Source organism: Nocardia sp. bgisy134 (assembly GCF_057708325.1).
This window is the reverse complement of the sequence record NZ_JBYIRW010000024.1, coordinates 1-111,453: the sequence shown is the minus strand read 5'-3', so window position 1 is coordinate 111,453 and position 111,453 is coordinate 1. Positions and strand designations below refer to the sequence as shown.

The window sequence follows — 111,453 nt, the reverse complement described above, 5'->3', positions numbered from 1 at the left end:
GCGGGTCGAAGGTCGCGACGGTGGTCGGAACGGTTTCTGGACGAAGCGCCTCACCGACGCGTCGTGGACGTTCGTCGCCACCGATCGACCCCTCGTGGGGGCCGTGCTGGAGAACTCGCCGACGGACCGTTCGACGGACACGCTGGCGGCTCCGTCGCCGTACGACTACCAGGGTGTCTCGCCGCAGGGATGGAGTGCGCGGGTGCGCGCCTTCGATGTGGCCGTGACCCCGACTCCGCTTCGGATCGAGTTCGGCGATGGCGGTGGGCTCGGCCTGATCCTGCACACCGTCGACGGACTGCGCCAGACGCCGCAGCAGCCGGGGATCACCGATCAGCCGAGGCATTTCGACGGGACCATCGAACTGTCACCGGATGCGCTCGCGGGTTTGGACGCGCAGTCCGCCGCCGCGCGCGATTTCGCGCGAAACATCCTGGGCGGGAAGCGTTTCACGGATACTTCTGTCGCCGTCACCGATGCCGGGTTCCATATCGCCGCGTTGGATCTGACGTTGAACCGATCCTGATCGGGCCGAACAACTTTCGTAGTGCCCTTGGCCTGGCGCTGAGTTCGGCCTTCGGGATACGGGGCGTGCCGGTCATCTCTCCTCCTACTGTCGACGACTTCGACATGGAGACACCGGCCGCACCGGGGTTGTGGCCCCCGCACCGGACCCGGTCGAGGGATCGAAGCCCCGCCACGGCGCATGCCGCGCCGACCTCGGATCTCGGATAGGGCGTCTTCCTGCTCTCGCCGTGCGGCGCGAAGTAGAAGTCGCCGACGACGAGGGCTATCGGTGTAGCTGCGATCCGTAGCCCCGGCCGTGCGGTGTCCTGCGGCCGGGCGCTACCGCCGCAGGTACGGTCGCGATTGCTGCCAGAAGTACCTCGCGCGCGGTGGTGCGGGCGTAACATGGCGCAAAACTGGACAGTCGTCTACCTAAGGTCCGGTGAACCTAGACCACCTTGCGAGCGCTGTTATGGCTGACCGTGTGCACGCGTTTACCGATGACGTCCTGGCCGACCACGATGCCGTCGCGCTGGCGGCGGCGATTCGGTCCGGCGAGGTGAGCCCGGAGGAACTGGCCCGGGCGGCGATCGTGCGCGCCGAGCGGGTGGAGCCGACGTTGCACGCCATCCAGCACGAGTGCTTCGATCCGCCGCGCTACGCGCGGAAGCGTTCGGGCGTGTGGTACGGGGTACCGACGCTGATCAAGGACAACGCGGATGTGGCCGGGATGCCGACCCGCCACGGCAGCGTCGCGTTCCGCCCCCGGCTCGCCGCGCGCGACGACGCGTACACGCGGCAGTTCCTGAGTACCGGGGTGACGCTGCTCGGCAAGACGCGGATGCCGGAGTTCGGGCTCAACCCGACGACCGAGTTCCAGACCGCGGTGCCGACCGTCAACCCGTGGAATCCGGACTACTCGGTGGGCGGATCCTCCGGCGGCGCCGCCGCGCTGGTCGCCGCGGGAGTGGTGCCGGTGGCGCACGGAAACGACGGCGGTGGATCGTTGCGCATTCCCGCTGCGTGCGCGGGACTGGTGGCGCTGAAGCCGAGCCGGTTCCGGCATCTGGACAATGCCCAGGCTCGTCAGCTGCCGATCAGGCTCGTCTCGGAGGGCGTGCTCACCCGTACGGTACGTGATACCGCGGCGTATACCGCTGCGGCCGAACGCTATTGGCACAACCCGAGACTTGCTCCCATCGGACTGGTCGAGGGTCCGGCCGATCGGCAACTGCGCACCGGTGTACTGCTCGGATCGGGGACCGGCGACGAGCCGGACGCCGAGAGCCGCATGGCCGTCGAGCGGGCCGCGCTGTCGCTGGAGAAAGCGGGGCATCGTATCGAGGAGATGGGCGTGCCGTTCGCCCGGCAGCAGGCCGACGATTTCCTGCTGTACTGGGCGCTGCTGGCGCATATGGCGGCGCTGACCGGCAAGCTTCAGCACGGCCGCTCGTTCGATCGCTCCGCCCTCGACGATCTGACCAAGGGGCTGGCGCGCTACCACCGCGAACGTTTCGTTGGCAGCCCTGCCGCGCTGTACCGGTTGCGCCGGGCGAGGCGGGTCTACGACCGCGTCTTCACCCACTACGACATCGTGCTCTCACCGGTCACCACCCACACCGTCCCACCGCTCGGCTACCTCAGTCCGACGGTGCCCGCCGACGAACTCATCGACCGCTTGCGTCGATACGCCGGCTACACACCGATGAACAATGTCACCGGATCACCCGCCATTTCGGTGCCCATGGGTCTCGGCGACAACGGCCTGCCCGTAGGCGTGATGTGCAGCGCCGCATACGGAGACGAGCGCACCCTCCTGGAGATCGGCTACCTTCTCGAAGCGGACAACCCCTTCCCGCGGATCACCGCGTCGAAGTAGGGCCGTAACCCGCTGCTGGAAACACGGACCTGCTGCGGGTGTAGCGCCGGTCGGTTGTGCACTGGTGCCGAGAAGCCGCGGCCTGCGGTGGTGGCGGCCGGCGGGCGAGGGGCCGACGGATCGGTCCGCCAGGCGCCCGCCGGACGCAGGTTCACAGGAAGGTGCAGGCGGGTCCGCCGCCGGAGCTGTCGACGTAGCCTGCGCGCAGCATGCGCAGCAGCAGGCAGAGGGATTGGGTGGCCGATCCGGCGGACGCCGACCCGCTGTCGGCTACGGGAGCGGGCGTTTGGTGCGGCGCCGCGGACGCCATGCCCGCAGGGACGAGGAGCACGGCGGAGATGGCCAGGCCCGCGATGGTTTTTCTCATCATGGACACGGAGTACTCGGCGAGACTCCCCGCCGCACACGACGTGAATGCCGTCGCCCCCGATGCTGGGGTACGGCAGTGCCGCTGCCGACCAGGTGCGGAGGGTGAGGAGCGAAGGCGGTCGTCTGCTGCGAAATTTTCCCGCATCACACCCATCCATATTTCGATCGGCAGCGAAGCACCTCTTATGCGGGAAAAGGTGAAGAATGTCCGATGAGTCGGGGAAGCGCGGCCTGATCCGGCTGCGCCAGTCCCCGGCGGACAATGGGACGCGCGCCCCGCAATGCTCCACCCGAGAGGCGGGCGCGGCGGCCGAACGCAGTCGATGGCTCGCGGATTTGCTGGCCGACATCGGATCGGGCGACCGGGATGCCTTCACCGAGTTCTACCGCGCGACCAGCCATCGCGTCTTCGGCCTCGCGGTGCGCATCGCGCGCAGCCAGGCCGCGGCCGAGGAGATCACCCAGGAGGTCTACCTCCAGGCGTGGTCGACGGCGGACCGGTACGACCGCACCAGGGCCAGTCCGATCGGCTGGCTGATGATGCTCACGCACCGGCGCGCGGTCGACCGCGTCCGCACCGAGCAGTCCACCGCCGATCGGGACATCGTCTACGGCCACAGCCATCTCGGCCGCGACCACGACATCGTCGCCGAGGCGGTCGACCAGCGCCTGGACGAAGAATCGGTGCTCGAGTGCCTCGGCACACTGACCAGCACCCAGCGGGAAGCATTGGCGTTGGCCTATTACAGCGGGCGCACCTACCGCGAGGTCGCCGACCAGCTCGACATCCCGCTGCCCACAGTCAAGAGCCGCATTCGCGACGGACTGCGGCGATTGGCGACCTGCCTGAGCGGAGGTGAATCCGGTTGATCGACGCCGAGTCTCCCGACCCGGACCTGCTCGATCTTGCCTTCCCGTATGCGATGGACGCCGTCGACGCCGACGAGCGTGCGGCCATCGAGCGGCGGGTGCGCGCGGCGGACCCGGCCACCGCCGCCGCCTTCGAGAACACCGTGCGCGGCGTCCGCGAGACCGTCGCGGCGATGACGGTGGTCGACAGCGTCACGCCCGCCGCCGGTCTGGAGATCGCCGTCCTGTCCGCCATCGACGGGACCACGGATCTGCGGTCGCGTCGTCCGAGGTGGCGGTGGCTGGCGGCGGCGGCCGCGCTCATCGTCGCACTGGGCGCGGGGACGGGAGCCGTGATCTTCGCGGGCCGCGACACCGGACCGATCACCCTCGACGTGACGGCCCAGCTGGTGCACGAACAGCCCGACACCAGGACCCGCTCGGCGGCGGTCGAAGGCGGCGGGGCGCTGCTGGTGACCACCTCCGCGCAGCTCGGCGCGGCGACGGTCAACTTCGACGGGGTCGCCGGACCGGTGCGGGGACAGTCCTATCAGCTGTGGCTGGTGCCGGCGGACGGTACGCCGCGCTCGGCCGGTGTGCTGCCGCAACTGCCCGCGCCGGACGCGCCGTTCGTCACCAGGTTCCTGCCGACCGACACCTTGGCGATCACGATCGAACCGCCCGACGGCTCGCCGCAGCCGACGTCCACGCCGATCACCACCCTCGCCCTCGGCTGATCCGCGGCGCGGACGCGATCGCCGAATTCGCCTCCGCGGCCTGGTGCGCGCACGTATTCTGGCCCGAATCCGGGCCCTGCCGCACCTGCCGAGGAGGTAACGATGCGAGCGCGCATGTCCGCCCTGTGGCGGCACCTGGTACGCGGGCTGTTGCTGTACGGCGCGAGCGTCGGCGGTTCGACCCGCTGCCACGACGAATGGCTCGGCGCGGACGCCCCTGCGCAGCACCGGGATTGGGCGATACCGCACCACTGGTACGACGCCGCCCACCGGTGAGGGTCAGCGCGTTCCCCTGGTGGGTCCCGCGCTGATGTCGGATTCCGGGGCGGGCTCGACCGGAGGCTCGGGCCGCCACGCCTCCTGGACGCCGGGCACCCCGTCCTGCACGACGAAGCTCGCGCGGGTGTGGATGGGCGCACCTCGGCGCCGGATGTAGGGCACCACCCGAAAGTCGTTGCGCCACATACCATGATCCAGCTCGACGCGGACGTAGCCGCGCTGCGCATTGAAGAACTTCAGGTCGGGGTTGGCGGCGAGCAGGCGTCGGCCGATGTCGTTCATGTCCGCGCCGTCGCTCCCGCTGGTGATCGAGGTGCCCGTGAATTCCGAAGCCACCACCGGTGATTCGGGATCGGTGTAGTCCCGACGCAGCTGGGTGGCGTGGTTCTGGTGCCGGTCGCCGGTGATCACCACCAGGTTGCGTACGCCGCGGTCCGTGGCCGCGCCGAGCACGGTGTTGCGGTCGGCCACGTACCCGTCCCACGAGTCGGTGGACACGCTCAGATCCGGCCCGGGATCGGTGTCGGTCTGGCTCATGCCCACCTGGTTGCCGACGATCTGCCAGCGGGCGGGTGACGCGGCGAAACCGTCCAGCAGCCAATCCCGTTGCCTGGCACCGAGAATCGTGCGGTCGGGATCGAGGCGTTCGTCGCAGTCGGCGGTGACGTTGCCGCCGCACGCCTGCGGCGTCCGGTACTGCCTGGTGTCGAGCATGGTGATCTCCGCGAGGTCGCCGAACCGGTAGCGGCGGTGCAGATGCATGCCGGAACCGCGCGGCAATTGGGCGATCCGCAACGGCTGATGTTCGTACATCGCCTGGAAAGCGGCGGCGCGGCGGCGACGGAACAGCGTGGGGACGAGGTGGATGTCGATGCCGAGGCCGGGCGAGTTCGCCGCCCAGTTGTTGTCGACCTCGTGATCGTCCATGGTGACCAGCCACGGAAACGCGGCGTGCGCGTCGCGCAGCGGTTGCTCGGCCTTGTACAGGGCGTAGCGCAGCCGATAGGTGGGCAGGTCGACGGCCTCGTCCTGAAACTCCGGTCCCGTCGAAAGCCCTTGGCGGCCTTGGGTCCACGCGCGCTCGTAGATGTAGTCGCCGAGGTGCACCACCAGATCCAGGTCTTCGTGGGCCAGGTGTTCGTAGGCGGTGTAGTAGCCGGAACTCCACGACTGACAGGAGGCGAAGCCGAATCGCATGCGCGCGGTCGGGCGCCCCGGCGGCGGCGCGGTGCGCGTGCGCCCGACCGGCGAGATCACCGAGCCCGCGCGGAAGCGGTAGTAGTACCAGCGATCCGGTGCGAGTCCGTCGATCTCCGGGTGCACGCTGTGCGCGAGTTCGCGGGTCGCGACGGCGGAGCCGCGGACCACCACCTGGCGGAAGAGTTCGTCGTCGGCGACCTCGTAATCGACGGTCACCGGGTGATTCATCATGCCGCCGTGGCCGTCGGGTGCGAACGGGTCGGGCGCCAACCGGGTCCACAGGACGACGCCGTCCGGCGTCGGATCGCCCGAGGCGACTCCGAGCGTGAACGGATCCTCCGACCAGCGCGGTGTGCGGAAGCGCCCGCTGCTCGCGGCCGAGGCGCCGACGAGCACCGCGGCCGATCCCGCGGCGCCGAATCTCAACAGCTGCCGACGAGACAGGTCCATATGTCACGGTACATCGGGCCGCGCACGGCGCTGGTCCGCCGACCGCGCGGCGAGCGCTCGGCGGGGAAGGCCGCGCCCTCAGGCGCCCTGGAGCCGGATCTCGCTGGAGAGTTCCGCCGCCACTTCGCTCAACCGGGTCCTGTCCGGTGCGGCTCCGGTGCGGCCGGCCACCTCGTCGCGGCTGGCGATGGTCAGCCCGTCCGGGGCGCCCTCGGTGATTTCGACGCGCCCCTCGAGCAGGACCAGGCACGCATCAGGACCGGCGGCGAGCAGCCGGCGCAGATCGTCCTCGGTGACCGTGGAGTGGGGGCGCTTCTCGTTGTCGTCGTCCATGCCGACCGTGTGCCCTGCGGACTCGGCGGGAAACCCGGATGCCGAACGGCCGCGCATCGCACCGGAGTGAAACGCGCGGCTTCCGATACGACGGTCCGAAGCTGGGTAGCCCATCTGTGACATGGACCGACGACGAGAAAGGCGTGCGCGATGACTCAGTCCAGCGTGACTCGGAACCTGTTCGTCGATATCGCCGAGCGCCTCGACCAGCCGCACCGCATCCGGCGGGCGCAGCCCGCGGCGGCGTGAGCGGGATAGGCCACCGCCCGCGCGCCGCCGAGCGGCACGGTGTGGGCGGAGAGCGAATGTCCGGGTTCCGTCGCGGCGCACTGCGGTGGCGCCCATCCGAACTGGCCGGTTGCACCGTGCTCCGGCCTACTGGGGTCTTGGACTGGGACGGTTGTCGCCGTTTCGGCGACGACCTGGTGCGTTACGCCATCGACCACCCGCGCGCGGTGATCGTGGCGGTGGACGACCTCGACCTGGTCGAGGATGCGGTGGCGACGGCCTGCGCGTCCGCCCGGGTGCGGGTCGACGATTGGCCGCACGTGCCGATCGTGCTGGTCGCCGACGGGATCGCGAACCCGACGGCAACCGTCGCGGCCAGGCACCGGGTGCCGGCTTTCGAGTCGGTCGAGGCGGCGCTGCGGTCGCTGCCCGACGCGCCCCCGCGGCGGGAGGCGTCGATCGAGCTGGCGCCGAGCACGATCTCCTCGATGAATGCCCGGCGATTCGTGACCCGCATGTGCGATCGCTGGGGTGTAGGTCAGGTGCGCACCGACGCGCTGCTGGTGGCCACCGAGCTGGTGGAGAACGCGCTGCTGCACGCCTTCGGCGAACTACGGCTGTGCCTGGAATTCCAGCACGGGTTGCTCACGATCGCGGTCGCCGACGCCGATCCGCACGAGGCGATGTTGCGCGAACCAGCCGCCGGGCACCCGGCCCGGTTCGGCCTGCACGTGGTCGCCTCGCTGGCACGGGCATGGGGGTGCGCACCGCGCTGGCCGGTCGGCAAGGTGGTGTGGGCGACGCTCGTGGATCAGGGGCGTCCGCTGCTGTCGTGAGGTGGGCAGGGTTCGCGCCTAGCCGAACAGGCCGCCGAGCACGCCACCGCTCTGCCCGGCCTGCTGGCCGCCGCCGGTGCCGCCGAGCATCCCGCCGGGCGGCAGCTCCGAGGGCTGCACGATGACGAAACCGCGGCCCGAGAAGGCCAGCGTGATGCCCTCGCCCGTGCTGCGGCCGATGAGCCTGCCGAGCCCGAACGAGTCGTTGCGCTTGATGCCGGTCTGCAAGCTGGACGACCACGCCACCGCGGCCTGCGGATCGGCGTAGGTCGGCTGGTCGACGTTCAGCACCACCGGTGTGCCGTGGGTGGTGATGGCGATCCGGCCGCGCCCGGTGAATACGCAGTTGAAGAGTCCGGCGTTGCTGGCGAAGCCTGCCGCGCCCTGGACCATCTTGATGTCGTAGCGCAGCGTGGAGTCGAAGGCGAGCACGTTGCTGCCGTTGATGGTCAGCCCATCGCTGCCGTCGAGATCGATGATGTGCACGTCGGCGGCGGAGTTGGCCAGGAACAGATCGCCGCGGCCGGACACCTTCATCAGCGGCACCCCCTCGCCGGTCAGCCGCTGCTGGATGGCGCGGCCGATGCCGCCCGAGCCCAGCGCCTGGAACTGCAATTCGCCCTGGTAGGCGACCATGGATCCGGCGCGTGCCATGACCTCGCCCACGAGGCCGACCTTGATCATCTTGCCGCCCTGTTTCTGGATCCCGACGCCGCTGACCTCGGCGTGGCTCGGGTTGAACAGATCGCTCTGCATCGGCAGCGCTCCTTGCTGGGGTGTCGACATCTGCGGGGGAGGGAACGAGCCGGACGGTGGCTGCCCGGCGGGGGGATAACCCGGTGCGGGCGGTGTTCCGTATCCGGCCGCCGGGGTGCTCGGGTAGGCGGGGGCCGGAGAGGACGGGGCGCCGTAGCCGCCTGGCGCGGGGCTGCCGCCGGGGTGGTGCGCCGGTGGCGGTGCGGCGGGGTAGGACGGTGGTGGTCCGGCCGGGTACGACGGTGGCGGGGCGGCCTGTGGTGTGGTCGGTGGCGGCGCGGGTTGCGCCGGGGCGGGCTCGTCGTCGACGTTCACGCCGAACGCCCTGGCGATCCCGGCGAGCCCGTCGTCGTATCCCTGGCCGACGGCGCGGATCTTCCACCCACCGCCGCGGCGGTAGATCTCCACGCACACCACGGCGGCCTCGGTGCTGAGCCCGGTCACCGGGAAAGTGATCGTGCCGGAATCGGATCCTATGGTCGCGGTGAGCGAGCCGGCGCCCGCGAAGGTGCGCGGGCCGCTGCCGTCCAGGCTGGCGGTGACCACGACCTTGTCCACGTCGGCGGGCAACGCGGAGGTCTGCACGTCGACCATGTCGCCCGCGCCGCGCCCGTGCCGATAGGTGACGCCGGGGCCGACCGGCTGATTGAAGAACACGAAATCGCCGTCGGAGCGCACCCGGCCCGCGGCGTTCAGCAGCAGGGCGGACACGTCGACGGCCGCGGTGCAGGTGACGGTGACCGTCATCCGGTCACCGGGTGCGGGCCGGTTCTCGCCGCGAGCCAGCGCGGTCACGCCGGGCCCGCCGTCGCGCCGCGTCGCCATGACATCGAACTCATGGTCACGAGTGTGTCGCGCCGTCGCGCGGCGCGCCACCTCGTCCGGTGAGTCGAGCCGGATCGTCGTCGTGGCCGCGACCCCGAGAGCGTCGTCGGCTCGGGCCGCGCCGTGCCGGAATCGAAGGTCCACTGTGAGATCGGCTCCGCCGCAAGCTGATACGTGGCGCATTCGAGAAATCAACCGAATTTGATCATCGAATTCGCACGAATATGAAGATCAAATGGTGTTACCTCGGCACAATGCCCTGTTAGCCCAGAATTAACGGTGATAATTGGCACAATATTGAAAGTGGATTTGTGGTTTTCTTTTTCCTAATGTTGCTGATGCGCGCCTGTGATGGCGTCGTTATCCATCTGTGAAAGGAAGCTCCACGCATGTTCTCTCGTAAGGCCCTCGCCACCGCCGGTGCCGTCTCCGCTGCCGCCGCCATGTTCTTCGGCCCTGTCGCGGTGGCCTCCGCCGATCAGTCCGTCCCGCTGGAGCTGACCCCCGTCGCCTCCGACTCGTCCACGGGCTCCTCCGGCACCGGTTCGGCCTCGGGCTCCGCCGACTCGGGTTCGTTCAGCGGCTCGTCCGCCGGTTCCAGCATGCTCGACTCCGGCAGCTCGGCCTTCGACGGCGGCACCTCCGCCATCGTCAACATCATCGACGCGATCACCGGCGTCAACGAGCTGACCCAGGCCAAGCCCGCCGCCTGATTCTCTCGGTAGCTCGCCGCTGCGCCAGCCTTGCCCCTTGGGGCTGGATTCTACGTGCCGCTGAGCATCAGCGATTGCACGCTATTGCAGTGAATTTGCCGGAATTTGATCATTCGTCCGCTGCGTCGGGGTAGGCGCGGCGGGGGAATCCGCTCGATTCTGTTTGCCCGCCAAGGAGATAGCGTTCCGCACTGTGGGTGCGGAGCTTCCTGAACACGAGTTTCGTGCCGTCCGGCGAACCTGCCGGACGGCACGAAGTTCTCTGGGGAGTTCGAAACGTAACCCTCGTCGCGGGGTGCCGGGGACGTGCGGCAGCGCCTGCCGCACCGACCACCCACAGGGTTGACCGCACCGAGGCCGCCGGGCAGGGTGGGGCGATGGGCAGCGAAGAGGTGCGCGCGGGCGTCACGCTGACGAATCTGGACAAGCCGCTCTTCGACGGGGCGGAGGCGACCAAACGGGATCTCGTCGACTACCTGGAGTTCATCGGCGACCGCTTGGTGAACCAGCTGCGCGGCCGCCCGCTGTCGGTGGTGCGCATCCGGCCGGGGCAAGAGCCGTTCATGCAGAAGAATCTGCCCAAATACACCCCCGAGTGGGTGCCCCGGACCACGCTGTGGGCCGAGAGCTCCCGCCGCGAGGTGACCTATGCCCTGTGCGACGACGTGCGCACCCTGCTGTGGTTCGGTAATCAGCGCGCCGTCGAGTACCACCCGACGCTGCTGACTGCCGACTATTCCGCCGGGCCGACGCATCTGGTCCTCGATCTCGACCCCTCGCCCGGTCAGACCTTTCGCCACGCCGTGCTCGCCGCCGAGCTGATCCGCGCGGCGCTGGCCGCCGACGGGCTCTCGGGTGCGGTGAAGACCAGTGGCGCCAAAGGGGTGCACGTGTTCGTCCCGGTCGTCGCGGGCACCGCGGTCGAGGACGCCGCTGCCGCCACCCGGGCGATCGCCGCCCGCGCCGAGCGTCTCGACCCCGGCCTGGCCACCACCGCGTTCATCCGCGAGGACCGCGAGGGCAAGGTCTTCCTCGACTCCACCCGCGCGGGCGGCGCGACCGTGGTCGCGACCTACAGCCCGCGCATCCGCCCCGGCGTCCCGGTGTCGTTCCCGGTCGGCTGGGCCGACCTCGCGGACGCGAAGCCGTCCGATTTCACCCTCCGCACCGCCCCGGACCACCTCGGCGACCGCGACCCTTGGGCCGACGAAATGCCTGCCCCGCAACAACTTCCGGCCGACCTGATCGCCGAAGGCCACACCATCCCCGTCGCCAGGGTCCAAGCCATGCACGAAGGCAAACGCCGCGCCAAGGCTCGTCGCACCTCCTGAACCCGTCCCACAAGGCCAGTGCACGCCGCACAAAAACCGGTGGCGTTGTGAGGCGCGGGAATGGTGTGTGGGAGTCAGGGGATGCGGGCGACGCCGGCGAGCATGGAGACCGCCTCGGGGCGGGGGTGGGCGCGCCAGACTTCGGGGCGCCAGGTCATCACCGAAGTGATGCCGGGCGCGACGAGGTCGAAGCCGGTGAAGAACTGGCGGAATTCGGCGGTGGAGCGCAGCTGGAAGGGGACGCCGCTGCGCTTGTTGGCCTGCTTCGTCTCGGCGAGGTCCTCGTCGGTGAGGTGATCGCTGGTGGCGTGGGTCATCACCAGGTAGCTGCCGGAGGGCAGCGCCTCGCAGAGCTGGCGCACCAGGCCGTAGGGCGCCTCGTCGTCGGTGATGAAGTGCATGATGGCCACCAGCATCAGCGCGACGGGCTCGGTCAGATCGAGCGTGCAGGTGAGGTCCTGGTGGGTCAGGATCCGATCCGGGTCGCGCAGATCGGCGTCGAGGTAGGCGGTCGCGCCCTCGGGTGAGCTGTCCAGCAGCGTGCGGGCGTGCACCAGCACGATCGGGTCGTTGTCCACGTACACGATCCGCGATTCCGGTGCGATGCCCTGCGCGATCTCGTGCACATTGCCCGCGGTGGGCAGTCCGGTGCCGATGTCGAGGAATTGCCGGATGCCCGCCTCGGCGGCCAGATACGTCACCGCGCGACGCAAAAAGTTGCGGTTCTCCACCGCGGCGAGCCGGACGGTCGGAAAGGCTTCGGCCACCGCGTCGGCCGAGTCCCGGTCCGCCGGAAAATTGTCCTTTCCGCCGAGCCAGTAGTCGTACCGGCGCGCCGGGTGCGGTTTGCTGACATCCACCCTGGCAGCTGCCGATTCCGAGTCCACCGTGCCCTCAATTCATCTCGACTACGCTCATCATGTCAGCTCGAGTTGCGAACCGGTAGCGAGGGTGAGAACTCGCACGGCCCCCGGAAGGCTCCGTCATGCAGTTGCAGTACAGCCCATACGATTTCGACGTCCACCGCGATCCCTATCCGTACTACGCAAGGCTACGCGCGGAGGCGCCCGTCTTCCACAACCCGGCCGACGACTTCTACGCCTTCTCCCGGTATGCCGATATCGTTGCCGCACTGCGTGATTCGGATCGGTTCTCCAGTGCCAACGGATTACGGATGGAGCCCGCGTTCTGGGGACCGCAGGCCGAGCGGTTCTTTTCCTTCGTCGCCATGGACCCGCCCAAGCACACCCGGTTGCGTGGTCTCGTCGCCCGCGCGTTCACCAACCGGCGGGTGCAGGAATTGCAGCCGCGACTACGCGAGATCGCGCGCGGGCTGTGGCGGCCGCTGCTGGAACGCGAAAGTTTCGATCTGATGGCCGATTTCGCGGGTCCGTTCCCGACCGACGTGATCTCCGAACTGGTCGGCGTCCCGGAGGCCGACCGCGACATGCTCCGCAAACTGGGCATGGAGATCATGTACACCGACGAGGAATCCACCGATCTGCGCCCCGAGGCGATGCAGGCCATCGGCACGCTGGTCGGCTACTACACCGAGCTGACCATCGAACGCAGCAAGACCCGCCGCGACGACCTGCTCTCGGGTCTGCTGGACGCCGCGGACGGCGACGACCGGCTCACCCCCGAGGAGATCGTCGGGGTGTTGATCCTGCTGGTCGGCGCGGGCATCGAGACCGCCATGCTGACGCTGGGCAACCTCTGGCATGCCGCGTGGCAGCACCCCGACCAGCGCCGCGAGGCCTTCGACGGACGCATCGACGAGTGGATCGCCGAGGGTATGCGCTACGAACCCGCCACCCAGTCCCAGCTGCGCAGCACCACCGAGCCGATCACCCTGCACGGCGTCGACATCCCGGCGGGCGCGCGCATCCTGCTGCTGACCGGCTCGGCCAACCGCGACCCCGAGGTCTTCGCCGACCCCGACGCCTTCGACCTGGACCGCGACACCGGCGCCGCGCTGTCCTTCGGCAGCGGCCGCCATCACTGCCTCGGTGCGAACCTGGCGCAGCTGGAACTGCGCGTCGCGCTGGAGGAGATCGTCGGCACGATCGCCGACTACGACATCGACGCCGCGAACCTGCGCCGCGTCCACTCCTCGAATAACCGCGGCTTCGCGAGCCTGCCCACCACGGTCACCGCTCGCTGAGCGGAACGTCGACGGGGTGGCCCGCCACCCCGTCGACGCCCAGCCGCAGGGCCTCGTCGACCTTGGCGCGGAAATGCGAACACGAGCGGAAATCCGGTGCGCCGCAATCCAATGCGTGCTCGATGGTGTCCAGCGCCGCGGTGGCGCGCGCGATCCGCACGGCCAGCTGATCGCGGTGCGCGCGCAGGAGTTCACGGCGCGCGTCGCGATCGGCGGCGCTCTCGAACAACCGGGCGATCTCGGCCAGCGACAGCCCGACCCGCTTGCCGAGCAGGATGACGGCCACGGTCTCCGCGTCGTCGGCGCGGTAGACGCGGCGGCGGCCGGAATCGCGGCGCGGCGCGAGCAGGCCGAGGTCCTCCCAGTGGCGCAGCACATGGGTCGCCAGGCCGAATCGCGCGGCCAGTTCGCCGATCGTCAAGGCGGATTCGGACATATCAGGACCCGGCATATCAGCACCCTATGTGTCACTCGGCGCCGGCCGCGCCGCTCAGGCCGCGCGCGCCGTCCACTGGGCGTACAGCCCGATCGGATACCCGCGTGGACGCACGACCTTCCTGCGCACCGTCGGCGTCGCGAAGCGCGCGCCCAACGCCGACCGTATCGACGCGTCGCGGACGAACCGGAAGTCGTAGAGGGCCAGCGTCCCGCGCGGGCGGAGCACCCGCTCCAACTCCGCCGCCGCCGCGACCGGATCCGGCCACTCGTGCATGCTCAGGCTCGAGACGATCAGGTCGAAACTGTTGTCCGGGTAGGGAAGTGCGCCCACATCGCCCACCGACAATTCGGCGGCGTGCCCGGTCAGATTGGCCCGGGCCAGCGCGATCATGTGCGGCGAGAGGTCCACCCCGTGCAGCAGCAGATCCGGTCGCCTGCGGGCGAGGTGGGCCAGCAGCAATCCCGGTCCGGTCCCGACGTCGAGCACCGCCTCGCCCGTGCCGGTCGAGGCGGCCGCCTCGTCGGCGATGTGCCGGTACAGCCCGCCGAGCAGCTTGGTGGCGCGCCGGTCGTAGCCGCGGCTTTCCTGTTCTCCGAACTCGGTCATCTCATCCCCTTCTTCAGGTCGACCCTCAGCGTGCGAGTTCAGGTCGACCTGAAGTCAAGGGCTGTTCAGACCGCCACTCGGCGCAGGGCGTCTCTGGTCAGGTCGGCGAGACCTCGATAACCGTCGACGGCCAGGATCAGGTCCGCCTCGGCGAGCAGCGCGCGCAGCACGTGCACGATGCCGTCGACGCCGCCGAGCGCGAGACCGTAGGCGTAGGGCCTGCCGATGCCGACCGCCGTCGCGCCGAGGGCCAGCGCCTTGACGATGTGGTCGCCGCCGCGGACGCCGGAGTCGAAAAGCACGGGAAGACCGTCGGCCGCGTCGACCACCTCGGCCAGCATGTCGAGGGCGGGCAGGCCGCCGTTGGCCTGGCGGCCGCCGTGGTTGGAGCAGTAGATGCCGTCCACGCCACCGTCTTTCGCGCGCCGCGCGTCGTCGGGATGGCAGATGCCCTTCACGATCAGCGGCAGCGTGGTGAGTTCGCGAAGCCACGGCAGGTCGGCCCAGGTGAGCGGGTTGCCGAAGAGCTGAACCCAGCGCAGCACCGCGGCCTGGAGGTGCTCTTCCGGCGGGCCGGGCAGCCCGGCGCGGAACACCGGATCGGTGAAGTAGTTCGCCAGGCAGTGGCCGCGTAGCTGCGGGAAATTCGAGACGCCGAGATCGCGCGGGCGCCACCCGGTGATCCAGGTGTCGAGCGTGACCACGATGCCCTGGTAGCCCGCCTGCTCGGCGCGCTGTACCAGGCTCGCGGCCAGATCGCGGTCGGTGGGCGTGTACAACTGGAAAAAGCCTGGCGTATCGCCCATTTCGGCCGCCACCTGCTCCAGCGGATCCACCGACAGCGTGGAGGCCACCATCGGGACGCCGGTGCGCGCCGCGGCGCGGGCGGTCGCCAGATCGCCGTGCCCGTCCTGGGCGCACAGCCCGATGACTCCGATCGGGGCGAGGAACACCGGCGCGGGCAACGTCAGCCCGAACAAATCCACCGACAGGTCGCGCTCGGCCGCGCCGACGAACATCCGCGGCACCAGTCCCCACCGGTCGAATGCGGTCACGTTGGCGCGCTGCGTGCGCTCGTCACCGGCTCCGCCCGCCACGTACGACCACACCGACGGCGGCAGCGCCGCGCGAGCCTTGTCCTCCAGCTCGGCGAACGACATGGGCAGCGTGGGCTGGACGCCGCCGAGCCCGCGCAGGTAGATCTCGTTCTGGTAGTCGGCGAAGGCCATGGGTTCGGTTGCCCTTTCGTCTGTCGGCGCGGCACCGCGCCGCCCGGAGAAAGCATGGGCCGCCGTTCACTCGACGCCACTAGAATGCAGGAATCAGGCACGATGGGAAGCACGAATGCAGGATGACGCCGCACTGCTGAGCGAAGACGAGCTCGCCCTGATCAACGCGTTGCAGCTGCGGCCGCGCGGTTCATGGTCGGAGCTCGGGCACGCGCTCGGGGTCGATCCGGTGACGGTGGCCCGCCGCTGGCAACGGCTCACGCGGCGGGGCGCGGCGTGGGTGAGTCCCTCGCCGGGCCCGCGGCTGCTCGATCAGATCACCGTCGCCTACGTCGAGATCGGCTGCACCGCCGACGCCGCGGCCGCGGTCAGCCGCAGCCTGTGCGAGCACCCGCACATGGTCACCGTGGAGCGCTGCGCGGGCACCTACAACCTGCTGGCCACCGTCGGCGCGCGCGATCTGGCCACCATGTCGCACTACACACTGGACGTGCTGCCCGCCATCCCGCACGTCGCGGCGGTGCGGGCCAGGATCGTCACGCACATGTTCACCGAGGGCGGCCGCTGGCGCATCGACGCGCTCGCGCCGGACCAACGCGCCGAACTCGACATTCCGCCGCGGCAGCCGACGGAGCCTGCGCGGGCGGTGAGCATCGACGACGGAGACCGGGCGCTGCTCGCCCAGCTCGCGCTCGACGGCCGGGCCTCGCACCAGTCCTTGGCCACCGCTGTCGGTTCCTCCGCCTCGACCGTCAAGCGCAGGCTGGACCGGCTCACCCGGCTCGGACTGCTCCAGTTCCGTTGCGATTTCGCGCGTCCGCTCGGCGGCTGGCCGGTCGCGGTGACGCTGTGGCTGGACGCGCCGCCGGATCGGCTGGCCGAGATCGGCGACGCGATCATCCGGCTCCCGCAGACGCGCAACTGCGCCGCCATCAGCGGCGGTCACAACTTGCTGATCCAGGCCAACCTGCACAGCCTCGCCGACATACCGCGCTTCGAGGCCGGGCTCGCGGGCGTGCACCCCGGCCTGCGCATCGCGGAACGCACCATCACCCTGCGCCACGACAAGCTGTTCGGGCACCTCCTCGACCCGCGCGGCCGCAGCAGGCGCGTGGTACGCGCGGACATCTGGAGCGAGCCCGCCGCGACCGCGTGAGCCGGATCGAGGTTTACCGGCGGCGAATCGCGGCATGCGACCAGGGGGAGGGGGTGGTCGAATCGAGAGAGGAGTCGCCCATGCCTGAACTGGACGACGCCAGGGTGCTGGTGCTGACCTCGAATACCGGCGTCGAGCACGACGAACTGCTGGTACCGCGCGACGAACTTCGCAAGCGCGGCGCCCAGGTCACCCACGCGGCGCCGAAATCGGAACCGGTGCAGACCTTCCGGCACGATGTGGACAAGGACGAGGCGATCTCGCCGGACGCCGCGCTGGACGCGGTGGACGCGGACGACTTCGACGTCCTCGTGGTGCCCGGCGGCACCGTGAACGCGGACAAACTGCGCGCCGACGACCGCGCCGTCGCGCTGGCCAAGGATTTCGCGAGCGCGGGCAAGCCGATCGCCGCGATCTGCCACGGACCGTGGTTGCTCGTCGAGGCCGAATTGGTGCGGGGCAAGACGCTGACCTCCTACCACTCGCTGCGCACCGACGTCGGCAACGCGGGCGGCGCGTGGGTCGACGAGCCGGTGGTCCGCTCGTCCGACGGCGGCTGGACGCTGATCACCTCGCGCGCCCCAAGAGATTTGGCCGATTTCGTCGGCGCGATCTCCACCGAGTTGCGCGGGTAGCGGCGGTGGGCCTGCTCGTTTCGGCCGGGCGGCGCCGGGTACGCGCACGACATCGGCCCTGACGAGGGCAGCTACATGGGAGGAGGCTGTATGGCAGGCAATCACTACAACCAGCTGGTGGGCGCGCGAGCGCTCGCGACGTTGGCGGATCTGGGTTTCGCATCGATCGCCTCGGGGGTGATCGCTCGCAGACGCGCCGTCATGGGTGTGCTGGAACGGGCGAAGGCCGACCGGCGCGCGGTGACGCGCATGCGTCGGTTGCGTGACGAATTCGGCGCGGGCCCAGTCGAATTGGTGCTACCGGGACGTCGCGTCGTGGTCGTGCTCGACCCGGGTGACGTCGGCATGGTGCTGGACGGCGCGCCGCGGCCGTTCGATCCGGCCAATCGGGAGAAGCGGGCCGCGCTGCGCCAATTCCAGCCGCACGGCGTGCTGCTGTCGGAAGGGCCGGTGCGCGCGCAGCGGCGCGCGGTGAACGAGGCGGCGCTGGACACCTCGGCGCCGCTGCACCGCCTCGCCGGACCGTTCGCCGAGATCATCGCCGACGAGGCGCGCGACCTGACGGCGGCCGCGCTGCGCCGCGGACACCTCGACGCGGACCAGTTCACCGCCGACTGGTGGCGGCTCGTCCGTCATCTGGTGCTCGGCAGGCGCGGGCGCGACGACGACGCGATCACCGACGAGCTGTGGAAGCTGCGCTCGGCCGCCAACTGGTCGTTCCTGGCGCTACCGCGCCGCAAGCGCAGGGACCGATTCACCGAACGGCTCTACCGCTATGTCGAGGCCGCCGATCCGGACAGTCTCGTCGGCGCGCTGGCCGCGACCGAAGCCGGTGGAGCGGTCGATCCGGTCGGCCAGATTCCGCACTGGCTCTTCGCTTTCGACGCGGCGGGCATCGCCGCGAGCCGGGCCCTCGCGCTGCTGGCCACCCACCCCGATCAGCACGCTCGCGCGACCGCCGACGCCGCCGATCCGCACACCCCGCAGTCCCGCGACTACCTGCGCGCCTGCGTGCTCGAATCGCTGCGGCTGTGGCCGACGACGCCGGTCATCTTGCGTGACATCACCGAGGACACCGAGTGGCGGGCGGGCGCCGATCGATTCACCATCGAGGGCGGCGCGGCCCTGATGATCGTCGTGCCCGCGTTCCATCGCGATGCGGATTCCCTGCCGTTCGCCGACCGGTTCGTCCCGGATCTCTGGTTGGAAGGACTCGAGCAGCAGTACCCGCAGTTGGTGCCGTTCAGCGCGGGCCCGGCCGGATGTCCGGGCCGCAACCTGGTGTTGTTCACCACCAGCGCCCTGCTTGCGCACCTCATCGAGGCCGCCGACTTCCACTCCCGGCCTACCCCCGCGCTGTCGCCGGACCGCCCCCTTCCGTTGACTCTCGACCACTTCGGACTCGACTTCGCGATCACGCCCGCGGTCACGCGCGCCCGATGACCGCCCCGGTGGTCGCGGTGAGGTCAAGCGACCGCGGTGCGCAGCTCGAACCAGCCGGTGGTCGGGTCCGCGAAGCCGTGGTAGACGAGCGGTGCGCGCTGGTCGAGAGCGAAGTGCCGGTAGACCGCGAGCATGGCCCGGCGGATGGATTCGGGTTGGAAATCCTCGCTGCGGCGGAAGCCGATGCGACGTTCGGGCAGCAGCGCCAGCCGGGTGATCTCGGCGCGATCGCCGAGATCGAGTCCGAAGGGATCGATGATCAGGTGATCGTGCAGGATCGCGTGCAGGCGTTCGGGGTCGGGCAGGTGCACGGTGCACGGGCGCAGCTCGGCGTGGATCGGCGGTTCGGAGCGGCCGGGCACCGAGGGCGTCTCCAGCGACTCGATGAGCGGGACGTCGGGCCGCGGCGGCGCGCCGGAATCGTCGACGGTCGCCTGTTCCAGCAGGTGCAGGATGTTCCCGCCCGGCATCAGCGGCTCAGGGACGAGGAACAGGGTGACCGACGGGCAGCGGCAACCCTCGCCGGTGAGACAGACCTTCTCGTGCAGCGGGTAGGACATGCGTCCTCCTCCGGGAGCGGGACGAACGATCGGCGAGGGGCGACGCTGCCCGGTCCGGACGCCGATCGGCGGAGGGGCGATCGAAGTGTCAGCGCGTGCTCTTCGAGCCCTCACTGCATGGTAATCCGCGATGACGGCCGGTGGCAGGGCCGCGGACGACCCCGTTCGGCGGATGCGCGACGGCTGCGTCGTGGTGTGATCGTCGGATGGTGAGTGTCAGTCCCTGGGCGGAGCGCGGATGAACGCGGCGATCCGGCCCGATCTCGGTCTGGCGGCGTTGTGCGTCGGGCTGGCGATCGCGGCGGCAGCGGTGTATCGGGTGGCGTCGCTGGGCTCACCGTTCGTGGCGCCGCGCGCGGCCGTCCGCGGTGCGTTGCAGTTGGCGGCCGTCGCGCTCGTGCTGGCGGCGTCGCTGGCGCACCTGTGGTCGGCGATCCTGGTGCTCGCCGTCATGTTCGTCGCCGCGGTGGTGACCTCGGCGCGGCGCGCGGGCGCGGGGAACTCCGGCCCGTGGCTGGCGCTGGCGCTGGGCGCGGGAGTCGGCGCGGTGCTGCCTGCCATGCTGCTCAGCGGTGTGGTCCCGGTAGAAGGTGTGGCTGTGGTGCCGATCGGCGGGATCGTGCTCGGCGGCGCCATGACGGCGACTTCGCTGGCGGCACGCCGCGCTCTCGACGCCGTCGAACAGCGGCGCGGCGAGGTCGAAGCCGCGCTGAGCTTGGGCTTCACCGAGCGCGACGCGCGGCTGGAGGTGATCCGCCCGACCGCCGCCGACGCATTGTTGCCCGGCGTGGATCAGACCCGCACGGTCGGATTGGTCACGCTGCCGGGCACGTTCGTCGGCGTGCTGATCGCCAGCGGCTCGGCCGTCCAGGCGGGCGCGGTCCAGATCCTGGTGCTCTCGGGTCTGTTGCTCGCCCAGTCGTGCGCGGTTGCGGTCACCATCGAACTCGTCGCCCGCCGCCGCGTCACGCGATGGCACGCGGGCGATTCAGGTCGCGGCGGTCGCGGCGTCGCGGAGCGGCCGGTGAGATCGGCCACCAAATTGTAACTTCGAGTAACAGTTATTTACACTCGGTGCTGCTGGTACCGAGCCGGCGCTCGACTCGAATCCGTCCGTGCACTGAGGAAAACAGTGATCTTCACCGATCTGGCGCATGCGCTCGACAACGGCTGGGCGCTCACCTTCGGCGGTGGCGTCGAACCCGCCGTCCCGACCCCGTCGACGGTGCTCTACGACGAGCCGCACCGGCAGCTGCGCCGCTACGAGGGCGCGTCCGGCTCCGGAAACCCGGCCCTGCTGGTGCCGCCGCTCGCCGTGCACAGCTCCTGCTTCGACCTGCGCCCCGGGCAGAGCCTGGCCCGGTTCCTGCTCGACACCGGACGTGCGCCCTACATCGTCGACTACGGCAGGATCACCTACGCGGACCGGAACATGGGCTTCGAGGAGTGGATCGACGACATCGTCCCCACCGCGATCGCCCGGGTCAGCGCCGAGCACGGCGGAGCAGGGGTCGACGTCGTCGCCTGGTCGCTGGGCGGCACCCTGGCGCTGCTCACCGCCGCCGAGCACGCGGACCTGCCGATCGCCTCGGTCACCGCGCTCGGCACCCCGATCGACTATCGCCACCACCCGATGCTTGCGCCGTCCCGGCTGCTGGCGCGGGTCACCGGAGGACGTGAAGTCGCCTGGGCCACCGAGCTTTTCGGCGGTATCCCGGCGTTCGCCGTGCAGCTCGGGTTCCGCGGCATGGCGCTGCCGCGCGAGATCATGCGCCCGTGGTTCATCGCGCGCAATCTCGCCCGCAGCGAGGCGCTGGCCCGGATGGAGGCGATCGACCGGTTCATCGGACGGATGCCCGGCTATCCCGGACGGCTCTACCGCCAGAACTACCGGCTGATGATCGTCGGCAACCATATGGCCGAGGGCAGCATCCCGCTCGACGCGGACCGCGTGATCGAAATGGCCAAGGTGAGCTGCCGCGTGCTGCTCGTCGGCAGTCTGTCGGACAACATCGCGCCCGCCGCCACGGTCGCGCCCGGCGTGCGGGTGCTGACGGGCGCGGCCGAAGCGCGCTACGTCGAAGTGCCGCGCACCAGCCACCTCGGGCTCGTCGCCGGGCCCGAGGCGGCCAGCTGGTCGGTGCTCGACGAATTCCTCGCGAGCGCGGTGCCTGTGCACCGCTGAGTCGCGCTGCCGGAATGCAGGCCCTGCGCACGGCCGGAGGTACGCCCTGGCTCGGAGGTACGCCCTAGCTCGAGAGTCCCACCAGTCGCGCGCTGACCTCGTCCAGCTGCTGGGCGAGCGCGTCGTCCTGCGCGCGGCGCGACGGCGTCTTCAGCTCGTTGTTCTGGAAGTAGCGTCCGCTGTGCCCGGCGGGCTCCGGCGCGGAGGCGAGATAGGTGAGCCTGCGCCCGCCCTCGGCGGCGGGAATCATGAACACGCGCTTGGCCACCGCCGCGAACGGCCTGCCCCACCACGGCATCGCGTCCCAGATCCCGGTGGCCACCGCGCCGGGATGGAAGGCGTTGACGGTCACCCCGGCGCCTTCCAGCCGCCGCGCCAGCGTGCGGACGTACAGGATGTTGGCCAGCTTGGACTGGCTGTAGGCCTTCTCGCCGGAGTAGCCGCGCGCCAGGCTCAGATCGTCGAAATCCAGGGTGGCGCCGTAGTGCATGACCGACGAGGTGAACAGGATGCGCGCCGGGGCGCTGCGCCGCAGCAGGTCGAGCAGCAGCTCGGTGAGCAGGTAGCCGCCGAGATGGTTGACCGCGAAGGTGGCTTCGACCTCGTCGTCGGTCATCGAGCGTTGCGGGTAGTAGCCGCCCGCGTTGTTTGCGAGCACGTCGAGGCGGTCGTAGCTCGCGAGCACCGTCGCGGCGAGCTCGCGCACCGCGGACTGACTCGCGAAATCGCACACCAGCGTGTCCACCTGCCCCGCGCCCGCCTCGCGGACCAGTTGCGCGGCGTGGACGAGCTTCTCGGGATTGCGTCCGACGAGTATCAGGTGATCGCCTGCTTCGCCCAGTTGCCGCGCGGCTTCCAGACCGATACCCGACGTCGCCCCCGTGATCAGGATCGTCTTCATGAAACCCACACTGCCACAACCGCATGCGGGGCGGGCGTTACCGCGCGGGTTCGGCCGTGTCGTCCTCGGGCTCCGGCGGCGGCGCGGTGGCTTCGTCGATCTGCTCGCCCACGTAGCGCAGCACCACCGCGACCATGGCGGCGACCGGCACGGCGAGGAACGCGCCGACGATGCCGTACAGCGAGCCGCCCGCGGTCACGGCGAGCAGCACCACCACCGCGTGCAACTGCATGCTGCGGCTCTGCAACACCGGTTGCAGCACATTGCCTTCCAGCTGCTGTACCGCCAGGATGACGCCGAGCACGATCAGCGCGGTGGTCAGGCCGTTGCCGACCAGCGCGACGAGCACCGCGAGCGCGCCCGCGACGACGGCGCCGACGATCGGGATGAAGCCGCCGATGAACGTCAGCACGGCGAGCACCGCGGCCAGCGGGACACCGAGGATCACCAGGCTCGCGCCGATCAACACCGCGTCGATCAGGCTGACCAGCGCCTGGGTGCGAATGAAGCCACCGAGGGTGAACCAGACCCGGCGCAGTACCTCCTCGAAGTGCCTGCCGCCGCGGGTCCCGGTCACGCTGTGCAGCCAGGGCAGGAAGCGCGGCCCGTCCTTGACGAAGAAGAATGCCAGCACCAGCACGAGGAACAGCGTGACCAGCGCCGAGGTGGCGGTGGTGACGCCGCTGAAAACGCCGGTGGCGATCTGCTCGGCGCTGGACTGCAATCGCGACACGATGGCGTCCACCGCGGAATCGAGCTGTTCGTCGCGGATGTTCAGCGGCGGGCCCTGCAACCAACGGCGCACCTGGTTGACGCCCTCGGTCGCCTTGTCGGCCAGCTCCGGGGCCTGATCCACCACCGAGGGCACGATCAGCGCGATCACACCGGCGAGCAGACCGAGGAAGCCGAGCAGCGCGAGCGCGGCGGCCAGAGCCGGCCGCAGGCCGTGTTTGGTGAGCCACCGGGTGGGCGGCCACAACACGGTCGCGACGACGACGGCCAGCGCCATCGGCAGGACCACCACCCACAGCCGCGCGACGATCCAGCCGAGCACCCAGGCTCCCGCGGCGATCGCGACGAGGCACAGCGACCACTTCGCCAGCCAGAGCAGTCCGACGCCGATCACACCGCCGCGCTCACGCAGCACGAGCGCCTCGTTCTTGCCGGTGTCGGTTCCGGCGGTGGCCTTGTCCGGCTCGCTCACGACATGCCTTCCACTCGCTCACGCACTCTCACCGGCCCAGTCTCGCACGAGGCAGCGGACCAAGACGGTCACCGACGAGCGGCGGTGGCGGCAGGCGGGATTGCTGCACCGATCTCCGGGTGGTGGCGGTAGGCGGGCTTTTCCGGTTTCCGACGCGTTTCCCGGGTATTCGATCGACAGAGGAGGTGTGTGTCATGCCGAAGGAATGGACCGGCAAACAGGAACGGCAGTACGAGCACATCAAGGATTCCGCGCAGGACCGCGGCGCGAGTACCAAGCGCGCCAAGGAGATCGCGGCCCGAACCGTCAACAAGAACCGCGCCCAGGCAGGCCAGACCAAGACCGCGAGCCGGTCGTCGCTCGAGGACATGTCGCCGCAGCAGCGCGGCGGGCAGCGCTCCGGCCGCAGCGGTCCGAAGGGGCCGACCAGGGATCAGCTGTACAACGAGGCCAAGAAGCGCAACATCAAGGGCCGCTCCACGATGACGAAGAGGCAGCTGCAGAGCGCTCTCGGTCGCTAATCGGTCGCGCCGAGCAGCGCCACCGCGGCGCGCTCGGCGAGATCGGCGGCGTGCGGCGGGATCTGTTGCCCGGCCCGTAGATACCGCCTGACCAGGGCGTAGGGCAGGTCGACGATCGCAAGCAGCACCTGGTCGGTAGCTTGGGCGCCCGTGTCGCCGGTGCGTGCGATCAGCTCGGTCAGCGCGTCTTGGATCGCGGTGTTGGCCCGCGCGGTGTCTTCGCGCGCCTGCCTGCTCCAGTCTCGCTCACCCAATTCCCTCGCCCCCGTGAGCAGCACGGCCGCATCGCGGGGGTTTCGTCGTGCCCAGTCGAGGGTCGCCCGCGCGCTGCGGCGGATCGCCTCCTCGGGCCGCTCGATGGTCAACACCGCGAGCAGTTCCTCGTGGAAGCGGCGCAGCGTGCGTGACCACAGCGCGGCGAGCAGCGCCGGCCGGTCCGGAAAACGGTGATAGACCGACCCGCTCGGCGCGCCGACCGCCTTGGCCACCGCCGACATGGTGACCGCGGCGGGCCCGCCCGTGGCGAGCAGTTCCGCGGCCGCGTCGAGCAGCCGATCGGCGTCGTGCTTCGGTGGTCTTCCCATGTATTGGAGGATATGCTCTAATTCTGTTTTAGAGACAACTCTCTAAAATGCTCGGGCGTCGCCACCGCGACCCCGCACGCCGCCTGATTTCCGCGCACGGCTGAAGAAGGAGCGAAAAACCATGGCCGTCATCAATATTCACGTTCGCCACCTGGCCGCGTCGGCGGCGGAGGCCGGCTCGCTGCTCGACTCGCTCGCGAGCGAGGACGACAGGCTCTGGCCCGCGCCTGCTTGGCCACCCATGCGCTTCGATCGCCCGCTGAGCGTGGGCGCGGCCGGTGGGCACGGTCCGGTCCGCTACACGGTGGAACGCTACGAACCCGGTCGGTGGGTGCGCTTCCGGTTCACCGGCCCGCGCGGCTTCGACGGCTTCCACGAATTCACCGTCCAGCCGACTCCCGGCGGCGTCGACCTGATCCACCTGCTCGCCATGCACGCCCGCGGCCCGGCCCGCCTGACCTGGCCACTGGCCTACCGCTGGATGCACGACGCGTGCCTGGAGGACTCCTTCGACCGCGCCGAACGCGCCCTCACCGGGTCGGTCCGGCGGCCCGCGCGCTGGAGTCCCGTGGTGCGCGTGCTCCACTGGCTCGCCGACCGTGCGATCGGGCCCGACGCTCCGGTATCCGAGTCCGGCTCGGCGACAACGGCTTCTGTCGCGGGTTAGCCGAACGAAAGCGGTCCCCGTCGGCGAGCGAGCCGTGCCGATCTCCGAGTCCGGCTCGGCGACAACGGCTTCCGCCATCGGTTGGCCAACCCGAAGGCGGGCTCCCGGGCGGCGATCCAGGCGTGCCGAGCTCCGAGACTGCCTCGGCGGCAACGGTTTCCACCTGTCGCGTAGCCGAGGCGGACGCTACCTCGACTCGACCGCCGCGGCTGCGGGCTCGTTCGTGTAGAGACGAGCCAGTGCTTCGAGAATTTCCGAGCACCCCGCGTCGATGGTCAGGGTGGCGAGATCGTCGCCGCGGGTGCGGCCGCGGTTGAGGATCACCACGGGACGGCCGTTGGCCGCTGCGCGGCGAACGAAGCGCAGGCCGGACATGACGGTGAGCGAGGACCCTGCGACGAGGAGGGCGTCGGCGGCGTCGACGAGGTCGAAGGCGGCGGCGACGCGGTCCTTCGGGACGTTCTCGCCGAAGTAGACGATGTCCGGCTTGAGCATGCCGCCGCAGCGGGCGCAGTCGACCATCCGGAAGCTGTCGGTGTCGGCGACCACGGCGTCGGCGTCGGGCGCGACCTCGACGCCGGTGGCGGTGGCCGACTCGGCGAAGCCGGGATTGGCCGTCTCCAGCCGGTCGGCCAGCGTCATCCGGGAGATCAGGGCGGAACAGCCGAGGCAGCGCACCCGGGCGTAGACGCCGTGCAGGTCGATCACCCCGCGGTGGCCCGCCTTCGTATGCAGCAGGTCCACGTTCTGGGTGATCAATCCGGTGACGACGCCGAGGCGTTCCAGCCGGGCGAGCGCGCGGTGTCCCCGATTGGGGCGGGCGGCGTCCATCCGGCGCCAGCCGATGTGGTTGCGCGCCCAATACCGTTGGCGGAAGGCGGCATCCCCGACGAACTGCTGGTAGGTCATGGGAGTGCGGGGCGGGGAATCGGGGCCGCGGTAGTCGGGGATGCCGCTGTCGGTGGAGATCCCCGCGCCGGTCAGCACCGCGACCCGGCGGCCGGCCAGCACCCCGGCCAACCGCTCCAGCTCCGCATCGTGCGACATGACACGCATCGTAGGCGCAGCGGAACGGAGTCCATCCGAGGACCGCGCACGGCCCGAGCCGAGACGGAGGTACGTCCTCAGTCCTCGACCGTGATGCTCAACCGGGGCCGCTCGGCGTCGCCGGGCCCGGCGACCCGCTCCCACACCGCCTCGATCAGCGGCGCGAGCAGCAGCTCGCCGAGCTGGCGGATGAGGACCGAGACGACCTGCGTCGACTCGCGCCGATCGGTGGAGGCCACGCCCGCCTCGCGCAGCCCGACCACTTCCCGTCGGGTCAGCTCGACCAGCGACTCGAGCAGCTCGATCCGCGTCCCGGAGGGCTCGAGCACCGCGCGCCGGACGTAGTTCACCACCGCGGGGTTGTCGGCCAGCATCCGCCGTACCGCCTCGTCCCGAGCGGTGGCGATCTGCACGGTGGCGCCCACCACCGGCACGGACGCGACGGCGTGTCCGAAGTAGTCGACGACCAACTGGTCGACCGCCGCCTCCAGGCCCGCCTTCGTCTTGAAATGGTGCTGGACGAGTCCGAGCGTGACCCGCGCCTCGGCCGCGACCGCGCGCAACGACACCCGTTCGGCGCCGTACTGGGCGTAGAGGTCCATGGCGGCGTTCCTGATCCGCGCCTTCGCGGTCAGATCCTCGTTGGTCGCCCGCGGATCAACCATGTGCCCTCGCCTCGTCGTTCCTGGATTCGGTGGCGGCGATTCTACGACGAGTAGTACATCGGCTGCGGTGATCAGTTGCGCACCAGCAGCACCACACCCGCGGTGACCAGGGCGAGGGCAATCGCCGCGAAGCCGTACACCAGGCGGTAGGGACGCAGGAAACCCACCACGCTGTCGACGGCGAAGCGGCCGGGACCGGCCAGCGCGATGGTGACGATGGAGGCGATGATCAGCACCTCGTACTCGACGCCTTTGGGGGCGAAGAACCCGCCGCCCCACCGGACGGAGATCGCGTTGAGCATGGTGCCGAGAACGGCGGCCGCGGCCAGCGGCGTGAGCAGGCCGATGGCCAGCGCGAGGCCGCCGAAGCCTTCGCAGATGCCCGCGAGGATCGCGGCCGCCTTGCTCGCCGGATAGCCTTGCGACTCGAAGAACTTGGCGGTGCGGTCGATTCCGGCGCCGTCGAACCAGCCGAAGAGCTTCTGCGAGCCGTGCACGGCCATGGTCAGACCGAGGGCAAGGCGCAGTACGAGCAGGCCGAGATCGGTGGGAAGCGTGCTGGCGGCCGTTGTCGTGGTCGGTGCTGCTGTTGTGGTCGTCATGTCGAGGTCCTCTCTGTGCAGCCGGTCTGCTGTCGTGGATTCGGTTGTCGAACCGGGTTTTCGGTGCTCAGCCGAGTTGAATGGAACGGCGTGCCATGCCGAACCAGTAGCCGTCGATGACGGTTCGCAGGTCGTCGAGGTCTTCTTCGCCTGCGCCGAGGCTGACGAACAGCGGTGCGAAATGATCGGAGCGCGGGTGCGCCCGCCGCGCCGCGGGCGCCTTGTGTTCGAAGTCGAGCAGGGCGTCGATGTCCCGATCGGCCAGCGCTCGCGCGCCCCAGTCGTCGAACTCCGCGGTGAACGAGTAGACCTGCTCGTCGTCGGGGGTCATCGCGCGCAGGTTGTGGGTGAAGAAACCGCTGCCCACGATCAGCACGCCCGCCGCGCGCAACGGCGCGAGCCTGCGGCCGATCGCCATGAGCCTGCGCGGGTCGAGCGTCGGCAGCGAGAGTTGCAGGACGGGCACGTCGGCGGCCGGATACATCTCTTTGAGAGGCACGTATGCGCCGTGGTCCAGGCCCCGCCCCGGTGCCTCGTGCACCTCGGCGCCGAGCAGTTTGCGCACCTGGTCCGCCAGCTCGGGTGCTCCCGGCGCCGGGTAGACGACCTCGTAATAGTGCCGGGGAAAGCCGCTGAAGTCGTAGATCAGCGGCGCCGTCGTGGTGGCGCCGAGCGCGATGGGCGCGGATTCCCAGTGGGCCGAAATCATCAGGATCGCCGTGGGTTTCGGCAGTTCGGCCGACCATGCGCCGAGTTCGGCCGGCCAGTGCGGGTGGTCGGCGAGCGGGGGCGCGCCGTGCGAGAGATACAGCACGGGCATCCGCTCGGCATCGCCGTCGGCCATGGCTCCTCCACTGCGTCGCTCGGATGCTTGTTCAAATTTGAACGACATGACCGTACCTCTTAGTTCAAATTTGAACAACAACGCTAGGGTGGCGGTGTGGACGAACCCAACTGGCTCGACGACGGCGAGATGCGCGCGTGGCACGGATTCCTCGCGGCGGGGGCCCTCGTCAACCGCGAGATCGAACAGCATCTGAAGCGAGAGGGTCTGTCGCACACGCAGTACGAGACGCTGGTCCGGCTGTCCGCCGCGCCGGACGGTGAACTGCGCATGACCGATCTCGCCGACGCGCTCTACACGTCCAAGAGCGGGCTGACCTATCAGGTCGCGCAGCTGGAAAAGGCCGGATTCGTCCGCCGCGCGGCCGCCCGATGCGACGAACGCGGCGTGGTCGCCGTCCTCACCGAGGCAGGACGGCGCCGGTTGGAGCAGGTTGCTCCAGGGCACGTCGCAACCGTACGCCGAGCGCTGCTCGATGTCCTCACTCCGGCCCAACAGCGGGCGATCGCCGATGGCCTCGGCGCGGTCGCCGAGCGGCTGACCGCGCGCTGAGCACAGCGCAAACAAAAGTGGGCGGGCCCATTGGACCCGCCCACTCGTCGTATGTCAGCGATCAGTTACCGCGCTGGTGCGCCTTCTGGCGCGCCTCGTCGACGCTGGCTTCGGCCCGCGCCTTCTCCGCGGCGGCCTCCTTTTGGGCGGCCTCACGCTGCGATTCGGCCTTGCTCTGCTGAGCGCGGCCTTCCTTCTCCAGATTTTCGTTGCCGGTGACGATGCCCGCGGCCTCCTTGACCTTGCCCTTGGCGTCTTCGACGACGCCCTTGACACCTTCGCGGGGACCGCTTTCGTGCTTCGACACGATGTCTACCTCCGAAATCTCGGTTATCGGCTGACACTGGCCGCATACCCGGTCCCTCGGATCTCAATCGCCGTGGCTCGAGCCCGCTACATCAGGTCGCCCACGCGGGAGAGGACGATGTCGGGAATCACCGCGTTGCGCGAGAGCCGGGTCGCAGCGTCATCAGAGGCGTTCGATGACGGTCGCGTTCGCCAGGCCGCCCGCCTCGCACATGGTCATCAGGCCGTAGCGTCCCTCGGTCTGCTCGAGGTGGTTGACCAGCGTGGCCAGGATTCGGGTACCGGACGCGCCGAGCGGGTGGCCGAGGGCGATCGCGCCGCCGCGCGGGTTCAGCTTGTCGGCGTCGGCGCCGAGTTCGTGCTGCCAGACCAGCGGCACCGGCGCGAACGCCTCGTTCACCTCGTAGGCGTCGATGTCGTCGATGCCGAGCCCGGCCCGGTCCAGGACCTTGCGGGTGGCGGGAACGACGGCGGTGAGCATCAGCAGCGGATCGTCGCCGAGCACGGCGAACGAGTGGAAGCGGGCGCGCGGGCGCAGGCCCAGCTTGGTCGCGGCCTCCTCGCTCATGATCAGCGCGGCCGAGGCGCCGTCGGTGAGCGGCGAGGAGTTGCCCGGGGTGATCGACCACTCGATCTCGGGGAAGCGCGCCTTGTACTGCTCGTCGACGAAGGCCGGGCGCAGCCCCGCCAGGCCCTCGGCGGTGGTGGTGGCGCGGATGGTCTCGTCGGCGGTCAGCGTGCCCGCCGCGACCAGTTCGCGGTCGAACCCGCCCGCGGCGGCGGTCTCGGCCGCCAACCGGTGCGAGCGCGCCGCGAACTGGTCGAGCGCGGTCCGGTCGAACTTCCACCGCGCCGCGATCACTTCCGCCGAAATGCCTTGCTGGACCAAGCCTTCCGGGTAGCGGTGGGCGATGGGCCCACGATTGGCGTCCTTGTCCTGCGCATTGGAGAACATCGGCGCCCTGCTCATCGACTCCACGCCGCAGGCGATGGCGATGTCGTAGGCGCCCGCGATGACGCCCTGCGCGGCGAAGTGGGCGGCCTGCTGCGAGGAGCCGCACTGGCGGTCCACGGTGGTGGCGGGCACCGACTCGGGGAAGCCCGCGGCGAGGACGGCGGTGCGCGAGATGTTGAACGCCTGCTCGCCGGACTGGGTGACGCAACCGCCCACCACGTCGTCGACCAGCGCCGGATCCAGATCGTTGCGCGAGACGAGCTCGGCGAGCACGCCCGCGAGCAGCGTCGCCGGATGCACCTCCGACAGGCCGCCACCGGCCTTGCCCTTACCCGAGGGGGTGCGGACGACATCCACGATGACGGCGGACCTCATAGCTGTCTCCGATCAACTAAGTTAACTGCCATTCTCGACTAAGTTAACACGGATTCACGCAGCTGCGGAACGGGGAACGGCCGAGGGCTCGTTGCGCGGCGTCCCGGGAGTTCGGCGCGGCGCCGAGACCGGCCGTAGCATCGTGCTACACACGTTCGGTGGCCGGCGGGGTGGTGGGCCGCATCGACATGACGAGGAGTTCATGGACAGCTGGCCGGTCACCGTCGCGATGCCGATGGTGCTGACGCTCATCATGTTCGGGCTCGGGCTCGGGCTGACGGCGAACGATTTCACCAGGGTGGTGCGGTATCCGCGCGCGGTGGTGGTCGCGCTGAGCTGTCAGCTCGTGGTGCTGCCCGCGCTGGCGTTCGGGCTGGTGCTCGCGGTGGGTCTGAGCGCGGAGCTCGCGGTGGGGGTGATGCTGCTGATGGCCTCGCCGGGCGGGGCGACGGCGAACCTGCTCAGCCATCTGTTCCGCGGCGACGTCGCGCTGAATGTGACTCTCACGGCGGTGAATTCGGTGCTCTCCGTGATCACCATGCCGCTGGTCGGCAACTTCGCCCTCGGCTTCTTCGAGCCGCCCGGCGCCGATGGTATCGGGCTGCAGTTCGGCAAGGTGGCCCAGGTCTTCGCGCTGGTGCTGATTCCGGTCGTCGCGGGCATCGTCGTCAGGCGGCTGCGGCCCGGTTTCGCCGACCGCATGGACCGACCGGTGCGGGTGGTGTCGGTGGGGTTCCTCGCGGTGGTCACGCTGGCGGCGCTGGTGGCCGAGCGAGGCAACGTGCCCGGCTATCTCGCGGCGGTCGGGCTGGTGGTCGCGCTGCTGTGCGTGACCAGTTTGGGCGTCGGCTATTTCGTGCCGAAGGCGTTCGGCGTCACGCGCACCCAGGCCATCGCGTGCTCGATGGAGGTCGGCATCCACAACAGCGCGTTGGCGATGACCATCGCCATCAGCGTGCTCGGCGACATCCGGATGGCGGTGCCCGCGGGGGTCTACGGCATCGTCATGCTGCCCATCGCCTACCTGGCGGGCACGGCGATCAGCCGCAGGATTCGTCGGGACGAGACGCCCTTGGTGACCTCGGGCGCCTGAGCATCGATCAGTCGCGAGAGCCGGAAATCTCCAGCTCCCGGACATTCGGCGGCGCGGCCGGATCCGCGCCGGTCACCTCCAGCCGGACGAATCGCGCGGCGACCGATTCTGGGAGCGCCCCGGTCGAGGGGTCGGCGGCGACGGCGGACCACGCGTGCCCGTCCTCGGACACCGCGACAGACGCTGCCGCGGGCGCGAATTCGCCGAAGCGGGGCAACACCCGCTCGACCCGGGCCGAGTCGCCCAGATCCACCGTGAGGCTGGCGTGCGCGCCGTCGGGCGCCCACCCGGTGGCGGTGTCGCCGTCGACCGCGGCGTTCGGATAGCGGCCCCGCTCGGTGGACGAGCCGGTGATCGGACGGCAACGGGCGAGGTTGTCGGTGGGGGCGCGGTCAGGGCGGCGGGTCTCGACCGTCAGGGGATCGCCGGGCGTGGCGGTGCGCGTCCCACTCGGCGTCCGCAGCGGCATCGGATCGCCGCCGGTCACCGTCACCGTCGTGCGCTCCGCGCCGATCACCGCATCGAAAGTGCGTCCCTGCCAGTGCATGCCGCGCAGCGTCACGCCGCGTTCGAACTGCGGTGGCAGCGTCGGGTTCACCTCGACGGCGTCGCCGCGCAGCCGCAGTCCGAGCAGTCCGTTGGTGAGCGATTGCAGGAAGCCGCCCGCCGCGGTGGTGAAAGTGAACGCTGGTGCGCCCGCCAGCGGATCGCGGGCGCCCGCCTTCGCGCCGCGCGCCTCGGCGAACTGCGCGAACGGCGGCCGCACGAAGGGACGGGCGGCGCGGTCCAGGAACGTGTGACTCGCGCAGCCCGGCGCGCCGATCTCCGCCGCGTCGATGGCGTGCACGGAATCGGTCATCGCCGGACCGTCGGGATCGGTTCGCGCGGAATAGTATTCGAGCACCCGTGCCGCGACGTCGGTCGGCATCGGCCATTCCAGCGGGTAGATGAGCAGCACGGTGTCGGCCTGCTTGATGGGAGTGCCCGCGTAGCCGTCGAATTGGGCGAACACACCGTGCGCCGCGTCGAAGGGCATGCGGAGACCGTCGGCGACGGCGGTCCACTCCGCGGGGTGCGGCGCGCCGAGAATCTCCGCCGCGTGCACCGCGTTGCGCAGGGCGCGCGCCGCGACCGCGTTGGTGTAGACGCTGTCGTCGACGCCGTTGCTGTACTCGTCGGGGCCCGAGACATCGCGCAGCGAGAAGCTGCCGTCCGGATTCGGTGTCACCCGTGCGGCCCAGAATGCGGCGACGGCGCTCATGATCGGCCAGCTCCGTTCGCGCAGATATGCCGTGTCGCCGGTGGCGAGGTAGTACTGCCAGGCCGCCAGCGACACGTCGCCCTGGAGGTGGATCTGATCGAGGCAGTGCGGCGGATCCCAGCTGTGGCATTCGTCGAGATCGCCGTCCGTCGCGCTGGTCCAGGGGTAGAACGCGCCGGGGAAACCGAGTCGCCGGGCGTTGTCCTTCGCCGCGGGCAGCGTCTTGTACCGGTACTCCACAACGGATCTCGCCAGCTCCGGCGCGAAATACAGGAGAGCGGGGAACATCCAGATGTCGGCGTCCCAGAACACCGCGCCCGCGTAGTTGTCGCTGCTGAGCCCGACCGGCGAAAGACTGTTGTCCTGTGCCGGATTGCTCGCCGAGTACAGCGAATACAGCGCGCCGCGCGCCCAGGATTGCACATCGGGTTCGCCGGGGATCTCGACGTCGCCGCGCCACAGTCCCGCCCACGTCGCGGTGGTCTCCGCCAGCAGCGCGGCCCAGCCCCCGTCCGCTGCCCGCCGCGCGGCGGCCAGGGCGGAAGCGGCGGGATCGGCTCCGGTGCGCGCGGTGTCGACGCCGACGAATTTGGCGGCCGTGTAGGACTGGCCGTCCCGCACCGTGATTCGCGCCTGCTGGCTCGCGCTCAGGTCGTCGCGCGGCGGTGACGGCGCGATCGCCGCATCGGGCCCGGCGTCCATAACGGACACCATCGAACCGGCGAATTCGGTTCCCGCCGTGCGGAATCCGACGCCGACAGCGGCGTCGCCGCGCGGCCCCGCGCCCGTCGGTACGACCCGTCGGGCACCTGCTCCGTCGAGCAGATCGGTGAGCACCAGCTCGCCGGACCAGCGCGGCGTCAGGCGCAGCCGCACCGCGCCGACATGCTGATCGGGCCGGGCGGCGACCACGTCGTACACCAGGTCGGTGGCCCGGCCGTCGGCCGTCGTCCAGGTCGCCTCGGTGCGCACCAGCCCGCAGCGCAGGTGCAGGGTCTGCGCGAAGTTCGTGATCCGCGCGGCGGGCGTCGCGGGAGAGTAGGTCTCGTCGCCGACCCCGACCAGCAGACCCGACCAGTTCGGGATGGCCGCCGCCACCTCGCGGTCGTCGGCCACGCCGGGGGTGTGCCCGTACAGACCGGCGACGAACGCGCCGTCGTAGGCCGGGGTGTACAGCGGCCAGCCGGTGGGCTCGTCGGTCCCGGCGTAACCCGTCCCGCGCGGCGGCACCCGCAGCCCGAGATAGCCGTTGCCGACGAAGGGATGACCGTCGATCGGGGCGTCCACGTCGGTGTTCGTCGGTGTCCATCCGGCGGTCTCGACGCCGATGCCTGGGCACGCCTCATCGCGTCCCGCTGCGGCCTCGTCGTGCCCGGCCACCAGCGCCACCGCCGCCACCAGCGCCAGCACCGTGCCCACGGCGATCGCGAGCAGGATCGGCCGGAAAGGCCGGGCCGAGAAAGACATCGCACCTCCCGTCGTACGCGGCGGCGCCCGCGCGCACGGTCGATTCACTCGGACAACTCGTGGACGGCCGAACCGATCTCGGCCCAGGTTTCGCGATGAAGCTCGTACCAGGAGGGTTTCCCCGTTACCGCCGATCGACACGCCCGTGCCGCGAATCGCGGCCTACCAGGCCTGGTTCGGTGCGGGCATATCCTGTCGGCTGTTGTTCGTCTCCATCGACCACGGCCGGATCGGGCCGGGAGAGGCAGGCCGGATGCGTGCCATCGCGTTCTACGAGTTCGGCGAACCCGACGTACTGCGGCTGGTGGACATCGCCCTGCCGGAGCCGACCGGCGCACAGGTGCGAATCGCGGTGCGCGTCGCGGGGGTCAATCCCGCCGACTGGAAGATCCGTTCGGGCGCATTGGTTTTCGGTGAGCCGAGCTTTCCGCAGTTCCCCGGCGCCGAGGTGGCGGGCGTGGTGGACGCGCTCGGACCGGACGCGACCGGCGTCGCGGTCGGCGACGAGGTGATCGGCTGGACGAGCGGCGGCTATGCCGAGTACGCGCTGAGCGCCGAGGTCGCGCCCAAGCCTGCGGACCTGGCCTGGGCGGATGCCGCCGCGCTCCCGGTCGCGGTGAGCACGGCGGCGAAGGTGCTCGACTTGCTGCGGCCGCGGGCGGGCGAGACCCTGCTGGTCAACGGTGCGTCGGGTGCGGTCGGCTCGATGGCGGTGCAGCTGGCCCGCGCCGAGGGCGCCACCGTCATCGGCACGGCCGCGCCCGCCAACCAGGATCTGGTGCGCGCGCTCGGCGCGATCCCGACCCCGTACGGCGACGGACTGGTCGAACGGGTGCGCGCACTGGCTCCCGACGGTGTCGACGCCGTGTTCGATGCCGCGGGGTACGGCGTGCTGCCCGCCGCGATCGAACTGCGCGGCGGCACCGATCGCATCGTCACCATCGCCGATGGTGCGGCGGCCGAACTCGGCATCGTGTTCTCGGCCGGTCCGGGACCGCGTTCGGCCACCCTGCTCGGTGCGATCGCCGAGCGTGTCGCGCGCGGCGAAGTCCGTCTCCCCGGCCCGGCGCGCGTCTTTTCGCTGGCCGAGGCGGCCGCGGCGCAGCGGGAGATGGAGCACGGCCGCGGACCGGGCAAGGTCGTCTTGACCGTCGAGTGACGGGGCCGTCACTAGGCTGGAGCGATGCGACCGCCTCGGATCCGCAAGCCGCCGCCCGGACTGGCCAGCGATCTCGACGTCTGGCTGATCGGCCGGAGCGCGCGGGTGCGGCCGACGCGCGCCGACCGGCTGCTGCGCAGCCTGAGCACGAGCGCCAATCACAGTCGGCTCTGGATCGGCATCGGCGCGGGCCTGATCCTGCTCGGTAACCGGCCGCTGCGGCGGGCGGGCGCGCGCGGTCTGCTCGCGGTGAGTTTGGCCAGCGGGATCGCCAACGGCATCGCCAAGCCGGTGTTCCCGCGCCGCAGGCCGCCCGACGAGTCGGTGCCGTTCGTTCGCCGTCTGGTCCGGCCGCCGGTCTCGTCGTCGTTTCCGTCCGGCCACGCCGCCTCGGCGGCCGCCTTCGCGACCGGTGTCGCGCTGGAGAGTCCGGCAGCGGCCGCCGCGATCGTGCCCGTCGCCCTCGCGGTCGGCTATTCGCGGGTCCACATCGGTGTGCACTGGCCATCGGACGTGGTAGCGGGCGCGCTGCTCGGCTCGGCGGTCGCGCTGGTCACGCATCGGTGGTGGGCGGCGCGCGCCGACGAACCCGCGTTGCTCGGCCGCGCCGAGCAGGTAGAGCCGGCGCCACACGGGCGCGGACTGCTGCTGGTGACCAATCCACTGGCGGGCAGCGGCAACGGCGAACTGGCGTCGGCGCAGCTGCGCGACGGGCTGCCCGCGGCGCAGATCGTGCAGATCGATCCGGAACGCGATCTGGCGGCGCAACTGGACGTGCGGCTCGACCGCGCCGACGTCAGCGCGCTCGGCGTCTCCGGCGGCGACGGAACGGTCTCCTCGGTGGCCGAGGTGGCGGTCCGGCGCGGTGTGCCGCTGGCGGTCTTCGCCGACGGCACCCTCAACCACTTCGCCAGGGACGCGGGCGTCGACGCGGCCGAGCCGACCCTCGCCGCGCTCGAGCACGGCACGGTCGTCCGGGTCGACGCGGCGGAGGTGCGGTTCGACGACGGCGGTTCGCGGATCTTCGTCAACACCGCGAGCCTCGGCGGCTACCCCGACTTCGTGCGGCTGCGCGAGCGGTGGGAGCCGCGGGTGGGCAAATGGCCCGCGGCGGCCGTCGCGATGATCCGGGTCCTGCTCGGCGCGCAGCCGCTGCACACCGTCATCGACCGGGTTCCGACGGCCATCTGGATGTTGTTCGTCGGCAACGGCCGCTACGACCCCGCCGATCAGGTCCCGATGTCGCGGCCCGAACTGCACCGAGGCACCCTCGACGTCCGCTACCTGCGCGCCGACGTTCGCTTCTCCCGTACCCGCCTGATCTGGGCCGCGCTGACCGGCACTCTCGGCAGCTCCGCCACCTACGTGCGCAGAGAGGTCCCCGCGCTCGCGGTGCACGTCGCCGAGAACTCGGTATCGCTGGCCACCGACGGCGAAGTCGATCTTCGCGGAACCGATTTCGTCTTCGCCAGCCGCCCGTCCGCCCTGGCCCTGTTCCGTCCGCCGGAAGCGTAGGCGCCGCCGCGTCGCCGGTTTGCGTGTCCCCGCACGCGCGGTCGGTTTTTGTTCTAGCGTGATCACGGGTCGACGCCGAGAGGGGCCGTGGGATGCGAACGGGGATGCTGGGGCTGGCGGAGTTGCGGGAGCGGGTCGAGACGGGGGAACTCGACACGGTGCTGGTCGCGATGACCGACATGCAGGGACGATTGCAGGGAAAGCGCTGCGCGGCACGATATTTCGTCGACGAGGTGCTCGACCACGCGACCGAGGCGTGCAACTACCTGCTCGCGGTCGACGTCGAGATGACGACCGTCGACGGGTACGCCATGTCGTCCTGGGACACCGGTTACGGCGACTTCGTGCTGCGCCCCGACCTCAGCACGCTGCGGCTGACGCCGTGGTTGCCCGGCACCGCGCTCGTGCTCTGCGACGTCGAGCAGGTGCATCCGGCGGGTGCGCCGGTGGCGGCCTCGCCGCGCCAGGTCTTGCGCAAGCAGCTGGACCGGCTGGCCGAGCACGGGTTGCGCGCCTACGTCGGCACCGAGCTCGAGTTCCTGGTCTTCGACGACAGCTACGAATCCGCGTGGGACCGGGGATATCGCGACCTGCGGCCTGCCAACCAGTACAACGTCGACTACTCGATGCTCGGCACGTCGAGGGTCGAACCGCTCCTGCGGCGGATCCGCAACGAGATGGCCGGGGCGGGAATGTACGTCGAGTCGGCCAAGGGCGAATGCAATCCCGGCCAGCACGAGATCGCCTTCCGCTACGACGAGGCCATGGTCACCTGCGACAACCACAGCATCTACAAGACCGGCGCCAAGGAGATCGCCGCCCAGGAGGATCGCAGTATCACCTTCATGGCGAAATACAACGAGCGCGAAGGCAACTCGTGCCACATCCACCTGAGCCTGCGTGACGAGGAAGGCGAGCCGGTCTTCGCGGGCGACGGCAAGGACGGCACCTCCGCGCTGATGCGGCACTTCGTGGCGGGGCAACTGGACTGCCTGCGCGAGTTCACCTACCTGCTGGCGCCGAACATCAACTCCTACAAGCGTTTCGTCTCGGGCAGCTTCGCGCCGACCGCGCTGGCCTGGGGCCGGGACAACCGCACCTGCGCGCTGCGGTTGGTCGGCGAGGGCCCTTCGCTGCGGGTGGAGAACCGAGTCCCGGGCGGCGACGTGAATCCCTACCTCGCCGTGGCGGCTTCGCTCGCCGCCGGGCTGCACGGCATCGAGCGGCGGTTGCCGCTGGAGCCGGAGTTCCACGGCAACGCCTACCGCTCGCAGCGCCCTCGGGTGCCCAAGACACTGCGGGAAGCCGCTCAGCTGTTCGGCGAGAGCGCCGTGGCCCGCACCGCCTTCGGCGCGGAGGTGGTGGAACACTATCGGAACGCGGCGCAGGTGGAGCTGGACGCCTTCGACGCCGTCGTCACCGATTGGGAGCGAACCCGTGGATTCGAACGACTCTGACCCCGGCGCCCCGCGCCCCGTCATCGGCCTGCCGACCTACGTGGAGCAAGCCCGATTCGGAACCTGGGACACGCGAAGCGCGGTGCTGCAACACGACTACGTCGACATGGTCGACCGCGCGGGCGGCATCCCGGTGCTGCTGCCGCCCACGGGCGCCGCGCGGCCGGAACTGATGGAGCGGCTGGACGGGCTTGTCCTCACCGGCGGCGCGGACGTGGACCCGGCCCGCTACGGCGCGCGGCTCGGTGACGCCGCACTCGGCTACACGCGGCTCGACCGGGACGAGTCGGAGTTCGGCCTTTTCGGCCTGGCCCGCGCGGCCGGTGTGCCGATTCTCGCGGTGTGCCGCGGACTGCAACTGGTGAATGTGGCGCTGGGTGGCACGCTGATCCAGCACCTGCCCGATGTGGTCGGTCACGAGGAGCACTCGGGCGGCAGCGGCTCGTTCGGCGTCACCAAGGTGCTGACCGAGCCGGGCACGCTGGTGGCGGACCTGGCCGGGCCGGAGCTGCGGGCGCACTGCCATCACCACCAGGCGATCGACGCGCTCGCGCCCGGACTCGTGATCAGCGCGCGCTCGCGCGATGGGTCGATCGAGGCGGCGGAATTCCCCGGCGGGCCATTCCTGATCGGCGTGCAGTGGCATCCCGAGGCCGATCCGGCCGATGATCGTCTGATGCGGGCACTGGTGGTCGCGGCCGCGGCCTACCGGCGGACACGAGTCGGGTGAGAGGAGCGGACGACATGGCGGTAACCCAGGTGGTGAATCCCGCGACCGAGCGGGTCGTGGCGACGGTCGAACCGACGGACGCGGCGGGAACCGACGCCGCCATCGAGCGCGCGCAGCGCGCGGCGGCGCACTGGCGGGAGGTCGCGCCCGGCGACCGTGCCCGGCTGCTGCGCCGCTTCGCCGAGGCGGTCGACGCGGATCTGGAGCGGCTGGCGCGGCTGGAGGTCGACAACGCCGGGCACACCATCGGCAACGCTCGCTGGGAGGCCGGAAACGTCCGCGACGTCCTGCATTTCGCCGCGGGTATGCCGGAGCGCCTGTCCGGCAAGCAGATTCCGGTGGCGGGCGGCCTCGACGTCACGTTTCACGAACCGCTCGGCGTGGTCGGCGTCATCGTGCCGTGGAACTTCCCGATGCCCATCGCGGCCTGGGGTTTCGCGCCTGCGCTCGCCGCGGGGAACACGGTGGTGCTCAAACCCGCCGAGCTGACGCCGCTGACCGCGCTGCGGCTCGGCGAGCTCGCCAGGGAGGCGGGATTGCCCGAGGGCGTGTTCCAGGTGCTGCCGGGCAAGGGTTCGGTGGTGGGGCAGCGGTTCGTCACCCATCCCGCGGTGCGCAAGGTGGTGTTCACCGGGTCGACGGAGGTCGGCAAGCAGATCATGGCGGGCTGCGCCGAGCAGGTGAAGCGGGTGACCCTGGAACTGGGCGGCAAGAGCGCGAACATCGTGTTCGCCGACGCCGATCTGGAGCGGGCGGCGGCCACCGCGCCGTACGGCGTGTTCGACAACGCCGGCCAGGACTGCTGCGCACGCTCGCGAATCCTGGTGCAGCGCAGCGTGTTCGATCGATTTCTCGAACTGTTCGAGCCGGCGGTGCGCGGGGTGCGGGTGGGCGACCCCGGGGCGGAGGACACCGAGATGGGCCCGCTCATCTCGGCAGCGCACCGCGAGCGGGTCGCCGGATTCGTGGAGCCGTCGACGAAGGTGGCCTTCACCGGCCACCGCCCGGAAGGCCCCGGGTTCTGGTACCCGCCGACGGTCGTGCTGCCCACCGGGCCTGCCGATCGGGTGCTCACCGAGGAGGTGTTCGGTCCGGTGGTCGCGGTGCTCCCGTTCGACGACGAGGCCGACGCGGTGCGCCTCGCCAACGACACCGAATACGGCCTGTCCGGTTCCCTCTGGACCAACGACCTCGGCAGGGCGCTGCGCGTCTCCCGGGGCGTCGAGGCCGGCAACCTGTCGGTGAACTCGCATTCCTCGGTGCGGTACTGGACTCCGTTCGGCGGATTCAAACAGTCCGGCCTCGGCCGCGAGCTCGGCCCGGACGCCGCGCTCGCCTTCACCGAGACCAAGAACGTCTTCATCGCCACCCAGTGATCCATCGAACCCAGTGATCCACCGAGAAGGAGATGCGTTGCAGCGCTTACAGGATCGAGTAGCCGTCGTCACCGGCGGCGGCAGCGGGATCGGGCTGGCCACGGTGCGCCGCTTCGCGGCGGAGGGTGCCAAGGTGGTCGTGGCCGACATCGACGCCGCCGCGGGCGAGGCGGCCGCGGCGGAGGTGGACGGCCTGTTCGTGAAGGTGGACGTCACCGACGAGGCTCAGGTCAGGGACCTGTTCGAGGCCGCGGTCGCGGCCTACGGCGGGCTGGACATCGCCTTCAACAACGCGGGAATCTCCCCGCCGGAAGACGATTCCATCCTGACCACCGGCATCGACGCCTGGCGCCGCGTGCAGGAGGTGAACCTGACCTCGGTGTACCTGTGCAGCAAGTACGCCATCGAGCACATGCTGGTGCGCGGCAAGGGCTCGATCATCAACACCGCCTCTTTCGTGGCGGTGCTCGGCGCGGCCACCTCGCAGATCTCCTACACCGCGTCCAAGGGCGGCGTGCTGTCCATGAGCCGGGAGCTCGGCGTTCAGTTCGCCAGGCAGGGCATCCGCGTGAACGCGCTGTGTCCTGGCCCGGTGAACACGCCACTGCTGCAGGAGCTTTTCGCCAAGGACCCGGAGCGGGCCGCGCGCCGCCTGGTGCACATTCCGCTCGGCCGCTTCGCGCAGCCGGAGGAGATCGCGGCCGCGGTCGCCTTCCTCGCGAGCGATGACGCCTCCTTCATCACCGCCTCGCAGTTCCTGGTCGACGGCGGCATTTCGGGGGCCTACGTCACGCCGATCTAGGGCTTCACGGCCGCCCGGACGGGGTCATCGAGCCGGTCCGGGGCGCTCGGCCGTGTCCGCTTCGATCGAGCCTCCTCGTCGCCTGTGTGACGACAATCACATTCACCGGTTGTGGTGCAGGTGGCCGGGTATTCGCCGAACGGTGGCGCGGGTGCGCCGCCGTTTGGTCCGCGTGAAACCTGGGTATCGGTTTGTTCCGTGCCCGGCCCCCGTTTTTCGAGGTGGGCCGGACGGACGAATCGAGGCCCGAGGGGACGGGTCGGTGAGGAGACGGTCATGACCGATCGCGGACAGGATCCGACGCGACTGAGGCGCTCGGTGGCCGCGTCGGCCATGGGCAACGCCACCGAGTGGTTCGACTACGGCGTGTACGCGGCGACGGCCACCTATCTCACCGACGCGTTCTTTCCCGGCGAACTCGGGACGCTCGGCACCATGCTCGGCTTCGCCATCGCGTTCGTGCTACGCCCGCTCGGCGGCATGGTGTGGGGTCCGCTCGGCGACCGGATCGGCCGAAAAGCGGTGCTGGCCACCACGATTCTGCTCATGTCGGTGGCGACCGGCGCGATCGGCCTGTTGCCGACGCACACCTCGGCCGGCGTGCTCGCCCCGGTGCTGCTGATCGCGTTGCGGGTGTTGCAGGGCTTCTCTACCGGCGGCGAATACGGCGGCGCGGCAACGTATTTGGCGGAGTGTTCGACCGATCGGCGGCGCGGGTTCTTCGGCAGCTTCCTGGAATTCGGCACGATGGCCGGGTTCGTCGGCGGTTCGGCCGTGGTGCTCGCCTGCCAGCTCGCGCTCGGATCCGACGCCATGCACGACTGGGGTTGGCGCGTCCCGTTCCTGCTCGCCGTCCCGCTCGGCCTGACCGGCTGGTACTTGCGCGCCAAGCTCGACGAATCGCCGGTCTTCCAGGAGGTCGCCGAGAACCCGCACCCGCCGACCGGGCTGCGCGGGCTGCTGACCGGCTACCGGCGCGAGATCCTCACCCTCGGCGGGCTGGTGATCGCCCTCAACGTGGTCAACTACACGCTGCTCACCTACCAGCCGACCTACCTGCAGAAAACCATCGGGATGTCGGAGTCGGCCACCACCGCGATGATGCTGACCGGTCAGCTGGTGATGATGCTGGTGCTGCCGTTCTTCGGCAGGCTCTCCGATCGAGTCGGCAGGCGGCCGATGTGGTTGTTCTCGCTGATCGGCCTCGCGGTGTTCGCGCTGCCCATGTACTGGCTGATGGGGCAGGGCACGGCGTGGGCGATCGTCGGGTTCATCGTGCTCGGCCTGCTGTACGTGCCGCAGCTGTCCACCATCAGCTCGACCTTCCCCGCGATCTTCCCGACGCACGTGCGCTACGCCGGTTTCGCCTTCGCCTACAACGTTTCGACCGCGGCCTTCGGCGGCACCGCGCCGCTGGTGAACGAGGCCGCGATCGAATCGACCGGCTGGGTGCTCTTCCCCGCGGCGTACATGGTCGCCGCGTCGCTGATCGGCCTGGTCGCCTGGGTCTTCCTGCGCGAGACCGCGGGCACGTCGCTGCGCGGAACCGCGGTCCCGGACGCCGACCGCGAACCGCTGCCCGCGGTGGTGCAGCCCGCGACCTGATCCTGTCCGCAGAATCACAGCTCCGAGGAAAGGCCCCGCCACGCGGTGGCGCGTATTCAGCGCTGTCGCAGCCCGGCACCTGTAGCTGCGGCAGGCTGGGACGACCCGCCGGTTCACTCGCCGCAGAATCGAGGTAGCCAGCATGCCCACCGGCTCGGCCTGCTGCGCACCGCCGGTGTGGTCTATCAGTTCCGGCATTCCGACTTCCAGGACCATCTAGCGCATCATCCAGGTGTTCCGGAACAGGTCGGTCGAAGTGGTCGGGCACCGTCGGTTCTCGGCGGTGGCGGGGACGCGCGGGCGCCGAAACTGTAGCGGGCGAGCCTATTCCGCGGCAGGCTCGGTGTCCTCGTCCGGGTCTGGCCAGTCGTCGGCGATGATCAGCTTGCCGGTGCTCAGCATCTGGTCGTAGTGCTCGGCGACCAGCGCGGGGGGATAGGTCGGCCAGTACGAGACCGCGCCGGTGGCCTTGTCGATCACGCTGACCGAGCCGCCGATCACCGGTGGCGGCAGCGGGGAGTCTCCCTCGGGCACGGGACCGTGGATCGCGACGACGACGAAGCCGCCCTCGAATTCGGTGACCACGTTGGTGATTCCGGTCGCGCGCTCTTCCGGAGAGGACAGGTATTCGGCGGCGATGTGTTCGGCAGCGGGGAGATCCACCGGCGTGGTCGTTCGGGTGGGGTAGGCGTGGACTTCCATGGTGCGGTGGCGGGATCGAGCGGCGATCGACCGCCTGCTCCTTTCGTCGTTGCTGTGCAAGAAGATACGCCGCCCGCGAGTGTCTCAGTCGAACTGGACCGTGGCGAGCATGGCGCGGGCCAGTTCCTCCGGGTTCGTCGAGTCGGCCAGCGTGGAGTCCGTGAGCGCGCCCTCCCGCCACAGTGCGGCGAAACCGTGCACCAGCGACCAAGCCGCCAGCTGAGTGGCGCGTTCGCGCCCGTCGGTGCGCTCGGGTCGGAGGTCGGCGACGCCGGAACGCAGCGCCGCGCCGGAGCGGGTGCGCGCGGCGCGGAGCTCGGGATCGTCGGCGCGCAGCAGGTCGCGGCGGAACATCACGTCGAAGTGTCCGGGATGGTTCAGCGCGAAACGGACGTACGCGACCGCGACGTCGCGGAAATCCGGCCCGGCACTGTCGAGTTCGGCGCCGAGCAGGTCGTAGCCCTCGGTCGCCAACGCGGTGAGCAACCCGGCGCGATCGCCGAAGTGGTGCGCGGGCGCGGCGTGTGAGACGCCCGCACGTCGCGCGAGTCCGCGCAGCGAGATCGCGTCGACGCCGTCCGCGGCGATCTGCTCGGCCGCCGCGGTCAGGATCGCGGTGCGTAGGTCGCCGTGGTGATAACCGCTCTTCGCCATACCCCGATAGTGGCCGACAATCTTGTCGTTGACAAGTTCGGCGGTCGTCCTTAATCTTGCCACTGTCAAGATTGGTTCGTCGTAATCCCCAGGGAGATACTCATGGCCCCCCTCGTCGTCCTCGCCGTCGTCACCGCGCTGGCCCGCCTCATCGGCCTGCTCGGCGAGATCGCATGGCTCGCTTCGTGGTCCGACGCCGTTCGTCTCGGTCTCGCCGCCATGTTCGCGCTGACCGCGGGCGCGCACTTCCAGCAACCGCGCCGCTCGGCGCTGATCGAGATGGTGCCGCCCCGGCTGCCTGCCGCCCCGGCGCTGGTCACGCTCACCGGCGTACTGGAGATCGCGGGCGCTGTCGGCCTGTTGATCCCGGCTACGGCGGACCTGGCGGCGGCGGGTCTCGCCGCGTTGCTGCTGGTGATGTTCCCCGCCAATGTGCGGGCAGCGCGACGGGGTGTCGGCGTCAAGACGATGCCGCTGCCGCTGCGGACCCTCGTGCAGGTGGTGTTCCTCGGCGCAACCGTCCTGGTGATCGCCGGCTAGTACGAATTCCACTGCCGCGCTGCGACTCTGACCGAGATTGCCGATGTCCGGCGGGATTCGAGCGGCACCGCCCGGCTGCGCCGGACCGGGCGGCGCGAGGAAGGATGGAGCCATGTCCTTCACGATTACCGATGGGGTCGCCTGGGCGATCATCGGATCGCTGATCCTGGTGCTCGCCGGTAGATTCCTCCTTGTCCGCGACACCGTAATCGATTACCTCGTGAATCGGTTGCTGCTGTGCAGCTTGCTCACGCTGCTGCTGTACCGCTGGTCGAAGACGGGGCCGTTCGCTGGGGTGGTGGAGCAGCTCGCGATCGGATGTGTGGTGCTGTCGACCACCTATCTCCTCGGCATCGCGCGTCTCGAGGGGCCGAACGAGGACATGAGCCGGGTCCGGCGGCGCGAGCGGCGCTACTGCGCGATCGCACTGGCGTGTACCGCGGCGATTCTCTTCGCCGGGTGGTCGGCCGACGCGGAGGGTCTGGCCCTGGATTTCGGAATCGGTTGGCAGGGCTTCCTTTTCTTCCTCTCCTTCAGCGTGCCGATCACCGCCAACACGGTCCTGTTCGCTATCCGCGGGATTCGGGAGCTGCAAACCGGGAGCCGTGAAGCAGTCGAGAAGCTGGTCGCGCTCGCGCTGGTCGCCGTCGACGTCTTCTCCTGGACGAGTCAGCTGCTGTGCGTGTCACAGCTCGTGTTCGGGCGACCCGATCTGGGGCCACACTTGCCCCGTGTCGAATGGACCTTCACCGTGTGCATCGCCGCCAACGGTGTGCTGCTAGCACTGCCCCTGGCTACCGCATTGGGTGAGGCGGCCGGGCTGGACGCAGCGGGCCGCTCCCGCCGCAGGCTGCGCGTGCTGTGGCGCGACCTGACCGAGGCGGTTCCCGAAATCGTGATGCCGCCGGGTGTCGGCACCGGCAGCCACGGCCGGTTGTTCCGGATGACCGTGGAGATCCGCGATGCCATCCTCCACCTCGGGCCATACCTACCTCCAGTCCACGATGAAGGGGACGACCTGCGTGGTGGCCACGGTGAACTCGATCGATTCGCGCATCGGCTGGCGCTGGCGACCGCCGCGCGCAAGTCGGGTGCGCAGCCCGGAAACCCAAGGGGCGCAGAGCTACTCGAGCTACCCGCCCGGGACTTCGACGCCGATCTGCGCCAGCTGCGTGAGCTGTCTCGCGCTTGGGTGAGAATGCGGTCCTCGAGAATGCCCGCCGACGAAAGCGCCCGGCCGACCCTGTCCCCCCCTCCTAGGACAGGCCCGGCCGGGCTGAAATAAACAATGCCTTGGGGGTCTTGACAGCGGCTTAAAGGGGACTTAAAAGGGGTTAGGTGCGGGAGCGGGGGAGTTGGGTGAGGAACTCGGCGTTGGTCTGCGTCTGGCGCAGGCCCTCCAGCAGCAACTCGGTGGCGTGATTGCCGTCGACCGCGGCGAGGGTGCGGCGCAGCTGGTGGGTCGCGGCGAGTTCGGTGGGGGTGAGCAGGAGTTCTTCCTTGCGGGTGCTGGACTGGGCGATATCGACGGCGGGGAAGACGCGGCGGGCCGCGGTGGCGCGGTCGAGTTTGAGTTCGGCGTTGCCGGTGCCCTTGTACTCCTCGAAGATCACCGTGTCGGCAAGCGAACCGGTTTCCACCAGGGTGGTGGCGACGATGGTGAGCGAACCGCCGTTCTCGAAATTGCGTGCGGCCCCGAGGAATCGCTTGGGGAGGGCGAGGGCGGCGGCGTCGACGCCGCCGGAGAGGACGCGGCCCGAGGTGGGGGCGGCATTGTTGTAGGCGCGGGCGAGGCGGGTCAGCGAGTCGAGCAGGACCACCACGTCGCGACCGGTTTCGGCGAGGCGTTTGGCGCGTTCGACGGCGAGTTCGGCCAGCGCGATCTGATCACGGGGCGGGCGGTCGAAGGTGGCGGCGGCGACGTCGGCGGGAACGGTGCGGGCCAGGTCGGTGACCTCTTCCGGCCGCTCGCCGACGAGCACGAGAAGGAGCTCGCATTCGGGGTGGTTCTTGGCGATGCCGTGCGCGATGGCTTGCAGCACCGAGGTTTTGCCCGCCTTGGGCGGCGCGACGACGAGGGCGCGCTGACCCTTGCCGATGGGCATGACAAGGTCGGTGACGCGGGTGGTCAGCTCGTGCGGCTCGGTTTCCAGGCGCAGGCGCTGATTGGGGTAGAGGGGGATCAGATCCTCGAAGACGGGTCGCTTGCGCGCGCTGCCGGGGCTCTGGCCGTTGACGGTCTCGACGCGGACGAGCGGGTCGCGCTTCGCGCCGCGCTGCCCGGACTGTGCCGCACCGGTGACGAAATCGCCTCGGCGTAAGCCGTTTTCGCGGACGAGCCGGGGCGGCACGTGCAGGTCGTCGTCCCCGGGGAGGTATCCGTCGACGCGCAAGGTGGCTGTTGCGCCGACGATGTCGAGAATGCCGGCGACCGGTCGTTCGGCGTATTCGGCGCTGGTCTGGTGAGAGTTGTTGTCTTTCATGATGTTTCCTTACTGGGATAAGTGATGCGGTGGCGAAAGCCATGAGTGCGGAAGAGATCCGGTAAACCGCGATACCGTTCGGCGCGGCGGGCCGGTTCGGGTGATGGGTCCCGTTCGTCGCGAATCCGAGATCGCGGAAAAGGGGAGTTCGGAGTCGTCCGTGGGAGGAGTATCTACAACCACGAGGGCGACAGCGCCGAGGGTACCCGCCGCGCATCGATCAGCGCAAGGATGAACCTGCCCGGCATGCGCTCCGTACCCGTTTGTGACCGGCCTTGTGCTCAGCCACAGACGGGAGGTCCATCATGCCCGCACTCGAGCCGTTCTACCGGGACGTCCAATCGCACTACGACGTATCCGACGATTTCTACCGGTTGTTCCTCGACCCCTCGATGACTTACAGCTGCGCCTACTTCGAGCGCCCCGGTATGAGCTTGGAGCAGGCACAGCTGGCCAAGATCGACCTCGCGCTCGGCAAGCTCGGCCTGCGGCCGGGACTGCGCCTGCTCGACATCGGATGCGGTTGGGGCGCAACGATGTTCCGCGCGGCGCAGCAGTACGGGGTGGCGGTCGTCGGGCTGACGCTGAGCCGCAATCAGTACGACCACGTGGTGGCCGAGATCGAGCGGCTCGGGCTGCCCGAGGTCCAGGTCCGCCTACAGGGTTGGGAGGAGTTCGACGAACCGGTGGACCGGATCGTCAGCATCGGCGCCTTCGAACATTTCCGGCGGGAGCGGTACGCGGCGTTCTTCGAGCGCTGCTACCGGATGCTGCCCGACGAGGGAAGGATGCTGCTGCATACGATCGTCGGCTTCACGCTCAACGACCTGCGCCGGATGAATATTCCCTTCACGCGGGACGACGCGCGGTTCAGCCTGTTCATCAGGAAGGAGATCTTCCCCGGCGGGCAGCTGCCGCGACCAGCGGAGGTCACCCGGTTCGCGGGGCAGGCCGGACTCGGCACCGAACGAATCCAGCCGCTGCAGGAGCACTACGCGCGGACCCTCGATCTCTGGGCGGCGGCGCTGGTGGCCAACCGCGAACGCGCGGTGCAGCTCACCTCCGAGGAGGTGTACGCCCGCTACCTGAAGTACCTGACCGGCTGCGGGGCGCATTTCCGCTGCGGGCACGTCGACGTCATGCAGTTCACGATGGTGAAACTGGGCTTATAGGACGGCCTGGGTCTGGGTCACCTTGGCGACGAGTTTGTCCGCGTCGTCGCGGATTTCCGTCTCGACGACGATGAACGAGCGGCCCGCGTGCAGGGGGCGTGCGGTGGCGACGGCGTGGCCGGAGCGCACGGCGCGCACGAAGTTGGACTTCGACTCCACCGTGGTGGTGCCCTGCTTGCCCTCGGGCAGATTGAGGAACGCGCACACCGCGCCGGTCGCGTCGGCCAGCGACATCAGCACGCCGCCGTGCAGCATGCCGCCGAGCGTGCACAGCGACTCGTCCCAGGCGATCCGGCTGCGCACCAGCTCGGGGCCGTGCTCGAGCACCTCGATGCCGAGGCGCTCGGTGAACGGCATGGACTGGTGGAAGAGCTTGGTGCCGGTCTCGTCGATCATGGCGACCATGCTGCCGGGCGGTGGCGCGCCGGTCGATTACCTCAGGGGTAATCGGCGTCGATCCGTGTGTGCTTGGCGGGAATCCGCGCTCCGGTCTCGCGCGGCGGTCAACCCATGCGGGCGACCACCGCGTTCGGCAGATGGGGCAGTACGACATCCACCAGCCGCCACGGCCAGCCGGGCACGCAGGCCCGCGTCTGTTCCCGCTCGATCGCCCGCACCATCGCGGCAACGCCCTTGTCCAACGGCGCGAGCATGCGGGCGTCGCCCGCCTTGTCGGCCATGTCCGTCGCGATGAATCCGGGCAACAGCGTGGTGACCGCGATGGGGGATTTCGCCAATTCCGCCGCCAGGCCCTCGCCCAGCGCGGCCAGCCCGGCTTTGCTGGCGGAGTACGCGGCCTTCTTCCTCGGCAGTCCGCGCACCGCGCTCATCGACGACACGAGCACCAGATGTCCGGAATTCTGCGTGCGGAAGATCTCCATCGCGGCCTCCACCTGGGCGAGCGCGCTCACGAAGTTGGTGGTGGCGGTGGCGAGGTTGGCGTCGGCGCGACCGCTGCCGATCACCGCGCCTTTGCCGAGTCCCGCGTTCACGATCACCCGGTCGAGTCCGCCCAGTTCGTCGCGCAGTTCGCCGAATACGCGCGGCACGGCGGCGTGATCGTCCACGTCGAGCGCGCGAAGGGCGACGGTGATGCCCGGGTGCGCGGCCGTCAGTTCGGTGCGCAGGTCTTCCAGCAGCTCCAGCCGTCGTGCGCAGAGCGCCAGATCGCGCCCCTTGGCCGCGAAGTCCCTTGCCATGCCCGCGCCGAGGCCGGCGCTCGCGCCGGTGATCAGAATCTTGGTCCTCGTCATGCGGCCGACCTTAACGCGGGCGACCGCGAGGAGTCCGCCGCCTGCGGGACCTCGGTCCTTGGATCAGAAGCCGGACGAACCGGTCGGGGGCAGCTGCGACACCCTCCGCCACGCGCCGCAGTTCACGGTTTTGAAGGCGACATCGGTCGGCTTGATCTCCGCGCGGACCGGGCTCAGCCGGGTGAAGTTGTTGCCGATGATGTATTGCATGTTCGTGTTGTCGCCCTCGACCTTCCACAGCCTGCGCCAATCGCAGCCATAGGCGAGGTCGGGAGTTCCCGGCGCTTCCCAGACTCCGGGGAGGATGTCGACGCCGACCATGTAGAGGCCGTCGCCCGGCATCACGGTGGCGGGCTCGGCGGCCGCGGTTCCTGCTCCGAACAGGGTCGCGGCGGACGCCATCGCCCCCGCGATCACTAGCATGCGCATGCGCTTCTTCTCCTCGGTATCGACGCCCTGGCTGGACGGCTGACCTGCGAAGATCCCCGCATCTTCGTGGCCAGATCTACCAGAGTCGTCCGCCGGAGAGGGGGTATTCGATCGATTTCCGTCAGATGCGCGCGCTGTTCGCATGAATCCGCCGTAATCGCCGATCGCTGATGTCATCGGACCGGGCGGCCGCGATATCGATGGTGTGAGAGGTATTCGGCCGTTGCGCGCGCTCACGGAGCGGCGGCGAACGTGTGGCGCCCATTGCGCGGGCCTGTGCACCGAAGACGGTTTGGCTGAGGTGCTTGCCGCCGATCGCGGCCTGCTGCACTGGCGTGCGCTCCGTGGTCTCGGGGACGCGGGCGTGGCCGAGCATGCGGTGCAGGAGACGTTGCTGCGGGCCTGGCGTTCCTGTGCCCAGTTCGACGCGCGCCGCGGCAGTGTGCGCACCTGGCTGCTGGCGATCGAGCGCAACGTCATCATCGATATCGCCCGTGCCCGCGCGGCGCGGCCGTTCGACACGGCGTGGGACGAACTCAGCGAGATCGCCGCGACGCCCGTCGCAGACCCCGATTTCGTGGACGGACTCGTCGACGGACTGCTGGTCGCCGAACTGCTGTCCCGGCTGCCCTCGGCCCAGCGCGAGGCGGTCGTCGAGGTGATCCTGCGCGACCGCGCGTACCGGGAGGTGGCCGCCGACTTCGGTGTTCCGGTCGGCACCGTGAAGACGCGCGTGCACTACGCGCTGCGATCGCTGCGGCAGCTCCCGCAGGGCGCCTGACCCGGGCGGCGATCGGGTGACCGGTCCCTCTACCGTGTTCGGCAGTGCCCGAACCAGGTGGGAGATCGACCGATGAAACCCGAAGACCGTGGTGAGCTGCGCATCGATCGGCGGACCGCGCTGGCGGGCGCCGGTGCGGCCGCCGCTGCCGTCACCGTCGCCGCGTGCGCGCCCGCCAAGCCGTCCGCGAGCGAAGTCGCGCCAGGCACCGAGGTCGCGAAGGTGGCCGACGTGCCGGTCGGCGGCGCGGTCATCTCGAGCGGCACCGTGGTGACCCAACCGCAAGCCGGTGTGTACCAAGGATTCTCGGCCGCCTGCACGCACCTCGGATGCTCGGTGTCGAAAATCGAGCGCGACACCATCGTTTGTCGCTGCCACGGCAGCGCCTTCCGCTTCGACGGCACCGTGGCCACCGGCCCCGCCGAACGACCCCTCGCGCCGCGCCCCGTTCGCGTCGACGGCGACCGCATCGTCACCGCCTGACGAACGCTGCTGCGCGGAAGCTGTATCCGTCTGCGCGGCGGTCGACAAGGTATTGCTGATACTTCTGACCAGGTGAGATTGCTTTGTCGGCCTTGGTAACAGTTCGATAACTGTCCTTGCTTCGCTGAGTGGCGCGTTGCAAGAGTGGACCACTGGGTTTGGTGTTACTAATGGGAAGGGAGGGGTGCTCCGTCCCGGGGCGCCGACCGAACATGAAGCCAAGCATCATCAAGGCCGGTATCTCCACCACCGTCACGGCCGCGGTGACCGCGACGCTCGCCGGGTTCGTCCCCGGAACCGCGACGGCCGTTCCCGTACCGGATGTGACGGGCAAGCTCGCAGGCAGAACGGTTTTCCTCGACCCCGGCCACCAAGGGGCGGACCACGCCGAGAACCTCGGCAGGCAGGTGGTCAACGGCCGTGGCGGCACCAAGGACTGCCAGACCACCGGCATGACCTCCGTCAACGGCGTACCGGAACACACCATCAACTGGAACGTCGCCCAGCTGGTCAAGACCTCGCTGGAGAGCTTCGGCGCGCGGGTGGTGCTCAGCCGCCAGGACGACAGCGGCTGGGGCGGCTGCATCGACGAACGGGCCCGCGCGGCCAACGACTCCGGCGCCGCGGTGGCGGTGAGCATTCACGCCGACAGCGCGCCGTCCGCGTTCCGCGGCTTCCACCTGATCGTCCCGCAGCTGCCGGTGCCCGACGCCAAGGTCGACCAGGTCCAGTCCGGACCCGGCTTGGCCGCGACGAGGTCGGTCCGCGACGCGTACCTGGGTGCAGGATTCCCCGCGGCGACCTACGCCGGGGTGCAGGACGGACTCCAGACGCGATCCGATATCGCGGGACCGGCGCTGACCACCGTGCCGAACGTGTTCGTCGAAATGGGCAACGGCGCGAACGCGGAGGACGCCGCGCTGCTGGAGAGTCCCGACGGACAGCTGAAGCACGCCGTCGCGATCACCACCGGCCTGGTGAGCTACCTGCTCGCCGCTCCGCCCGCGGCGAGCGGATCGGCCGCCGACCAGCCCGCGTCCGTGCCCGGTCAGGGTGTTCCGGCGCAGTCCGCGCCGAATGCCGACGGCTCGACCGCGAACGGCGGCTCGACACCGAACGGCGCGGCACAGAGCGCGCCCGGCGGAACGACACCGGGCACCCCCAACGGCTCGGCGCAAAGCGTTCCCGACCCCACCGCGCCGCAGGGGGAAACCCTCCAAGGGATGTCTCCCGGCGTCAGGTCCGCTCCGGGCAGTCAGCCGATGCCGGGCAGCCAGGCGAGCCCCGGCACCCAGACGAGCCCGGGCAACCAGCTGACGCCGAACAACCCGGCGACACCGGGAACCTCTGCGCTGCCCGGTACCCAGTCGACGCCGAACGCCGAGTCCAACTCGGAATCCAGCACTCTCGGCGTCCTGGCGACCACCGTGCTGGAAATGCTCATGCCGCTGGCCCGGGCGCTCGGCATGGACAACACCGCGATCACCACGGAGCTGATCAACCTGGCCTACACCCTGGCGAGCAAACTGTTCGGCCCCGCGCGCTAGTCGTCACGCCACCGGACGCCGCCCGATTCACCGGGCGGCGTTCGGCCGTTTTCGCGCCGTCGCGCGCCACACTAGGGTGGTCCGGGTGGCTGACCGGATTCCTGTGCTGATCGTCGCCGGCTTTCTCGGTTCGGGGAAGACCACCCTGCTCAACCACCTGCTACGCAACAATCGCGGCACCCGGATCGGGGTGGTCGTCAACGACTTCGGTGCCATCAACATCGATTCCATGCTCGTCGCCGGGCAGGTCGACGCGATGGTCTCGCTCGGCAACGGCTGCGTCTGCTGCGCGGTCGACGTCACCGAGCTCGACGAGCTGTTCACCCGGCTGGCGCAGCCGCGGGCGAACATCGACGTCATCGTGGTCGAGGCCAGCGGGCTCGCCGAGCCGCGCAACCTCATCCGGATGGTGGTCGGCAGCGACAATCCGCGCATCCGTTACGGCGGTCTGGTCGAGGTGGTCGACGCCGAACAGTTCCCCGTCACCAGCGAACGGCACCCGGAACTGCTGACTCATCTGCGCCTGGCCGACTTGGTGGTGGTCAACAAGGCCGACCGGGTCGCCGCGACCGAGCTGGACACGTTGCGCGGCGAGCTGGCCGACCTGGTCGGCGCGGTGCCGGTGTACGCGACGACCCGCGGACGCATCGATCCCGGCCTGTTGTTCGACGAGCCGTTGCGCGCGACCCCGCGCGTCGCCGAGCAGTTGAGCTTCGACGAACTGCTCGCCGACCACGACCACGACCACGACGACGAGCACCGCCACCTGCACGACGACTACACCAGCGTCTCCTTCACCAGCGAACGGGAATTGGATCCCCGCAGGCTGATCGGCTTCCTCGAGGACCCGCCGCCCGGCCTGTTCCGCGCCAAGGGCTTCGCGGCCTTCGGCGTCGCGGCCGAGCGCAGGAAGTTCGTGTTGCACATGGTCGGCAGGCACATCGTCTTCGAACCGGGCGCGTGGCGTCGCGGCGAACCGCGCACCAGCCGGCTGGTGCTGATCGGGGCGGGCATGCCCGCCGACACCGCCCTGTCGCGCCTGCGCGAGACCGTGCACACCGATGACGATTTCCTCGACGAGCAGGCGATGCTCGGGGTGTGGCGCTACACCCCGCACTGAGGCGCCGCACATTGGCGCGTTTTGCCCGAAGGTGGCGCGTTCGGCGCTTTCGCGGCGGCCGCGTTGTCGGAAGACTGGCTGCACGCCCGCCGTGTCGGGGACGGCGCCATGCGCCGCGCACGGCGTCGGTCCAGAACCGTGATCGACCGTATCTTTGTGCGACCGAGGGGAGAGTTCGGTGTCCGAGACGTGGGAGAGCGCCACCGCTTACGTAATCGCCGCGCTGGAGGGCAAGGGGACAGCCACCCGCGACGATTTCGACGTACCGGCGATCGTCGCTGCCACCAGAGACATCGCCGAGAGCTGGGATTTCCGGATCATCGAGGACGCCACCTTCTGGCGTATCGCGGCCAGCTTCCTGCGCGTGTGAGGTATCAGTCGAACAGCTCACACCGGTGCGCGTGCTCGGCGACGCCCCAGCGGCGCGCCGCGCGGCGCATCGATCCCGCGTCGGAGTAGCCGAGCAGTTGCGCCTGCCGCGCCTTGCTCAGCGAACCCGCCGCGCTCGCCTGCCGCAATCGGGCGTCGCGCGCCCGGTCGAGTTCCTTGCGCCACGTCGTCCCGGCCTCCATGAGCCTGCGCTGCAAGGTGCGCGGGCTGGTGGCCAGCCGCCGCGCGACGCGGTTCAGCGAGGCATCGCCCGCGTCGAGCGCGTCGGCCAGCGCCTCGGCCACCCGCCGCGGCCAGGCCGAGGGCAGCGGCGGTGGCGGTGGGAGGGCGTCGGCCAAGGGGCGCAGGATCTTCGCCAGCACCGGGTCGGCGGTGGTCAGCGGGAGGTCCATGTCGGAGGAGCGGAAGGTCATCGAGTCGACCGGAGCGTCGAATTCGATGGCGGCCGTACCGAATACCTCGACGTAGGGGCGATGATCGGGGGGCGCCTGCTGGCGCAGCGCGACCCGGACCGGCGCGAGCGGTTCGCGCACCACCCGGCGGGCCCTGCTCAGCACCGCGCCCAGACCCCACAGCTGGGTCAGGTCACGTCCCACGCCCTCGCCGTCGATGATGTCGAGGTAGAGCGTGGTCTCGTGCTCGTTCTCGACGCGCAGGTCGAACCGGTGGTTGGTGGTGACCGCGGAGACGTACGGTCCGCAGGTCGCCAGCCCTGCGCCCAGGGTGGGCGCCGTCGAGAACAGGTAGTCGTACAGTCCGAGACTCGTGAGTTCGTAGCGCCTGGCCACCTGCAACGCCACCGCGGGATCGCCGAGCGCGTGCGCGCCGAGTTCCCACAGCCGGGAGAAGGTGTGGCTCGGCAGGTGCATGTCGTCGCCCGCCATCGTCCATTCCGGTAGTCCGGTCTCCCGGATCAGCTTCTCCCGATCGGCTCCCGCAGCGGTGAGCTGCGAGATGACGAAACGATGCAGCAAAACCTGGTCGGTCCCCACGCGTCCTCCAACCGCACATCCGGATGAACAACTCTGCGCGAGAACGCTAACGGCGACCTGTTCGATCCGTCGTCGTATTCACATCACGAGATGATTACCCGCAGGCGTTGACCCACTCCGACATGCCGTCGGCGAACAACTGCCGCTTCCAGATCGGCACCTCGTGCTTGATCCGGTCCACCAATTCCGCGCAGGCAGTGAAGGCTTCGGCCCGGTGCGGGGCGGCCACCGCGACCACGATGGCGAGATCGCCGACGGTCAGCGCGCCGACCCGGTGCACCGCGGCCACCGGAAGACCGGTTGACGCGGCCGCCGCGGCGCAGCAATTGCGCAGGAAACGCTCGGCTTCCGGATGCGCCGAGTATTCCAGCGCCGAAACGGCCTGACCGCCATCGTGATTGCGCACCTTGCCGGTGAACACCACGACCGCGCCGTGTTCCGGGCCGGTGACCGCGGCCTCCACCTCGGCGGGGTCGAGCGGCTGGTCGCTGATGCGGGCCACCCGCACCGTGGTCTCAGACGTGGTCATGATCGCCGCCTCCGGCTACTTGTGCGAGCAGATGATCGAGGAGCGGTTCGAGCACGGCGATACCGTCCTTCACACCGCCCGGCGAACCGGGCAGATTCACGACGACCGACCGGCCCGCCAGGCCCGCGACGCCGCGGCTGAGCGCGGCCAGCGGGAACTTCGCGGTGCCGCGCTGGCGGATCGCCTCGGCCACGCCGGGCAATTCGCGGTCGAGCACGGCCAGCGTCGCCTCGGGGGTGGCGTCGGTGGGAGACGCGCCGGTGCCGCCGGTGCTGATCACCAGCGACGGCGCGAAACGCAGCGCGTCGGCCAGGCCGACGCCGATCTCGGCATCGGCGTAGACGAGCGGTCCGCGCACCGAGAAGCCGAGGCCGGTCAACCAGTCCGCGAGCACGGGACCGGTGGTGTCCTCCCAGATGCCCGCCGCCGTGCGGGTCGACGCGACGAGCACGACCGCGGACCGATCGTCGCCTCCGGGTTGTTCGACGGGGCGAATGCCGGTCTCCGGCTTCGGCTCCGGCGTGCGCGGCCGCTCCCAGTGACCGCGCTTGCCGCCCTCCTTGGTCAGCAGCCGGACGCCGTCGAGCGTCGCCGCCGGGTCGACCGCCTTCACCATGTCGTGCAGGGTGAGCCCGGCGACGGCGACCGCGGTCAGCGCCTCCATCTCCACACCGGTCGGCCCCTTGGTCTTCGCGGTCGCCTCGATGGTGATGGCGGTGTCGGTGAACCCGAACTCCACCTTCACCGACGACAGCGCCAGCTGATGGCACAGCGGAATGAGTTCGGAGGTCTTCTTGGCGCCCGCGATCCCGGCGATCCGCGCGGTGGACAGCACATCGGCCTTGGGCAGGTCGTCGGCCCTGACCAGCGCGACGACCTCCGCGGTGGTCTGCAACACGCCTGCCGCCACGGCGATGCGCGCGGTGTCGGACTTCGCGCTCACATCGACCATGCGGGCGCGACCTTCCCGGTCGACATGGGACAACTCGCTCATGCCTGCGCCTCGCCGGCGCTCGGCTCCGGCATGCGCGAGGCACGCTGCCACATGATTCGCTCGCTCATGAGATCCAGCCTGGCACAGTGCCGAGGCGCCGCGCGCACCTGCTCACAATTCGCGCACCCGCACCGGCGATCCCGCCGCCAGCTCGGTCGTCTCGGCGGGGATGTCGATCAGCACATCGGCCCATGCCATGCCCGCGATCAGGTGGGAGCCGGCGCCGGAGGCGGGTTCGACGCCGCCCTCGGTGAGCCGTCCGCGCAGGAACTGCCGCCGACCGGCGGGGGAGCGCACCGCAGCGCGCAGCGGCAGCTCGCTCGTGCGCACCGGCGGCAAACCGGACAGGTGCCGCAGCATCGGCCTGGCGAACACCTCGAACGACACCATGGTGCTCACCGGATTGCCGGGGAAGCTGAGCACCGGGACGCCGTCCAGCACCGTCAGCCCCTGCGGCCCGCCCGGCTGCACGGCGACCGAACCGAACAGCCCGCCCTGCGCGGCGAGCACGTCCTTGACCACCTCGAAATCGCCCTTGGACACCCCGCCCGAGGTGAACACCAGATCGGCGGAACGCGTTGCGGCGGAGAGCAAGCGGCGGAACACCGCGGGATCGTCGGTGCTGTGCTCGACCGAGACGACCGCCACTCCGTTGGCCGCGAGCGCCGCGGCGAGCGCGATGCCGTTGGAGTTGTAGATCTGCCCGGGCCGCAGCGGCTTGCCCGCGGGGACCAGTTCGTCGCCGGTGGTGACGACCGCGGCGCGCACCGGCCGGAAGACCGGCACCGTCGGCACCCCGACCGCCGCGAGCGCGGCGATGTGCCGCGGCGTCAGCGCGACGCCCGCGGGCACGAGAAGCGCGCCCGCGCGCACGTCGGTGCCCGGCTCGCGGACGAATTCGCCTGCGCCACGGCCGCGTTCGATGGTGACGATGCTGCCGTCGGTCCGCGTGTCCTCCACCGGGACGACGCAGTCCGCGCCTGGCGGGATCGGCGCGCCGGTCATCACCTTCAGCGCCGCTCCGGTGGGCAGCGGGGCCTGTCCCGGCTGACCCGCGGCGACGACACCGGCCAGCGGCAGCGTCACCGGAGCGACCGCCACATCGTCGGCGCGCACCGCGTAGCCGTCCATCGCCGAATTACGGAACACCGGCAGGTCGATCGGGGAGCGGATGTCGGTAGCCAGCTTGCGGCCCAGCGCGGCGGGCACCGGGACGGAGTCGACCGGACGCGCCGCGAGTGGGCGCAGCAGCTGTTCGATGCTGTCGCGATACTCGTCGACGGACCGTGCCGAGGCGCTGGCTGGCCGAGAATTCATAGCGGAGAGCTTAGTGGGGGTTTTTCATCTCACGCCCTGACATGCTCGTTTGTGAGATCGGCCGAACCGGGCGCTGCCCGTGGTTCCGTGCGCCCGACGGGTCATACTGGAAGCGTGACATTGGTCGAGATGGGCATGCCCGCCGTGCGATCAGGGCGCCCCTCGCTCGACGGACGCCCCGACACGCCTTGGCTGGTCGACCGCTTCGGGCGGGTGGCCCGCGATCTGCGGGTCTCGATCACCGAGAAGTGCTCGCTGCGCTGCACTTACTGCATGCCGGAGGAGGGGCTGCCGCCGATTCCGAAGGACGAACTGCTGACCGTCGACGAGATCGCGCGGTTGGTGGTGCTCGCCGTCGAACAGCTCGGCGTGCGCGAGGTGCGGTTCACCGGCGGCGAACCGCTGCTGCGCCGGGATCTGGAACAGATCATCGCGGGCTGCCACGAGCGGCTGCCCGGCATCCCGCTGGCCATGACCACCAACGGCGTCGGTCTCGAACATCGCGCCAGCGGGCTCGCCGCGGCCGGATTGAGCCGGGTGAACGTCTCGCTGGACACCGTGGACCGCGACGGCTTCGCCAAGCTGACCCGCCGCGACCGCTTGGACTCGGTGCTGGCAGGCATCCGCGCCGCCCGCGCCGCCGGGCTGGCTCCGCTCAAGGTGAACGCCGTGCTCATGCGCGAAACCCTCTCCGGCGCGGCGGATCTGCTCCAGTGGTGCCTGGGCGAGGAGTGCGAGCTGCGGTTCATCGAGGAGATGCCGCTGGACGCCGACCACGAGTGGGCGCGCGCCAACATGGTGACCGCTGCCGAACTGCTCGACGTGCTCGGCGCCCGGTTCACGCTCACCGAGGCCGGTCGCGCCGATCCCTCCGCGCCCGCCGAGAAGTGGTTGGTCGACGGCGGCCCGGCCACGGTCGGCATCATCGCCACCGTGACGCGCAAGTTCTGCGACACCTGCGACCGCACCCGGTTGACCGCCGACGGCATGCTGCGCTCCTGCCTGTTCAGCGACCAGGAGTTCGATCTGCGCGAGGCCATGCGGTCCGGCGCGGACGACGCCGAACTGGCCACCATCTGGCGCGGCGCGATGTGGAACAAATGGGCGGGACACGGCATCGACGCCGAGGATTTCGTCCCGCCGGAACGCACGATGGGAGCCATCGGTGGTTGAGGTCCGTTATTTCGCCGCCATCGCCGATGCCGTCGGCAAGGATTCCGAGCGGATCGACCTGCCCGCCGGCGCCACGGTCGCCGATCTGCGCACCAGCCTGGCCGCCGCGTACGGCCCCGATCTGGACAAGATGCTCGGGGTCTGCGCCTACCTGATCGGCGACGAACTCACCCGCGACCCGTCCTCGGCGCTCAGCACCCGAGTCGACGTGCTCCCGCCGTTCGCGGGCGGATAACGGGCGGCGTCGTTACAGTCGAGCCGTGGTGCAGAGCAAGGCGAGCGATGTGGACGGCTACCTGGCCGAGCTGCCCGAGGCCCGCCGTCCGGCGGTGCACCGGCTGCGGGAGCTGTGCCAGGCGGAACTGAGCGGGTTCACCGAGGTCATGGCCTACAGCATGCCCTGCTACGAACGCGAGGGCGTCGGCGAGATCGCCTTCGCGAACCAGAAGCAGTACATCTCTTTCTATCTGTTGCGCACCGACGTGCGCGCGGCGTTCGCCGATCGGCTGGCCGGCCACGACATGGGCAAGGGCTGCCTGCGCTTTCGCAAGCCCGAGCTGATCGACTTCGACCTGGTCCGGGACCTGCTGCGGGCGACGGCGGCCACGGAGGGCGGGCCGGTGTGCTGAGTGCGCCGGAGATTTTCTCCGCCGCGATGTAGAGAACCCGGCGCGCGGTTCGTCGTCCGAGTAGAAGGGGTATCGGACCCCTCGAGACGAGGAAGGATCACGCGATGCACTACCTGGCGACATTGGTGGGACGCGAAGGCGGCGTGCAGCCCGGTACGGCGGAGTTCGACGCCGAGGTGGCGAAGTACGCGGCGTTCGACGAGCGCGCGGGCGATGCGGTGGCGGGCGGCGCGGCGCTGTACCCGTCCGCGTCCGCGATGCAGATCCGCCGCGAGGACGGACGGACGCTGATCACCGACGGACCGTTCGCCGAGCAGGCGGAGGTCGTCGGCGGGTTCTATGTGTTCGAGGCCGCCGACCTGGATGCGGTGATCGAGCTGGCGCGGCAGCTGCCCGCCGCGCAGGACGGGCAGATCGAGGTGCGGCCGATGGTCATGTGGTCGGCGCACGAGACGCCGCGCGCGGACTGGTGGCTGGCGCTGCTGTGGGAAGCGCCGGACGCGGTGATCGCGCCCGGCTCGCCCGAGTGGGACGCGGGGATGGCCGAGCACGAGCGATTCGGCGCGAAGTACGCGGCGGCGATCCGCGGCGGTGGTGCGTTGCAGCCGCCGTCCTCGGCGACCACGCTGCGGGTCCGCGACGGTGAACTGCTGCTGACCGACGGGCCGTTCGCGGAATTCGCGGAGGTGATCGACGGCGTGTATCTGTTCGCGGCGGCGGGCCGGGCGGAGGCGGCCGAGATCGCGGCCGCGATTCCCCTGGGCGAGCGCGGGCGCACCGAGGTGCGTCAGATCGTCGAACTGGACTGACGGTGACCGCGGGCCCGGCCACCGGGATCGACGCCGTCTATCGCGCCGAGTTCGGCCGGGCCCTCGCCACCGTGGCCAGGATGGTCGGTGACATCGCGCTCGCCGAGGACGCGGTGCAGGAGGCGTTCGCCGACGCGCTGCGCACTTGGCCCGAGCACGGCGCACCCGCGAATCCGGGCGCCTGGATCACCACCGCCGCCCGGCATCGAGCGCTGGACCGGTTGCGGCGCGAATCGGCGCGCGCGGGCAAGGAGCAGGACGCCGTCGCGGCGCGCGCGCCGATCGAGGAGGCCGACGTGTCGCCGGTGCTGGACGACCAGCTACGCATGATCTTCACCTGCTGCCATCCCGCGCTGTCGCAGCAGTCGCAGGTCGCGTTGACGCTGCGGCTGGTGTGCGGTTTGCGCACCGCGGAGATCGCCAGGGCCTTCTTGCAACCGGAACACACTGTGGCGCAACGCCTCTCCCGTGCGAAGGCGAAGATCAGGCAGGCCGGTATCCCGCTGCGCGTGCCGCAGGCGCACCTCCTGTCGGAGCGGATGCCCCCGGTGCTCGCGTGCGTGTATCTGGTGTTCACCGAGGGTTATTTCGCGACATCGGGTCCGTCGGCCGTGCGAGACGAGTTGTGCGACGAAGCGATTCGGCTCGGCCGGTTGCTGTGCGGGCTGCTGCCGGGCGAGCCGGAGGCGCGGGCACTGCTGGCGCTGATGCTGTTGCAGGACAGTCGGCGCGGGCAAAGGCGCACTGCGGAAGGCGATTTGGTTCCGTTGGAGGACCAGGACCGGTCCGCGTGGAATCACACGGCGATCGGGGCCGGGTTGGCCTGCCTCGTCTCGGCGGCGGCCGACGGCGGCGGACCGTATCTCGCGCAGGCGCGCATCGCTGCGGCGCACGCCACGGCTCCGAGCTGGGCGGACACCGACTGGAGCGCCATCGCCGACAGCTACGACGAGCTGCTGCGGTATTCCGCCTCGCCCGCAGTCCGGGTGAATCGAGCTGTGGCCGTTGGCTTTTCCCGCGGGTTCGACGCGGGACTCGCCGCACTCGACGAGGTGGCGGATGATCCCCGCTTGGCCGGGACCCATCTGATCCCGGCCACGCGGGCCGATCTGTTGCGCAGAGCGGGACGGCGGCGCGACGCCGCGGACAGCTACCGGGCCGCCCTGGACATCGCCGAGAACGAGCAGGTGCGGCGCTTCCTGGCGCGCCGTCTCACCGAAGTCGAGGCGGCCGAGTAGATCCCGGCGCACGCCCCGGTCTTCGGGACCGGGCGCCGCCGCCTTCGTGCCGGAGACGTTCCGTGCCGGGATTCGCCGTGCCGGAATGCGCTCAGCGCCACCAGGTGTCGAGCGGAGTCACCGGCACCGTGCGCTTGTGCCTGGTGTTGCGGAAGATCCTCTCCACCCGCTCGGCCACCTCGGGCGTGACGTCGTTGCCCTCGAGGTAGTCGTCGATCTCGCTGTAGCGCAGGCCGAGCGCCTCCTCGTCGGGGAGCGCGGGCCGGTCGTCCTCGAGATCCGCGGTCGGGACCTTGGACCAGATGCTGGCCGGCGCGCCGAGTTCCTGGAGCAGCGCCGCGCCCTGTCGCTTGGTGAGACCGGTCAGCGGGGTCAGGTCGACGCCGCCGTCGCCGTACTTGGTGAAGAAACCGGTGACGGCCTCGGCGGCGTGGTCGGTGCCGACCACGAGCAGGTTCTCCTCACCAGCGATGGCGTACTGGATCACCATGCGCTCGCGGGCCTTGATGTTGCCGCGCACGAAATCGCGCAGTTTGCTCACCTTCAGCGCGGACGCGGTCTCCGCCGCCACCGCATTGGCGCCGGGACGGACGTTGACCACCACGGCGCGGTCCGGCGCGATGAAGGTCATCGCGATCCTGGCGTCGACCTCGTCGGATTGCACGCCGTAGGGCAGTCGCACCGCGACGAAGGTGGCGTCGAAGCCGTCGGCCCGCAGTTCCTCGGCGGCCAGCTGGCACAACCGCCCGGTCAGCGCGCTGTCCTGGCCGCCGCTGATGCCGAGCACGAAACCTTTTGCGGGCGTTGCGCGCAGATAGTCCTTGAGGAAATCGATCCGGCGACGCACCTCGACCTTCGGTTCGATCGTCGGCTGGACGCCCAATTCGGTGATGATCTGTTCGCGCAGACTAGCCATGAGACGTCACTCTACTGGCGCGCCCGCCGGGACAACCCGGCGAACGAAGGCTTCCCAGTTGTCCCCGACGTGCCGCGCGCTGTATCCGAGGACATTGAACTGGTACATCAGCAGCGGCGCGCCGAGTACGGCGAGCAGACCGTCGGCGAGCAGCGGTACCTCTCCTGTCGCGCCCGCCTGCCGCAGCAGCATCGAGACATGCGCCTTGAGCAGGTTGTACGGCGCTCCGGTGTAGCGGTCCCCTGCCTCGCTCACCTCGGCGGCGCGATGCAGTTCGCCCTCGACCTCGATGTCCGATATCCGGGCGCGCCCGAACGCGATGAGCCGGTCCACCGGGGGCGCGCCCGGCCCGAGTGGCGGCGGCCCGAACATGAAGGCCGCTTGATACTTCTGCTCGGAGTGGTCGAGCAGCGCGCGCATCAGTCCGGAGCGACTGCCGAAGCGGCGGAACACGGTGCCTTTGCCGACGCCGGCCCGCTTGGCCAGCGCGTCCATCGTGAGGCCGTCGACGCCGTGGTCGCGGACCAAGTCCTGCGCGGCGTCCAGCAGCAACCGCCGATTGCGGGCCGCGTCTGCGCGTTCGGTGGGCTCGGCGGTCCCCGGCAAGGGCGCGCCGATACGCAGCAGCGGTCGCTCGCGCGTCGGTTCGCCGGGGGACGGTGTGGGGTAGTTCACAGCCCTCTCACGGTCTCGTGGGAAGTAATCGGACCGTAGTCCGGTTAGTGTCTGGTGAAAGTTCGGACACCACATTCAGTACACCAGGAGTCGCCATGGTTCAGACCCGCATCCTCGCTCTCGTCGGAAGCCTGCGCGCCGCGTCGATCAACCGGCAGCTCGCCGAGGCCGCCGTGCAGACCGCGCCGGACGGCGTCGAGGTGACGATCTACGAGGGTCTCGCCGACATTCCGTTCTACAACGAGGACATCGACGTTCCCGGCGCCGTTCCCGCCGCCGCGCAGCGCTTGCGCGACGCGGTCGCCGCCGCCGACGGCGTGCTCCTGGTGACCCCGGAATACAACGGCACGCTGTCGGCCGTGCTGAAGAACGCCATCGACTGGGCCTCGCGGCCGTACGGCGTCGGCGCCCTCCAGGGCAAGGCCGTCGCGGTCGTCAGCGCGTCCATCAGCGCGAACGCGGCGCAGTGGGCGCACGGGGACGCGGTCAAGGCGATCGGCGTCGCGGGCGGCAAGATCGTCGAGGCCGCGCACGCCCACTTCGGCGTGATCGGCGAGCGTTTCGGCGCCGTGCATCCGCGCGAGGACGCGGAGGCGCTCACTCAGCTCGGCGCCACGGTGCACCAACTGGCCGAGGCCGCGCGCGGGCAGCTGGTGTCCGCCTGACCGTTGTCCGGCGCCGCGCGCCGTCCTCCGTGGCCGCCCCCGCTCTCTTCCGAGGTGGGGGCGGTTTCGTGTTTCCAGTGTGTCGCGATGTCGCACAAGGGGTGGACGAGACAGCCGTGGCGGATGTGACAGAAGAGTTTGCTGGAAGGGCGCTACGGTACGGAATTGTGATCTGCACCACGGACGTGTCGGGTTGCGAATCGAGCGTCCTGGTACTTCTCCCGGTGGAATTACACCTGTGCGACTCGCAACATGTCGTGTTGTTTCAATCTGTCGGCCACTAGGTGTAGTGTCTTCGGTGCTGGAAGGCGGTACGAGACCCACCGCGAAAAGCTACCGCCCTCGGCGGCGCTAGCAGGGGTTTCGAGACCGGATCCAGGAGTTTGCGCAGCATACGTCGGATCACGCACTGCATACGGATCACCGGCCGTGGATCAGGCTCGCGGTGTGAGCTCAGGCCCGCAGGCGGAAGCCCGCGTAACCAGGCCGCGAACACCGCGCATCAGGCACAGGAGAGAGGGACTCTATGACCATCACCGTGTACACCAAGCCCGCTTGCGTCCAGTGCAATGCCACCTACAAGGCCCTCGACAAGGTCGGGGTGGACTACGAGGTCATCGACATCTCCGAGAGCGACGAGGCGCGTGACTACGTCATGGCCCTCGGTTACCTGCAGGCTCCGGTCGTCGTCGCGGGCGAGGACCACTGGTCCGGCTTCCGTCCCGACCGCATCAAGGCCCTCGCGGTCGCGGCGGCCTGATAGGCGCAAGATCTTCCTGTTCATCCGATGGGAGAGGAGAAGCGATGTCCGCAGGGACCGCGCTGGTCTACTTCTCCAGCGCCTCGGAGAACACGCATCGTTTCGTCGAGAAGCTGGGACTCCCGGCGACTCGCATACCACTGCACACCGCCGATTCGCTGCGCGTCGACGAACCCTACGTGCTGATCGTCCCGACCTACGGTGGCGGTCGGCACGTTCTGGGGGGTAACCGGTCCGACAAGGACTTCGTGCCGCGGCAGGTCGCCAAGTTCCTCAACGACCCGCACAACCGCGCGCTGCTGCGCGGCGTCATCGCGGCGGGAAACACGAACTTCGGCGATACCTACTGCTTTGCGGGAGAGGTGATCTCGCGCAAGTGCGGGGTGCCGTACCTGTATCGCTTCGAACTCATGGGAACCGCTGAGGACGTCGACCGCGTCCGAGAGGGATTGGGATTGTTTTGGCAACAGCAACGACAGCGCCTGCCGGAAAGACAGCTCGCTTAGAGCAGCCCCCGGTGCGCGGCGCCGACGCCACGGGTGAAGTACTCGACTACCACGCCCTCAACGCGATGCTGAACCTATACGGACCGGACGGCACGATCCAGTTCGACAAGGACCGCGAGGCCGCCCACCAGTACTTCCTGCAGCACGTCAACCAGAACACCGTCTTCTTCCACAACCTGGACGAGAAGCTGGACTACCTGGTCGACGAGAACTACTACGAGGCCGAGGTTCTCGAGCAGTACAGCAGGGCGTTCATCAAGAGCCTGTTCAAGCAGGCCTACGCGCACAAGTTCCGGTTCCCGACCTTCCTGGGCGCGTTCAAGTACTACACCTCGTACACGCTCAAGACCTTCGACGGCAAGCGCTACCTGGAGCGCTTCGAGGACCGCGTGTGCATGGTCGCGCTGACCCTGGCCGCCGGTGACGAGGTCCTGGCCCGCCAGCTGGTCGACGAGATCATCGACGGGCGTTTCCAGCCCGCCACCCCGACCTTCCTCAACTCGGGCAAGAAGCAGCGCGGTGAGCCGGTGTCCTGCTTCCTGCTGCGCATCGAGGACAACATGGAGTCCATCGGGCGCTCCATCAACTCGGCACTGCAGCTGTCCAAGCGCGGCGGCGGTGTCGCCCTGCTGCTCAGCAACATTCGCGAGCACGGCGCGCCGATCAAGAAGATCGAGAACCAGAGCTCGGGCGTCATCCCGATCATGAAGCTGCTGGAGGACTCGTTCTCCTACGCCAACCAGCTCGGCGCGCGACAGGGCGCCGGTGCGGTGTACCTGCACGCGCACCACCCGGACATCTACCGCTTCCTGGACACCAAGCGGGAGAACGCGGACGAGAAGATCCGCATCAAGACGCTCTCGCTCGGCGTGGTGATCCCCGACATCACCTTCGAACTGGCGAAGAAGAACGAGGACATGTACCTCTTCTCGCCGTACGACGTGGAGCGGATCTACGGCAAGCCGTTCGCCGACATCGACGTCACCGAGAAGTACTACGAGATGGTCGACGACAAGCGCATCCGCAAGTCGAAGATCAAGGCGCGCGAGTTCTTCCAGACCATCGCCGAGCTGCAGTTCGAATCGGGCTACCCGTACATCATGTTCGAGGACACGGTGAACAGGGCCAACCCGATCGCGGGCAAGATCACCCACTCCAACCTGTGCTCGGAGATCCTGCAGGTCTCCACCCCGTCGGAGTTCAACGACGACCTGTCCTACTCGAAGGTCGGCAAGGACATCTCCTGCAACCTGGGTTCGCTGAACATCGCCAAGTCGATGGACTCGCCGAACTTCGCGCAGACCATCGAGGTGGCGATCCGCGCGCTGACCGCCGTGTCGGACCAGACCCACATCTACTCGGTGCCGTCGATCGAACAGGGCAACAACCAGTCCCACGCGATCGGCCTCGGGCAGATGAACCTGCACGGATACCTGGCCCGTGAGCGGATCCACTACGGATCCGAAGAAGGCATCGACTTCACCAACATCTACTTCTACACCGTGGTCTACCACGCGATCCGGGCGTCGAACCTGATCGCCAAAGAGCGCGGCAGCTACTTCGGCGGGTTCCCCGAATCGAAGTACGCCAGCGGCGAGTACTTCGACAGGTACACCGACCGGGCGTGGGAGCCGAAGACCGACCGGGTGCGGCGGCTGTTCGACGACGCGGGCGTGCACATCCCGACCCAGCAGGACTGGCGGGAGCTGAAGGCGTCGGTCATGGAACACGGCATCTACAACCAGAACCTGCAGGCCGTGCCGCCCACCGGCTCGATCTCCTACATCAACCACTCCACCAGCTCCATCCACCCGGTGGCGTCGAAGATCGAGATCCGCAAGGAAGGCAAGATCGGCCGCGTCTACTACCCGGCGCCCTACATGGACAACGACAACCTCGAGTACTACGAGGACGCCTACGAGATCGGCTACGAGAAGATCATCGACACCTACGCTGCGGCCACCCAGCACGTGGACCAGGGCCTGTCGCTGACTCTCTTCTTCAAGGACACGGCCACCACCCGTGACCTGAACAAGGCGCAGATCTACGCCTGGCGCAAGGGCATCAAGACGCTGTATTACATCCGGCTGCGCCAGATGGCGTTGGAAGGCACCGAAGTCGAAGGCTGCGTGAGCTGCATGCTGTAGTTTTTGGCGGCGCCTGCGGCGCCGCGTGTTCGCGGCCCTTTATGTCTCGCGGCCGAGCGATCGAGACTCGCGCCTTCGGCGCATGCGCTTCGATCGCTCGGCCGCGAGACGGCCGCGAATGTCGCTCGTCGGGCTCGCTCCGGTGTGGTTGGGTGAGTGCGGGGGTTGCGGGTTCGGTGTGAGCGTTTCGGTAGTGGTTGCGAATGTTGCGCGGCGGGTTCGCTCGCGGGTCTTTTGCGTGTGTGCGGGGGTTGCCGGTTGGGTGTGAGCGTTTTCGAGCATGCTGGGCCGCGAATGTCGCTCGTCGGGCTCGCTCCGCGGTTGCATGAGTGTGGGGGTTGGCGGTTCGGTGTGAGCGTTTCGAACGCACTGGGCCGCGAATGTCGCTTGTAGGGCTCGCTCCGCGGTGGTGGAGTCGCCGTTGGTTCGGGTGTTTCGGATGCTGGGCCGGGTTCGCCGCCGCTCCGGCCGATCGGCAGGCTCGCTGCCGATCGGCTCGGTAGCGGCTGATCAGGACAGGGCGGGGATGACCTCGCGTTCGAAGAGTTCGATGCCGGAGGTGTCGTAGGCGGCCTCGGGGAAGTTGAGGATCGTGTAGCCGAGGCCGAGATCGCGGACCTTGGACAGGTTTTCGACGATCTGCTCGGGGGTGCCGACGGCGGCGGTGCCGCGGAACAGGTCGTCGACCTGCTTGGCGGCCTGCTCGGCGCCGACGAAGGGGGTCAGCCGGTCACGCAGGGCGGCCAGGCGGTCCTCGACCTCGGCCTCGGTGGCGCCGATCGCGACGTTGAAGTTCGAGGAGCGGACGATGGCGTCGAAATCGGTGCCCACCTCGGCGCAGTGCCCGCGCAGGATTTCCGACTTGCGCGCGAACTCGTCGAAGTTGCCGGTGAAGTTGGTGTAGTTGGCGTACTTCGCCGCGATGCGCAGGGTCTTCTGTTCACCGCCGCCCGCGATCCACAGCGGAATCCCGCCCTCCTGCAACGGCAGCGGGCGGACGATCGCGCCGTCGACCTGGTAGTGCTTGCCGTCCAGCGTGGCTTTGCCCTCGGTCCACGCCTGCCGGAAGATCTGCACGCCCTCGTCGAGACGGCCCAGGCGCGCGCCGGCGGAGGGGAAGCCGTAGCCGTAGGCGCGCCACTCGTGCTCGTACCAGCCGCCGCCGATGCCCATCTCGGTCCGGCCGCCCGAGATCACGTCTACGGTCGCGGCGACCTTCGCCAGGTAGGCCGGATTGCGGTAGCTGATCGCGGTACACATCTGGCCGAGCCGCACCCGCGAGGTGGTCGCGGCGAACGCCGACATCAGGGTCCACGCCTCGTGCGTGGCCTCTTCGGTGGGCACCGGGACGGTGTGGAAGTGGTCGTACACCCAGATCGACTCCCACGCGTCGTTCGCGTCGGCGCGTCGAGCCAGGTCCCGCATCACCTCCCACTGCGCGGAGGGCTCGATGCCCACCAGATCCAGCCGCCAGCCCTGCGGGACGAACAATCCGAAGCGCACAGACTTCTCCTTCGCGTATCCGAGCACGACCTGTCCCCGGCAATCCTGCCGCGAACCCGCCCCACCCTGCCCGGACGGCACACCGAGATCAACCATTCCACGCGCCACGCGCCGAATACTCGCCGCCATTCGACCGGCGCGTCAGCCCAGGAACTGTAAGGGAAACATGCAGGCGATGGCGCCTTGGAACCACTGCCGGACGAGTTCCCACAAGGTCGGGTAGGAGCGGTCGGTCTTGCGTAGACGAAGCCCGAACAGAGCCTTTCCGAGCGTCGTCCGGGTGAGTCGCTGCACCACGGTGCGATGGAGGAACGAGCACCCGATCCCGGCCAGGACACCGAAGAACACCGCCTGTTCCGCGTGCCCGTACCGATTCGCCGCATACCAGACGCCTACCCCGATCGCGGCGTGCAATGCCAGATCGATCACGAAGGCCACGGCCGCCTGCACGCCATTCTTCTCGTCCTCGTGCCGACCGCTCCCCACCATCGGAAATTCGTCCTCCTTCGGCTCCTCCGGCCGCACGTACCGCAACGTGCCATCCGGATGCCGTTCGAACCGGGCTACAGCGCCATCCCCGCGCCGCCCCTCCACCCTCTCGTCCATACTCGGCAACGTATCTCCGAGCCCACCCCAAAACCTTGCCGAATCCTTAGCGCACCACGAATCCAATTGCGCCCCGGCTCTTCTCCAGCGTCACAGCCGAAGGTGCGGTCGACCGCGCGCTGCTATCGGGTCAGTCGGTCTGTTTGGGATGACCCGAGCGGGCCAGCACCACCCAGACGACTCGACGTTCCGGGTCGGGGCAGAACCAGATCCGGCTGCCCGCGGTCACTTCGTACTGCCACTGTTCCAGCTACCGGCCGGCGATCACGCGCGTGCGGAAGGTGTCGCGAAGCCGGTGTTGGCGGGCCGGGTTCTCCGGTGCCAGCGGCCGTTCCGTGAGGACGATCCACGCCTCCCACGTGTCGGATTGCGCTGTGCGGCAGAGGTCTTCTTATCCCTTGGCCGCCTCCGACGTAGCGAACCGCGCCTCCCACATCCCGGGTCGTGCGGGCGGCGCGACTCGGTCACCCTTTTCGGCGCCATTCATTCCCCCATTGGTTCGGACACTGGGCCGAAATCGTCGTCCAGTGGTCCGGACAGCTCGCGGGCGAGCGAGGGGTCGGCGTAAACCGCTGCGGTGCTGCGCCATTCGTGCACAGTTCGCTCCAGCACGGACCACTCGCCGAGTTCGGCCGAGGCCTGGAAGGCGCGCGCGAAATCGGCGACGAAACGGGCTTGCGCCTCTTCGGGCAGCACGTCCACCCACGGAAACTCGTCGACAAGAGCTCGGGCGGCGACATCGTGGGGGAGGTGGACCAGCACGTTGCGCAGGGCGCGAGCTGCTGTGATCGAGCCCTCCGACTCCGACTGTGCGCGGTCCTCGCGGATCAGCAAGAGCGGCGCGCCGTCGCGGCGGCGGACACGCACGGCGCCTCGATCGGCGAGTTGCGCCACTTGCTTCGGGTCGCGTTGTAGCTCGCTCCACTGCACCTCGGTCACCATGGAACTATTCTGAATATTTTCAGAAGTTGACACAAGCGCCGGCTGACCGCGTCGTATGGGTTCTTCGCCGATCTGGCGAATTACCTGGGGAGGAGGCCGAGGGTGGCGAGTTCGCCGGTGAGGTCGGTGGGGGAGGAGGTGACGGTGAGGGCGCCTGCGGCGAGGGCGCGGTCGCTGTTGTCGGTGTGAGTGGCGTGGGTGCTGGTGAAGATCATGATGGGGGTGGTGAGGCCGCGGGCGCGGGCGGTTTCGGTGAGGCGCAGGCCCGCGTCGGGGACGGAGGCTCCGTCTTCGGTGCGGCTCATGTCGGTGAGGATCGCGGCGTAGCGGCGGGTGGCGAGCAGGTCGGTGGCGGCCGCGGTGGTGAGAGCGGTGTCAACGCGAATTCCGTTGCGTTCCAAGCGGTCGATGAGAAACGCGTTGTTCGAGGGGTGGTCGTCGACCCACAGGATCGCGCTTGCGGCAGGCGATTCCGGAAGGGAACCGGGCGACGGGGCCGAGCCGAATGCGGGGCCGCGGTCCTGGGAGCTGCCCGCGTACGCCGTGGCTTCGGATCGGTGATCGTCCTCGGCGGCGGGCAGGCTGCGGACCTGGCCTGTGTCAGGGACGAGCGCGCGTTCGGCAGTGAGCTGATCGACCTGTTCGCGGAGCCTGCGGACCTGGATCTGCAGATCCTCGATCATGGTCTCCTGCTGCTCGCTGACCTGCTTCATATCCAGCTCCTGCCCGCCGATGCGCAAGGTGAACGGCCTGCGCTCCGCCGAACGGATCACCCGCGCCAGCGGCCCGCGAAACATCACCAGCGCGGCCACCGCCAGCAACGGCCACAGCAGCGCCGCGACAGCATCGATCGTCTCGCTCACAACTCCCCCTAGCGGCGTGTCTCGCACGGACACAGCATGTTTCGTCAGAAACTGGCCTGACTATAGGGCGCCCCCGAGCGCGCGGACAACCGCAGTCGGGATTTGCGCACGCGCACACCACTGTCCGCGGTGCGGGAATTCGGCCTACGATTCGAAGAGGGGGCGATTGTGGGAGGTGCGCATGTCGCAGACATCGATCGATGTGGATGATGCCGCCCTGGCGGTGGTGGGTGTGCTGCTGGGAACGACGAGCACCGAGGATACGGTGAACGCGGCACTGCACGAGGTGATCGCGCAACGCAAGCGGCTGGCGATGCTGGAACGGATGATGATCCGGTCCCGCGAGAAGGTCGACCAGGCGCCCGATCCGTGGCGCAAGACCGCCACGTGGCGTTGAGGAAAAGCGCGGAGCCGGAACGAAATTCGCTGGCCGAGCGGCCCCGGCGCGGCCATGCTGAGTGCGATGAACGATGAAAGACAGTATCGACTCGGTGTGGACTTCGGCCGGGTCATCCAGGGCGCCACGCTGCCCTCCGGCGACGAAGACACTGTCTTCCTCGCCGGCGGCATCGAGGACGCCATGCGAACACCGCCGAGCCCCAACGCTTTCGAGGTGTTGGCGCGCTTGGTCGCGCGGTTCGAGGGTCGCGCCTGGGTCATCTCCAAATGCGGCCCGCGCGTGGAGCAGCGCACCAGGCAGTGGCTCGATCGCCACGACTTCTACGAGCGGACCGGTGTGCCGCGCGACAACCTCCGGTTCTGCCGGGCGCGGGCCGACAAGGCGGTGCACTGCGCCGAACTCGGCATCACGCACATGATCGACGATCGCCTGGACGTGCACCGGGCACTACGCGGTCTGGTGCCGTATTTGTACCTTTTCGGCCTCCAGGCCGAACCGGTCCCGGAGTGGGTAGAGCACGTCCCGTCTTGGCCGGAAACGGAACTCGCTGTGGTGGCGTCGCTCACGCCTCCACCTCGCTAGCGCTCGGCTCCGGCGTGCGCCGATGCGCGCTGGTACATGGTTCGCTCGCTGCGTTCACTCACGCCGCGACCCGCGGAACGGTGACGACACGCCGCTCGCCGTGAAACCTGGGGTTGAAACATGTATCCTTCACGAGGACGCATTCGCGTCCGAATTCTGTTGACCAGGTAGACGGCGCGCGACCGGTCGGTCGCGGCGGGAACGATCAGGAGGTGGGTTGCCATGCGCAGTGAACCTCCCAGTCGAAGGCCGCGCGGCGCCGCCCCTTCGCATACCTGGTAGGTCTGCGTCGCCCGGGTGGGCGCCTCGCGGTGTGAAACTTCGTGCATTTTTCACCCCACGCTGTGCTGAGGACCTCCCATGTCGCAGACCGATCTGATCGAAGCACGCCCGGCGCCGTCCGAGTCCCTGCCGGACTTCGTCGCCGAGTACCGTGTCGACGCCGCGCTCGACTGGCTCGACAACCACCCGCCACACTTCATCGCCGACCAGCTCGCCCGAATGGACGCCGTCCAAGCGGGCATGGCATTCCGGCTGCTGGACAAGGATCTGGCGCTGGCCGTATTCGAGGAGCTCGATCCGGTCGACCAGCAGCAGATCCTGCAGGGCCTGCGCGACCAGAGCTTCCGCGAGCTGGTCGAGGGCATGGCCCCGGACGACCGCGCGCGCATGCTGCGCGAAGCGCCCGCCAAGGTCGCCAAGAAGGTGCTGGCCGGACTGAGCCCGCGCGAGCGCCGGATGACCGCCGCCCTGCTCGGCTATCCCGAGGGCTCCGCGGGTCAGTACATGACGCCCGAGGTGGTCGCGCTGCCGCGCGACCTGACCGTCGCGGCGGCGCTGGCCATGGTGCGCGCCAAGGGCTCGAGTGCGGAGACCGTGTACACACTGCCCGTCGTCGACTCGGGCCGCAGGCTCACCGGCGTCGTCGAACTGCGCGAACTGGTCCTGGCCGGGCCGGACACCATGGTGTCCGAGCTGGTCGTCACCGAGCCCGCGTTCGCCCGCGCCACCGACTCCGCGGAGAAGGCCGCCCGGTTGATGCGCGAGACCAACGACATCAACCTCCCTGTGGTGGACAGCGAGGACCGCCTCGTCGGCTTGCTCACCATCGATGACGCGGTCGAGGTCATCGAGGCCGCCGACAGCGAGGACGTCGCCCGCCAGGCCGGTTCCGCGCCGTGGGAAGGCCACTACATGGCGGCCGGGGTCTTCCAGCTGGCCCGCTACCGCGCGCTGTGGCTGATGCTGCTGCTCTTCGCGGCGACGCTCACGGTGAGCGTCACCGATTTCTTCGAAGGCACCCTGCAGCAGGCCGCGCACCTCGCGCTGTTCATCCCGCTGCTGATCGGCGCGGGCGGCAACGCCGGTGCGCAAGCGGCCACCGCCTGTGTGCGCGCGCTCGCCGTGGGCGAGGTGCGCGTCTCGGACCTGTTCAAGGTGATCTGGCGCGAATGCCGGGTCGGGTTGGTGCTCGGATCCCTTTTGGCCAGTGCGGGATTGGTGATCGGCGCGGTGTTCGTCGGCCCGCGCATCGCGGTGGTGGTCGCGATCACCCTGGTGCTGATCTGCGGGTGGGCGGCGACCATCGGCGGCACCATGCCGCTGCTCGCCAAGAAGCTGCGCATCGACCCGGCGGTGGTGTCGGCGCCGATGGTGACGACGCTGGTGGACGCCACCGGGCTGATCATCTACTTCACGACCGCGAAGCTGGTCCTGGGGATCTGAGGAATTCGGTTCCGCCGCAAGCTTTCCGGGATCGGCTGCGCGCCGACACCCGGGAAGCGAGCGGATCAGGGGCTCGAGGGGCCGAGGCCCCGGCCACGGATCAGGGCAGCATCGGCAGCAGCTTGCGCATGACCTCTTCCACGGCGTCGCGCTTGCCCACCGCCGAGACGACGGGGATCCGGGTCGGCAGCGCCTGACCGGTCACGGCGGGGCGAAGCGGGGGACCGACCGGTGCGGAGTACACCCGCGAGTCACCGGCCGCGGCGGCGACCTGGTGCACGGGCCGGGGGCCGACCGTGAACGCCGGCTCGCCCGGTCCCGCCGGGTCTCCGTCCTGGTACTCGTAGTTGATCACGACGTTGCTGCCGCGAAAGCTGAACTCGCACTTGTGCAGCTGCTGTTCACCCGCGGGCACGGAGATGCCGAGAGTGGGCGCCACCGCGCAGGGGTCGAGTCCGGTGAGGATGCTGCGGGCCGTCACGGGAGAGGTGCCATGCGGCGGCTCGATCCGCCACTCCGTCAACGCCGTTCGCACCAGCGAACGGGCCACGGCGCACGGGTCGCCGCCGATCGGGCTCTGGACGTCGAGCCAGAATTCGGCGGCGGCGGGGAAGCGCGCTTCGGCGTAGCAGGTGTGATGGCCCTGCTCGCGGAACTGCTCGTCGGTCATCACCTTCCGGTCGTCCAACAGCGAGACGGTGACGTCACCCACCCGTTCGATCGTCGCGTCCCTGTCCTCCCACGGCATGCTCGCCGGCGGCGCCACCACATGCGACACCAGGGTCGTTCCCTTGCCAGGCTCGGCCGAACCGATGATCGCCTTGCAGGTGGACGGCTGCGTATTGTCCACGGATACCACCGAACCGACCTCGCGCAGTTTCTGATTCGGTAGCAGTGCGCAGGGGTCGATATTGCGCGCCCTGCGCAGCATCTCGAGCCGCTGTGCGTCGGTCTGCGGCGCGGCGGACCAGAATCCGCCCGTCGCGGTGTCCGTGGTCGACGTCGAATCCGACGCCGGTGCGTCCTGACAGCCCGCGGTGGTCAGAACGAGCGCGGCCGCCAGCAGCAGTCGACGCAGCATCGATTCCCCTTCGTCGCATGGATCGGATTGGCGCGGAACGATCTACTTCCGCGAACTATCGCCGCCGAGTGTGCCCGTAGCGTCGCTGGTCCGCAAAACGGGGCAGGCGCGCTCCGGTACGGGCGGGGCCGCCGCTAATGGCAGGACTACCGGCGCCTGCCGCAGCACTTCTTCCAGCGCGTCGTCCCCGCGGCTCGGCACTCTGACCGCAGGGACGGGCGGCCTGAAAAGATGTCGTCGTCGGTCCGGCGGGCCGGTCACGGCGGCGACAATCGATCCGGCGATCCGTCTCGCACAACGAGGATTGCGTTGTGCGCGGTCGGGTGGATATTCGGTCAGGCGGCGGGGAACAGCGCGGTCGCCCGGCGCAGGACCTCGTCCACCACGGCCTCGTCTCGGCCGAATACGTTGACGATCGGGAGCTTCGGTCCCAGGGAGGACTCGGGTCTGGACGACGGCAGCGGCGGTCCCACGATCGCGTTGTACGAATGAAACTCGTCGGCGCTCGGATCGCCGTATCCGGGATGCCCATTGACGGTGAAGATCGGTTCGCCCTCCACGATCAGTCGCTCCTTGTCATAGGTGTACCGGACCTCGATCGTGTCGCCGTGGTACGGGAAGGAACACTTCCAGTCGCGCTGGTCGGCTACCGCCGGAGTTACGCCGAGGTCCTTCGCGACCGCGCAGGGATCGTTGCCGAGCAGGACGGTGCGCGGGGTGTCGGGCGAGGCGCCGTGCGCGGGTTCCTTGTCGAGCTGGGCGAGGATGGTCGGCAGGACCGCCTCGGCGACCGGGCACGGTTCGGTGCCGACCGGGGTCGTGGCGAAAATCATCACGGCCGCGGTCGAAGGGAAGCTCGCGGTCGCGGTGCAATTGCGCTCGACCAGCTTGCCCTCGAGTGCTGGGTTGGTGTCGAGATCGCTCACCGTGCCGACCGTGACAGCGCCGATCTTCGTTGTGCGACCCCGCTCCGGCTGTGGGATACCGCGCGTGGCGACGGACAACGACCAGCTCAGCGCGGTTCCCTTGCCGGATTCGGTCGGGCCCATTCGCGCTTCGCACCAGTTGGGCATGCGTACATCCACCCAGTTCACGGTGCCGATCTCGGCCAGTTCGGTGCGCGGGGCGAGTGCGCACGGGTCGATCGCACGAACCTTGCTCAGCAGTTCCCAACGCTGCTCGTCGGTCTGCGGGGCGGTGGACCAGTATCCAGTGGAACCGGCAGGCGCGGGCGGTAGGTCATCCTGACAGGATGTGACACTCAGCAGGGCGACAGCGGCCGCGGCGACTGTCGCGAATTTGCGCAACACGGTGAACCCCCCTTGTGTGGCGCGCAGCGCGCGCGTCTTCTGGTGCAGCAGTCTGCCGTGCGGCATGCGTCCTGACAATTCCGCAACGGGGGCACGTTCACTGCCGCCGCCGCTGACACGATGCGAGCCGATCACGAGGGCTTGGCAGGCATTTCCTCCAGACATCCCGCCGAGATCGCCGCGACGGTGACAGTAGCCGCGACCAGCGCGAACTTGCGCATCGTGGCGGACCCCTTCGATTCAGCTCGCCGGGAACAGTTCGGCGACGTGCCGCAGGACCTCCTGTAGGACCTCGGGATCGCGGCCCATCAGTCTTGCCACCGGCAGCTGGCGGCCCATTGTCGTCTTCGGATCCGCCGTGCCGAACGCGGGGCCGACAACCACTGAGTACCAGTACGTCTCGGTGGTGCTGCGCCGGTCGTAGCCGCGATGGCCGTTCACCTCCACCAAGGGGGTGCCGCCCGTTGCGATCAGTTCGCCCTCGTAGGCGTACTGGAGATCGATATCGGAGCCCTTGTACTGGAATACGCACCCGAACAGATAATGCTTGGATGTGGGCGTCGTCGTCCCGAGGGAATCCAGGATCTCGCACGGATCCGCCCCGGACAGAACGGTTTTCGGCGTATCCGGCGACGTGCCCGCGGCCGGCGCGGTGCGTAGCGCATCGAGAGCGTTCGGCATCACTTTCTTCGCCAGCGCGCACGGCAACTGATCTGCGGGGGTCACCACGTTCACATTGAGCAAGACCGTGGCAGGGAACTGGCCTATGGCCATGCACGTCCGGGTCATCGAACCTTGCTCAGCGGCGTCCGCCTCACGGTCGACAACCATCGTCGCGTGGCCGATTCGGGCCGGCGGCTCCATTGTGTCCGATCCTTCTACGGGGTCGCGTGAGACGCCCAGCGACCAGCGCAAGATCGTGCTCTTGCCGAACTCGGCGGAGCCGAGCGTGGCCTCGCAGGTATCGGTGGAGCGGGCCTCGACCTTCACCACGGTGCCGATCGCAGTGAGCTCCTTGCGAGGGATGATGGCGCAGGGATCGATGGTGCGCACCGCGGCCATGACCGCGAGGTACCCCTCGTCGGAGGTGGGAGCAGTCGACCAGGAGATGGCAGGCCCGGCGGGCACGGTCGGTAGCTCGTCCTGGCAGGCCGCGACAGCGAGCACGACGAGGACGGCGGCGAAGGCCGTCACGAACCTGCGCAGCATCGTGAACCCCTTATGCGGCGCGCGCCGAGTGCGCGACTTCTGCTGCAGCAGTCTGCCCGACTGTGCAGTGCGGGCCAAACGGTCCAGGTGGAGGCGGCCGGATTTCATTTGAGGTGTGCAGAGTCGGTGATCTGACGTATCCCGGCCGCATCGGCGGGTCGCGGTGCTGACTCGATACCGGCAAACCGGCGCCGTGGGGTCGACCACGGGCGCTCGTCGCACCGGCCGACCGGTGACTACTGGCGATGGCTAACTGCTGGCGATCGATCGGCTCTACGGATGGACCGCTGCACTCGGCCGCTGGCGGGTGCAGCACAATAAGTGCCGCGCGCGGTGGTCTCATGGCGAATCGGTTGTCCGTGACGTGCACCGCAGCGCCACAAGGTGTTGTGCTGCATGGAGTTCTGATCCACTAGGAGTAGTGTTCAGAATAGGAACTCCGTGACGGCAGCGTGCTCGGGAAAGGTGTGGAGGCAGGATGAAACTGATCGATCGGGTGTCGGCCATCAACTGGAATCGGGTGCCCGACGAGAAGGATGCCGAAGTCTGGGACCGCCTGACCGGCAACTTCTGGCTGCCCGAGAAGGTTCCGGTGTCCAACGACATCCCCTCGTGGAACACGCTGACCGCCGACGAGAAGCAGCTGACCATGCGGGTCTTCACCGGCCTGACCCTGCTGGACACCATCCAGGGCACCGTCGGCGCGGTGAGCCTGATCCCGGACGCGCTGACCCCGCACGAGGAGGCGGTGCTCACCAACATCGCGTTCATGGAATCGGTGCACGCGAAGAGCTACAGCTCCATCTTCTCCACGCTGTGTTCCACCAAGGAGATCGATGAGGCCTTCCGCTGGTCCGAGGAGAACCGGAACCTGCAGCGCAAGGCCGAGATCGTGCTGGGGTACTACAACGGCGAGGACCCGCTGAAGCGCAAGGTGGCCTCCACCCTGCTGGAGAGCTTCCTGTTCTACTCCGGCTTCTACCTGCCGATGCACTGGTCCTCGCGCGCCAAGCTGACCAACACCGCCGACATGATCCGCCTGATCATCCGCGACGAAGCCGTGCACGGCTACTACATCGGCTACAAGTACCAGAAGGGCCTCGAGCTGGTCTCCCCGGCCGAGCGCGAGGAGCTGAAGAACTACACCTTCGAGCTGCTCTTCGAGCTCTACGACAACGAGGTCGAATACACCCAGGACCTCTACGACGAGGTCGGCCTCACCGAGGACGTCAAGAAGTTCCTGCGCTACAACGCCAACAAGGCGCTGATGAACCTCGGCTACGAGGGGCTGTTCCCGAAGGACGAGACCGAGGTGAACCCGGCCATCCTCTCGGCCCTCTCCCCGAACGCCGACGAGAACCACGACTTCTTCTCGGGCTCCGGTTCGTCGTACGTGATCGGCAAGGCCGTCAACACCGAGGACGAGGACTGGGAGTTCTGACTCGCCACTCCTGATCGGGGCCCCGCCGGACGCGGGGCCCCGATTCGTTTCCCCGAGTTCGCGCGGCTCAGCGGCCCGGCGGCGGACCGCCCGGGCGGCCGGGCGGCGTGCCGAAACCGCCACCGCCGGAACGGTTCTCGGATTTCGCGGCGACTCCGACAGTGAGCGTGACCGTGAGGCCCGAGGAGGGCGTTCCGGTGACGGTGGCCAATTCGGCGTCCCAGCCGTCGCCGAACACGTTGTCGGAGGCGAGGGTGACGCCGGACAGATTGCGCACGCTCTGAGCGTAGCCGGAGTCGTGCGCGAAGACGGCGTCGCACGTGTCCTCGGGAAGCGCGATCTGCGAGGTGAGGCGGGCGTCGCTACCCGCGACGGCGGTCTCCAGCGAGTCGAACACCTCGAAATGGATGTGCGGCCAGCGGCCCGAATAGCAGGCCGGGAAGATCGAGGTGAAGGTGACCGTGCCGGTCGCATCGGCGACCTGGACGCCACGCAGGTAGTTCTGGTCGGTGACGCCCGGGCTGTAGAGCGAGTAGTTCCCGGCGCGATCGCAGTGCCAGACGTAGACGGCCATGCCGGAGCCCGCGGCGCCGTCCTTCGTGAGGTCGCGCAGCGACAGCTCGAGCGTCATCGGAACGCCCTCCGCGACACCGGAATACGAGCCGAAACTGGTGGTGATGTCGGAGCGGACCACGCCGGACTCGATGAGGACGTTGGGTCCGTTGGAGCCGTCGCCCGGATACGGTCCGGCCGTTTCCTGAGGTGCCGCGCTCACCGCGTCGGCGGTTGTCGCGGCGGAGGTCTCGGCGCTCGACGAGCCCGTCCGCGTCGCCGTCGCGCACCCGCTCGCGGCCGTCGCCGCCCCGGCGATTCCGAGAAAGACCAGCGCCCGCCGCCGCGACATGACCCGCAGGTCGTGCGCCAGACCGAGATCGTGCTCGTGCGCCTCGCCATTCCTACCCACCGCGTTCTCCTCTGTTCGTTTCGCGTCGACAGCGACGGTAAGGGGCGGCGCTCGGACCGATCTGGGACATCGCTGGGAGTTCGCTGTGAGGGGTGCGCGGAGAGGTTGCGCTGTCACGGGCGGTGCTGGGCTTGTCGCTCGATGAAGGATTCTCAGCTTGTCGGCCTGTCCCGTTCTTCCTTCAGGACATCGGATCCGCGCGAAAAGACTATTGGCTCTATTCTTTCCGTTGGTCCACGGAGGGGGAGTGTCGGATGCGCCGATGGTTGGCGTTGGTCGCGGTATTGCTGGTGTGCGCCGTCGGATGCGGGGATAACGGTATGCCGGAATTGATTCCGGATCTGGACGCGCAGATGTATCCCGAAGACGACCCGCAATGGGAAATCGCCGCGGCGCTGCGGGTGGTGGACGTCTGTGCGCTGATACCGCGGCCGAATCTCGAACAGTTCGGACCGGTCCGGGTGGTGGGCACGAACGGCATCCAGGCTTGCTACGCGCGCATTGCGACCCGCACCGAAGGGCACGTCGACCTCGGGTGGGTGTTGGTCTCATCGCCGCCCAACGAAGGCGGTGGCGGGCACGACCGCAGGATCGGTGCGGCGCGCGCCTGGATGGTGTCCGACGTGGACAACAGCACGCCCGAAGAGATCGAGCGCAGTTCTTACCGGTACTGCGCGCTGCAGGTGGAGCTACCGCCCGGCGGTTCCGTGGCCCTGCGGGTGGACTCCGCGAAGGGGATCGACGCGTGCTCGGTGGCCGACCGGGCCGCGGAGATCGTGTTGCGAGAGTGGGAACGCCATCCGCGCCAAGGTGATTCGCCCGATACGGTGCGTACGCCGCTGACCGGCGCGGATCCCTGCGCGGTGCTCGCCGAACTGGGAATCGGGCGGAAAGGTTCGTGGTCGAGACCAGAGCGGTGCGGGTTCCGGTACCGAGGCGAGCGGATCGCGGTCGGGTACGAATACGACACCGGGCGTCCGCCTGCTGATGTCCCGCCGGTTCCCGATCCGAGCGGGAATGGCTATCGATCGAACTATCCGCTGGTCACCGTCGCGAACCGTACGGGATATCGGTCGGAGAGCGGCGGTCAGCACACCTACTATCTGCCGCTCGGCGCGCCCGTGGATTTGCCGTCGCTCGCCGATCCGCAATTTCCGGACGAGACGTGGACGCCGACCGTCACGATCGAAGGTTCGGATCAGGAGGTCATCGCCGCGGTCGGCGAGGCGGTCTTGTCGCTGTTCGATTGAGGGGCCTCGTGCCGGGCTGCCTGAAGATGCACCGCGCCAAGCGAAATCGGCAGTGATTCAGGGAACGGACGAGCCGTCAGTCGGTGACGTACCCGTTGAGCGTCTTCTGGAGATCGGTCATGAGCGCGCGGGCCGCGGTGAGTCCGTCGCCGTGCCAGACGCTGTCGTCGACCGCGAAGACGCGGCGGTCGCCGGCGGCGCCGAGTTCCTTCCACTCGTCGCCGCGCATCACCTTCTCGGCCTGCGCCTTGCCCGATTCACCGGCCAGGACGACGTAGACGATGTCGCCTTCGACCTTGGTGCCGAGTTCGCCGGGGGCGACGTCGAAAGACGCGACGCGCTGGGCCGTCGGCCGCCGCACGCCCAGGTCGGCCAGGACCTGGCCCGCGAAGCTGTCGGCGCCCTGAACCTGCACGGCATCACCGGTGAAGCGGACGACCGACGCCTGACTCTGGTTGGCGGCGATCGCGGTGCCGATGTCGGCGGCCTCGGTGCGGTAGTTGTCCAGCGCGGTGGTCGCCGCGCCGCGCCGGTCCAGACCCTCGGCGAAGGCGCCGAACTCGGCCTGCCAGCTGGTCGGAGCGCCGACCAGCACCGTCGGCGCGATGGCCCGCAGTGCGTCGAAAGTGGCCGCGCCCGAAGGCTGTTCGCCGATGATGACGTCGGGACGCAGTTCCGCGATCTTGGCGAGATCGGGCGCCGCGGCGGTGCCGATGCTCGGGACCTTCAGCACGCCGGTGCCGAGGAACTCGGGTTGCGGGCGCTCGCCCGCCACGGTCACCGCGCCGACGACGCGCTCCCACAGACCGAGCGCGCAGGTGGCGTCGAGCGCGGAGGTCGTCAGCACGACGATGCGTTGCGGATCGGCGGGCACCTCGGAGACTCCGGCGGCGTGGGTGACGCTGCGGGTGCCCGAGGGCTGATCGGGTGCGCTGGGCAGCGCGCAGGCCTTCGTCGTGTCGCGCTCCAAGCCGACCACGCCGGCGCCCGCGATATTGGTGGTGGTGCGGATGATCGAACTCGCGTCGTCGGTCTGGTTACCGCAGCCGACCAGCGCGGCGGCGCAGAGGGCCGCGACGGCGGCCGTGCCGTAACGGGTGGCGACAGTGCGGTTTCGGGTGCGAACGAGGGCGCTCACCGGCATGCCGGAGAGGGTACAGGCGTCCGGAGACGCGGCCGAGGCGCGGGTGGCGGCCCGCACCTCGGCGCACGAAGCCGCTACCTCAGGCGGCGTCGCCGCCGAGATGGAAGACCGCGCCGGTCGGATCGGCGACGGTGGCCATCCGCCCGTACGGGGTGTCCTGGGCGGGCGAGACGACCTTGCCGCCGAGCGCGACCACCTGGGCGACCGTCTTGTCCACGTCGTCGGCGCCGAAATACACCGTCCAGCCTGCGGGTGCGCCCGGCGGCAGGAAGTCCGAGGCGTCCATCACGCCGCCGAGCATCGGGCTGGTCGAGTGGATGGTGGTGTAGCGGAAATCGGGTGCGCCGGGCATCTCGAAGGTGTCGGACCAGCCGAACACCTCGCGGTAGAACGTCAGGGACGCCTGGTACGCCCTGGTGTGCAGCTCGAACCAGGACGGCGCGCCCGCGTGATTGCGCCACCGGCCGCCCTCGACGATGGCCTCGGTCTCGACGCCGCCGAAGGTGCCGGTCTGCCAGACGCCGACGCCGGCGCCGTCCGGATCGCCGAGCACCGCCATCGTGCCGAGGTCGCCCACGTCCATCGGCTCCACGATCACGGAACCGCCGTGCGCGGTCGCGGCCGCGGCGGTGGCCCGGGCGTCCGGTGCGGACAGGTAGACGGTCCACCGATCCGGCCCGGTGTCGCCGTCGTCCATCCTGCCCATCCCGCCCGCGACGGCCTTGCCGTCCTTGCGGAAGGTGAGGTAGCCGCCGAATTCCGCGCCCGCGCGGTCGGCGGTCCAGCCGAACAGGTCGCCGTAGAAGGCGATGCTGCGCTCGGGATCGGCGGTGTAGAGGTCGACCCAGACGGGGTCGCCCGGCTTCGGGGTGGTCATGAGCGGTCTCCTCGCAGGTGACGAACGGTTGTCATCGATAGAGACGGCGGTCGCGCCGAGAACTCATCGGCGCACGCCACGGGGGTCCCGCGGTGTACTGCGGATGACCGGTGACCAACGAAATACGACGCAGAGTAGGACCCGTGCTGTCGGCCGTGACGGCACCGTTTACGATCTCAGGAGCGCAAGCGAACTGTCCGCTGTCTCGGGAACGGGATCGAAGGCGAGCAGCGGAGCTCGCGGAGCGACCTAAAGGCATCTTCAGGAGGATCAGTGACTGCGGTAGAGCCCAGACCAGTCCCTCAGTTGGAAGCGACTCGACCGTATCCGGCCCGGACCGGACCCAAGGGTTCTTTCCTCTACAAGATGGTCACCACCACGGACCCCAAGGTGCTCGGCACCATGTACCTGGTGACGGCGATCAGCTTCTTCATGGTCGGCGGTCTGATGGCGCTGCTCATGCGTGCCGAGCTGGCGCGCCCCGGCCTGCAGTTCCTCTCCCCGGAACAGTTCAACCAGCTGTTCACCATGCACGGCACGATCATGCTGCTGTTCTACGCGACCGCGATCGTGTTCGGCTTCGCCAACATCGTCCTGCCGCTGCAGATCGGCGCCCCTGACGTCGCCTTCCCGCGCCTGAACGCCTTCAGCTACTGGCTGTACCTGTTCGGCGGCTCGATGGCGACCGCGGGCTTCATCACCCCGGGTGGCGCGGCCGACTTCGGCTGGACCGCGTACGTCCCGCTGACCGACATCCTGCACTCGCCCGGCGTCGGCACCGACCTGTGGATCCTCGGCCTCGCGGTCTCGGGTCTGGGCACGATCCTCGGTGGCGTGAACATGCTGACCACCGTCGTCTGCCTGCGCGCGCCCGGTATGACCATGTTCCGGATGCCGATCTTCACCTGGAACATCGCCGTCACCAGCGTCCTGGTCCTGCTCGCCTTCCCGCTGCTCACCGCTGCGCTGTTCGGCCTGGCCTACGACCGCCACCTGGGCGGCCACATCTACGACCCGGCCACCGGCGGCATCCTGCTCTACCAGCACCTGTTCTGGTTCTTCGGGCACCCCGAGGTCTACATCATCGCGCTGCCGTTCTTCGGCATCGTCTCGGAGATCTTCCCGGTGTTCAGCCGCAAGCCGATCTTCGGTTACACCACGCTGGTGTACGCGACCCTCGGCATCGCCGCGCTCTCCATCGCGGTGTGGGCGCACCACATGTACGCGACCGGCGCCGTGCTGCTGCCGTACTTCTCGTTCATGACCTTCCTCATCGCGGTGCCGACCGGCGTGAAGTTCTTCAACTGGATCGGCACGATGTGGCGCGGTCAGCTGACCTTCGAGTCGCCGATGCTGTGGTCGATCGGCTTCCTCGTGACCTTCCTCTTCGGTGGTCTGTCCGGTGTCATCCTGGCCTCGCCGCCCATGGACTTCCACGTGTCCGACACCTACTTCGTGGTGGCCCACTTCCACTACGTGCTCTTCGGCACCATCGTGTTCGCCACCTTCGCGGGCATCTACTTCTGGTTCCCGAAGATCACCGGCCGCATGGTGGACGAGCGCCTGGCCAAGTGGCACTTCTGGGCGACCTTCGTCGGCTTCCACACCACCTTCCTTGTGCAGCACTGGCTCGGCAACGAGGGCATGCCCCGCCGCTACGCCGACTACCTGCCCACGGACGGTTTCACCGCGCTGAACACCATCTCGACCATCGGCGCGTTCGTCCTCGGCGCCTCGATGCTGCCGTTCCTCTGGAACGTCTTCAAGAGCTACCGCTACGGCGAGGTCGTGACGGTGGACGACCCGTGGGGCTACGGCAACTCGCTGGAGTGGGCCACCACCTGCCCGCCGCCGCGGCACAACTTCTACGAGCTGCCGCGCATCCGGTCCGAGCGCCCCGCGTTCGAGCTGCACTACCCGCACATGATCGATCGCATGCGCGCCGAGGCGCACGTGGGCTGGGGTTCCGGCAAGCACGCCACCGCCGTCCACGAGGGCGAGCTGGTCAAGCACTAGAAACTCGACGAGTGTGCACCCGCTGACAATCAGCGGGTGCACGCGCGTTTGCCCTGGGTAGTGCGGCGTCGACGGCCCCACATCGTGGCCCCATTGTGTACGTTGCTGTTTGCCGTAGCTGTGCTTCAGCGGCGATACGGTAGAGCCCAGGGGCGACGCCGCCAATCGAACACAGACATGGAGCGCATCGACTTGGCCGACACCACCGTTCTTGTCACTGTCACCGGACCCGACCGGCCCGGTGTGACGTCCGTGCTGCTCGCGGCGATGTCGCGGCACCAGGTGAGCCTGCTGGATGTGGAGCAGGTCGTCATCCGCGGCCGGCTCACCCTCGGTGTCCTGGTCACCTGCCCGAACGATCCCGAAGAGCTGCAAGAGGAGCTCGAGGAGGCGATGAACACCGTCGGCATGAACGTCGACGTGGAGGTGGGCGCCGCGATCGGGCGGGCACCGATGTCCACGCACGCGGTGGTCATCCTCGGCGCGCCGGTGACCGCGCGGGCGTTCAGCGCGGTCTCGCGTCAGCTCGCCGCGCTCGGCGCGAACATCGACACCATCCGCGGCATCGCCGACTACCCGGTCACCGGCATGGAGCTGCTGGTCTCCGCGACCGACACGGGCGCGGACACCGACTCCAGGCTGCGCACGGCGCTGGCCGAGGTGGCGGTCGCCGAAGAGGTCGACGTGGCGGTGGAGCGGGCCGGGCTGGCGCGGCGGGCCAAGCGGCTCATCGTGTTCGACGTCGACTCGACCCTGATCCAGGGCGAGGTCATCGAGATGCTCGCCGCGCACGCGGGCGTCGAGGAGCAGGTCCGCCAGGTCACCGAGGCGGCCATGCGCGGCGAGATCGACTTCGCCGAATCGCTGCGCCAGCGCGTCGCGACCCTGGAGGGGCTGGACGAATCGGTCATCGAGGAGGTCGCCGACCGGATCGAGCTGACCCCTGGCGCGCGCACCACAATCCGCACGCTGCGCCGCATCGGCTTCCGCTGCGGTGTGGTGTCCGGTGGGTTCCGCCAGGTCATCGAGCCGCTCGCGCACGAGCTCGAACTCGACTTCGTGCAGGCGAACACGCTGGAGATCAAGGACGGCAAGCTGACCGGCCGCGTGGTCGGCGACATCGTCGACCGCGCCGCCAAGGCGACCGCGCTGCGCAAGTTCGCCGCCGAGGCCGGGGTGCCGATGGAACAGACCGTCGCGGTCGGCGACGGCGCCAACGACATCGACATGCTCAACGCCGCCGGGCTCGGCGTCGCCTTCAACGCCAAGCCCGCGCTGCGCGAGGTTGCCGACGCGGCGCTGTCGCACCCCTACCTGGACGCGGTGCTGTTCATCCTCGGCGTCACCCGCCATGAGGTGGAGGCCGCCGACGCGCGCGACGGGTTGATGCGCCGGGTGCCGCTGATCCAGTAGTTCGCGCGGCGCAACGTATTTCGCCTGCCGGGACCGAGGCGGTGTCGCCTCGGTCGTGCGCGAACGCGTCCGGCGGCGTTCATCTGCCTTCGCTCCGGCTGTGCGCGGGCGATCGACGGACCGGGTGCGGCCGTGTTCATTAGGCTGGTCGCGGATTGATCATTCGGTGATCGGAGGATGCGGTGCGGAAGTCCCTGGTTGTGCTGCTGCTCGGCGTCGCGCTCACCGCGTGCGGAACCGACGACGGCCACGACGGGCACGCACCGGCGACATCCACCGTGTCCACCCGCGCCGAACCGTCCGGAAACGTCGAGCCTTCGGGAGATGCCATGGACGTGACCGAGGCCGACAGCGGACAGCAGCGCTCGCTCCGCGTCGGCAGGCAATTGATCGTGACGCTGGCCGCCAACCCGTCGACCGGGTACGGCTGGCGGCTCGCCGCACTGGACCAGAATGTGCTCCGGCAGGCGGGCGAGCCGGATTACCGGCCGGATGCCGACCGTCCGATCGCGCCCGGCTCCGGCGGCACCGCGGTGTGGACGTTCGTCGGGAATGCCCCGGGCGTCACCGAGCTTGCACTGGAGTACGCGCGCCCGTGGGAGCACGGCGTCGAGCCCGCGCAGAAGTTCACGTTGAGGGTCGAGGTGAAGTGAATGAGCAGTCCGGACAGCGGTACCGTGGACGAATTGTCCACGGGGGAGGAGGGATTCCGCATCCGGCACGCGGAACTCGCGCTCGGTTACGGTGGCGCGGGCGATCCCGACGACCCCGGCCAGGTCCAGGCCATGCAGATGGTGCTGCACCTGCCGAAGGCGGATCCGCCGCCGCGCAGCGCGTTGCTCGCCGCCGCGGCGGCTTCGGCGGTCGCGCTGTGCCTGGACGAGCGGGTCGGCCCGGAAGGGCCCTGGGCGCAACGGTATCTCGCGTGGAAGCGCTCCCGGATTCGCAAGGTGGCGCGGCGCGCTCGCGGCGCCCAGTGGCTGGCGGCGGGCGAGGTCGACGGCGTCACCGTGGAGATCGGCGGCGCGCAGGCGCGTGCGTTCGTGCCGAGCGCGGTCGGCGAGGTGGACCCGCGAATCAAGAAGCTCCAGATCGGCGGCACCGATCTCGAGCACGACGATCCCGGTCCGCCGGACCCGAATCTGCCTGTTCTGTGGGTGAATTCGGCGCTCGGTATGACGCTCGGCAAGAGCGCGGCGCAGGTCGGCCACGCCAGCATGCTGCTCGCGGCCGCGCTGCGTCCCGAGGACGCCTACCGCTGGTCGCGCCGCGAATTTCATTGCGCGGTACGCGAAGCCGACCCGGCGCAGTGGCGGGCGTACACCGATCGGGTGGCGGCGGGCAGCGCGGTGGCGGTGCGCGATGCCGGTTTCACCGAGATTGCTCCAGGTTCGCTGACGGTGATCGCCGTGCCGCCCGAGTCCTGGTGAGCCGCGTCCGGGAAAGGCCGGAACCGGCGCACGGCCGACGGGCTGCACCGCACCCAGGTGTGGCCGAGGGGTATTTGGGTATCAGTGACGGAACGGGGCTTCGGCCCCGCCGTCTCCGGAGGATGTCATGACGACGCTGCTGCTGATTCTCGCCGGATGGGTGCTTCTTTCGCTGCCGCTGGCGCTGATCGTCGCCAGAATGTTCCGCCCGATCGATGGCCCGCCGTCGGCTCGACCGCGTCCCGCACGGGCCAGGCGGCGAACCGTCGTCGGCCGGCTGGCCGGGCGGATGGCCCGTTCGGCGCGACCGATGTGGGCCGGTCGGGCAAACCCGGCGCGTGTGGGCCAAGATGGAGCGCGTGCCGCAACCGGATCCCGATCTGCTCATTGATTTCACCGACGTGACCGTCCGACGCTCGGGGCACACCCTAGTCGGTCCGGTCACCTGGCAGGTCGAGCTCGACGAACGCTGGGTCGTGCTCGGCCCGAACGGCGCGGGCAAGACCTCCCTGCTGCGCATGGCCGCCGCCGAAATGCACCCGACCTCCGGAATCGCCCACCTGCTCGGCGAGGTGATCGGCAAGGTCGACATGAACGAGCTGCGGCCACGCATCGGCCTCTCGTCCGCGGCGCTGGCCAGTCGTGTGCCGCTGGACGAGAAGGTCAGCGATCTCGTGGTGTCCGCGGGATACGCCGTGCTCGGCCGCTGGCGCGAACGCTACGACGACGTCGACACCGACCGGGCCATCGACATGCTGGAAAGCCTTGGCGCCGAACACCTTTCCGACCGCACCTACGGCACCCTGTCCGAGGGCGAGCGCAAGCGGGTGCTGATCGCCCGCGCCCTGATGACCGATCCGGAGCTGCTGCTGCTCGACGAACCGGCGGCGGGCCTGGACCTCGGCGGTCGCGAGGAACTGGTCGAGCGACTCGGCGATCTGGCGGCCGATCCCGAGGCACCGGCGATGGTGCTGGTGACCCACCACGTGGAGGAGATCCCGCCCGGTTTCACCCACGGCCTGCTGCTCAACGAGGGCGAGGTGGTCGCCCAGGGTCTGCTGACCGATGTGCTCACCTCGGAGCACCTGAGCGACGCCTTCCGCCAGTCCATCGCGCTGGACCGCGTCGACGGCCGCTACTTCGCGCGACGTGCGCGGCGAGCGGGCCAGCACCGGTCCCGGTAGCGAGTGGCCGCGGCCTGCGGCGGGCTCCGGCGGCGCCGGTTATGGTGCAGGTGTGAGTGAGACAACGACGTCGCCCGGTGATCGGCCGCAGGATCCCCCGCCCATCAAGGACGCGTCCACGGTGATGCTGGTGCGCGACGGGGTGAACGGTCCCGAGGTGTTCCTGCAACGACGGGTCGGGGCGATGGCCTTCGCCGCGGGCATGACGGTGTTCCCCGGCGGCGGCGTCGATCCCGCCGACAGCACCATCGAGATCGACTGGGCGGGCCCGGATCCCGCCTGGTGGGCCGAGCGTTTCGCGGCCACCGAATCGCGCGCCAAGGCGCTGGTGTGCGCGGCGGTGCGGGAGACATTCGAGGAATGCGGCGTGCTGCTGGCGGGTCCGACGGCCGACACCGTCGTCGACGACACCACCCCGTACCGCGAAGCCCGCAGCAGGCTGGAGCGCCGCGAACTGTCCCTGGCCGCCTTCCTGGCCGAGGAGAAGCTGGTGCTGCGCGCCGACCTGCTTCGCCCCTGGGCGAATTGGATCACTCCGGTAGTCGAGCCGCGCCGCTACGACACCCACTTCTTCGTCGCGGTCCTGCCGCAGGGCCAGCTGGCCGACGGCGCGACCTCCGAGGCCGCCGAAGTGCAGTGGAGTACCCCGGCCGAGGCACTCGACCGCTGGCGTGCGGGCGCCGACATCCTGCTCCCTCCGACCTGGTCTCAGCTCGACGCCCTCAGCGGCTTCGCCTCGACCGCGGACATCTTCGCGGCCGAACCGGTGATCGACCCGATCATGCCGGAGCTGACCGAGGCAGGCGGCGCCAAGGCGCTCAGCTTCCCCGGCAACGACCGCTACTTCGCCGATCTCCCCGAAACCGCCAAGCTCCGGGGCTCGGCCCGCTGACAAGGGCTACCGCACGCCTCGTAGGGGCCCTAGGTACTGCGAGGCGTGCACAAGGTCTGCGAGCGCGTCAGGGCCTGTTGCGGCATCGGTGATGCGGGACGTGGCGGGGGCGGGAGGTAGCGTGCGTGGCATGGCCGAATTCGTGACCCTGGAGCTGCCGGAAGGGGATGGCGCGCGGGGCGTCGCCGTCCTGCGGATCGCTCGTCCGCCGATGAACCTGATCAACGTTCAGGTGGTGCGGGAAGTGGCCGAGGCCGCGGCGGCGGTCGCGACGCATTCCGGCGTCGCGGCCCTGGTGGTCTACGGGGACGAGCGGGTGTTCTCGGCGGGTGACGACGTGGCCGAGCTGGCCACGCTGAACGCCGACCAGGCCGCGGCCATGGCCGCCGACGTGCAAGCCGCGCTGGGGTGCCTGGCCAGGGTTCCGCAGCCGACCGTCGCCGCGATCAGCGGGTACTGCCTCGGCGCGGGGCTGGAACTGGCGCTCGGCGCCGATCGCCGCGTCATCGGCGACAACGTCAAGCTCGGGCTGCCGCAGATTCACGCGGGACTGATCCCGCTCGCGGGCATCCGGCGGCTGTCGCTGCTGGTCGGTCCCGGCCCGGCCAAGGACCTCGTGTACACGGGGCGTTTCGTGGAGCCGGACGAGGCGCTGGCGCTCGGTCTGGTCGACGAGGTCGTCGCGCCGGACGACGTCTTCGCCGCCGCGCTGCGCTGGGCCGGACGCTTCACCGACGGACCGGGACGCGCGCTGGCCGCCGCCAAGGCGGTGTTCGAGGCGGGCCCGCACGGCCTGGATCGCGCGCGCGGCGAGTGGGCCGGGCTGTTCGGCACCGAGGATCGCCGGATCGGGACGGAATCCTACGTCGCGGACGGGCCGGGATCCGCGGCTTTCGTCGGGCGCTGAATTCCTCCGGACAAGGCTGTGCGGGCGGTCGCCCGCACGCAGACCGTCCGGTCTGCTCGGGGTGTGCCAGGAGATTGCCCTGATGGGAACATGTTCTCATCTGGCCATCCGTCCAGAGGGTCGCAGAATGCCCGGGCCGACAGCGGGCTTCATCTGGGGATTTATGTAGGCTAGGCGACCATGACGGTACGTCCCGACGACCCCGCGCCGAACCCGCACGCCACCGAGGCCGAGGTCGAAGCAGCGCTCAAGGATACGAAGCTCGCCCAGGTGCTCTACCACGACTGGGAGGCCGAGACCTACGACGACAAATGGTCCATCTCCTATGACGAGCGTTGCATCGACTACGCCCGCGGCCGCTTCGACGCCGCGGTCGGCCCCGCGCCGCTGCCCTACGAGAAGGCGCTCGAGCTCGGTTGCGGTACCGGCTTCTTCCTGCTGAACCTGATGCAGGGCGGCGTCGCCAAGTCCGGTTCGGTCACCGACCTCTCGCCGGGCATGGTGAAGGTCGCGCTGCGCAACGCCGAGAACCTGGGTCTGGACGTGGACGGCCGCGTCGCCGACGCGGAGACCATCCCCTACGACGACGACACCTTCGATCTCGTCGTCGGTCACGCGGTGCTGCACCACATCCCGGATGTGGAGCTGGCGCTCAAGGAGTGCCTGCGCGTGCTCAAGCCGGGCGGTCGCTTCGTCTTCGCGGGCGAGCCGACCACCGCGGGCAACTTCTACGCCCGCTGGCTCGGCCGCATCACCTGGAAGGCCACCACCACCGTCACGAAGCTGCCCGTGCTGGCGGGCTGGCGTCGTCCGCAGGAGGAGCTCGACGAGTCCTCGCGCGCCGCGGCGCTGGAGGCGGTCGTCGACCTGCACACCTTCGATCCGCGCGATCTCGAGGCGATGGCGCGGTCCGCGGGCGCCGTCGAGGTCAAGGCGAGCACCGAGGAATTCGCCGCCGCGCTGTGGGGCTGGCCGGTGCGCACCTTCGAGGCGGCCGTGCCCGCCGAGAAGCTCAGCATGGGCTACCGGATGGCGATGTACCGGGCGTGGCTCGGACTGAGCTGGGTGGACGAGAACATCATGCGCCGCGTGGTGCCGCGCCAGTTCTTCTACAACGCCATGATCACCGGCGTGAAGCCGGACGCGTCCGCCAAGTAGTGGGCTACCGCTTCGGCCGCGCGGACATCGCCTTCCTCGCCGGCGCGGCAGGGCATGCCGCGCTGGCCGAGGTGGAGCGGCTGGAGCTGACCCCCGCGACGCACCTGCGCGATCTCGAGCGGGTGCGTCGCGATCACGGCGAACACGCCGCCGCGCTCGTGGAAACCGTGCGGCTGCGGCGCAAGGCCGCCGCCAAACTGCACGGCGCGGGGGACTGGCTCTTCACCGACGACGCGCTCCAGCAGGCGACGCCGACGCCGGTCGCCCGCCACCGGGCGGCCCGGCTGGCCGGCCGTGCCGTGCACGATGTCACCTGTTCCATCGGCGCCGAACTCGTCGAACTGGCCGAGGTGTGTCCCGCCGTCGTCGGCAGCGACCTCGACGAGGTGCGGTTGGCGATCGCCGCGCACAATCTCGGCTCCCGCTGGGCGCCGCTGTCCGGCGCCGATCGGGCCGGGCAGCGAAATGTGCTGCTGGCCAAGGCCGATGCCGTCGTGCCCAGCAGCACCGGCACGGTGATCATCGCCGATCCGGCCCGCCGCGCGGACGGCCGCCGTACCCACGATCCGGCCAAGCTGCAACCTCCGCTGCCCGATCTGCTCGACGCGTACGCGGGCCGCGACATCGCCGTGAAGTGCGCGCCCGGACTGGATTTCGACCGGCTGGACTGGCGAGGCGAGATCGAGGTCGTCTCGCTCGACGGCGCGGTGCGCGAGGCGTGCCTGTGGTCGGCGGGCCTGACCGAAGCCGGTGTCGCCCGCCGCGCCACGGTGCTGAGTTCGCGCCGCGATCCGGAGGTGCTCACCGACGCCGAGCCGGACGAACTGCCCGAGCGGCCGCCCGGCGAGTGGATCATCGATCCCGACGGCGCGATCGTGCGGGCCGGACTGGTCCGGCACTACGCCGCGAGACACGCCCTGTGGCAACTGGATCCGCACATCGCCTACCTCACGGGCGACGCGGTGCCCGAGGGCCTGCGCGGCTTCCGTATCGAGGACCGGCTCGAGCTGCGTGAGAAGACACTGCGCCAGGAGCTGGCGCGCCGCGAGTGCGGAGCGCTGGAGATTCTGGTGCGCGGCGTGGACGTCGACCCGGACGCGCTGCGCAAACGACTGAAGCTCAAAGGCAGCGTGCCCTACACCCTGGTGATCACCCGCATCGGCCGCACCGCGACGGTGTTCCTGTGTACCGCGCACGCCGCGTCGTGAGCGAACGAAGTGAGTGAACCATGTGGCAGCGCGCGTCGCGCATGCCGGAGCCGAGCGCTAGCGAGGTGCAGGCGTGAGCGCGGTCCGGGCCTAGGACTCCAGTTTCTTCACGACCCGCTGCACCGTCAGCCAGGTGCGGGTGGTGATGTCCTTGCCGTAGGTCTTGTCCAGCCAGGCCATGAAGTCCGGCGTCTTCGGCGTGCTGTTGTCGATGACGGTGAGGAAGGCGCGGGCCTCCGGGTCGTAGCCGATGATCCGGGTCAACTCGTCGCCGGTGTCCGGGTGCTCGACCTCCGGGCTCTGGTCTTTGAAGAAGGTCACCGTGAGGTAGGAGCCGCGCTCGTGGGTGAGCCCCTCGAACGGATCGCGATCCAGCAGCTCGCGCAGCTCCTCGTAGCTGCGCACGATGGTGCCGCCCGGAATCCCCAGCTCCCGGTTCAGCGCCTCCTGGATCCGGTCCTCCAAGGCAGCCGCATCGGTGTCGGTGCAGCGAAACACCACGTTGCCGCTGGACAGGATGGTCGCCACCTTCTCGAACCCGAGCCCCTCGAACACCGCGCGCAACTTCTCGTTGCGCATGTTCGGGTTGGTCGGCATGATCCCGCGCAGCAGCGCCGCGTACCTGTTCATGCCGACGACCGTACTCGAGCGCACCGACTACTCGGCGTCCAACGCGGGCGAACTATGCCTGCTGGGTGGCGCCGTTCTTCTTGCGTTCGATGTCCTCCAGCGCGGCGATGTACTTCGCCCGCTCCTCGGCGCCCGCCTCCCAGGTGGCCTTGCGGTTCTTGACCACCTTCGCGGGCGCGCCGACGGCGATGCCGTAGTCCGGGATCTCGCCCTTGACCACCGCGTGCGCGCCGAGCACGCAGCCGCGGCCGACGCGAGTATCGCGCAGCACGGTCACCTTGGCGGCGATCCACGTGTCGGGGCCGATCCGGACCGGGCTCTTCACGATGCCCTGATCCTTGATGGGCATCGTGATGTCGTCCATCTTGTGGTCGAAGTCGCAGATGTAGCACCAGTCGGCGACCAGGGTCGATTCGCCGATCTCGATGTCGAGGTAGGTGTTGACGACGTTGTCCTTGCCGAACACCACCTTGTCGCCGATCCGCAGCGAGCCTTCGTGGCAACGGATGGCGTTGCCGTCGCCGATGTGCACCCAGCGCCCGATCTCCATCCGGCTCAGCTCGGGGGTCGCGTGGATCTCGACCCGGCGGCCGAGGAACACCATGCCGCGCAGCACGATGTGCGGGTTGGCCAGCTTGAACTTGAACAGCCGGTAGTAGCGGACCAGATACCAGGGCGTGTAGGCGCGGTTGGCGAGCACCCAGCGCAGCGACGCCATGGTCAGAAATCGCGCCTGCTGCGGATCCCGGCGGCGCGAACCCCGCCACCGCGAGCGCAACGGTGCGCCCCACATGCTCGTCACGAACCGTTCTCCCGTCGTGTTCCCCGGGCGGCCACCCGAGGGTCCGTCATTGGCTACACAGCGTACTTTCGTGCCGCATCACCTCTGGTTCTACCCTCACCTTCGCCGGACGAGACGTTCCCCCCTGCGTCCACCGAGTAGCAACCTGCGCCACGCAGGCCGACCACCCTCCGGTGCGAGTCTTACGAGCGCCGTTCGCGGCCCGTCTCGCGCTCGAGCGGCCGCTGCGCATGCGACACCGTCGCCCGGCAGTGGCCGCTCGAGCGCGAGACACCAGGGGGCCGCGAACACGCCGTGCCGGAGGCGCGGCAAATTCAACACCGGCTAGTCTTGCGAGCGGCCATCGACCCGAGGGGAGAACAGCAGTGCGAACCGGTAGCGTGCGGGCTGTCGCGACACAGCCGCGATCCCGGGTGCGTGCGGCAGCCGCGCTGGCCGCTCTCGGCGCGCTGGCCCTGACCTCCTGCGGCACCGATGTCGACGACATCGCCGTCGGCCCCGGCAAGGGATGGCCCGCCGCGCATCACGACGGTCGCAACAGCGGCGTCAGCCCCGTGACCGGCGCGCGCTCACTGACGTTGAGCTGGTCCAGACCCGCGGCAGGCCCCATCGAGCGGCCGGTCACCATCGGCGCCGAGGGGCAGCTGTTCCTGACCACCCGCACCGCGAACGGGTGCGCCATCCTGTCGTTCCAGATGCCGACCGGCCGCAAGCGATTCTGTGATGTGCTCGGCCCCAACGCGATCTCGTCGCCGACGGCGGTCGACGGTGTCAGCAACGTCTACGCAGGCGACGACGGCGCGGTGAACTCCTTCAACTACCTCGGCCAGCCGCGCTGGCGCACACCCGTTGCCGGGGTTCCGGTTTCGGTGCAGTTCACCGGTGACAGCCGACTGCTCACCATCACCCAGTCCGGCCAGGTGGACGTGCTGGACCGGCAGACGGGCCTGCGGACGGTGCCGACCGTTCAATTGCTCGGCGAACCCGACTTCCTGGGCAACCCCGACCTCACCCGCCCCGCCTCGGGCCAGGGGCTCGACGACTGCGGCACCGGCGGCCCGCAGTGTCCGATCGCGAACATCTCGGCGATCGACGGATCCACCGGCCGCTTCTACGTCACCGTGTGGCAGCCCGGCGCTCCGAGCGCCGCCCTGATCGCCTTGCGCTACGCCGACAACAGGATTCAGCAGGAGTGGCGCGCGGAGATCCTGACCGAGGGCAGCGCCACCGGCCCCGCCCTGTCCGCCGACGGCGGCACCGTCTACGTCGGCGACAACAGCGAGCGACTGATCGCCGTCGACGCCGCCGATGGGCGCATCAAGTGGGTGCGGCCGCTGGGATTCACGCCGAGCGGCGGGATTTCGGTCTCCGGCGACGGCCTGATCATCCCCGCGGGCGACGAGGGCTACCTGCTCGCCCTGCGCGACACCGGTGACAGCGCCGAGATCGCCTGGGAACGCAAGGATCTCGCGCTGCGCGGCGCCCCGGTGCAGACCGCGGGCGACACCGGCTACACCGCCGCCGCGATCGGCGACGGCCTGAACCTGATCACCTTCGACACCGGCACCGGAGCCACCATCGATTCCGATGTGCTGCCCGGCGCGAAGGGCACCACCACCGGCACCTCGGTCGGGCCCAAGGGTGAGGTGGTGGTGGCCACGCGCATCGGCGAGGTCTTCGTCTTCCAGCCGGAGTAGGGCGTACCTCCGCCTTCGCTCCGGCCATGCGCGGTCTTCGGACGGACTGTCCGGCAGCGCCGCTCAGAGCGGGTTGTTCGGATCCCGTTCCGGCAGAGGACGTTCCACGATGACCGGCCTGCCGAGCGGATTGCGCACGCGGCGTTTGGCAGCCGAGTACACCTGCGCGGTCTCGGCGGCGACGACGTCCCAGGCGAAGTCCGCCGTCAGGCGTTCCCGCGCGGCGTAGGCGCGGTCCTGCGTGGCGACGGGGTCGTCCAGCGTGGCGCGCACCGCCTCCACCAAGCCGTCCACGTCGGCGGGTTCGAAGGACGCGCCCGTGACGCCGTCGATGACCGCTTCGCCGAGTCCGCCCGCCGTCGAGGTGATCAGCGGGGTGCCCGCGGCGGCCGCCTCCAGCGCCACGATGCCGAACGGCTCGTAGCGGCTCGGCAGCACGATGGCGTCGGCGCCGTGCAGCCAGCCGAGCAGTTCCTGGTGACCGAGCTGGCCCGCGAAAGTGACCGCGCGCGCGACGCGATGCACCCTGGCCCGTTCCCGCAGCCATTCGAACTGAGTACCGACGCCCGCCACGGTCAGCGTGGTGCCGGGGTGAGCGCGGCGGATGCGGGGCAGCGCGGCGATGGCGTCCTGCACGCCCTTCTCGTATTCGAGCCTGCCGACGTAGAGCAGCCGGGGCGGCCCGGAGCGCGGGGCGCGCGGGCGGAAGGTCCATGCGCCCACGTCGATGCCGTTGCGGATGACCGTCATCGGGATGCGCTCGGGACCGTACAGGCGCTGCACTTCGTCCTGCATCGAGGTCGAGCAGGTGATCAGCGCGTCGGACTCGTTGGTGAGCCACCACTCGACGGAGTGCACCTGCTTGTTGACCTTGCCCGCGACCCAGCCGCTGTGGCGGCCCGCCTCGGTGGCGTGGATGGTCGACACCAGCGGCACGTCGTAGTACTCCGCCAGGGCGATGCCGGGATGGGCGACCAGCCAGTCGTGCGCGTGCACGACATCGGGCGTCCAGCCGTCACCGATGCCGGGCTTGCCGAGCGCGACGCCCGCGCGCACCATGGCGTGCCCCATGGCCAGGGTCCACGCCAGCATGTCCTCGCCGAAGTCGAAGCACGGCGGATCCTCGGCGACCGCGACAACCAGCACGCCGTCCTCGATGAACGAGTGCGTGGGGTGGCTCGACGAGTCGGTGCCGGAGGGGCGGCGGGACAGGACGACCACCTCGTGGCCCGCCGCGGCGAGCTCGGTGGCCAGGTGATGTACGTGGCGACCCAGCCCACCGACCACAACCGGCGGGTATTCCCACGACACCATCAAGATCTTCATGCAAGTCCTTCTCAGGCAGGGCCTTGTCGGTCAGGGCCTTCTGCGGTTTGGCCTTCCGGGGCCGGGCCCAGGTTCCCCGTGGGGTCGGTACTGGGGACCCGTCGCGCATCCAATCCGGGAAAGAATCCGTCGGCCGCGTACCATCCTGCCGCCAACTGCCGCGCTTTGGCGACTTGACCCGCGCCGACGGCCGCCGCGATCTCCCGCACGGCGTGCGCGTGCTGGTGGGCCCGCTCCCGCGCGTAGCCCGCGGCGGAGTCCTTGCTGACCATGAACGCCCAGTCGCTGGACACCGTCAGGATCGCCTCGCGCAGCAACTGATCCGCGACCGGATCGCGCAGCGCGAACGTGTTTCCCGCGCGCATCTTGTCCAGGGTGTCCAGCGCGAGCCGCACCACCTCGTCGTTGAGTTCGACGAGATCGCGCACCTGATCACCGGCCCACACCCGCCAGTCCTTGCCGGAGCCCCAGGACGAATCGGTGAGTTGCACGGGCGCACCGACGTAGCCGCGTTCCCGCGCGTCGGCCAGGGTGCCGACGGTGACGCCCGCCTCCGGCAGCGCGCGCAGGACCTGGGCCAGCCACTGCGGGCCCTCGTGCCACCAGTGCCCGAACAGTTCGGTGTCGAACGCGGCCACGACGAGGGCCGGGCGGCCGATGCGTTCGGATTCGGCGATCAGCCGCTCGCGCACCGTCGTCACGAAGTCCTCGACGTCGCGCACCACCGCCCCGGCCGCCAGCTCCGGGTCGTAGGGCGCCTTGTCGGGCCCGGCGACCGTCTTGCCGGTGACGCGGGACGGTTTGAGGCCTGTCGCGTGGTCGTAGTGATGAAAGTCACGGTACGCGGCCTGGCCGGGGTAGCCGGACTTGGGCGACCAGACCCGGTAGCTGACCGCGAGATCGCGCCCGAACGCCACCACGTCGGAGTCGCGCACCGGTCGTCCGAGGCTGCTGTCGCCGCGCAGGGCGGGTCCGTCGACCATGAAATGCGTCACACCGGCGGCCGCGTAGCCGAGCTCCATGCGCGGGGTGTATCCGCACTCGGGAGCCCAGATGCCGGTGGGGGTGTGACCCCAGCGCCTGCGGGCGTCGGCCAGGCCCTCGCGCAGCTGGAAGTCGCGCAGTCGCGGGTCGAGCAGCGGCTGGAACGGGTGCGCCAGCGGACCGCCGAGCAATTCGATCGTCTGCGCGTCGACGAGTTCGCGCCAGACCGGCGCCGCGCCGTGCCGCCAGCGCTGCTCGAACTCGGTGAGCGCCGCGGCGGCGAGCCGGTGTTCGTGCCTGCCGAGCGCGACGTTGCCCGCCATGGCGGCCTCGTCGGCGCGCAGCTGCCAGTTGCCCAGCCAGTGGTGCATGCCCGCCAGGCAGTGCGGGTCGTCGAGCTGGGCCGCGAGCACCGGCGTGATGCCGAGGCTGAGCAAGTGCGAGCGCCCTTCCGCCGCAAGGGTTCTCAGCACCTCGACGACGGGCAGGTAGGAGGCTGCCCAGGACTGGTAGAGCCACTCCTCGCCGACGGGCCAGCGGCCGTGGTGGGCCAGCCAGGGCAGATGGGAGTGCAGGACCAGGGTGAACTGGCCGGGTACCGCGTTGTCGGTCAACGTTTCACCGCGATGGACACGAGGTCGAGGCTGGCGTCGATGTCCTCGGTGATCAGGTCGAAGTCGTCGACGGACACCGCGGCGACGTCGGCGGTCAGCTCGGCGGGCCACGGCTCGCCCGCGAGCGCGCGCTCGATCTGCGCATCGATGAACGAGCCGCCGTGCTTGGCGTCCAGCGCTTTCAGCGTCGCCCCGTGATGCACGCCGGTCATCAGCGCGACCTCGAAACCGGCGTCGACCAGCAGCTCGGTGAGTTCGTCCGCGTTCAGCTCACGGGTGTGGAACGGATTGAGCGGGGTGTCGCGACCCGGCGAGAAGGTGATCCGGTTGGGCGTGCTGATCAGCAGCTCGCCGCCGGGCCGCAGGACCCGCAGGCATTCCCGGAGGAACTGGCTCTGATCCCAAAGGTGCTCGATGACCTGGAAATTCACCACGACGTCGACCGAGGCGTCGTCGAGCGGCAGGGCGGCGAGGTTGCCCTGGATCATCTCGACGCGCGGGTAGCGCGCCCGCACGTGCGCGACCGCGCTCGCGTCGTAGTCGAGGCCGATCACCTTGGTGGCCACACCGGCGATCATGTCGGCGCCGTAGCCTTCGCCGGAACCGGCCTCCAGCACGGTCTTTCCCGCGCACCGGTCGAGCAGCCGGGCGTAGACGATCTCGTGCCTGCGGAACCAGTAGTTCTCCTCGGCGATGCCGGGTACGGTGCGCTCGCCGGTCAGCGGCAAAGGTTCGACGGCACCGGCGTTTTCCGTAGTCATGACCCTCGGGTCGCCCACTGCGGCAGGGATCACAGCCTCGCTCATCACACCGACGTTACTGGTAAGGGTCGCGCACGATATCGCCCGGACCGGTGTAGTGAGAGAGAAGCCACTAAGTTACCCATGAGTAACTTAGCGTAGGGTAGTGTCACGCCCTGAGCTACCTCAACAGGACGTACGGCCCGATCGTGCGACCACCAGATACACGCCCCCAGAACAGGAGGTCGACGAAGACCGATGCCGAACATCGTCGTACTCATCAAGCAGGTTCCCGACACCTGGTCCGAGCGCAAGCTGTCCGATGGTGACTACACCCTGGACCGCGAGGCCGCCGACGCCGTCCTCGACGAGATCAACGAGCGCGCCGTCGAAGAGGCGCTGCTGATCAAGGAGGCCCAGGGCGGCGAGGTCACCGTGCTGGCCGCCGGTCCGGACCGCGCCACCGAGGCCATCCGCAAGGCGCTGTCCATGGGCGCCGACAAGGCCATCCACATCAACGACCCGGCGATCCACGGCTCCGATGCCGTGCAGACCGCGTGGGTGCTGGCCAGCGCGCTGGGCCAGGTCGAGGGTGTCGAGCTCGTCATCGCCGGTAACGAGGCGACCGACGGCCGCGCGGGCGCCGTGCCCGCGATCATCGCGGAGTACCTGGGTCTGCCGCAGCTGACCCACCTGCGCAAGCTGACCGTCGACGGCGAGAAGATCACCGGCGAGCGCGAGACCGACGAAGGCGTCTTCAAGCTGGAGGCCACCCTCCCGGCCATCGTCTCGGTCACCGAGAAGATCAACGAGCCGCGCTTCCCGTCCTTCAAGGGCATCATGGCGGCCAAGAAGAAGGAAGTTCAGGTCTTCACGCTGGCCGATCTGGGCGTCGACCCGTCGACCGTGGGTGTCGCCAACGCGGGCACCACCGTCACCGCGTCCACCCCGAAGCCTCCGCGCACCGCGGGCGAGAAGATCGCCGACGAGGGCGACGGCGGCACCAAGATCGCCCAGTACCTCATCGGTCAGAAGATCATCTGATCCGCCCGGCTGACGAGACTTCCTAGGAGAGAACACAAATGGCTGAAGTACTCGTGCTCGTCGAGCACGCCGACGGTGCGATCAAGAAGGTCAGCACCGAACTGCTCACCGCCGCCCGCACCCTGGGCACCCCGGCCGCCGTCGTGCTCGGCACCGCGGGTACCGGCGAGAAGCTGGCCGACGCGCTGGCCGCCGCGGGCGCCGAGAAGATCTACATCGCCGAGTCCGACGATGTGGAGAACTACCTGGTGACCCCGAAGGTCGACGTGCTGGCCGGTCTGGTCGAGTCGGTCTCCCCGGCCGCCGTGATCGTGTCCGCTTCCGCCGAGGGCAAGGAGGTGTCGGGCCGCCTCGCCGCCCGCATCGGCTCCGGCCTGCTGGTGGACGTCATCGGCGTGAACGCCGACGGCTCCGTCGTGCACTCCATCTTCGGTGGCGCCTTCACCGTCGACGCCAAGGCGACCGGCGACGTGCCGGTCATCTCGGTCCGCCCGGGTGCGGTCGAGGCCGTCGCGCAGGCGGGTGCCGGCGAGAAGGTGACCGTCGAGGTCCCCGCGCAGGAAGAGGGCGTCGTCAAGGTGACCTCGCGCGAGCCGGTCGTCGCCGGTGACCGTCCGGAGCTCACCGAGGCGAACATCGTCGTCTCCGGTGGTCGCGGCGTCGGCTCGGCCGACAACTTCGCGGTCGTCGAGGCGCTGGCCGACTCGCTCGGCGCGGCCGTCGGCGCCTCGCGTGCCGCCGTCGACTCGGGCTACTACCCGGGCCAGTTCCAGGTCGGTCAGACCGGTAAGACGGTCTCCCCGCAGCTGTACATCGCCCTCGGCATCTCCGGCGCCATCCAGCACCGCGCCGGCATGCAGACCTCGAAGACCATCGTTGCGGTCAACAAGGACGAAGAGGCCCCGATCTTCGAGATCGCCGACTACGGCATCGTGGGCGACCTGTTCAACGTCGCCCCGCAGCTGACTGAGGCCGTCAAGACCCACAAGGGCTAGGCTGTTCCGGCTCTCCGTGCCTAAGGCGGCTGCTTTGGGTGCGGGGCTGGGTTCCGCTGCCGTCCCGCGTTGAGCGGTAGCGGGCCCAGCCCGTACCCGGTGAGTTACCCCGGACCTCGCCAGATCTGTTGTTGCGTTGCGTAGCAGCAGGTTTGGCGGGGTTTTTTCGTTGGTGCCTCAACTGCGTTGCGGGGTGCTGGTGCTCGGGTTCAGCGATGCGCTACCGTGTGCCGGTCCGGTTCGAGGTGCGGGGGGTGCATAGAAATCGACGACAATGGTGGTCTGCCGATAGCGCGGACGACTGAAATGCCCGGCGACGGTGGACTTTCGATCACCGCTCGACAGGAACAGTTCAGTCTCGCATTCGTGCGCATGGTCGCCGCCGCTGCGGGGTGTTCCATCAAGAGCCACGAAACCGACTACGACGGAGTCGATATCACGATCGTGGCCTCGCGCGAGTATGCGAGATTCTATTGCCCCGAGCTCGAACTACAGCTCAAGTGCACGACCCGACACAGTCGGCTCAAGGCGGATCATTTGGCATGGCCCCTGGAAAGAGATCGGTTCCTGAAGCTGGTGAGTCCGAAGCGGTTCGTTCCGGCCCTGCTCGGTGTCCTGCTCATACCGGAGGACCCTGATCAGCTGCTCGACCTGTCGGAGGATGGCTTGACCAGCCCGAGCCGCATGTGCTGGGAGTATGCGGCGAAGCTGGGGGAGATCGAGGACGGCAAGTCCAGCACGACAGTGCACCTACCCAGAAGTACCTGTTCGATGTAGTTGGGCTCCAGAACATCATGCAGAGAATCGGCGAAGGAGGCCAGTGGTGAAGAGTATCCCTGTCGGCGACCTTCGCGACGTTGCGCTTGCCTTGTCGCCACCAGCTGTATCTCAATACCTCGCCACACACGACTGGGAACTCGAGGTTCGAGACGAAGACGTCAGGGAGATCTGGCAACTTCCGGGTGAGAATGGTCTGCTGGGACGAATAATGTTGCCGCTGGCCACTGATTACGTGGACTTTCCCCGGCGCTTTCAGGAAACGATTCGAGCTCTCGCAACCATCTACGACTGGGATCCGGCGCAACTGGTCGAACGCATAATCGCCACTCGTGCCGACCTGTTCTTCGTGCGACTCGACCAGGAGATGATCGACGGCACCATCCCGTTCCGGCAGGCGGAAACGACTCTGGAAGCCCTGTTCCGGATGATGAAGGCCGCCGCGACGACCGCGGACGATCCGACTCACTCGCACCGCGGTCGTAGATCGGCCATCGTGACGGAATTTCTCGAGGAGAATATCCGTCTCGGACATACCAGGCGGGGTAGTTTCGTTTTCACCGTCGTCTCTCGGCTCGGCGATGTGATGCCCGGCCACACCGTCGGAATTCCTCAGGTGCCGTTTCCGCGAACGGCGATGGCCACGCTCGCCAAGGGTTTGGACTCGACTCGAAAGCTGGCGTTGCACTGGGACGATAGCGCTCTCGAGCGCACCGGCGAGCTGGGATTGAGCGCCAATTTGGTGGAGTCGGTCTTGGAGCTGACTCAGCCGGAGGATCTGCGCGCATTGGACCTGTCGTTCGATTGGGCAGCAGCCGAGCCTTCACCGGTGCTCGAAAGCTCACGGATCGTCATCGATCGCGATGCGATGGCGGGGTTGTCGCGGGTACGTGAGCGCCTGGTTCGCAACGAGGAGCCGCCGCGGCACGAAATATTGCTCGGTATCGTCCGGACGCTCAACCGTGACGATCTCGGCGACGGAGACGAGGAGGCCACCAGCATCGTCCTGTCCACGCACGTGGACGGCCGCCAGCGGAAGGTTCACGTTCCGCTGGCCGGTACCGACTACGAATTTGCGATCGCGGCACACCAGTCCAAGAGGCCGATCGTCGTTGCCGGGGACTTGTCGTTCGAACGTGGGGCCTGGCGATTGACCGGCGAAATCACCGTGGACCGGAGACTTTCGGATCGTTCGACCTAGACCGACGGTGGTCCGTGGTGCCTCAGCTGCGCTGGAGTGTGGCGAGCAGGGTGGTGAGGATGGGGGAGCGGCGGGCGTCGTCGCGCAGGACGGCGGAGACCGGGATGCGCAGGCGGTGCTCGGCGAGTTGCAGGACGACGAGTCCTTCGGTGGGGCTCTGGGCGTAGAGGACGGTCCATGCCTCGGGGCGGTTGATCAGCTCCAGGGTCGCGGTGTGGTCGGGCGGGATCGGCGGGCCGAAGGTGGGGCCGACGGGCAGATCCGCGAAGGCGCTGCGAATGATGTTGTGCAGCAGCACCTGTTCTTGTTCGGGCGGCAGCAGCAGCGGGTACGAGCTGAGGTCGTTGAGGGTGACGGTGTCGCGGGTGGCCAGCGGATGACCGCTGCTGGTGGCGATTACGAGGTCCTCGACCCAGAGCTGTTCCACCATCAGGCCGGGCTGGTCGACGCGGCCGCGGATGAGTGCGAGATCACAGTCGCCGTCCGCGACGGCCGTGATGCGTTGGCGGAAGGGCTTGATCACGAATTCGATCTCCGCGTCCGGGTGTGCGGCGCGCGCGGCCGCGATGGCGGACAGCGAGCGGCTCGCGAAGGACATGTTGGCGGCCAACCGGATTCGCGGGCCGGAGGCGCGCACCGCCGCGCGGATGGCGGATTCCAGGCTGAGCATTTGTTTCGCCAGCGGAAGTAGCCGTGTGGTCGCGTCGGTGGGCACGACAGCCCTGGTCGAGCGCTCGAACAGCGGCACGCCGAGGTCGCGTTCGAGCCGGGCGATCTGGTGACTGATCGCCGATTGCGAGATGAAGCATCGCGAGGCGGCCCTGCTGAAGCTGAGTTCTTCGCAGACCGCGACGAAGTATGCCAGCTGGCGGAGCTCCACGACAAATCTCCTATTCATGAGCGATCCAGATAAGAGTCATCTTCATTATGCGCCTCAACGCGTGAAATATCTGCGTTCCCGATGACGGTTGCTAATGAGAGAAGGAGGCTGTCATGGAACACGCAGATGTGGTCGTCGTCGGATCGGGATTCGGGGGGCTGGCCGCCGCCAAGCAACTGGCAAAGTCGGGAATCAACTACGTACTCATCTCCAGCACGCCGGAGCACCTGTTCCAGCCGTTGCTCTATCAGGTCGCGACGGGTGTGCTGGCGTCGCACGAAATCGCCCCGCCCATCAAGTCGGTGCTGCGCAGGCACAAGGAAGCCGACGTGCGTCTCGGCAAGGTCGTCGCCATCGATCCGGATCGCGCGATCGTGACCTACGTCACCGACGGTGTGCGCCAGGAGATTCGGTACGGCTCGCTGATCGCGGCCACCGGCGCCTCGCAGTCCTACTTCGGCCGTGACGATTTCGCCGAGAAGACCTTCGCGCTCAAGACCATCGATGACGCGAAACTGCTTCGCGCGCAGATCGAACGGGTCTTCGCCGAGGCCGCGACCGCGGACGCCGAGACCAAGCGCAGGCTGCTCAGCTTCGTGGTGGTCGGCGCGGGCGCGACCGGCGTGGAAGTCGCCGGTCAGCTCAAAGAGCTCGCGAAAAGGTACTACCACCAGGAGGTTTCGGTCAGCTTGGTGGAGGGCGCGGGAGAGGTGTTGCCGCCCTTCGGCGGTGGGCTCTCGGAATACGCGAAGAAGTCGCTCGCCGGCAGCGACGTCGAGGTGCTCGTCGATACCTTCGTCACCGACATCGAGCCCGGCAAGGTGACGATCAAGGACAAGGCAGGCGTGGAGCGCAAGATCGCCGCCGAGACCGTGGTCTGGTCGGCGGGCGTGCAGGCGGGCGGGTTCGCCGCGATCCTGGCCGAGGCCACCGGCGTCGAGACCGACCGTGCCGGACGACTGCTGATCAACCCGGACCTCACCGTCGCCGGTTATGCCGACATCTACGCCATCGGCGACATGACCTCGCTCAACGGCTACCCCGGTCAGTCGCCGGTGGCCATGCAGGAGGGCAGGCACGCCGCCGACATCATCCGTCGCAAGAAGCTGCCCGGCACCCCGTTCAAGTACTGGGACAAGGGCAGCATGGCGGTGATCAGCCGGTTCAGCGCGGTGGTGAAGCTCAACGACCACGTCACCTTCCGCGGCGTGATTGCCTGGTTCATGTGGCTCGCGGTGCACCTGCTGTACCTGGTCGGCTTCCGCAACCGCTTCGCGGCGGTGGCCTCGTGGCTGATCGCCTTCATCGGGTCGGGGCGTCCCGGCTTCGACGAGGTGGAACCGACGCCGACGGAAGCGCGGGTACCCGAACGCGTCGCCGCCTGAGCTCGCCCGAACGAATCGCACCGATGTTCTCGCATCGGTGCGATTGCCGTCTCCGGACGCTGAAATCTTGCCCAAGCAGGGAAAAGGCGACTCCACGACGCGTCGATGCTAACGGTGCGCGTCGGATCGGTGAACCTTGGGTGTGACCGGCGTCTCGTTAACCTAGCCTGCATCGGCACGCAACTTCGAGGTTGCCCCGGCGCAGTGTCGGACTGGCTTCATCACGGATATGACTATTTCGTCCGTGCTGACAGCCCCGGCTCGACCGACGGACTCGGGGGTGGAACGGTCGCGCTATTCGCTGGTCGTCTCGTCCGACGCCGAGCATCGGGAGGCGGCGCAACGGCTGCGCTACGGCGTGTTCGCCAACGAGCCCGGCTTCCACATCCCCGACAACGGCACCGGACGCGACGCCGATCGCTTCGACGAGCACTGCGATCACCTGCTGGTCCGCGACGACGTCACCGAGCAGTTCGTCGGCTGCTACCGGATGCTGCCGCCGGACAAGGTCGCCGCGGCGGGCGGGTACTACACGGCCACCGAATTCGACCTGGCCCAGCTGGATCCCGAAGGCATGCGGATCGTCGAAATGGGCCGGGCGTGCGTGGTTCCCGATCACCGCAACGGATCCGTGCTCACCCTGATGTGGGCGGGCATCCTGCACTACATCCAGCTCACCGGATACGAGTGGGTGATGGGGTGCGTGTCGGTTCCGATGCAGGACACCCCGGAGGATCCGGCGGGCGTGAACGTGCGCGGCGTGCGGGACATGCTGCTCGGGCGGCACGCCTCCGACCCCGAGCGACGGGTGCACCCGCACCGTCCGGTGGTCGTCGACGGCAAGACGCTCGACGAGCTGACCCCGCCCTCGCGTCCCAAGCTGCCCCCGCTGATGCGCGGCTACCTGCGGCTCGGCGCGGAGATCTGCGGCGAACCCGCACACGATCCCGACTTCGCTGTCGCCGACTTCGTCGCGCTGCTCGGCCTGGACACCATCAACACGCGATACCTGGACCGACTACAGGGCGCGGCCGCAGCCCTCGACGGGGGGCGGTGAGGACCGTGGTCTTCGAGGCGCCGCCCGCACAGGCCGTGCACGCGTGGATGCCGTCGAGCCCCTGCGGGCCCGGCTGCATGGAGCCGATCGGTGAGATCGGCACGGCGCGGGTGGTCGCCCGCGCGCTCGGTATCGCCGGGCTGCTGCTGACCTATCCGGTGTGCCACCTCGCGATCCCCGCGGGACGGCGGGCGGACGTGCAGCGCGGATACGCGCGCGTGCTGCTGCGCTGTCTCGGCATGCGGCTTCGGGTGGTGGACAACCGGATTCCCACCGATCCGGTGCCCGCCGAGCGCGCCATCGCCTCGCGCGTGGGCGCCGAACGTGCCGCCGCAGCTGCTGCCGCCGCCGATGTCCGCTATGCCGATCCCGGCACCGGCGTGCTCGTGGTGACCGGGCACATCGGCTGGACCGATGTGGTCGCGCTGGCCGCGGTGCAGCCGCTCGGGTTCGTCGCGCGGGCGGACCTGATCGACTGGCCGCTGATCGGCGGGCTCGCCAAGCTCATGGGCGTCATCCCGATCGAACGCGAGCGGCTGCGTGAGCTGCCCGAGATCATCGCGCAGATCGGCGCTCGCCTCACCGCGGGTGAGCGAGTCGCGTTCTTCCCCGAGGGCACCACCTGGTGCGGACGCGCCTACGGCACCATGCGGCCCGCCCTGTTCCAGGCCGCGATCGACACCGGCACCTTCGTGCAGCCCGTGCGGCTGCGCTATCTGGACGGACACGGCGACCGCTGCACCGTGCCCAGTTTCGTCGGCGAGGATTCCTTCGGCGACTCGGCCCTGCGCGTGCTGCGTTCCCGCGGCATGATCGCCGAGATCACCCTGGAAACGCCGGAGTATCCGGGCCTCGACCGCAAGGATCTGGCTCGCCGCTGCGAACTCGCCGTGCGCGGCGCGGAACTCCCGCGCCACTCGTCGACCGACACCCAATGGATCGAGGCCACCGCGACCCGCGTGCAGGACCCGGCCCCGGCGCAGCAGGATTCGGCGCGATCCGGCGGGACGGGCGAGCACCACGGCGTCGGCCCCCGCGGTCTGCGCGGCAGAGCGGTCGCGCTCTTCCGCGGCCGGGATCGGTCGGCGCACCCACGGCAGAGCGCCGACGGCACGCGCGCCTGAATCCGACCGGATCGGCTGCTGCGTCAGGCCGGACCGCACCGTCCCTGGCGAGGTCAGCGCGACCACGGCTGCGTCCGGCAGCCCGAGCCGCGGTCCGAGCGCTCGTGTCGGGCCCCGGTGCCCTGGACCTCGCGGCTTCGTAGGCGAGCGAGGTCACTCCGCGCTCGGGAGCCTGGCCTCGCCCGCACGGGCGCGGACCGCGGTCTCGACGAGCTCGACGACCCGCGCCGAGGGGACCGTGATGCCGGGTGTGCCGAGTGTCCAGCGGAGGAAGTCCTCGACGTTCATGGCGGGTACTTCGCCGAGATAGGGCGCGATATAGGCCGGTGTGTTCGGTTCGCTGCGCCAGCTGTCGGCGAGTGTGCCGATATCGACGGCGTCGTAACCGAGGGCATCCAGCAGCCCGGTGGCCGCCGCTTTGGCTTCCGCGTCGTCACCGGCGATGGGCAGGGCGCTGCGGTCCGGCGCATCCGCGGGCCGGGCGAGCGAATACAGCTGGTGCGGAGTGATTGTGTTGAAGGCCTTGACCATTCGCGACCCCGGGAGATGGCGCTGGATCAGCGCGGTCGAGGTCAGTTCGCCCGCGTCGAGTTCGGGCAGGTGGCCGTCGCGTTCGGGGTAGTAGTTCGCCGTGTCCAGCACCGTCTTGCCGACCAGCGCATCGGTGGGCAGCTGACGGTAGGCCGCCAGCGGAATGGCCGCGACGACCAGATCTCCGACGCGTGCCGCTTCCTCGGGTGTGGCGGCTCGTGCCGTCGCGCCGAGTTCGGCGACGAGATCGGCGAGCGACTCCGCGCCCCGCGAGTTGCCGATGACCACGTCGAGGCCCGCCTCGACGGCCAGGCGGGCCACAGCGGATCCGATCATTCCGCTGCCGATGAGTCCGAGCGTTTGTGGCACGGTTCGTCTCCGTTCGTGAGTGGGTTGTTCGCTCGACAGCCGGCGTCGACCGCACGACCAGCCCCGTGCTCTGCGTACGCACGGCGTGATCACCCAAGGCTGGGTGCGGCGCTGAACAGGGCCGAGTCTGCGAAGTCCTGCTCGAGGCCGAACGTGATCTCGCGGCCGTTTTCGAACCACGCCAGCGGAATGGACGCCGCGCACCCCGCGTTGGGTTGTCGAGTGGACGATCGGACCGAGCTGAGCGGGTTCCTCAAATCGCGCCGAGCTCGCCTGAGCCCGCAAGATGTCGGATTACGCGACCACGGCGGAGTGCGCCGAGTCGCGGGTCTGCGCCGGGAGGAGTTGGCCCAGGTGGCCGGGGTGAGATGTCGGTTACACACTCCCCAAATGCCCGCCTACGGGGAGGGAGACGACGATGTCACCTCTCCCTACAGCAGCCCCATGATTCGGCGCGGCGAGAGCGCGGATCGTGGTTGATCGGTTAGGCAGTGGTCGAACCGCCAACATCGGTCCGCGGACCCGGGACACGGGGTCCGGCGCGGACGGATGTCCCCAGATCGGTCTTCGACCACATTGCTACCACCAAGTCGGTGTAAGCATCCTGAAATGCCGAATACAGGGCGCAGCGACCCGACCTCCAGGCAAACAGATCGCAAAGGCCATCATCGGATGCTGATCCGCCGGCGTAGCGAGGTCGTGTCGGACATTCAGTAAGACCGCCGTCGTCGTCATCACCGCGAAGTCCGCCGGGCGCAAGGTCTTCGGCCTCGCCACCGCAGGTGTCCGTCTCGCTTGACCTCTTGCGCGTCAGTCCGGCAGCCAGTGCAGCTCGTGCGCCAGGGTTTTGGCGACGGTACGGATACGGCGGTGTAGTGGTGACTGCACGCG

At 69.3% G+C, this 111,453-nt stretch carries 112 protein-coding genes and 1 pseudogene (1 of these 113 only partly in view); 64 read left to right on the top strand and 49 right to left on the bottom strand.

Annotated features, from left to right (window positions below; translation table 11 throughout):
* Both AC3ERS_RS32330 and AC3ERS_RS32325 read left to right on the top strand, forming a co-directional pair.
* Positions 1–526 carry the end of a hypothetical protein gene (locus AC3ERS_RS32330; RefSeq protein ID WP_431971930.1) on the top strand. 1,007 nt of this gene lie to the left of the window's left edge, so only the last 526 of its 1,533 coding nucleotides appear in the window; the start codon falls outside the window, past its left edge; the stop codon is at positions 524–526.
* Between the two features lie 453 nt (positions 527–979).
* Positions 980–2,386: an amidase gene (locus AC3ERS_RS32325; RefSeq protein ID WP_431971929.1), complete on the top strand. Its 1,407-nt coding sequence runs from the start codon at positions 980–982 to the stop codon at positions 2,384–2,386.
* A 151-nt stretch (positions 2,387–2,537) separates the two neighbouring features.
* Here AC3ERS_RS32325 and AC3ERS_RS32320 read toward each other — a convergent pair whose 3' ends face one another.
* Positions 2,538–2,756 (bottom strand): hypothetical protein, encoded by a 219-nt coding sequence (locus tag AC3ERS_RS32320; RefSeq protein ID WP_431971928.1) that lies wholly within the window; start codon positions 2,754–2,756, stop codon positions 2,538–2,540.
* 203 nt (positions 2,757–2,959) lie between these two features.
* On the opposite strand from AC3ERS_RS32320, the gene sigK reads away from it, so the two are divergent.
* From sigK to AC3ERS_RS32305, 3 genes are all read left to right on the top strand, one after another.
* Positions 2,960–3,625, top strand: coding sequence for an ECF RNA polymerase sigma factor SigK (gene sigK / locus AC3ERS_RS32315; protein ID WP_431971927.1), 666 nt, complete (start codon positions 2,960–2,962; stop codon positions 3,623–3,625).
* Positions 3,622–4,341, top strand: coding sequence for an anti-sigma factor (locus AC3ERS_RS32310; protein WP_431971926.1), 720 nt, complete (start codon positions 3,622–3,624; stop codon positions 4,339–4,341). The genes sigK and AC3ERS_RS32310 overlap by 4 nt, the downstream gene beginning before the upstream one ends.
* A 102-nt stretch (positions 4,342–4,443) precedes the next feature.
* Positions 4,444–4,617 carry a hypothetical protein gene (locus AC3ERS_RS32305; RefSeq protein ID WP_431971925.1) on the top strand — a complete coding sequence of 58 codons (174 nt, stop codon included), beginning with the start codon at positions 4,444–4,446 and terminating at the stop codon, positions 4,615–4,617.
* A gap of 3 nt (positions 4,618–4,620) precedes the next feature.
* On the opposite strand, the gene AC3ERS_RS32300 is transcribed toward AC3ERS_RS32305, so the two are convergent.
* Together AC3ERS_RS32300 and AC3ERS_RS32295 are read right to left on the bottom strand one after the other, a co-directional pair.
* The gene (locus tag AC3ERS_RS32300) at positions 4,621–6,270 is read right to left on the bottom strand and encodes an alkaline phosphatase D family protein (protein ID WP_431971924.1); all 1,650 of its coding nucleotides are present in this window, start codon (positions 6,268–6,270) and stop codon (positions 4,621–4,623) included.
* A gap of 78 nt (positions 6,271–6,348) precedes the next feature.
* Complete coding sequence (locus AC3ERS_RS32295; protein WP_431971923.1) at positions 6,349–6,660, bottom strand: hypothetical protein; 312 nt, start codon at positions 6,658–6,660, stop codon at positions 6,349–6,351.
* A 248-nt stretch (positions 6,661–6,908) separates the two neighbouring features.
* Here AC3ERS_RS32295 and AC3ERS_RS32290 point away from each other — a divergent pair, with 248 nt between their 5' ends.
* Positions 6,909–7,667: an ATP-binding protein gene (locus AC3ERS_RS32290; protein ID WP_431971922.1), complete on the top strand. Its 759-nt coding sequence runs from the start codon at positions 6,909–6,911 to the stop codon at positions 7,665–7,667.
* 18 nt (positions 7,668–7,685) lie between these two features.
* On the opposite strand, the gene AC3ERS_RS32285 is transcribed toward AC3ERS_RS32290, so the two are convergent.
* Positions 7,686–9,170: an AIM24 family protein gene (locus AC3ERS_RS32285; protein ID WP_431971948.1), complete on the bottom strand. Its 1,485-nt coding sequence runs from the start codon at positions 9,168–9,170 to the stop codon at positions 7,686–7,688.
* Positions 9,171–9,637: 467 nt separating this feature from the next.
* Between AC3ERS_RS32285 and AC3ERS_RS32280 the strand changes: the two genes are divergently transcribed.
* Together AC3ERS_RS32280 and AC3ERS_RS32275 are read left to right on the top strand one after the other, a co-directional pair.
* A complete protein-coding gene (locus AC3ERS_RS32280) occupies positions 9,638–9,961 on the top strand; it encodes a hypothetical protein (protein WP_431971921.1) in 324 nt (107 codons plus the stop codon).
* A 377-nt stretch (positions 9,962–10,338) separates the two neighbouring features.
* Complete coding sequence (locus AC3ERS_RS32275; protein WP_431971920.1) at positions 10,339–11,292, top strand: DNA polymerase domain-containing protein; 954 nt, start codon at positions 10,339–10,341, stop codon at positions 11,290–11,292.
* Positions 11,293–11,366: 74 nt separating this feature from the next.
* On the opposite strand, the gene AC3ERS_RS32270 is transcribed toward AC3ERS_RS32275, so the two are convergent.
* Positions 11,367–12,179, bottom strand: coding sequence for an SAM-dependent methyltransferase (locus AC3ERS_RS32270; RefSeq protein WP_431971919.1), 813 nt, complete (start codon positions 12,177–12,179; stop codon positions 11,367–11,369).
* A gap of 98 nt (positions 12,180–12,277) precedes the next feature.
* Between AC3ERS_RS32270 and AC3ERS_RS32265 the strand changes: the two genes are divergently transcribed.
* Positions 12,278–13,456, top strand: coding sequence for a cytochrome P450 (locus AC3ERS_RS32265; RefSeq protein ID WP_431971918.1), 1,179 nt, complete (start codon positions 12,278–12,280; stop codon positions 13,454–13,456).
* Here the strand turns inward: AC3ERS_RS32265 and AC3ERS_RS32260 are convergent.
* From AC3ERS_RS32260 to AC3ERS_RS32250, 3 genes are all read right to left on the bottom strand, one after another.
* Positions 13,443–13,907, bottom strand: a complete 465-nt coding sequence (locus tag AC3ERS_RS32260) for a MerR family transcriptional regulator (protein WP_431971917.1) — start codon at positions 13,905–13,907, stop codon at positions 13,443–13,445. The genes AC3ERS_RS32265 and AC3ERS_RS32260 overlap by 14 nt on opposite strands.
* Before the next feature lie 39 nt (positions 13,908–13,946).
* Complete coding sequence (locus AC3ERS_RS32255; RefSeq protein ID WP_431971916.1) at positions 13,947–14,501, bottom strand: class I SAM-dependent methyltransferase; 555 nt, start codon at positions 14,499–14,501, stop codon at positions 13,947–13,949.
* 65 nt (positions 14,502–14,566) lie between these two features.
* Positions 14,567–15,730 (bottom strand): alpha-hydroxy-acid oxidizing protein, encoded by a 1,164-nt coding sequence (locus AC3ERS_RS32250; RefSeq protein WP_431971915.1) that lies wholly within the window; start codon positions 15,728–15,730, stop codon positions 14,567–14,569.
* A gap of 115 nt (positions 15,731–15,845) precedes the next feature.
* On the opposite strand from AC3ERS_RS32250, the gene AC3ERS_RS32245 reads away from it, so the two are divergent.
* The 3 genes from AC3ERS_RS32245 to AC3ERS_RS32235 all read left to right on the top strand — a co-directional run bounded on the left by AC3ERS_RS32245 (position 15,846) and on the right by AC3ERS_RS32235 (position 18,964).
* A complete protein-coding gene (locus AC3ERS_RS32245) occupies positions 15,846–16,886 on the top strand; it encodes an Lrp/AsnC family transcriptional regulator (RefSeq protein WP_431971914.1) in 1,041 nt (346 codons plus the stop codon).
* 80 nt (positions 16,887–16,966) lie between these two features.
* Positions 16,967–17,521: a DJ-1/PfpI/YhbO family deglycase/protease gene (locus AC3ERS_RS32240; protein WP_431971913.1), complete on the top strand. Its 555-nt coding sequence runs from the start codon at positions 16,967–16,969 to the stop codon at positions 17,519–17,521.
* A 90-nt stretch (positions 17,522–17,611) separates the two neighbouring features.
* Positions 17,612–18,964 carry a cytochrome P450 gene (locus tag AC3ERS_RS32235; RefSeq protein WP_431971912.1) on the top strand — a complete coding sequence of 451 codons (1,353 nt, stop codon included), beginning with the start codon at positions 17,612–17,614 and terminating at the stop codon, positions 18,962–18,964.
* A gap of 23 nt (positions 18,965–18,987) precedes the next feature.
* Here AC3ERS_RS32235 and AC3ERS_RS32230 read toward each other — a convergent pair whose 3' ends face one another.
* Positions 18,988–19,524 carry a hypothetical protein gene (locus AC3ERS_RS32230; protein ID WP_431971911.1) on the bottom strand — a complete coding sequence of 179 codons (537 nt, stop codon included), beginning with the start codon at positions 19,522–19,524 and terminating at the stop codon, positions 18,988–18,990.
* A gap of 238 nt (positions 19,525–19,762) precedes the next feature.
* Between AC3ERS_RS32230 and AC3ERS_RS32225 the strand changes: the two genes are divergently transcribed.
* A complete protein-coding gene (locus tag AC3ERS_RS32225) occupies positions 19,763–20,572 on the top strand; it encodes an ABC transporter permease (protein ID WP_431971910.1) in 810 nt (269 codons plus the stop codon).
* An 84-nt stretch (positions 20,573–20,656) separates the two neighbouring features.
* Positions 20,657–21,709: an alpha/beta fold hydrolase gene (locus AC3ERS_RS32220; protein ID WP_431971909.1), complete on the top strand. Its 1,053-nt coding sequence runs from the start codon at positions 20,657–20,659 to the stop codon at positions 21,707–21,709.
* Positions 21,710–21,773: 64 nt separating this feature from the next.
* On the opposite strand, the gene AC3ERS_RS32215 is transcribed toward AC3ERS_RS32220, so the two are convergent.
* Positions 21,774–22,610 carry an SDR family oxidoreductase gene (locus AC3ERS_RS32215; RefSeq protein WP_431971908.1) on the bottom strand — a complete coding sequence of 279 codons (837 nt, stop codon included), beginning with the start codon at positions 22,608–22,610 and terminating at the stop codon, positions 21,774–21,776.
* Between the two features lie 37 nt (positions 22,611–22,647).
* Positions 22,648–23,814: an AI-2E family transporter gene (locus AC3ERS_RS32210; RefSeq protein ID WP_431971907.1), complete on the bottom strand. Its 1,167-nt coding sequence runs from the start codon at positions 23,812–23,814 to the stop codon at positions 22,648–22,650.
* A gap of 194 nt (positions 23,815–24,008) precedes the next feature.
* Between AC3ERS_RS32210 and AC3ERS_RS32205 the strand changes: the two genes are divergently transcribed.
* Positions 24,009–24,335, top strand: coding sequence for a plasmid stabilization protein (locus AC3ERS_RS32205; RefSeq protein ID WP_431971906.1), 327 nt, complete (start codon positions 24,009–24,011; stop codon positions 24,333–24,335).
* On the opposite strand, the gene AC3ERS_RS32200 is transcribed toward AC3ERS_RS32205, so the two are convergent.
* Positions 24,332–24,919 carry a TetR/AcrR family transcriptional regulator gene (locus AC3ERS_RS32200; protein WP_431971905.1) on the bottom strand — a complete coding sequence of 196 codons (588 nt, stop codon included), beginning with the start codon at positions 24,917–24,919 and terminating at the stop codon, positions 24,332–24,334. The genes AC3ERS_RS32205 and AC3ERS_RS32200 overlap by 4 nt on opposite strands.
* A 121-nt stretch (positions 24,920–25,040) precedes the next feature.
* Between AC3ERS_RS32200 and AC3ERS_RS32195 the strand changes: the two genes are divergently transcribed.
* The gene (locus tag AC3ERS_RS32195; protein ID WP_431971904.1) at positions 25,041–25,586 is read left to right on the top strand and encodes an SRPBCC family protein; all 546 of its coding nucleotides are present in this window, start codon (positions 25,041–25,043) and stop codon (positions 25,584–25,586) included.
* Positions 25,587–25,772: 186 nt separating this feature from the next.
* Here AC3ERS_RS32195 and AC3ERS_RS32190 read toward each other — a convergent pair whose 3' ends face one another.
* From AC3ERS_RS32190 to AC3ERS_RS32175, 4 genes are all read right to left on the bottom strand, one after another.
* Positions 25,773–26,633, bottom strand: coding sequence for an NAD-dependent protein deacetylase (locus AC3ERS_RS32190; protein WP_431971903.1), 861 nt, complete (start codon positions 26,631–26,633; stop codon positions 25,773–25,775).
* A 77-nt stretch (positions 26,634–26,710) separates the two neighbouring features.
* Positions 26,711–27,298 carry a TetR/AcrR family transcriptional regulator gene (locus AC3ERS_RS32185; RefSeq protein WP_431971902.1) on the bottom strand — a complete coding sequence of 196 codons (588 nt, stop codon included), beginning with the start codon at positions 27,296–27,298 and terminating at the stop codon, positions 26,711–26,713.
* Positions 27,299–27,369: 71 nt separating this feature from the next.
* Positions 27,370–27,900, bottom strand: a complete 531-nt coding sequence (locus tag AC3ERS_RS32180; RefSeq protein ID WP_431971901.1) for a DoxX family protein — start codon at positions 27,898–27,900, stop codon at positions 27,370–27,372.
* 67 nt (positions 27,901–27,967) lie between these two features.
* Positions 27,968–28,744: a dioxygenase family protein gene (locus AC3ERS_RS32175; RefSeq protein WP_431971900.1), complete on the bottom strand. Its 777-nt coding sequence runs from the start codon at positions 28,742–28,744 to the stop codon at positions 27,968–27,970.
* A 96-nt stretch (positions 28,745–28,840) separates the two neighbouring features.
* Between AC3ERS_RS32175 and AC3ERS_RS32170 the strand changes: the two genes are divergently transcribed.
* Positions 28,841–29,296, top strand: a complete 456-nt coding sequence (locus AC3ERS_RS32170) for a MarR family winged helix-turn-helix transcriptional regulator (RefSeq protein WP_431971899.1) — start codon at positions 28,841–28,843, stop codon at positions 29,294–29,296.
* 61 nt (positions 29,297–29,357) lie between these two features.
* Here the strand turns inward: AC3ERS_RS32170 and mbp1 are convergent, their stop codons facing one another.
* Complete coding sequence (mbp1, locus tag AC3ERS_RS32165) at positions 29,358–29,603, bottom strand: microaggregate-binding protein 1 (protein ID WP_431971898.1); 246 nt, start codon at positions 29,601–29,603, stop codon at positions 29,358–29,360.
* Between the two features lie 162 nt (positions 29,604–29,765).
* On the bottom strand, positions 29,766–30,932 hold the full coding sequence (locus tag AC3ERS_RS32160) for a thiolase family protein (RefSeq protein WP_431971897.1): 1,167 nt from the start codon (positions 30,930–30,932) through the stop codon (positions 29,766–29,768).
* A 202-nt stretch (positions 30,933–31,134) separates the two neighbouring features.
* Between AC3ERS_RS32160 and AC3ERS_RS32155 the strand changes: the two genes are divergently transcribed.
* Entirely contained in the window at positions 31,135–32,025 is an 891-nt protein-coding gene (locus AC3ERS_RS32155) for a bile acid:sodium symporter family protein (protein WP_431971896.1), read from the top strand.
* A 7-nt stretch (positions 32,026–32,032) separates the two neighbouring features.
* On the opposite strand, the gene AC3ERS_RS32150 is transcribed toward AC3ERS_RS32155, so the two are convergent.
* The gene (locus tag AC3ERS_RS32150; protein WP_431971895.1) at positions 32,033–34,753 is read right to left on the bottom strand and encodes a discoidin domain-containing protein; all 2,721 of its coding nucleotides are present in this window, start codon (positions 34,751–34,753) and stop codon (positions 32,033–32,035) included.
* A gap of 253 nt (positions 34,754–35,006) precedes the next feature.
* Between AC3ERS_RS32150 and AC3ERS_RS32145 the strand changes: the two genes are divergently transcribed.
* From AC3ERS_RS32145 to AC3ERS_RS32115, 7 genes are all read left to right on the top strand, one after another.
* Positions 35,007–35,912: an NADP-dependent oxidoreductase gene (locus tag AC3ERS_RS32145; protein WP_431971947.1), complete on the top strand. Its 906-nt coding sequence runs from the start codon at positions 35,007–35,009 to the stop codon at positions 35,910–35,912.
* A 24-nt stretch (positions 35,913–35,936) separates the two neighbouring features.
* Entirely contained in the window at positions 35,937–37,427 is a 1,491-nt protein-coding gene (locus AC3ERS_RS32140) for a bifunctional phosphatase PAP2/diacylglycerol kinase family protein (RefSeq protein ID WP_431971894.1), read from the top strand.
* A gap of 92 nt (positions 37,428–37,519) precedes the next feature.
* Positions 37,520–38,884, top strand: coding sequence for a glutamine synthetase family protein (locus AC3ERS_RS32135; protein WP_431971893.1), 1,365 nt, complete (start codon positions 37,520–37,522; stop codon positions 38,882–38,884).
* On the top strand, positions 38,865–39,614 hold the full coding sequence (locus AC3ERS_RS32130; protein WP_431971892.1) for a gamma-glutamyl-gamma-aminobutyrate hydrolase family protein: 750 nt from the start codon (positions 38,865–38,867) through the stop codon (positions 39,612–39,614). Before AC3ERS_RS32135 ends, AC3ERS_RS32130 begins: the two co-directional genes overlap by 20 nt.
* Positions 39,615–39,628: 14 nt before the next feature.
* On the top strand, positions 39,629–40,990 hold the full coding sequence (locus AC3ERS_RS32125) for an aldehyde dehydrogenase family protein (protein ID WP_431971891.1): 1,362 nt from the start codon (positions 39,629–39,631) through the stop codon (positions 40,988–40,990).
* Positions 40,991–41,006: 16 nt separating this feature from the next.
* A complete protein-coding gene (locus AC3ERS_RS32120) occupies positions 41,007–41,792 on the top strand; it encodes a 3-oxoacyl-ACP reductase (RefSeq protein ID WP_431971946.1) in 786 nt (261 codons plus the stop codon).
* A gap of 276 nt (positions 41,793–42,068) precedes the next feature.
* Positions 42,069–43,397, top strand: a complete 1,329-nt coding sequence (locus AC3ERS_RS32115) for an MFS transporter (RefSeq protein WP_431971890.1) — start codon at positions 42,069–42,071, stop codon at positions 43,395–43,397.
* Positions 43,398–43,721: 324 nt separating this feature from the next.
* Here AC3ERS_RS32115 and AC3ERS_RS32110 read toward each other — a convergent pair whose 3' ends face one another.
* Both AC3ERS_RS32110 and AC3ERS_RS32105 read right to left on the bottom strand, forming a co-directional pair.
* Positions 43,722–44,060 (bottom strand): hypothetical protein, encoded by a 339-nt coding sequence (locus AC3ERS_RS32110; RefSeq protein WP_431971889.1) that lies wholly within the window; start codon positions 44,058–44,060, stop codon positions 43,722–43,724.
* A gap of 123 nt (positions 44,061–44,183) precedes the next feature.
* On the bottom strand, positions 44,184–44,753 hold the full coding sequence (locus AC3ERS_RS32105) for a TetR/AcrR family transcriptional regulator (RefSeq protein WP_431971888.1): 570 nt from the start codon (positions 44,751–44,753) through the stop codon (positions 44,184–44,186).
* A 102-nt stretch (positions 44,754–44,855) separates the two neighbouring features.
* Between AC3ERS_RS32105 and AC3ERS_RS32100 the strand changes: the two genes are divergently transcribed.
* Both AC3ERS_RS32100 and AC3ERS_RS32095 read left to right on the top strand, forming a co-directional pair.
* Complete coding sequence (locus AC3ERS_RS32100) at positions 44,856–45,293, top strand: DoxX family protein (RefSeq protein ID WP_431971887.1); 438 nt, start codon at positions 44,856–44,858, stop codon at positions 45,291–45,293.
* A 112-nt stretch (positions 45,294–45,405) separates the two neighbouring features.
* The gene (locus tag AC3ERS_RS32095) at positions 45,406–46,578 is read left to right on the top strand and encodes an MAB_1171c family putative transporter (RefSeq protein ID WP_431971886.1); all 1,173 of its coding nucleotides are present in this window, start codon (positions 45,406–45,408) and stop codon (positions 46,576–46,578) included.
* A gap of 49 nt (positions 46,579–46,627) precedes the next feature.
* On the opposite strand, the pseudogene AC3ERS_RS32090 reads toward AC3ERS_RS32095, so the two are convergent.
* A pseudogene (locus tag AC3ERS_RS32090) lies at positions 46,628–47,731 on the bottom strand (transcription termination factor Rho, short form); the annotation flags it as partial.
* A 350-nt stretch (positions 47,732–48,081) separates the two neighbouring features.
* On the opposite strand from AC3ERS_RS32090, the gene AC3ERS_RS32085 reads away from it, so the two are divergent.
* Entirely contained in the window at positions 48,082–48,948 is an 867-nt protein-coding gene (locus AC3ERS_RS32085) for a cyclopropane mycolic acid synthase family methyltransferase (protein ID WP_431971885.1), read from the top strand.
* Here AC3ERS_RS32085 and AC3ERS_RS32080 read toward each other — a convergent pair.
* From AC3ERS_RS32080 to AC3ERS_RS32065, 4 genes are all read right to left on the bottom strand, one after another.
* A complete protein-coding gene (locus AC3ERS_RS32080) occupies positions 48,943–49,344 on the bottom strand; it encodes a PaaI family thioesterase (protein WP_431971884.1) in 402 nt (133 codons plus the stop codon). The genes AC3ERS_RS32085 and AC3ERS_RS32080 overlap by 6 nt on opposite strands.
* A gap of 107 nt (positions 49,345–49,451) precedes the next feature.
* Positions 49,452–50,201 (bottom strand): SDR family oxidoreductase, encoded by a 750-nt coding sequence (locus AC3ERS_RS32075; protein ID WP_431971883.1) that lies wholly within the window; start codon positions 50,199–50,201, stop codon positions 49,452–49,454.
* Between the two features lie 63 nt (positions 50,202–50,264).
* Complete coding sequence (locus AC3ERS_RS32070; protein WP_431971882.1) at positions 50,265–50,630, bottom strand: Rv1352/Rv1906c domain-containing protein; 366 nt, start codon at positions 50,628–50,630, stop codon at positions 50,265–50,267.
* 121 nt (positions 50,631–50,751) lie between these two features.
* Positions 50,752–51,006, bottom strand: a complete 255-nt coding sequence (locus AC3ERS_RS32065; RefSeq protein ID WP_431971881.1) for a hypothetical protein — start codon at positions 51,004–51,006, stop codon at positions 50,752–50,754.
* On the opposite strand from AC3ERS_RS32065, the gene AC3ERS_RS32060 reads away from it, so the two are divergent.
* From AC3ERS_RS32060 to AC3ERS_RS32040, 5 genes are all read left to right on the top strand, one after another.
* A complete protein-coding gene (locus tag AC3ERS_RS32060; RefSeq protein WP_431971880.1) occupies positions 50,995–51,411 on the top strand; it encodes a sigma-70 family RNA polymerase sigma factor in 417 nt (138 codons plus the stop codon). The genes AC3ERS_RS32065 and AC3ERS_RS32060 overlap by 12 nt on opposite strands.
* 72 nt (positions 51,412–51,483) lie before the next feature.
* Positions 51,484–51,894, top strand: coding sequence for a QcrA and Rieske domain-containing protein (locus tag AC3ERS_RS32055; protein ID WP_431971879.1), 411 nt, complete (start codon positions 51,484–51,486; stop codon positions 51,892–51,894).
* Between the two features lie 212 nt (positions 51,895–52,106).
* The gene (locus tag AC3ERS_RS32050) at positions 52,107–53,441 is read left to right on the top strand and encodes an N-acetylmuramoyl-L-alanine amidase (RefSeq protein ID WP_431971878.1); all 1,335 of its coding nucleotides are present in this window, start codon (positions 52,107–52,109) and stop codon (positions 53,439–53,441) included.
* An 85-nt stretch (positions 53,442–53,526) separates the two neighbouring features.
* Positions 53,527–54,561 carry a CobW family GTP-binding protein gene (locus tag AC3ERS_RS32045; protein WP_431971877.1) on the top strand — a complete coding sequence of 345 codons (1,035 nt, stop codon included), beginning with the start codon at positions 53,527–53,529 and terminating at the stop codon, positions 54,559–54,561.
* A 178-nt stretch (positions 54,562–54,739) separates the two neighbouring features.
* Positions 54,740–54,931, top strand: coding sequence for a hypothetical protein (locus tag AC3ERS_RS32040; RefSeq protein WP_431971876.1), 192 nt, complete (start codon positions 54,740–54,742; stop codon positions 54,929–54,931).
* A gap of 4 nt (positions 54,932–54,935) precedes the next feature.
* On the opposite strand, the gene AC3ERS_RS32035 is transcribed toward AC3ERS_RS32040, so the two are convergent.
* The 4 genes from AC3ERS_RS32035 to AC3ERS_RS32020 form a co-directional block, all read right to left on the bottom strand.
* Positions 54,936–55,943, bottom strand: a complete 1,008-nt coding sequence (locus AC3ERS_RS32035) for an AraC family transcriptional regulator (protein WP_431971875.1) — start codon at positions 55,941–55,943, stop codon at positions 54,936–54,938.
* A 94-nt stretch (positions 55,944–56,037) separates the two neighbouring features.
* Positions 56,038–56,472, bottom strand: coding sequence for a molybdenum cofactor biosynthesis protein MoaE (locus tag AC3ERS_RS32030; protein ID WP_431971874.1), 435 nt, complete (start codon positions 56,470–56,472; stop codon positions 56,038–56,040).
* Positions 56,459–57,466, bottom strand: a complete 1,008-nt coding sequence (gene moaCB / locus AC3ERS_RS32025) for a bifunctional molybdenum cofactor biosynthesis protein MoaC/MoaB (RefSeq protein ID WP_431971873.1) — start codon at positions 57,464–57,466, stop codon at positions 56,459–56,461. Before moaCB ends, AC3ERS_RS32030 begins: the two co-directional genes overlap by 14 nt.
* A gap of 111 nt (positions 57,467–57,577) precedes the next feature.
* Positions 57,578–58,783, bottom strand: coding sequence for a molybdopterin molybdotransferase MoeA (locus tag AC3ERS_RS32020; protein WP_431971872.1), 1,206 nt, complete (start codon positions 58,781–58,783; stop codon positions 57,578–57,580).
* A 114-nt stretch (positions 58,784–58,897) separates the two neighbouring features.
* Between AC3ERS_RS32020 and moaA the strand changes: the two genes are divergently transcribed.
* The 5 genes from moaA to AC3ERS_RS31995 all read left to right on the top strand — a co-directional run bounded on the left by moaA (position 58,898) and on the right by AC3ERS_RS31995 (position 62,632).
* A complete protein-coding gene (gene moaA / locus AC3ERS_RS32015; RefSeq protein WP_431971871.1) occupies positions 58,898–59,956 on the top strand; it encodes a GTP 3',8-cyclase MoaA in 1,059 nt (352 codons plus the stop codon).
* Positions 59,949–60,191, top strand: coding sequence for a MoaD/ThiS family protein (locus AC3ERS_RS32010; RefSeq protein ID WP_431971870.1), 243 nt, complete (start codon positions 59,949–59,951; stop codon positions 60,189–60,191). The genes moaA and AC3ERS_RS32010 overlap by 8 nt, the downstream gene beginning before the upstream one ends.
* 25 nt (positions 60,192–60,216) lie before the next feature.
* The gene (locus AC3ERS_RS32005) at positions 60,217–60,585 is read left to right on the top strand and encodes an iron chaperone (protein WP_431971869.1); all 369 of its coding nucleotides are present in this window, start codon (positions 60,217–60,219) and stop codon (positions 60,583–60,585) included.
* 104 nt (positions 60,586–60,689) lie between these two features.
* Positions 60,690–61,394: a YciI family protein gene (locus AC3ERS_RS32000; protein WP_431971868.1), complete on the top strand. Its 705-nt coding sequence runs from the start codon at positions 60,690–60,692 to the stop codon at positions 61,392–61,394.
* Between the two features lie 2 nt (positions 61,395–61,396).
* Positions 61,397–62,632: an RNA polymerase sigma factor gene (locus AC3ERS_RS31995; protein ID WP_431971867.1), complete on the top strand. Its 1,236-nt coding sequence runs from the start codon at positions 61,397–61,399 to the stop codon at positions 62,630–62,632.
* 91 nt (positions 62,633–62,723) lie between these two features.
* Here the strand turns inward: AC3ERS_RS31995 and nadE are convergent, their stop codons facing one another.
* Together nadE and AC3ERS_RS31985 are read right to left on the bottom strand one after the other, a co-directional pair.
* Positions 62,724–63,548, bottom strand: a complete 825-nt coding sequence (gene nadE / locus AC3ERS_RS31990; protein WP_431971866.1) for an NAD(+) synthase — start codon at positions 63,546–63,548, stop codon at positions 62,724–62,726.
* A 6-nt stretch (positions 63,549–63,554) separates the two neighbouring features.
* Positions 63,555–64,175 carry a TetR/AcrR family transcriptional regulator gene (locus AC3ERS_RS31985; RefSeq protein ID WP_431971945.1) on the bottom strand — a complete coding sequence of 207 codons (621 nt, stop codon included), beginning with the start codon at positions 64,173–64,175 and terminating at the stop codon, positions 63,555–63,557.
* A gap of 143 nt (positions 64,176–64,318) precedes the next feature.
* Between AC3ERS_RS31985 and AC3ERS_RS31980 the strand changes: the two genes are divergently transcribed.
* The 4 genes from AC3ERS_RS31980 (at position 64,319) to nrdE (ending at position 68,301) form a co-directional block, all read left to right on the top strand.
* On the top strand, positions 64,319–64,888 hold the full coding sequence (locus tag AC3ERS_RS31980) for an NAD(P)H-dependent oxidoreductase (RefSeq protein WP_431971865.1): 570 nt from the start codon (positions 64,319–64,321) through the stop codon (positions 64,886–64,888).
* Between the two features lie 526 nt (positions 64,889–65,414).
* Positions 65,415–65,648 (top strand): glutaredoxin-like protein NrdH, encoded by a 234-nt coding sequence (nrdH, locus tag AC3ERS_RS31975; protein ID WP_431971864.1) that lies wholly within the window; start codon positions 65,415–65,417, stop codon positions 65,646–65,648.
* Positions 65,649–65,692: 44 nt separating this feature from the next.
* Positions 65,693–66,154, top strand: a complete 462-nt coding sequence (gene nrdI / locus AC3ERS_RS31970; protein WP_431971863.1) for a class Ib ribonucleoside-diphosphate reductase assembly flavoprotein NrdI — start codon at positions 65,693–65,695, stop codon at positions 66,152–66,154.
* Positions 66,155–66,219: 65 nt separating this feature from the next.
* A complete protein-coding gene (gene nrdE, locus AC3ERS_RS31965) occupies positions 66,220–68,301 on the top strand; it encodes a class 1b ribonucleoside-diphosphate reductase subunit alpha (RefSeq protein WP_431971944.1) in 2,082 nt (693 codons plus the stop codon).
* A 510-nt stretch (positions 68,302–68,811) separates the two neighbouring features.
* Here the strand turns inward: nrdE and AC3ERS_RS31960 are convergent.
* The 4 genes from AC3ERS_RS31960 to AC3ERS_RS31945 form a co-directional block, all read right to left on the bottom strand.
* The gene (locus AC3ERS_RS31960; RefSeq protein ID WP_431971862.1) at positions 68,812–69,804 is read right to left on the bottom strand and encodes an LLM class F420-dependent oxidoreductase; all 993 of its coding nucleotides are present in this window, start codon (positions 69,802–69,804) and stop codon (positions 68,812–68,814) included.
* A 141-nt stretch (positions 69,805–69,945) separates the two neighbouring features.
* Positions 69,946–70,410 (bottom strand): RDD family protein, encoded by a 465-nt coding sequence (locus AC3ERS_RS31955; RefSeq protein ID WP_431971861.1) that lies wholly within the window; start codon positions 70,408–70,410, stop codon positions 69,946–69,948.
* A gap of 483 nt (positions 70,411–70,893) precedes the next feature.
* Positions 70,894–71,352, bottom strand: coding sequence for a hypothetical protein (locus tag AC3ERS_RS31950; RefSeq protein WP_431971860.1), 459 nt, complete (start codon positions 71,350–71,352; stop codon positions 70,894–70,896).
* 80 nt (positions 71,353–71,432) lie between these two features.
* A complete protein-coding gene (locus tag AC3ERS_RS31945) occupies positions 71,433–72,215 on the bottom strand; it encodes a response regulator (RefSeq protein WP_431971859.1) in 783 nt (260 codons plus the stop codon).
* Between the two features lie 181 nt (positions 72,216–72,396).
* Between AC3ERS_RS31945 and AC3ERS_RS31940 the strand changes: the two genes are divergently transcribed.
* The 3 genes from AC3ERS_RS31940 to mgtE all read left to right on the top strand — a co-directional run bounded on the left by AC3ERS_RS31940 (position 72,397) and on the right by mgtE (position 74,922).
* Positions 72,397–72,612, top strand: a complete 216-nt coding sequence (locus tag AC3ERS_RS31940) for a type II toxin-antitoxin system VapB family antitoxin (RefSeq protein ID WP_431971858.1) — start codon at positions 72,397–72,399, stop codon at positions 72,610–72,612.
* A gap of 66 nt (positions 72,613–72,678) precedes the next feature.
* Positions 72,679–73,197 (top strand): hypothetical protein, encoded by a 519-nt coding sequence (locus tag AC3ERS_RS31935; protein WP_431971857.1) that lies wholly within the window; start codon positions 72,679–72,681, stop codon positions 73,195–73,197.
* 360 nt (positions 73,198–73,557) lie between these two features.
* Positions 73,558–74,922: a magnesium transporter gene (mgtE, locus tag AC3ERS_RS31930; RefSeq protein WP_431971856.1), complete on the top strand. Its 1,365-nt coding sequence runs from the start codon at positions 73,558–73,560 to the stop codon at positions 74,920–74,922.
* Between the two features lie 100 nt (positions 74,923–75,022).
* On the opposite strand, the gene AC3ERS_RS31925 is transcribed toward mgtE, so the two are convergent.
* The 3 genes from AC3ERS_RS31925 to AC3ERS_RS31915 form a co-directional block, all read right to left on the bottom strand.
* Positions 75,023–76,003, bottom strand: coding sequence for a hypothetical protein (locus AC3ERS_RS31925; RefSeq protein WP_431971855.1), 981 nt, complete (start codon positions 76,001–76,003; stop codon positions 75,023–75,025).
* A gap of 335 nt (positions 76,004–76,338) precedes the next feature.
* A complete protein-coding gene (locus AC3ERS_RS31920) occupies positions 76,339–77,379 on the bottom strand; it encodes a hypothetical protein (protein WP_431971854.1) in 1,041 nt (346 codons plus the stop codon).
* A gap of 174 nt (positions 77,380–77,553) precedes the next feature.
* Positions 77,554–78,375 carry a hypothetical protein gene (locus AC3ERS_RS31915; protein ID WP_431971853.1) on the bottom strand — a complete coding sequence of 274 codons (822 nt, stop codon included), beginning with the start codon at positions 78,373–78,375 and terminating at the stop codon, positions 77,554–77,556.
* 625 nt (positions 78,376–79,000) lie between these two features.
* On the opposite strand from AC3ERS_RS31915, the gene nrdF reads away from it, so the two are divergent.
* Positions 79,001–79,963, top strand: a complete 963-nt coding sequence (gene nrdF, locus AC3ERS_RS31910) for a class 1b ribonucleoside-diphosphate reductase subunit beta (protein WP_431971852.1) — start codon at positions 79,001–79,003, stop codon at positions 79,961–79,963.
* A 67-nt stretch (positions 79,964–80,030) separates the two neighbouring features.
* Here the strand turns inward: nrdF and AC3ERS_RS31905 are convergent, their stop codons facing one another.
* A complete protein-coding gene (locus tag AC3ERS_RS31905) occupies positions 80,031–80,867 on the bottom strand; it encodes a dioxygenase family protein (protein ID WP_431971943.1) in 837 nt (278 codons plus the stop codon).
* Between the two features lie 314 nt (positions 80,868–81,181).
* On the opposite strand from AC3ERS_RS31905, the gene AC3ERS_RS31900 reads away from it, so the two are divergent.
* Positions 81,182–82,177, top strand: coding sequence for a hypothetical protein (locus AC3ERS_RS31900; RefSeq protein WP_435593139.1), 996 nt, complete (start codon positions 81,182–81,184; stop codon positions 82,175–82,177).
* A 76-nt stretch (positions 82,178–82,253) separates the two neighbouring features.
* Here AC3ERS_RS31900 and AC3ERS_RS31895 read toward each other — a convergent pair whose 3' ends face one another.
* Together AC3ERS_RS31895 and AC3ERS_RS31890 are read right to left on the bottom strand one after the other, a co-directional pair.
* Entirely contained in the window at positions 82,254–83,321 is a 1,068-nt protein-coding gene (locus AC3ERS_RS31895) for an ABC transporter substrate-binding protein (protein ID WP_431971850.1), read from the bottom strand.
* A gap of 79 nt (positions 83,322–83,400) precedes the next feature.
* Positions 83,401–84,198 carry a VOC family protein gene (locus tag AC3ERS_RS31890; protein ID WP_431971849.1) on the bottom strand — a complete coding sequence of 266 codons (798 nt, stop codon included), beginning with the start codon at positions 84,196–84,198 and terminating at the stop codon, positions 83,401–83,403.
* A 273-nt stretch (positions 84,199–84,471) separates the two neighbouring features.
* Here AC3ERS_RS31890 and ctaD point away from each other — a divergent pair, with 273 nt between their 5' ends.
* The 9 genes from ctaD (at position 84,472) to AC3ERS_RS31845 (ending at position 94,406) form a co-directional block, all read left to right on the top strand.
* On the top strand, positions 84,472–86,214 hold the full coding sequence (ctaD, locus tag AC3ERS_RS31885; RefSeq protein ID WP_431971848.1) for an aa3-type cytochrome oxidase subunit I: 1,743 nt from the start codon (positions 84,472–84,474) through the stop codon (positions 86,212–86,214).
* A 177-nt stretch (positions 86,215–86,391) separates the two neighbouring features.
* Positions 86,392–87,627, top strand: a complete 1,236-nt coding sequence (gene serB, locus AC3ERS_RS31880) for a phosphoserine phosphatase SerB (protein ID WP_431971847.1) — start codon at positions 86,392–86,394, stop codon at positions 87,625–87,627.
* A gap of 182 nt (positions 87,628–87,809) precedes the next feature.
* Positions 87,810–88,280 carry a protease inhibitor I42 family protein gene (locus tag AC3ERS_RS31875; protein ID WP_431971846.1) on the top strand — a complete coding sequence of 157 codons (471 nt, stop codon included), beginning with the start codon at positions 87,810–87,812 and terminating at the stop codon, positions 88,278–88,280.
* Positions 88,281–89,057, top strand: a complete 777-nt coding sequence (locus AC3ERS_RS31870) for an aminoacyl-tRNA hydrolase (protein ID WP_431971845.1) — start codon at positions 88,281–88,283, stop codon at positions 89,055–89,057.
* Positions 89,058–89,407: 350 nt separating this feature from the next.
* Complete coding sequence (locus tag AC3ERS_RS31865) at positions 89,408–90,241, top strand: ABC transporter ATP-binding protein (RefSeq protein WP_431971942.1); 834 nt, start codon at positions 89,408–89,410, stop codon at positions 90,239–90,241.
* Between the two features lie 124 nt (positions 90,242–90,365).
* The gene (locus AC3ERS_RS31860) at positions 90,366–91,133 is read left to right on the top strand and encodes an NUDIX hydrolase (protein WP_431971941.1); all 768 of its coding nucleotides are present in this window, start codon (positions 90,366–90,368) and stop codon (positions 91,131–91,133) included.
* Between the two features lie 130 nt (positions 91,134–91,263).
* Positions 91,264–92,040: an enoyl-CoA hydratase-related protein gene (locus AC3ERS_RS31855; protein WP_431971844.1), complete on the top strand. Its 777-nt coding sequence runs from the start codon at positions 91,264–91,266 to the stop codon at positions 92,038–92,040.
* A gap of 180 nt (positions 92,041–92,220) precedes the next feature.
* Positions 92,221–93,198: a class I SAM-dependent methyltransferase gene (locus AC3ERS_RS31850; RefSeq protein WP_431971843.1), complete on the top strand. Its 978-nt coding sequence runs from the start codon at positions 92,221–92,223 to the stop codon at positions 93,196–93,198.
* Entirely contained in the window at positions 93,198–94,406 is a 1,209-nt protein-coding gene (locus AC3ERS_RS31845; RefSeq protein ID WP_431971842.1) for a THUMP-like domain-containing protein, read from the top strand. The genes AC3ERS_RS31850 and AC3ERS_RS31845 overlap by 1 nt, the downstream gene beginning before the upstream one ends.
* Positions 94,407–94,496: 90 nt before the next feature.
* On the opposite strand, the gene AC3ERS_RS31840 is transcribed toward AC3ERS_RS31845, so the two are convergent.
* Both AC3ERS_RS31840 and AC3ERS_RS31835 read right to left on the bottom strand, forming a co-directional pair.
* Positions 94,497–95,036 (bottom strand): DUF1697 domain-containing protein, encoded by a 540-nt coding sequence (locus AC3ERS_RS31840; protein ID WP_431971841.1) that lies wholly within the window; start codon positions 95,034–95,036, stop codon positions 94,497–94,499.
* Positions 95,037–95,088: 52 nt separating this feature from the next.
* Positions 95,089–95,838 (bottom strand): acyltransferase, encoded by a 750-nt coding sequence (locus AC3ERS_RS31835; RefSeq protein WP_431971840.1) that lies wholly within the window; start codon positions 95,836–95,838, stop codon positions 95,089–95,091.
* Between the two features lie 365 nt (positions 95,839–96,203).
* Here AC3ERS_RS31835 and AC3ERS_RS31830 point away from each other — a divergent pair, with 365 nt between their 5' ends.
* Positions 96,204–97,535 (top strand): outer membrane protein assembly factor BamB family protein, encoded by a 1,332-nt coding sequence (locus AC3ERS_RS31830; protein WP_431971839.1) that lies wholly within the window; start codon positions 96,204–96,206, stop codon positions 97,533–97,535.
* 63 nt (positions 97,536–97,598) lie between these two features.
* On the opposite strand, the gene AC3ERS_RS31825 is transcribed toward AC3ERS_RS31830, so the two are convergent.
* Genes AC3ERS_RS31825 through AC3ERS_RS31815 form a run of 3 tightly spaced genes read right to left on the bottom strand, consistent with a single transcriptional unit; the run spans position 97,599 to position 101,220 of the window.
* Complete coding sequence (locus AC3ERS_RS31825; protein ID WP_431971838.1) at positions 97,599–98,861, bottom strand: glycosyltransferase family 4 protein; 1,263 nt, start codon at positions 98,859–98,861, stop codon at positions 97,599–97,601.
* Between the two features lie 11 nt (positions 98,862–98,872).
* Complete coding sequence (locus AC3ERS_RS31820) at positions 98,873–100,459, bottom strand: 1,4-alpha-glucan branching protein domain-containing protein (RefSeq protein WP_431971837.1); 1,587 nt, start codon at positions 100,457–100,459, stop codon at positions 98,873–98,875.
* Positions 100,456–101,220, bottom strand: a complete 765-nt coding sequence (locus AC3ERS_RS31815) for a class I SAM-dependent methyltransferase (protein ID WP_431971836.1) — start codon at positions 101,218–101,220, stop codon at positions 100,456–100,458. Before AC3ERS_RS31815 ends, AC3ERS_RS31820 begins: the two co-directional genes overlap by 4 nt.
* A 237-nt stretch (positions 101,221–101,457) precedes the next feature.
* Between AC3ERS_RS31815 and AC3ERS_RS31810 the strand changes: the two genes are divergently transcribed.
* From AC3ERS_RS31810 to AC3ERS_RS31795, 4 genes are all read left to right on the top strand, one after another.
* A complete protein-coding gene (locus AC3ERS_RS31810) occupies positions 101,458–102,243 on the top strand; it encodes an electron transfer flavoprotein subunit beta/FixA family protein (protein ID WP_431971834.1) in 786 nt (261 codons plus the stop codon).
* 38 nt (positions 102,244–102,281) lie between these two features.
* Positions 102,282–103,238 carry an electron transfer flavoprotein subunit alpha/FixB family protein gene (locus tag AC3ERS_RS31805; RefSeq protein ID WP_431971833.1) on the top strand — a complete coding sequence of 319 codons (957 nt, stop codon included), beginning with the start codon at positions 102,282–102,284 and terminating at the stop codon, positions 103,236–103,238.
* 306 nt (positions 103,239–103,544) lie between these two features.
* Positions 103,545–104,015: a DUF4365 domain-containing protein gene (locus AC3ERS_RS31800; protein WP_431971832.1), complete on the top strand. Its 471-nt coding sequence runs from the start codon at positions 103,545–103,547 to the stop codon at positions 104,013–104,015.
* 43 nt (positions 104,016–104,058) lie between these two features.
* Positions 104,059–105,216 (top strand): hypothetical protein, encoded by a 1,158-nt coding sequence (locus AC3ERS_RS31795; RefSeq protein ID WP_431971830.1) that lies wholly within the window; start codon positions 104,059–104,061, stop codon positions 105,214–105,216.
* 22 nt (positions 105,217–105,238) lie between these two features.
* On the opposite strand, the gene AC3ERS_RS31790 is transcribed toward AC3ERS_RS31795, so the two are convergent.
* A complete protein-coding gene (locus AC3ERS_RS31790) occupies positions 105,239–106,096 on the bottom strand; it encodes a LysR family transcriptional regulator (protein ID WP_431971829.1) in 858 nt (285 codons plus the stop codon).
* Between the two features lie 113 nt (positions 106,097–106,209).
* On the opposite strand from AC3ERS_RS31790, the gene AC3ERS_RS31785 reads away from it, so the two are divergent.
* From AC3ERS_RS31785 to AC3ERS_RS31775, 3 genes are all read left to right on the top strand, one after another.
* Positions 106,210–107,481 (top strand): NAD(P)/FAD-dependent oxidoreductase, encoded by a 1,272-nt coding sequence (locus AC3ERS_RS31785; protein ID WP_431971828.1) that lies wholly within the window; start codon positions 106,210–106,212, stop codon positions 107,479–107,481.
* Between the two features lie 229 nt (positions 107,482–107,710).
* Positions 107,711–108,538 carry a GNAT family N-acetyltransferase gene (locus AC3ERS_RS31780; RefSeq protein WP_431971827.1) on the top strand — a complete coding sequence of 276 codons (828 nt, stop codon included), beginning with the start codon at positions 107,711–107,713 and terminating at the stop codon, positions 108,536–108,538.
* Complete coding sequence (locus tag AC3ERS_RS31775) at positions 108,535–109,662, top strand: lysophospholipid acyltransferase family protein (RefSeq protein ID WP_431971826.1); 1,128 nt, start codon at positions 108,535–108,537, stop codon at positions 109,660–109,662. The genes AC3ERS_RS31780 and AC3ERS_RS31775 overlap by 4 nt, the downstream gene beginning before the upstream one ends.
* A 153-nt stretch (positions 109,663–109,815) precedes the next feature.
* On the opposite strand, the gene AC3ERS_RS31770 is transcribed toward AC3ERS_RS31775, so the two are convergent.
* Positions 109,816–110,655, bottom strand: a complete 840-nt coding sequence (locus AC3ERS_RS31770; protein ID WP_431971825.1) for an NADPH-dependent F420 reductase — start codon at positions 110,653–110,655, stop codon at positions 109,816–109,818.
* Positions 110,656–111,453: the final 798 nt, after the last annotated feature.

Coding starts and splice junctions, on each gene's coding strand:
- AC3ERS_RS32145 (WP_431971947.1), top strand. CDS start 35,007: ATGCGTGCCATCGCGTTCTACGAGTTCGGCGAACCCGACGTACTGCGG.
- AC3ERS_RS32285 (WP_431971948.1), bottom strand. CDS start 9,170: ATGACGGTCACCGTCACCTGCACCGCGGCCGTCGACGTGTCCGCCCTG.
- AC3ERS_RS32105 (WP_431971888.1), bottom strand. CDS start 44,753: ATGGCGAAGAGCGGTTATCACCACGGCGACCTACGCACCGCGATCCTG.
- AC3ERS_RS32190 (WP_431971903.1), bottom strand. CDS start 26,633: ATGTCGCACGATGCGGAGCTGGAGCGGTTGGCCGGGGTGCTGGCCGGC.
- AC3ERS_RS32155 (WP_431971896.1), top strand. CDS start 31,135: ATGGACAGCTGGCCGGTCACCGTCGCGATGCCGATGGTGCTGACGCTC.
- AC3ERS_RS32000 (WP_431971868.1), top strand. CDS start 60,690: ATGCACTACCTGGCGACATTGGTGGGACGCGAAGGCGGCGTGCAGCCC.
- AC3ERS_RS32225 (WP_431971910.1), top strand. CDS start 19,763: ATGAACGCGGCGATCCGGCCCGATCTCGGTCTGGCGGCGTTGTGCGTC.
- nrdF (WP_431971852.1), top strand. CDS start 79,001: ATGAAACTGATCGATCGGGTGTCGGCCATCAACTGGAATCGGGTGCCC.
- AC3ERS_RS31780 (WP_431971827.1), top strand. CDS start 107,711: ATGACTATTTCGTCCGTGCTGACAGCCCCGGCTCGACCGACGGACTCG.
- AC3ERS_RS31850 (WP_431971843.1), top strand. CDS start 92,221: ATGACGGTACGTCCCGACGACCCCGCGCCGAACCCGCACGCCACCGAG.
- AC3ERS_RS32260 (WP_431971917.1), bottom strand. CDS start 13,907: ATGCCGGGTCCTGATATGTCCGAATCCGCCTTGACGATCGGCGAACTG.
- AC3ERS_RS32055 (WP_431971879.1), top strand. CDS start 51,484: ATGAAACCCGAAGACCGTGGTGAGCTGCGCATCGATCGGCGGACCGCG.
- AC3ERS_RS32290 (WP_431971922.1), top strand. CDS start 6,909: ATGTCCGGGTTCCGTCGCGGCGCACTGCGGTGGCGCCCATCCGAACTG.
- AC3ERS_RS32300 (WP_431971924.1), bottom strand. CDS start 6,270: ATGGACCTGTCTCGTCGGCAGCTGTTGAGATTCGGCGCCGCGGGATCG.
- AC3ERS_RS32275 (WP_431971920.1), top strand. CDS start 10,339: ATGGGCAGCGAAGAGGTGCGCGCGGGCGTCACGCTGACGAATCTGGAC.
- AC3ERS_RS32080 (WP_431971884.1), bottom strand. CDS start 49,344: ATGATCGACGAGACCGGCACCAAGCTCTTCCACCAGTCCATGCCGTTC.
- AC3ERS_RS31940 (WP_431971858.1), top strand. CDS start 72,397: ATGTCGCAGACATCGATCGATGTGGATGATGCCGCCCTGGCGGTGGTG.
- AC3ERS_RS31865 (WP_431971942.1), top strand. CDS start 89,408: ATGGAGCGCGTGCCGCAACCGGATCCCGATCTGCTCATTGATTTCACC.
- AC3ERS_RS32070 (WP_431971882.1), bottom strand. CDS start 50,630: ATGCGCATGCTAGTGATCGCGGGGGCGATGGCGTCCGCCGCGACCCTG.
- AC3ERS_RS32305 (WP_431971925.1), top strand. CDS start 4,444: ATGCGAGCGCGCATGTCCGCCCTGTGGCGGCACCTGGTACGCGGGCTG.
- AC3ERS_RS32250 (WP_431971915.1), bottom strand. CDS start 15,730: ATGGCCTTCGCCGACTACCAGAACGAGATCTACCTGCGCGGGCTCGGC.
- AC3ERS_RS31955 (WP_431971861.1), bottom strand. CDS start 70,410: ATGGACGAGAGGGTGGAGGGGCGGCGCGGGGATGGCGCTGTAGCCCGG.
- mgtE (WP_431971856.1), top strand. CDS start 73,558: ATGTCGCAGACCGATCTGATCGAAGCACGCCCGGCGCCGTCCGAGTCC.
- AC3ERS_RS32175 (WP_431971900.1), bottom strand. CDS start 28,744: ATGGCCGACGGCGATGCCGAGCGGATGCCCGTGCTGTATCTCTCGCAC.
- AC3ERS_RS31840 (WP_431971841.1), bottom strand. CDS start 95,036: ATGAACAGGTACGCGGCGCTGCTGCGCGGGATCATGCCGACCAACCCG.
- AC3ERS_RS32125 (WP_431971891.1), top strand. CDS start 39,629: ATGGCGGTAACCCAGGTGGTGAATCCCGCGACCGAGCGGGTCGTGGCG.
- AC3ERS_RS32240 (WP_431971913.1), top strand. CDS start 16,967: ATGCCTGAACTGGACGACGCCAGGGTGCTGGTGCTGACCTCGAATACC.
- AC3ERS_RS32030 (WP_431971874.1), bottom strand. CDS start 56,472: ATGACCACGTCTGAGACCACGGTGCGGGTGGCCCGCATCAGCGACCAG.
- AC3ERS_RS32265 (WP_431971918.1), top strand. CDS start 12,278: ATGCAGTTGCAGTACAGCCCATACGATTTCGACGTCCACCGCGATCCC.
- AC3ERS_RS32200 (WP_431971905.1), bottom strand. CDS start 24,919: ATGGGAAGACCACCGAAGCACGACGCCGATCGGCTGCTCGACGCGGCC.
- AC3ERS_RS32050 (WP_431971878.1), top strand. CDS start 52,107: ATGAAGCCAAGCATCATCAAGGCCGGTATCTCCACCACCGTCACGGCC.
- AC3ERS_RS32115 (WP_431971890.1), top strand. CDS start 42,069: ATGACCGATCGCGGACAGGATCCGACGCGACTGAGGCGCTCGGTGGCC.
- AC3ERS_RS32085 (WP_431971885.1), top strand. CDS start 48,082: ATGCCCGCACTCGAGCCGTTCTACCGGGACGTCCAATCGCACTACGAC.
- AC3ERS_RS32180 (WP_431971901.1), bottom strand. CDS start 27,900: ATGACGACCACAACAGCAGCACCGACCACGACAACGGCCGCCAGCACG.
- nadE (WP_431971866.1), bottom strand. CDS start 63,548: ATGGCTAGTCTGCGCGAACAGATCATCACCGAATTGGGCGTCCAGCCG.
- AC3ERS_RS31905 (WP_431971943.1), bottom strand. CDS start 80,867: ATGTCGCGGCGGCGGGCGCTGGTCTTTCTCGGAATCGCCGGGGCGGCG.
- AC3ERS_RS31800 (WP_431971832.1), top strand. CDS start 103,545: ATGCCCGGCGACGGTGGACTTTCGATCACCGCTCGACAGGAACAGTTC.
- AC3ERS_RS32160 (WP_431971897.1), bottom strand. CDS start 30,932: ATGAGGTCCGCCGTCATCGTGGATGTCGTCCGCACCCCCTCGGGTAAG.
- AC3ERS_RS31980 (WP_431971865.1), top strand. CDS start 64,319: ATGGTTCAGACCCGCATCCTCGCTCTCGTCGGAAGCCTGCGCGCCGCG.
- AC3ERS_RS32075 (WP_431971883.1), bottom strand. CDS start 50,201: ATGACGAGGACCAAGATTCTGATCACCGGCGCGAGCGCCGGCCTCGGC.
- AC3ERS_RS31805 (WP_431971833.1), top strand. CDS start 102,282: ATGGCTGAAGTACTCGTGCTCGTCGAGCACGCCGACGGTGCGATCAAG.
- AC3ERS_RS31925 (WP_431971855.1), bottom strand. CDS start 76,003: ATGCTGCGTCGACTGCTGCTGGCGGCCGCGCTCGTTCTGACCACCGCG.
- AC3ERS_RS31825 (WP_431971838.1), bottom strand. CDS start 98,861: ATGAAGATCTTGATGGTGTCGTGGGAATACCCGCCGGTTGTGGTCGGT.
- AC3ERS_RS31855 (WP_431971844.1), top strand. CDS start 91,264: ATGGCCGAATTCGTGACCCTGGAGCTGCCGGAAGGGGATGGCGCGCGG.
- nrdH (WP_431971864.1), top strand. CDS start 65,415: ATGACCATCACCGTGTACACCAAGCCCGCTTGCGTCCAGTGCAATGCC.
- AC3ERS_RS32245 (WP_431971914.1), top strand. CDS start 15,846: ATGCAGGATGACGCCGCACTGCTGAGCGAAGACGAGCTCGCCCTGATC.
- AC3ERS_RS31870 (WP_431971845.1), top strand. CDS start 88,281: ATGAGCAGTCCGGACAGCGGTACCGTGGACGAATTGTCCACGGGGGAG.
- AC3ERS_RS32235 (WP_431971912.1), top strand. CDS start 17,612: ATGGCAGGCAATCACTACAACCAGCTGGTGGGCGCGCGAGCGCTCGCG.
- AC3ERS_RS31900 (WP_435593139.1), top strand. CDS start 81,182: ATGCGCCGATGGTTGGCGTTGGTCGCGGTATTGCTGGTGTGCGCCGTC.
- nrdE (WP_431971944.1), top strand. CDS start 66,220: ATGCTGAACCTATACGGACCGGACGGCACGATCCAGTTCGACAAGGAC.
- AC3ERS_RS31785 (WP_431971828.1), top strand. CDS start 106,210: ATGGAACACGCAGATGTGGTCGTCGTCGGATCGGGATTCGGGGGGCTG.
- AC3ERS_RS32325 (WP_431971929.1), top strand. CDS start 980: ATGGCTGACCGTGTGCACGCGTTTACCGATGACGTCCTGGCCGACCAC.
- AC3ERS_RS32215 (WP_431971908.1), bottom strand. CDS start 22,610: ATGAAGACGATCCTGATCACGGGGGCGACGTCGGGTATCGGTCTGGAA.
- AC3ERS_RS32185 (WP_431971902.1), bottom strand. CDS start 27,298: ATGGTTGATCCGCGGGCGACCAACGAGGATCTGACCGCGAAGGCGCGG.
- AC3ERS_RS32230 (WP_431971911.1), bottom strand. CDS start 19,524: ATGTCCTACCCGCTGCACGAGAAGGTCTGTCTCACCGGCGAGGGTTGC.
- AC3ERS_RS32135 (WP_431971893.1), top strand. CDS start 37,520: ATGCGAACGGGGATGCTGGGGCTGGCGGAGTTGCGGGAGCGGGTCGAG.
- AC3ERS_RS32255 (WP_431971916.1), bottom strand. CDS start 14,501: ATGACCGAGTTCGGAGAACAGGAAAGCCGCGGCTACGACCGGCGCGCC.
- AC3ERS_RS32140 (WP_431971894.1), top strand. CDS start 35,937: ATGCGACCGCCTCGGATCCGCAAGCCGCCGCCCGGACTGGCCAGCGAT.
- AC3ERS_RS31890 (WP_431971849.1), bottom strand. CDS start 84,198: ATGACCACCCCGAAGCCGGGCGACCCCGTCTGGGTCGACCTCTACACC.
- AC3ERS_RS31815 (WP_431971836.1), bottom strand. CDS start 101,220: ATGACTACGGAAAACGCCGGTGCCGTCGAACCTTTGCCGCTGACCGGC.
- AC3ERS_RS31860 (WP_431971941.1), top strand. CDS start 90,366: ATGCTGGTGCGCGACGGGGTGAACGGTCCCGAGGTGTTCCTGCAACGA.
- serB (WP_431971847.1), top strand. CDS start 86,392: ATGGAGCGCATCGACTTGGCCGACACCACCGTTCTTGTCACTGTCACC.
- sigK (WP_431971927.1), top strand. CDS start 2,960: ATGTCCGATGAGTCGGGGAAGCGCGGCCTGATCCGGCTGCGCCAGTCC.
- AC3ERS_RS31895 (WP_431971850.1), bottom strand. CDS start 83,321: ATGCCGGTGAGCGCCCTCGTTCGCACCCGAAACCGCACTGTCGCCACC.
- nrdI (WP_431971863.1), top strand. CDS start 65,693: ATGTCCGCAGGGACCGCGCTGGTCTACTTCTCCAGCGCCTCGGAGAAC.
- AC3ERS_RS31810 (WP_431971834.1), top strand. CDS start 101,458: ATGCCGAACATCGTCGTACTCATCAAGCAGGTTCCCGACACCTGGTCC.
- moaCB (WP_431971873.1), bottom strand. CDS start 57,466: ATGAGCGAGTTGTCCCATGTCGACCGGGAAGGTCGCGCCCGCATGGTC.
- AC3ERS_RS31950 (WP_431971860.1), bottom strand. CDS start 71,352: ATGGTGACCGAGGTGCAGTGGAGCGAGCTACAACGCGACCCGAAGCAA.
- AC3ERS_RS32295 (WP_431971923.1), bottom strand. CDS start 6,660: ATGCGCGGCCGTTCGGCATCCGGGTTTCCCGCCGAGTCCGCAGGGCAC.
- AC3ERS_RS32320 (WP_431971928.1), bottom strand. CDS start 2,756: ATGATGAGAAAAACCATCGCGGGCCTGGCCATCTCCGCCGTGCTCCTC.
- AC3ERS_RS32100 (WP_431971887.1), top strand. CDS start 44,856: ATGGCCCCCCTCGTCGTCCTCGCCGTCGTCACCGCGCTGGCCCGCCTC.
- AC3ERS_RS32195 (WP_431971904.1), top strand. CDS start 25,041: ATGGCCGTCATCAATATTCACGTTCGCCACCTGGCCGCGTCGGCGGCG.
- AC3ERS_RS31920 (WP_431971854.1), bottom strand. CDS start 77,379: ATGCCGCACGGCAGACTGCTGCACCAGAAGACGCGCGCGCTGCGCGCC.
- AC3ERS_RS32020 (WP_431971872.1), bottom strand. CDS start 58,783: ATGAATTCTCGGCCAGCCAGCGCCTCGGCACGGTCCGTCGACGAGTAT.
- AC3ERS_RS32065 (WP_431971881.1), bottom strand. CDS start 51,006: ATGCTCGGCCACGCCCGCGTCCCCGAGACCACGGAGCGCACGCCAGTG.
- AC3ERS_RS31915 (WP_431971853.1), bottom strand. CDS start 78,375: ATGGCCGCGGTGCGCACCATCGATCCCTGCGCCATCATCCCTCGCAAG.
- AC3ERS_RS32150 (WP_431971895.1), bottom strand. CDS start 34,753: ATGTCTTTCTCGGCCCGGCCTTTCCGGCCGATCCTGCTCGCGATCGCC.
- AC3ERS_RS32205 (WP_431971906.1), top strand. CDS start 24,009: ATGCCGAAGGAATGGACCGGCAAACAGGAACGGCAGTACGAGCACATC.
- AC3ERS_RS32280 (WP_431971921.1), top strand. CDS start 9,638: ATGTTCTCTCGTAAGGCCCTCGCCACCGCCGGTGCCGTCTCCGCTGCC.
- AC3ERS_RS32095 (WP_431971886.1), top strand. CDS start 45,406: ATGTCCTTCACGATTACCGATGGGGTCGCCTGGGCGATCATCGGATCG.
- AC3ERS_RS31935 (WP_431971857.1), top strand. CDS start 72,679: ATGAACGATGAAAGACAGTATCGACTCGGTGTGGACTTCGGCCGGGTC.